Raw genomic sequence first — 112,866 nt, 5'->3', positions numbered from 1 at the left:
CCTGTGATTAACGCCAAAGGAGGCGGTAATTTGCTCCCGCATCACATTGGCCCCATGCTGGCGCAGTTCGAACGCAGCCAACCTCAACACATTGTGATCTTGACCGACCTGGAAGACGCGCCCAATGTTGAGGCGGTCAAAACTCGGGTGACAACTAAACACGCGAATTTGATTTTTGTTGCGGTCAAAGCGTTGGAGGCATGGTTTTTAGCGGATACAGAGGCAATGCAGCGCTGGCTCAAGTGCACTGATTTTTATGAGTCTGCACCGGAGCAAACGCCAGGGATGCCCTGGGACTGGCTGAAAGAAGTGGCTAAGCACCACGGGGCAAGAGGGCCAGGTACCAACAAAGTCATTTTTGCAAAGAAAATGTGTGGTGCCTTGAACTATCACTTCGGTCGAGCAGCAGTGCATCCAGCTTGCCCCAGCGCCACGGCGTTTCACGACGGATTACGTGCATTGGTAGCCCCACAATCATGAGTTCATCGCCTTTCTTTACAGCCCTAGATCGCCAATTCAATGATGGCCAGAAACTGGTCTTCTGGAACGACCCCGACAGCGAGTTCATCACTGAGATCGACGCTTTGGACATCAGCGGCGTCAAGCTGTTGCGCCTGGACCAGACGCCCGCCTTGAAGGCCAAAGTGCTGCTGGAGCAAGACCCCGATTCGCGCTGGTTGGTTTATGCCACCGCCGACTGCCCGGCACCCGAGGATGACTGGCTGCTCGATGCGCGCTTGCGTGGCAAGGCGTTCAGTGCGGACAGTGCCTCAATGCAGCTTGACGAGTTGGGCCTTTCGAGCCGGGTTTTGCACGGCCATTTGAAGCAGCGGGCCAAATTCATGCGGGCCAAAGACCGTGTGGAACGCCTCAAGCGTTGGGTGCAGCCGGGTGATCAGGCGGCAGATCTGGACCGGAAGATGCTGGCAGTGCTGGCTCGCTCGGACACCCCAGATGCTTCGGGCATTTTCTTGAAGGTGTTTCAGTCGCTGGCCAATGAGGGTGCTGACTTGACGCTCACGCCCAAGCCACTGAACGACATGGCTGCTCAAGACCTGGACAGTGCATTCTGGTCATTGGCCGAAGAGGAGTTTGGCTATCGCGAGGCGGGCACCGAACCACCATCTATGCGCGGATTGTTGTATCGGGTTTTGGTTACCGACTTTTGTCAGGCCATTGGCCTCACACCTTCATCGCTGAACCATTTCATGATCACCGACCGGGTGCGGGCGGCTCATGCCTCGGTTTTTGCCAGCCGTTGGCGTTCAGATATGGCCAATTACGCCAGTTACAACGCGCTTTCTGCGGTGGTGGCTGAGGAGTTGCACGTCTCCGCCATGCTGGCTGCACTGTCAGCCGAGCAGTTGGTGCACGCCATGACATTTGAGTCGATTGACAAGCGTGTCATTGCTGACTTGAAGTCCCGCATCATTGCCGGGGCCGGTGCCAACATGGATGCGGTGCGCGAGCTGATGGCCAAGCGCCGTGACGGGCATTGGGCCAACACCTTGCTGGCTGGCGCCAATGACCACACCAAGGCGCTGGCGGCGAGTTATGACGCGCTGGGTGCGGCAGCCAGCTTTTTTGAGTTACAGGCCAAGTACAGCCAAGGCTTCAGTTTTGGCTCTGCCGATGCGGCGTTTGCGTCTTATCGGTCGGAGCTTTTCCGCTTTGACCAGTTGTACCGAAACTTCATGCGTGCCACAGATGCTGTGGAGCCCATGGGTTGGTCGCTGCTGCACGAGCTGCGTGAGCGCATGGAAGATGCCTACTCGGGTTGGTTCATTGGTCAGTTGTCATCTGCCTGGGATGCTGTAGTGGGTGGGCCTTCAGGGCTGCTTCAACATTGGAAGCTGGCTGATGTGCCCAATCAGCAGAACTTTTTTGAGCAATTTGTGACGCCCAGCTATTCATCAGGTGCCAAGCGGGTTTATGTCGTCATCTCGGACGCTTTCCGTTTTGAAGCGGCCGAGGAGTTGACCAGTACGCTCAACTCGAAAAACCGGGTCAAGGCACGTCTTGAAACCATGCTGGGCGTGCTGCCCAGTTACACAACCTTGGGCATGGCCAGTTTGTTGCCGCACAAGCAATTGGCTTATCGCAGCAATGCGGCGCTGGATGTCACGGTGGATGGCATGGCTTGCGCCACCTTAGAGCAGCGCAGTGCTGTCTTGGGGCGTCACGGCGGAGTGGCGATCAGCCGCGATGAGTTGATGGAAAAAGGCAAGCTGGGTGGACGTGATTTCGTTAAACCGCATCAGCTGGTTTACATCTACCACGATCACATCGACGCCATTGGCGACAAACGCAGCACCGAAGGCAAGACATTTGAAGCCACCGAGCAAGCCGTTCGCGAGTTGCAGGAACTGGTCAGTTTCATCATTAACAACTTGAATGGCTCCACCATATTTGTGACGGCTGACCATGGTTTCTTGTACCAGGAGTCGGCACTGGAAGATGCCGATCGGTCGAAAGTTGAAGATGCCATGCCCGGTGTGATCAAGCCCAAAAAACGCTACATCCTGGGCCGGGGCATGTGGCCCATGTCTGGTGCGTGGACGGGCAACACATCGATCACGGCGGGTACAGAACCGGGTGAAGGCAGTGTGGATTTTCTGGTGCCCAAGGGGGCAGGGCGCTTTCACTTTGTGGGTGGCGCCCGTTTTGTGCACGGCAGTGCCATGCCCCAAGAAATTGTGGTGCCGGTCATCGTGGTCAAAGAAGGCGATGCCGAGAAGACCCGCATCAAGACAGTGGACGTGAGCCAGTTGGGGTCGAGCAACCGCATCGTGACCAACAAGCAGCGCTTTGAATTCATCCAGACCGAAGCTGTCTCGGACCGCGTCTTGCCCGTCACGCTGATGTTCTCCATCCGCGATGGCGACCAAGTGGTGAGTGACGAACAGGCGCTGACGTTCGACAGCGCGTCGCCCCTGATGGAGGAGCGCAAGCGTTCGCTGATGCTCACCATCCAGTCCGGTGACTATGATCGAAACAAGGACTATTTCTTGGTGGCACGCGACGCCAAAACAAAAGCCGAGGCATGGCGCACCACTATGCGCATTGACCTCGCCTTCAGCAACGATTTTTGAGCACAGCCATGACCGAAGCCATTCAAGCCACCCTGTCTGCCGCGCCGGATGCAGGTCTGGACAAACTCCTGAACGAGCGTTTTGCGGGCAAGGTCGTCCGCAAGGATTTGACCAAGCTGATCAAAGAGGGGGCCAACGTCCCGGTGTATGTGCTGGAGTACTTGCTCGGCATGTATTGCGCTTCAGATGATCCGGAAACGATTCGCGCTGGCATGGAGACGGTCAAAAGTGTTTTGGCCGAAAACTATGTGCGCCCGGACGAAGCTGAAAAAGTCAAAAGCAAGATCCGTGAGCGGGGCTCGTTCAAGGTAATCGACAAAGTGACCGTCAAGCTGAATGAAAACCGCGACTCATATGAGGCGCTGCTGTCCAACTTGGGCATCAAGAATGCGACGGTGGACGACAGCCATGTGCGCAAATACGAGAAGCTTTTGGTGGGCGGCATTTGGTGCATCGTGACCATTCGCTATGAGTTTGAAGAGAATCAGAAATCATCACCGTTCATCGTTTCCGAACTCAAGCCCATCCAGATGCCAGGCATGGACATGGATGAGCTGTTTGAGGCTCGCAAAGCTTTTACCGACGAACAGTGGATCGATGTGCTGCTGCGCTCTACCGGCATGGAGCCGACTTGCTTCAAAGAACGCGCCAAGTGGCATCTGTTGGCTCGGATGATTCCGCTGGTCGAAAACAACTACAACATGTGCGAGCTGGGGCCACGCGGCACGGGCAAGAGCCACATTTACAAAGAAATCAGTCCCAACTCGATCTTGGTTTCAGGCGGGCAGACCACGGTGGCCAACCTGTTTTACAACATGGGCGCACGCAAGGTGGGCTTGGTGGGCTTGTGGGATGTGGTGGCGTTTGACGAGGTGGCGGGCATCAGCTTCAAAGACCACGATGGCGTGCAGATCATGAAGGACTACATGGCTTCGGGCTCTTTCAGCCGTGGACGCGAGTCCATCAACGCCAGCGCATCCATGGTGTTTGTGGGCAACATCAACCAGTCCGTCGAGTCCATGGTCAAGACAAGCCATTTGCTGGCACCTTTTCCTGAGGCGATGATCGATTCGGCGTTTTTTGACCGTTTCCATGCCTATGTGCCCGGTTGGGAGATTCCCAAGATGCGGCCCGAGTTTTTTACGAACCAATATGGCTTGATCGTGGACTACTTGGCCGAATGGGTACGCGAGATGCGAAAGCGCAGCTTTGCCGATGCCATCGACAAGTATTTCAAACTCGGCAACAACCTGAACCAGCGTGACACCATCGCTGTGCGCCGCACGGTGTCGGGCCTGCTCAAGCTGATTTGCCCTAACGGCGAATATTCCAAAGAGGCTGTGCGCAAATGTCTGGAGTACGCGCTGGAAGCGCGTCGTCGTGTGAAAGAACAGCTCAAGAAAATTGGCGGCATGGAGTTCTATGACGTTCATTTTTCCTACATCGACCTGGAAGACATGCAAGAGCGCTTTGTCTCGGTGCCAGAGCAGGGCGGTGGCGGGTTGATTCCCGAAGGCCGTTTGCAGCCTGGGGTGCTGCACTCCATTTCTATGGGCTCGGCCGAAATGCCCGGCATTTACCGAATGGAGATCCAAGCCATTGCAGGAACAGGCAAGCTCAATGTGTCGGGCTCGCTGTCCCGCGAGCCTGTGCGCGTGGCCTTCGATTATTTCAAGGCCAACGCAGGCCGCGTGAGCGCATCCATCCACCCCACAGAGCGCGATTACCACCTCCACATGGTCGAGCTGCAAAACTCAGGCAACCCGGACAGTCTGACTCTGAGCAGCTTCATTGCCCTGTGCTCAGCCGCTTTGGGTAAGCCCATACAGGCGCAATTGGCCGTGATGGGGGACATGACTTTGGGCGGCACCATTGCCCAAGCCCGCAATTTGGCCGAAAGCTTACAGGTGGCGTTTGATGCAGGTGCCAAGCGCATTCTTTTGCCCATGTCCAGCGTGACAGACATTCCGTCCGTGCCGGGTGAGCTGTTTGCTAAGTTCCAGACCAGCTTTTACTCAGACCCTGTGGATGCAGTGTTCAAGGCGCTTGGGGTGGAGTAAGTCATAAGGGGTTTAGCCATTCAGTTCGCAGGCTCACCCCCAAACCCCTACACTAGCGGGTTATCCCGAGTGCCCAGTCCATGAACGCCTTTGTCGACGTCTCTTACTTCCCGCGTGATGCCAAACCGCTGACCAGTTACCGCAAGTACTGGGCGCAGCGCTTTGGCACGGCCCCGTTTTTGCCGATGAACCGCGAAGAAATGACCCAACTGGGCTGGGACAGTTGCGACATCATCATCGTCACGGGTGACGCCTATGTGGACCACCCCAGCTTTGGCATGTCGGTGATTGGCCGCATGCTGGAAAACCAAGGTTTTCGGGTCGGCATCATCGCCCAGCCCGACTGGACCAGCGCCGACGCCTTCAAAGAACTGGGCCAACCCAACTTGTTTTGGGGCGTGACCAGCGGCAACATGGACTCCATGATCAACCGCTACACGGCGGACCGCAAAATCCGCAGCGACGACGCCTACACCCCGGGCGACGTGGGCGGCAAACGGCCTGACCGCGCCGCTATCGTCTATAGCCAGCGCTGCCGCGAAGCCTTCCCTGAAGTGCCCATCGTGCTCGGCGGCATCGAAGGCAGCCTGCGACGCATCGCGCATTACGATTATTGGTCAGACAAGGTGCGCCGCTCCATCGTGGTGGACAGCAAATGCGATTTGCTCCTGTATGGCAACGCCGAGCGGGCGATTGTCGAGATCGCCCACCGCCTGGCCGCCCGCGAGCCCGTGCAGCAGATCACCGACGTGCGCGGCACCGCTTTTGTGCGCCGCGAAACGCCTGAGGGCTGGTTCGAGATTGACTCCACCAGTGTGGACACGCCCGGTCATGTGGAAGCACATATCAACCCCTATTTGATGATTTCGGACCAGGCGCGGGAGCAGGGCGCCACTTGCGCCCGCGAGGAAGAAGCTCAAGCCGTGGCGGATGGTGAAAACCAGAAGGTGCAACCACTGCGCTTCGTGCCCAACGCTGCAAATGGATCGCCACGCTCCGCTCGCGATGACGAAAAAGAGCACAGTGATGCCAGCTTTCCCGTCACTGCGAGGAGCGAAGCGACGCGGCAGTCCAGCCAGTCCGTCATTGCCACCGCGAGCTTGCGTGGCGGTCCGCAATCCATGCAGCCCGTCACTGCGAGGAGCGAAGCGACGCGGCAGTCCAGCCAGTCCGTCATTGCCACCTCGAGCTTGCGTGGTGAGCCGCAATCCATGCAGTCCGTCACTGCGAGGAGCGAAGCGACGCGGCAGTCCAGTCTGTCCGTCACTGCGAGCGATGCGCGGCAGTCCAGTGCAGTCTTGGCAGAGCCCCTTTCGCTGCTGCGCGGCAAAGGCACCCACAAAGTCCCGCCCCGCGACAAAAGCGTCATCCGCCTGCCCAGCTATGAGCAGGTCAAGCAAGACGCTGTGCTCTATGCCCACGCCAACCGCGTGCTGCACCTGGAAACCAACCCCGGCAACGCCCGCTGCCTGGTGCAAGCGCACGGGGAGGGCGCCACCGCCCGCGACGTGTGGATCACACCGCCGCCCATCCCGCTCACCACCGCCGAGATGGACCATGTGTTCGACCTGCCGTATGCCCGCAGCCCACATCCGCGCTATGCCGACGAAAACGGCAGCCATGACCACGCGACCAAAATCCCCGCTTGGGAAATGATCCGCTTCAGCGTGAACATCATGCGCGGCTGCTTTGGTGGCTGCACCTTTTGCTCCATCACCGAGCACGAAGGCCGCATCATCCAAAGCCGTTCCGAAGAATCCGTCATCCGCGAGGTGGAAGACATCCGCGACAAGGTCAAAGGCTTCACCGGCGTCATCTCTGACCTGGGCGGCCCCACGGCCAATATGTACCGCTTGGGCTGCAAGAGCCCCGAGATCGAATCGGCCTGCCGCAAACCCAGCTGCGTGTTCCCCGGCATCTGCCAAAACCTGACCACCGACCACGGCCCGCTGATCAACATGTACCGCCGGGCGCGCAACCTGAAGGGCATCAAGAAAATCTTGATCGGCTCCGGCCTGCGTTACGACCTGGCCGTGCAGTCGCCCGAGTATGTGAAAGAACTGGTCCAGCACCATGTGGGCGGCTACCTGAAGATTGCGCCCGAGCACACCGAGGGCGGCCCGCTGTCCAAGATGATGAAGCCGGGCATCGGCACCTACGACCGCTTCAAGACGATGTTCGACAAGTACAGCGAAGAGGCCGGTAAAAAGCAGTTCCTCATCCCGTACTTCATCGCCGCCCACCCGGGCACCAGCGACGAAGACATGATGAACTTGGCCATCTGGCTCAAGAAGAACGGCTTCAGGGCCGACCAGGTGCAGACCTTCTACCCCAGCCCCATGGCCACGGCCACGGCCATGTACCACTCCACCCGCAACCCGCTGCGCAAAATCACCCGCGACAGCGAAAAAGTGGACATCGTCAAAGGCGACAAACGCCGCCGCCTGCACAAAGCGTTTTTGCGCTACCACGACTCGAACAACTGGCCCCTGCTGCGCGAAGCGCTCAAGGCCATGGGCCGGGCGGATTTGATTGGTAACGGCAAACACCACTTGATTCCGAGCTGGCAGCCGCTGACCGACGGCGGTTACCAAAGCCCCCGCCGAGCCAACAGCACCCAGGCACCCAGCAAAGGGCAGGGCGGGGCGCTGGCGGGGAAGAGCAAGCCGTCAAGCGGGCTTAAAAAGCCGGGTCAGGCGCCGCGCAAGGGGGCGATGCTGACGCAGCACACGGGGTTGCCGCCGCGGAAGAAGGGCTGACGTTTCCAAGGTGAGTCAATCGGCAGAGTGCCCTGTAAAACTACAGTTTTGCAGGCGAGTTTATTTTTTCTAAAAATATCTTGGCGGATTCAAAAGTGGTGAGCGCCCAGCATCATCACTGGGGAACTGAACCGAAACTGCACGGGTGGCCAATATGCCAGCAAGAGCGCCCAGGGCTTAGCTGTTGAGACGTGAGCTGCGTATCGGTTTCTTGTCTACCCGCAGCTAACTTCCTTGCTTATCAAACCGGCTCAAAAGCTTAGGAACCGCGTACAGGATCACCAGCGCCAACAGGGTGCTCAGTACCGCTGTTGCCTCGCGACCCATCCCTGCAGCAACGCCAATCGCTGCTGTCAGCCAGATACCAGCTGCCGTCGTCAAGCCCTTAACTTGCGTTTCGTCATGTCCTTTGATAATGGCCCCTGCACCGAGAAATCCGACGCCGGCGATCAGACCCTGAAGCACACGCGAGAGGTCTGCGCTCGACACGCCCGCTTGCTGAGGAATGAGAACAAATAGCGCCGCACCAAGGGCCACCAACATATGGGTTCGCAGACCGGCCGCTTTCCCCTTCTGCTCTCGCTCGAACCCAAGTATTCCTCCGAGGGTCGCGGCGATCAGCAAACGCAATGTGATTCGGGTAACCCCCGCTGCATCGGGGAGATCAGAGAACTCCTGCGCTACAGTATTCCCGACCTCCTGCCACCACTCGTTCATCGTGAACTCCTCTTTTCCAACACTGATTTGGGCGTAGCGATGAATTCGACACCCAGCATCGCAAGGCATTGTGCGAACTTCATCCCTGATTCTCCAAGGTACTACCGATCGGTCGACCATCCAACTCAAATGCCCAACATGCAATTGAACGACCACCGAAGGTGGAACGCTCATTGGACAGTTTGGACGTAGCCGCTACGCGGAGCGGCTGTGCCGCTAAGGCTGTTGGTGAATTCGTAAGCTGTAGGTTCATGCCGCCATTGTGGGGCATGTATTCGTCAACGCATCTGGAATTCGCCCATGTCAAAGTAGCCCGGTGTCTATGACCCCGCTATTTTCCCGAACCATTTTTCAGCGCTTAGCGCACCCACCCGCAAAACCTCAAGCATTTGCCCTGCAGCCAGCTGATCATTCTTTCCTCAGCCGTTTGTGGCCGTGGTGCTCATTTTTTGAGCGCAAGGCGCCAGCCCAGTCGCCATGCGCCTTGGCGAGGTTGTCCTAGGGCTTATCCACAGGCTTGGGCACGGTTGGTGTGGATGCTTCCTTTCACCATCTCCCAGCGCATCGAGGCCGAACAAGTTGATCTTGCCGCGCATCAGATTTGAGACTCGGGGTTGAGTCACGCCGAACAGCTTGTCGGCCCGTGCTTGGCTCATTTCTGTGCGGGTGTTGATCGTAAACGTTTTGTCGTTGAAAATATCAAGAATAATTGTTTTAGGTGCGCCGTATGCAAAATGAGGGGGGATATGCCGGATATAAGTGGCTGTCGCAGGCGTACGAGGTGGCGCAAGTGCAGCCCTTTCGGGTCCGCAGCGTCATCGGCTCGGTGCGCTCCAGTGCGGCGGCAAACGGCTTCACGGTCGAGACGTACCCCGCACATTACCAGCCGGATGCAACGCTGAGCGCGCACCTGACATTCGCGCTCAAGTATGAGGGCGTCGAGCTGGACTTTCTCAGCCGCTTGTTCGAGGTGACCGGACCTGAGCCCATCGCCAAATGGGCGCAAGAGGAGCCCACAGGCGCTTACGCTCGCCGCTGCGGCTTCCTCTATGAATGGCTTACTCACACAAGTCTGGATGGCGTGGGCGATGCCGGTGGGAACTACGTCGACTTGCTCAACGCGTCGCAGTACCTGACCGCCACGGTGCAGGACAAGGTGCGCCGCTGGCGCATCAACAACAACTTGCCGGGCACCCGCGCATTTTGCCCAATGGTTGACCTGAGGAAGCTGGGCTCGGCCGATCCAGCTCAGTTGCGCGCAGAGATCGACACGGTGGTGGATCAGTTCGGGTTTGAGACGATAGAGCGTGCGGTCAACTGGCTCACCATCAAGGAGAGCAAGGCCAGTTTTGCCATTGAGTCCGAGGGCAGGGAAGAGGACCGTATCCGCCGCCTGGCGCGCGCCATGAGCACGCACTGCGGCAAGATCGAATCCGCCCTCACGCAAGAGGGCATGCTGGAGATTCAGCAGGCCGTCATGGGCGACAAGATGGTGGGTGCCAGGCTAGGCATTCGCCGGTCTCCGGTGTTTGTCGGACACACCAACTCGATTTTTGAGCCTGTGATCGACTACCTGGCACCGCACCATGAAAGGGTGCCCGAGATGATGGAGGGCTTGCGTGCGTTCGAGCAGCGTACCCGTGGGCAAAATCCACTGCTGCGAGCTGCGGCGCTGTCCTTTGGTTTCGTCTACATCCACCCGCTGAGTGACGGGAATGGTCGACTCTCACGCTTCCTGATCAACGACATCCTTGGGCGCGATGGTTTCTTGCCTGCGCCAGTGATCCTGCCGGTTTCGGCCGTGATCAGTGAGAACGCCGCACGGCGTGCAGCCTACGATACCGCCTTGGAGCACCTGTCGCGGCCGCTCATGGCCACGATGAATGCGGTGTGCAAGTTCGGCGCGACCGTGCAACACGAAGATGGTGTCGAGTCCAACTTGCACGTTGCAGACTGGCATCGAGGCTTGGCCACTTGGCGATATGCTGATCTCACATTCCAGTCTGAGTACCTGGTCGACGTCATTCGGCATTCGATTTTGCATGGGCTCAAGGACGAGGCGGTGTACCTGCGGCGCTACGACATCGCGGTAGGCAGCCTTAAGGAAATCATTGAGGGCCGCGACGAGGACTATGCGACGATCATCCGATCCTTGGTGACGAACCTGAAAGTCAGCGCCAAGTTGCGCAAGACCTACCCCGGGGTTTTCAGCGACGAGGGATTGGTCAAGCGCGTCGAGCGCGCGGTCTTCCAAGCCTTTGAGTTGCTGCACGACGATGGCGATGATGACGATGAGGTCGTTCCCCGCCTGGATGTGGTGGCCCGATGAGTTCATGAGGGGCATCGCGGCAGTCCCGCTAACTGGCCAGGTCGATGCCGAGGTGTTGTTTCAAGCCGGCCTTGTCGGATACGGATTCTCAGCGGGCGTAAATGGGGCGATCATGGCCTGCGTGCAATGATCAATCTCCATTCTTGCCTGTTATTTAAGCGCACCCCGCCAGCCCAGTCGCCATGCGCTTTGGCGCACTTGTTCCGGGGTTTATCCACAGCCTTGGGCACGGGTGGTGTGGATGGATACAGGGGTTTTTCCTGTGTCGATGGGGATTTATTCAAGCCAGATGGCCAGAGGCGTCCGTTTTGGCGCAAAATGCGCCATAAAGGAGCGTCTCATGTCTGCATCACCTTCTTCTTTTGCATCCGTCAAATTGCCTGCTGGTTTGGTCACCCAGGCCCGCGAAGCGGCCACGCCCATGCGTCGCTCGGTGGCAGGGCAGATCGAGTACTGGGCCACGCTGGGGCGCATTGCCGAAGCCTCGGGTTTGACCATCTCTGAGGCCCGAGAAGCCATCGCGCTCTACGATGTGCGCCAGACCACCACGGTGTCTGCGGCCGACCCGCTGGACGCCATCGAGGCGGATTTTGTGGCCGCCGAAAGCACCGGCCGCCTGGCCCAGGCGGTGCGCCAGACGGTGCAAAGCAACCGCCCTCAGGTCGTCAAGGCTGCTTGAGCAACTGCCTCGTTTGAAACCCGTTTTCTTTTTGCTGGCCGGCCCCAACGGGGCGGGCAAATCCACGCTGTACCGCTCAGCCGCCGCTTCGGGCTTGCTTCCGGCCGGGGCGGAGTTTGTGAATGCAGACCTGCATGAAGCCGCTGCGCTTCAACACATCACCGATCCAGAGGAGCGTTCGGAAAAGGCGCGGACTTGGGCCGATGCACGTCGAGCGGCTTGTTTGGCGCAAGGTTTGTCGTTTGTGAGCGAGACGGTGTTTTCTCACCCGTCCAAACTGGCTTTGATGCAAGAGGCCCGAGTCGCAGGCTTTGCGGTGGTGTTGCTGGTCGTGTGCGTCAATGACCCGCGTCAACTTTTGGGCCGGGTGGCGCAGCGGGTGGCCGAAGGCGGGCACGATGTGCCGCCCGAGCGCATCCTGGCGCGCTATCCGCGCACCTTGCAGCATTTGCAGGGCGCTATCTCCTTGGCCGATTTGGCCTTGCTTTACGACACCTCAGGGGTAGGGCGAAACGGTATTTCCGGCCCTAAGCTGGTCGCCCGATGGCGTCAGGGCGAGTGGCATTGGCAGGTGTCCAGGCCGCCGGCTTGGGCCAAAAAGGTGCAACCGGCGATGCCGCCCACGACCATGCCTTTGGGATGAATTTCAGCGTCGCTTATTGATTCAGCCCTGTGAAGTTTCCAATGCGCACAGGTGTGGGCTGCGGCTTCAGCCCAGACATGCAGTTTGCGCCGAAGCTGGCAATGTCGGGGCTGAAGCCACCGACCTACGAGAGAGGTGCTTGTAGGTCGGCGGCAACAGAGCCGACAATGCCTGCGGGCCTGCGGCCGCTCGGCCCTTTGCCAAAGCTGAAGCAGCCGATCAAAGCGCATGCTCGCCACAAGCCTCCATCACTTCCTTTGACCGAGTGCGGCTATGCTTGCGTTTTTTTCGCATTGATATTTCACTTTCAAGGGAGCGCTGGCTTTGAACACAATCACCCGTTACGGCATCATCGGCTGCGGCATGATGGGGCAAGAGCATTTGCGCAACATCGCCTTGTTGCCTGGTGCGCAGGTCTCGCGGATTTTTGAAACGGATGCGCACATGCTGGCCAAGAGCCTGGCCCTGATGCCCGGGGCGCAAGGTGCTTCGAGCTTGGCTGAAGTGGTGCAGTCATCCGATGTGGACTGCCTGTTGATCGCCAGCCCCAATTTTTGTCATGCTGAGCAATTGCGCGAGATCGCCCGCTTGCGTCCTTTGCCCGTGCTGCTTGAAAAGCCCGCTTGCACCAGCCTGGACGATGTGCGCAGCCTGGCGGCCTTGCAGGCCAGTTACCCAGCGCCGATCTGGGTGGCCATGGAATACCGCTACATGCCGCCCGTGGCATTGCTGGCGCATGAAGTGCACAGCCAGCAACACACCGGCCCGGTGAAGATGCTGACCATCCGCGAACACCGTTTCCCTTTTTTGGTCAAGGTGGGCGACTGGAACCGTTTCAACCGCTACACCGGCGGCACGTTGGTAGAAAAATGCTGCCACTTTTTTGACCTGATGCGCCACCTGACGCAAAGCGAGCCCGTGCGCATTTACGCCTCGGCCGGGGTGGACCACAACCACCTCGATGAACGCTATGCCGATGGCACGCCGGACATTTTGGACAACGCCTATGTGATCGTGGATTTTGCTTCCGGACAACGCGCCATGCTGGAGCTGTGCATGTTTGCCGAAGGCGCCCGTTATCAGGAAGAGATCTCGGTGGTCGGCCCCAAGGGCAAAGCCGAATGTTTTGTGCCCGGGCCCGGGCGTTTTTGGCCCGAGCACCTGGGCGATGCGCCCGTGCCCAAGCTGGTCATCAGCCCGCGCGCGCCCAAAGGCCCGCATGAGGTGGATGTGCCCGTAGACCCTGTTGCCCTGGCCGCAGGTGACCACAATGGCTCCACCTTTTACCAACACCAGAAGTTCAACGCGGTGCTGCGTGGTCAGGGGCAAGTCGAAGTGGGACTGCGCGACGGATTGGCCGCTGTCGTCATGGGTCTGGCGGCTCAGGCATCGGCCAAAACAGGGCAGGCGATCGATTTGACCCAAGGGCCTTACGCGCTGATGGCCTTGCTGGGCGAGGCGGACACCGTCTGATCACGGGCGGGTTCTGGGGGCGGCGCACAGGGCAGGGGGATTCGGCGGGAGATTCGGCGGGTGATTTTCTTTCAGCTGGGGCTGGGCCATGTTGGCGATAACCCCAAGAGCATTGAAGACAGAAGTCCTCTATGATTCATTCACATTGAATCTCCGCCGCATTGTTTGGCTTTTTGAAATTTACACCCCCCATGGCATCAGTCCAACTCCAGCAAGTCCGCAAAAGCTACGACGGTAAGCACGACGTCATTCATGGCATTGACTTGGAGATACAGCACGGCGAGTTTGTTGTGTTCGTGGGGCCGTCTGGCTGTGGCAAATCGACCTTGCTGCGCATGATTGCGGGGCTGGAGAGCATCACGGGTGGGGATGTGCTGATCGACGGCAAGCGCGTCAACGATGAGCCCCCCCGCCACCGTGACATCGCCATGGTGTTTCAGGATTACGCCTTGTACCCGCACAAGAGCCTGTACGACAACATGGCGTTTGGCTTACGCTTGCGCAAAACCCCTGAAGACGAGATCAAAAAACGGGTCATGGATGCCGCCAAGTTGCTGCGCATTGACCACATGCTGGAGCGCAAACCCGCGGCCTTGTCAGGTGGGCAGCGGCAGCGGGTCGCCATTGGCCGGGCCATTGTGCGTCAGCCCAAGGTGTTTTTGTTTGACGAGCCGCTGTCCAATCTGGATGCCCAGCTGCGCCATGAAATGCGCAGTGAAATCAAGAAGTTGCACCAACGTCTGGGGGCCACCATCATTTACGTGACCCACGATCAGGTCGAAGCCATGACCCTGGCTGACCGGATTGCCGTGCTCAGCGGGGGCCACAAAATGCAATACGCCAGCCCGGACGAGATCTACAACCGTCCTGCTGCCCAATTTGTGGCCGGGTTCACCGGCAGCCCACCCATGAACCTGGTGGCTTGTCAGATTCAGGACGGGCGGGCCGAGTTGGGCGGCACCTCTGTGGCTTTGCCCTTGGCCTTGTTGGCCAGGGCCGCCAGTGCGCAAAGTCATGTGCTGGGTGTGCGGCCTGAAAACCTGTCACTTTCGCCGCGACAAATCCAGGGCGAAATCTCAGTGCCTGCGCAGGTGGTCATCACGGAACCCTTGGGTGCAGAAACCCTGGTCACCTTTCAGGTGGGGCAAACCGAATGGGTGGCCCGTTGCCCTGCCAGTTTCAAGCTTGCACCGGGCACTGCACAAACCTTGTACCTGGACCCTTTGGCCATGCACCTGTTTGATCAAGCTTCCGGACAAGCCTTGTAAAGCGCTGTTGTCATTTGTTGTTCCCGTTGAAATTTCACTCAAACCCCCAGGAGACTGTGATGAAAAAACGTCATGCATTGAAATTCGCTTTGGCCGCATGGGTCAGCACGCTGGCTGTCAGCGCGGCTTGGGCACAGCAAACCACGCTGCGTGTGTTTGTCGGCCCGAACCAGCGCCCCGATTTGCAAGCCAAGTTGTTCGAGCAATACAACAAAGCCAATCCTGGCGTCAAAGTCGAGATCGAAACCGGTGGCGCCACCTCCGAGTTGCAGCGCCAGTACCTGTCCACCGTGCTCAACGCCAAGGACTCGGCCATTGACCTGTTTTTGATCGACATCGTGAATCCCGCGCAATACGCGTCCAAGGGCTGGATCGAGCCGCTGGACAAATACGTGGGTGGTCCGGCTGCCTTGAAAAATGACTACCTGCCGGTCTATCAGCAATCGAACGTGATTGGCGGCAAGTTGTACGCCATGCCCAGTCAGGGCGATGCGATGTTCATGTATTACCGCAAAGACCTGCTGACCAAGCACGGTGTGGCCGAGCCCAAAACCTGGGACGATTTGTCGGCTGCTGCCAAAAAGATCACCGCCGCTGAGGGCAATGCCAATTTGCAGGGCCTGTCGATCCAGGGCGCACCGATCGAAGGCGCAGTCTGCACCTTCTTGCTGCCGTATTGGGGTCAGGGCAAGCAGTTCAACGATGCCGCTGGCAAGTTGACGCTGGACAAGAGCGCTGCGGTGAAGGGTTTGAAAAGCTGGCTGGACATGATGGACCAGGGCGTGCTCAAAAAGAACGTTGCCGAAGTCACCACCCCCATCACCGTCAACGAATTCAAGGCGGGTCAGGCCGTGTTTGCCATCAACTGGGGCTTTGCATTTGACCGTTTCAAGGACGATGCCGATTCGACCGTCAAGGGCAAAGTCGGCGTGATGCCTTTGCCCGCCATGACCGGCGGCAAGTCAGCCACCTGCATGGGCGGCTGGCAGTGGGCCATGAACGCTTACAGCAAAAACAAGGACGCAGCGGGCAAGCTGATCCAGTTCCTCTCGTCCAAGCAAGCCAGCGCTTTTGTGGCGCGTGAAGGCTCCATCTTGCCGGTGTTCCAAAGTGTTTACTCGGATGCCGAGGTGAACAAGGTGGTGCCCTGGTTCAAGGACGCCTTGCCTGTGGTGCTGGGCGCCCAAAGCCGCCCGATGGTGGAAGACTATGGCCAGGTGTCGGACATCATCCGCACCACCACCAGTGCCATTCTGGCGCGCACCAAAACGCCTGAGGCCGGTGTGGACGAGATCGCCGCCCGCGTGGGCCGATTGATGCGCTGACCTCGGTCTTTGTCAGCCTTGAACCCCGGGCGTCTGTGCCCGGGCTTTTTTTTGAGCCCCTGAAACGTCCCATGCTGTCCAAATTACGAGATCCCAGCGAAAAAACACTCGCCGTTTTGCTCTTGACGCCTGCGTTTGTGCTGCTGCTTTTGATTGTGGTCTATCCTATTGGCAAACTGGTCTACAACAGCCTGTATGCCGTGGACAAAAGCGGTGCGTTTTTAGGGCTGCAAAATTACATGGATGTGGTGCAGGACCCTTTGTTCTGGAACGCCACCCAAAACACCTTGCTGATCACCTTGATCACGGTACCCGGTGCATTGGTCGCTGGCCTGGGTTTGGCCATGCTGGCCAATTTGCCCTTCAAGCGCAAATGGCCGGTGCGCCTGTCCTTGCTCTTGCCCTGGGCTTTGCCACTGTCGTTTGCGGGGCTGATTTTTGCCTGGTTTTTTCACACCGAATATGGCGTCGTCAACGATGTGCTTCAGCGCCTGGGCCTGCAAAGTGAGCCCACCAGTTGGCTGCTCAAGCCCCAATGGGCCTTTGCCGCCATCTGCCTGACCATCATCTGGAAAACATCGTCCTTCATGGCGCTGATTTTGCTGGCCGGTTTGCAAATGATCCCGAAGTCGCTGTACGAAGCGGCCGAGGTCGATGGCGCCAGCCGTTGGCAGCAGTTCTGGCAGATCACCATCCCCATGCTCATGCCCAGCATTGTGGTGGCCTTGATTTTTCGCACCATCACGGCCTTGCAGACCTTTGACATTCCCTACACCATGACGCGTGGCGGGCCCGGTGAGGCGACCGAGACGCTGGCCATGTTGATCCACAAATACACCATCGACTATTCGGACATCAGCTTTGGCTCGACCCTGGCCGTGTTCATGTTTGTGATTTCGATGTGCGTGACCGGGTTTTACTTGCATCACATTGGAAAGAACGCCTCATGAATCCGACTGGTTTCTGGACATCACCCATGCTGCGCTGGGCCGCGGCGGCGATGGTGGTTTTCAACGGTTTTTTCCCAGCGGTCTGGATTTTGTTCACCTCACTCAAGACCGAGGCTGAGCTGGTGCAAAAACCGATCACCTGGTGGCCCGCCAACCCGATGCTGGGCAACTATGTCAAGGCATTCACCGACCAGCCTTTGCTGCAATACCTCAAAAACAGCCTCTTGGTGGCGTCTGGCGCGACGGTCTTGTCCTTGCTGGTGGCGGCTTTTGCAGCCTATGCCATCGCGCGTTTGAACCTGCGCCGCAGACAACTGATTTTGACCTGTATCGTGGCGTCGAGCATGTTCCCGCTGGTGACATTGCTGGTGCCCATTTTTGAAACCATGCGTGCCCTGGGTTGGCTCAATACCTATGCCGCGCTGATTTTTCCTTATGTAGTGCTCAATCTGCCCGTGTGCACCTTGGTGCTGGTGAGCTTTTTTCAGAGCATTCCGCGTGATCTGGAAAATGCCGCCATGATCGACGGCTGCACTCGTTTAGGCGCTTTGTGGCACGTAGTGGTGCCCCTGGCCGCACCCGGCATTTTCACGGCAGGCATTCTGGCTTTTGTGAACAGCTGGGACGAGTTTTTGCTGGCCTTGTCCCTCAATTCCAGCCCGGCGGTGCGCACCTTGCCGGTGGGTATTGCGCTGTATCAGGGCGAGTTCACCTTTCCTTGGCCCATCATTTCAGCTGCATTGATTGTCGCCATCGTCCCCGTGGCGGTGCTGATCGCCTTGTTTCAGGAACGGGTGGTCGGTGGCTTGACCCAAGGCGGCCTCAAGGGGTGATGCGGTCGACCTGCGGGGCGGTATTTGCAGGTCGGCGGCAACAGAGCCGACATGGGCCTGCGCCGGAGCGAGAAAACGTCGGAGCTGAAGCTACCGACCTACGGGAGGAGTATTTGTAGGTCGGCGGCAACAGAGCCGACAAGGGCCTGCGCTGGAGCAAGAAAACGTCGGAGCTGAAGCTACCGACCTACGGGGAGGGGCTTTTGTAGGTCGGCGGCTTCAGCCCCGACAAGGGCCTGCGCCGAAGCCACCATTGTCGGAGCTGAAGCTACCGACCTACGGGGAGGTATTTGTAGGTCGGCGGCTTCAGCCCCGACATGGGCTTTCGCCGAAGCCACCAACGTCGGAGCTGAAGCTACCGACCTACGGGGATGCGGTATTTGCTGGTCTGCGGCTCAGGCTGGCAATGCTTGAAACTGCCCAAACTGGCTGCGGCTGAAGGCGAGTGCGGGGCTGTCTTGCCAGCCAAAATCTTTCACAGCACCGAGCACGATCACATGGTCACCGGCTTCAATGAGCTGGTGAAGGTCGCAATCGAACCAGGCGACTGCGCCCTCCAAGCGAAGTCGCTCAGAGGCTTGTCGCTGCACGGGCACCCCTGCAAACCGTTCGGCCATGTTGCCGGATGCAAATTGACGCGCCAGCCCCGCCTGGTTTTGCGCCAATACGCTCACGCTGAACCCGCCGGACTGGGTGAAGGCCTGCAGGCTGCTGGCTTCTTTGCGGATGCTCCACAGCACCAGTCTCGGCTGGAGTGAGACCGAGCTGAAGGAGTTGCAAGTCATCGCCCAATCTTGCTGGTCGTGGCGAGCCGTGACCACGGTGACACCGGTGCCAAAACACCCCAGGGCTTTGCGGTAGTCCGCCGGGTCGGTGGTCTTAGCCTGCAAGGCATCGGGGGCCGCACTGGGCAGGGCGTCGGTCTGGTGTCGCATGCTGACTTTCAAGGCACTTCGTGGCCATTGGCCAATTCGTACAGTTCGTACCAGGTCTGACGGTCCATGGGGACGCGGGTCGCATCGGCTATGCGCTGAATGCGTTCGATCTGGTTGGTGCCCATCACGGGCAAAACGCCCACGGGGTGGTGCATCAGCCAAGCCATGGCCACGGCGGTGGTGTCCGTGCCGGAGGCCAAGGCCAGTTTGGCCAGCGTTGGCGCCAGCCGGGCTGCGGCTGTTCCTGGCGTGTGTGCCTGTGAATGCAGACGACCACCGCCCAAAGGCGACCAGGCCATCACCGGCAAGCGGTGTTCCTGCGCGTGGGCCAGTTGTCCGTTCGTGAAGGGTTCCGTGTTGAGCAAGCTCAGCTCAATCTGGTTGGTTTGCAATGGGTGCTTCATGCGTGATTGCAAGAGATCAACATCCCAGGGCATGAAGTTGGACACGCCCACGCCACGCAGCTTGCCGCTGTCGATCAATTTGTCCAGGCATTCCCCCAGGGCTTGCGCGTCCATGAGCGGGTCGGGTCGGTGGATCAGCAGCAGGTCAATCACGTCCACGCCAATGCGAGACAGCGAGCGCTCGACGCTGGCCGTGACATGGGCGGGGCTGGTGTCGTAATGCTTGACGCGGGTGTCCGGCCATTTGTCCGACAGCAGCATGATGTCGGTCTTAGTGACGATCTCGATCTGGTCTTTCAAGCTGGGGCGGGCTTTGATGGCCTGACCAAACAACTCTTCGCAGCTGTAATTGCCGTAGATGTCGGCATGGTCGAAGGTGGTGATGCCTTGGGCCAGGCAGGCATCGATGCGGGCCAGATTGGCGTTGACCGAATGATCAGTGGCTTCGGACAGGCGCCACACGCCATAGGCCATGCGACTCAGGCTGCGCCCGTTGGGCAGCGTCATGCGGCCGAGGTGTTGGTGACTCATTTGCGAACTCCTGTGCCCAGCGGGGTGGGCGGCGTTTGGGCCGGAACACGGCCATATTCATGGGCGAGGGACACGGTTTTGAGCTGCGGCAGCACTTTGGTGCCGAAGATCTCGCATTCCTGCAGGTGAGGGTAACCGGAAAAAATGAAGGCCCGGATGCCCATTTTTTGATAGTGCTCGATCTCGCTGAGCACCTGGTCCACGCTGCCCACCAAGGCCGCGCCACAGCCGCTGCGGGCACGGCCTACGCCGGTCCACAGATGGGGCTCGACATAGCCTTCGTCATCGGCACGGTCGCGGTTGGCGCTTTGCAGGGACACGCCCAGGCTCTGCGCGTCCAGCGCGCGTTGGCGGATCTCGCGGCCTTTTTCATCATCGAGTTGCGAGACCAGTTCGGCCGCGTATTCACGCGCTTCGGCTTCTGTGTCGCGCACGATCATGTGCACGCGCAGGCCATAGTCGAGCAAACGTCCGTGCTTTTCGGCCTGGGCATGCACGTCGCGCATGCGCTGGGCCAGCATGTCTTTAGGTTCGGGCCACATGAGGTAGGTGTCGCAATGGGCGCCGCACAGGGCCAGGGCATCGGGGCTGTAGCCTCCAAAGTAGAGCAGGGGGCCGCCGTTGGTCTGGTAAGGTTTGACCGGGTCGGTGGACAAGCCTTTGAGCTTGTAGATCTGGCCGTCGTAGTTGATTTCGTCTTGCGTCCAGGCTTGTTTGAGGATCTCCACCACCTCCCAGGAGCGGCGATACCGGTAGGCGCTGTCTTCTTGCTGGCCGGGGAAGTCCGATGAAATCACGTTCAGCGTCAAACGGCCTTCCAGAATGTGGTCCAGAGTGGCCACGGTGCGGGCCAGCATGGCCGGATGCACCTCGCCGCAGCGGATGGCGGCCAGCAGGTTCATGCGCTTGGTTTTAGGGGCCACAGCGGCTGCAAACGTCAGCGTGTCCTGTCCTACTTGGTAGGACGAGGGGCACAGAATGTTGCGAAAGCCCAGTTCCTCGGCACGCTCCACGATGCGACTGGTGTTGGCCCAACTGCTGCGCAAATCGCCATCGGGCACACCCAGATGGCGGAAATCATCGGAACACAAAGGTGCAAACCAGGAAACCTCCGCACCCTGAACGTCTTCACCTTTGACGGGAACAATGCTCATGACAAACCTCACGACTTAAAAAGTAAATGAATAGTATATGAATTGATGCGGGTTTGCACGGGGGTTTCCACTGATTTGTCATACTGTGCGCCATGAAAGCTGCACAACCTGCCAAAACCTTGCCCGTCTACATGCAAATCGCCGAGTTGCTGGCGCGTCAGATCAAGGCCGGTTACTGGCGCAGCGGGGAGCGCTTGCCCACCGAAGCCGAGCTGGCTGAGCGTTTGCAGGTGGCTGTGGGCACCTTGCGCAAAGCGCTGGCCTTGCTCGAAGCCCAGGGCGTGCTGGAGCGCATCCAGGGCTCAGGCACCTATGTGCGGCGCGTGCAAGGCACCCAGCAAATTTATGAATTGTTCCGCCTGGAGTTGACCGATGGTCCGGGCTTGCCCACGGCGCAGATTTTGGAACTGTCACGCCAGATGCGGCCTGCAGATGTGCCCGCTTTGGATGCGCAAGGCTCGCCAAGCTGCTGGCGGGTGCGGCGTTTGCGCTTTCTCAGTCAGGTGCCTGTGGCCCTCGAAGAAATCTGGTTTTCAGCCAGCGCTTGCCCCGACTTGCAGCCGCAGGAGTTGGGGGACTCGATGTACTTGTTTTACCAGCAGCGCTTCAATCTGTGGATTGCCCGTGTGGAAGACCAGATCAGCGCCGCGGCAGCGCCGAGCTGGGCCATGCCCCCCTGCGGCATGGCCGCCGGCGACTGTGCGGGTTACATCGAGCGCGTCTCCTGGACGGCCAGCAACCAGATGGCCGAGTTTTCCAGAACCTGGTTTGACCCGGCGGTGTGCCGCTATTCCTCGCGCATGAGCCAGTAAAGCACAGGCGGGGCGCTGCAAGCGGCGGACTTTAAGCCGGTTGCAAGACCTGAAGCAGCTCGGTTTCGATCTCGATTTGCGCCTTGTTGTGTTGCAAGGCCGGGCCGCTGATTAGGAAGGTGTCTTCCACCCGTTCACCCAGGGTGCTGATTTTGGCCAGCTGCAGGTCAATGCCGTGTTTGGCCAGCACGGTGGCGATGCTGTAGAGCAGGCCGATGCGGTCACTGGCCGAGATGCTGAGCAGCCAGCTTTGGGCCTTGTCGTCGGGTTTGAGGGTGACGCGGGGCGTGACCGGAAAACTCTTGACCCTCCGCGACACGCGACCGCGAGTAGGGGCGGGCAGGGGGCCTTGTTTTTCCAGGGTTTGCGTCAGGCCCGACTCCACCATGGTCATCAGTTCGCGGTAATGCTCAGGCAGCATGGGTGTGACGATCTGGAAGGTGTCCAGCGCCCAGCCGGTGCGGGTGGTGTGCACCTTGGCATCCAGAATGCTGAAGCCCGACTGGTCAAAGTGACCACAAATGCGGGCAAACAAATCGGGCTGATCGGGCGTGTAGACCAGCACTTGCAGGCCTTCCCCGACGGGCGAGATGCGCGCCCGCACGATGGGCCGGGGTGCGCCCTCGGCGGGCAGCGCCACATGGCGCGAGAGCTGGCGGGCGTGCCAGGCAATGTCTGAAGCATCGTGGCGCATGAAATAGCCCACATCCAGCGTGTCCCACAGGGCCTTTTGGCCTTCGTAGGGCTCGGAGTGACGGGCCAGCTCGATCAGGGCCTCGCGCTTGCGGGCCTCCACTTCAGCGTTGGCATCCGGTGCCCGGCCACCCAAAACGCGCAGGGTGGATTTGTAGAGGTCTTCCAGCAGCTTGCCCTTCCAGGCATTCCAGACCTTGGGGCTGGTGCCCCGAATGTCGGCCACGGTGAGCAAGTACAAAGCGGTCAGATTGCGTTCATTGCCCACACGCTGGGCAAAACGGCCGATCACGTCCGGGTCGCCCAGGTCTTCTTTCTGGGCGACATGGCTCATGGTCAGGTGTTCGCCCACCAGAAATTCAATCAATTGCGCGTCTGCCTTGTCCAGGCGGTGCTGGCGGGCAAAGGTGCGCACTTCGGCCTTACCCAATTGAGAGTGGTCACCGCCCCGGCCCTTGGCGATGTCATGAAAGAGGGCCGCTGCATACAAAATCCAGGGCTTGTCCCAGCCTGCGGCCAGTTGCGAGCAAAAAGGGTATTCGTGTGCATGCTCGGCCATGAAAAACCGCCGCACATTGCGCAGCACCATCAGGATGTGCTGGTCCACCGTGTAGGCATGAAACAGGTCGTGCTGCATCTGCCCGACGATGCGGCGAAACACCCACAGGTAGCGCCCCAGCACCGAAGTCTGGTTCATCAGCCGCATGGCGTGCGTGATGCCAAAAGGCTGCTGCAGGATCTGCATGAAGCTCTGACGGTTCACCGGGTCGGCCCGGAATTTGCCATTCATGATGGCCCGCACGTTGTAGAGCGCTCGCAAAGTGCGGGCCGACAAGCCGGTTACCCCAGGCGTGGCCTCGTAGAGCAAAAAGGTTTCCAGGATCGCGTGGGGGTGCTTTTCATACAGGTCGTCGCTGGCCACTTCGATCAGACCGGCTTTTTCAAAAAAGCGCTCATTCAGCGGGCGAAAGCTGTCGATCGTTTCGCCGCGCTGCATCTTCAGGCGGTCTTCGATGTTGAGCAGCAAAATCTGGTTGAGCTGCGTGACGGCCTTGGCCGCCCAATAGTATTGGCGCATCAGCTTTTCGCTGGCCCGCAAGGCCAAGCGGCCGTCGGGGGTGATGTCCGCAGCATAGCCAAACGACTCGGCCACATTGGTCTGCAAATCAAACACCAGCCGGTCTTCGCGCCTGCGCGCTTGCAAATGCAGCCGCGCCCGAATCAGGCTCAGCAAGGCTTCGTTGCGCTTGATCTGCCGGGCTTCCAGCGGCGTGGCCAGGCCTGTGCGGGCCAGATCGTCCCAGCTGTGGCCCAAACCCGCCGCACGGGCCACCCACAAAATGATCTGCAGGTCACGCAAACCTCCGGGCGACTCTTTGCAATTGGGTTCCAGCGCATAGGGGGTGTCTTCAAACTTGGTGTGCCGCTGGCGCATTTCCAGCGTTTTGGCCACCAAAAAGGCCTGCGGGTCCATGGCGGCCTGGTAGTGCTGCTGAAATTTCGCAAACAAGGCGGCGTTGCCCGTGATGCGGCGCGACTCCAGCAAGGACGTTTGCACCGTGATGTCCTTGGCCGACTCGGCCAGGCATTCGCTCAATGTGCGCACGCTGGAGCCAATCTCCAGCCCGGTGTCCCAGCAGCTGCCAATGAAGCGTTCCAGCTGGGCCTGCAATTCGGGCGATGTTTCCGGCGACTGGCCATCGGGCAAAAGCACCAGCACGTCCACATCGGAACAGGGAAACAGCTCGCCCCTGCCAAAACCGCCCACAGCGGCCAGGCACAGCTCGGGGGCAAAACCAGCCTGCTGCCAAAGCTGTATCAGCAAATGGTCGGCCAGTGTGGCCAGCGTATGCAGGGTGCGCTGTAAACCCCGGGTGCTGGCTTTGCTGTCGGCCAGCGTTTGCAGCACCGCTGCCTTGTCGCGCTTGTACGCATCGCGCAGCGGGGCCAGTTCGGTCATGTCAGGCGGTTTTCTGGGTGATGAAATCAGGAATCGCGGGGCTGCCAGCCGACAAGGTCAGCACCTCGTAGCCGGTTTCGGTCACCACCACGGTGTGTTCCCACTGGGCCGACAGGGAATGGTCTTTGGTCACGATGGTCCAGCCATCGCCCATTTCCTTGATCTCTTTGCGGCCCGCGTTGATCATCGGCTCGATCGTGAAAATCATGCCGGGGACCAGCTCCACCAGGGTGCCGGGCTTGCCGTAGTGCAGTACCTGCGGCTCTTCGTGAAAGCCCCGGCCAATGCCGTGGCCGCAAAACTCGCGCACCACCGAAAAGCCGTGGCCTTCGGCAAACTTTTGAATCGCATGGCCAATGTCACCCAAATGGGCGCCAGGCTTGACCTGCTCAATGCCTTTCCACATGGCGTCATACGTCAACTTGGCCAATCGCTTGGCCGCAATCGAGGCTTCGCCCACATGGAACATGCGGCTCGTGTCGCCGTGCCAGCCATCTTTGATGGTGGTGATGTCGACGTTGAGCGAATCGCCCTTTTTGAGCGGTTTGTCGTTCGGAATGCCGTGGCAGACCTGGTGGTTGATCGAAGTGCAGATCGACTTGGGGTAGGGCTTGTAGCCGCCCGGCGCGTAGTTCAGCGGAGCCGGGATGCAGCCTTGCACATCGACCATGTAGTCGTGGCAGAGCTTGTCAATCTCGTTGGTGGTGATGCCCGGCTTGATAAAGGGCTCGATGTAGTCGAGGACTTCCGAAGCCAGCCGGCACGCCACGCGCATGCCTTCGACGTCTTCGGCGGTTTTGATGGTGATGGTCATGGGGTGGGATTATCCCAGAGGGACCATCTCCCCATGCGCAGTCTGTTTGTTGAGCTCGCGTGCTGTGTTCCCCCGAAATTAAGCTTTGTTACTTTTTTTTCGCAATTGCAGGGGCTTGCCGACGATCCATCGGGGCAAGCGAAGTTATTGATCTGGCACACTGAAGTTTGAATTTTGTTTACCGGTATCCCGTAGGTCGGTGGCTTTAGCTCCGACGTTTGTTCGCTTGGGCTCAGGGCCCATGTCGGGGCTGAAGCCGCCGACCTACAACTTCATTGACCATTGAAGGCTTCCCTGGGCCGGATCAATAGATTCGGGTGCGGTTTGCCAAGTTCATGCTGACAGCCGCTGCCAGACTGTGCTGCGAAACCATCAGGCCATACTTGTCAAAACAAGTTTCAACAAATCAAAAGGGAATATTCAAATGCACAGACGACAGTTTCATGCAGCCAACTTGATCGCGGCTGTATCGCTCATGGCCCATTGGCGCGCTGCGCAAGCCATTTCGCTGGCCGATTTGAGTGGGGCTGATGCCTCTTCGGGTCTGAAGTTGGCGCTTGAAAAGGGCGCTACAGCCGCCGTCGGTTTGCTTGGGGCGCAAGACGGGTTCATGGGCAATGACAAGGTGCGGATTGCATTGCCAGGCTATCTGAACGAAGCGGCCAAGTGGCTGAAGATGATGGGGCAGGGACAGCGAGTCGACGAACTGGTGCTCAGCATGAACCGCGCTGCGGAAACCGCCATGCCCATGGCCAAAGACATGTTGGTCGGGGCCGTCAAAAGCATGAGCGTGAGCGATGCAAAAACCATCTTGCAGGGAGGCAATACCGCGGCGACGGAGTATTTCACCCGCAAAACGCGTGAGCCCCTGGGTGTGAAGTTTCTGCCCGTCATCACCCAGGCTACAGCCCAAGTGGGTTTGGCGGACAAATACAACGCCATTGCGGGCAAGGCCTCCAGCTTGGGCTTGTTGAAACCTCAGGATGCTAGTCTGGAAAGCTATGTCACGGGCAAGGCGCTAGATGGCCTGTACCTGATGATGGGCGAAGAAGAAAAGAAAATTCGCCAAGACCCGATAGGCACCGGCAATGCGCTGCTGGGCAAGGTGTTTGGGTCGCTGAAGTGAGTGATGGAGGGGGGAGTTCTTGGTCTTGTTGGTCCCCGTGGGTGTTCATGCAGCCTCAGCTGCTGGGGGTCTGATAAAAGGCGCGGTTTGTCGGGGTGCGGCAGTGCTTGAACTTTCCCAAGCCCCCGAAAATCAGGGTTTCCGCGGCTAAAATATTGCCTTCGCCGGTCAGCCCCAGTCAGCGGCCCCAGCACATCGGTTTTCCGTCCCTTTACAAGGCCACCCCGTGTCCCTGCACATCACGACTTTTGAAGGCGCCAACGCCCTCAGCGACTTTCGCATTGCCCAACTTTTGCCCCGTTTGGCCGCCATTTCTCCGCAAATCCAGGGCATTTCGGCCCGTTTTGTTCACTTGGTCGCCACGAACGCGCCTTTGGCAGATGCCCAAAAACAGACACTTTCCGCTCTGCTGACTTATGGCGAGCCTTATGTCGGTCCCACTGATGGCCCCGTGATCGTCGTCAGCCCACGTTTGGGCACCGTGTCGCCTTGGGCGTCCAAGGCCACCGACATTGCCCACAACTGCGGTTTTGAGTTGCGCCGCGTGGAGCGCCTCACCGAATACCGGTTGACCCTCAAGTCAGGCTTGCTCAGCACCGCCAAACTTTCGGCCGAGCAACTGGGCCAGGTGGCCGCTGTGCTGCACGACCGCATGACCGAATCGGCCATGCCCAGCCGCGATGAAGCAGCGGCCTTGTTCACGGCACTCGAACCCGCGCCGATGGACCATGTGGATGTGCTGAGTGGTGGCCGCGCAGCCTTGATGGATGCCAACAAGGCTTGGGGCTTGGCCCTGGCCGAAGACGAAATCGATTATTTGGTCACCGCCTTCACGGGTCTGAAGCGCAACCCCACCGATGTGGAGTTGATGATGTTTGCGCAGGCCAACAGCGAGCACTGCCGCCACAAGATTTTCAACGCCGAGTTCACCATCGATGGCGTGGCTCAGCCCAAGAGCCTGTTCGGCATGATCCGCAACACGCACCAGCTCAGCCCCCAGCACACGGTGGTGGCCTATTCAGACAACGCTTCGGTGATGGAAGGCCACACCGTGGAGCGCTTTGTGGCCAGAACTTCAGGGCAGGGCGCTGCTTACCAGACAGAAGAAGCACTGCACCATGTGCTGATGAAGGTGGAAACCCACAACCACCCGACCGCAATTTCGCCTTTCCCCGGTGCATCGACCGGCGCAGGCGGCGAGATCCGCGACGAGGGCGCGACGGGTCGCGGCTCCAAGCCCAAGGCGGGTTTGAGCGGTTTCACCGTGTCCAAACTCTGGGGCGGCATGTCCGACCAAGTGGGGGGCAAGCCCGAGCACATCGCCAGCCCTCTGCAAATCATGACCGAAGGCCCACTGGGTGGCGCGGCGTTCAACAACGAGTTTGGCCGCCCCAACTTGCTGGGCTATTTCCGCGAATACGAACAGACCGTGGACGGCGTGGTGCGCGGTTACCACAAGCCCATCATGATCGCGGGTGGTCTGGGCCAGATCGACGCTGAGCAAACCAAAAAGATCGAATTCCCTGCGGGCAGCTTGCTCATCCAATTGGGCGGCCCCGGCATGCGCATTGGTATGGGCGGCAGCGCGGCCAGTTCCATGGCCACCGGCACCAACGCCGCTGATCTGGACTTTGACTCGGTGCAGCGCGGCAACCCCGAGATCGAGCGCCGGGCGCAAGAGGTCATCAACCACTGCTGGGCGCAGGGCCCGAACAACCCCATCTTGGCGATCCACGACGTGGGTGCGGGTGGTTTGTCCAACGCCTTCCCAGAGCTGACCAACGACGCAGGTCGGGGTGCACGCTTCGATTTGCGCGCCGTCAAGCTCGAAGAATCTGGCCTGTCTCCCAAAGAAATCTGGTCCAACGAGAGCCAGGAACGCTATGTGATGGCGATCGCGCCCGAGTCTTTGCCGCAGTTCACCGCTTTTTGCGAACGCGAGCGTTGCCCCTTTGCGGTGATTGGCGTAGCGACCGATGAGCGCCAACTGGTGCTTGAAGACGGCGTTCAGCGTTCAGCGTTCAGCGTTCAGCGTGGAGATGGCGTACAGCGCTCAGCGTTCAGTGTTGAGCGTGAAGACCAAGACGCGCAAAGCTCAACGTCCAACGCTCAACGCTCAACGCCCAACGCTCAACGAGCAGTAGACATGCCCATGGACGTGCTGCTGGGCAAGCCGCCCAAAATGCACCGCGATGTCAAGACTGTGACCCGCCAATCGCCCGCGATGGACTTGACGGGCGTGAGCTTGCAAAAAGCCGTCATTGACGTGCTGAGCCATCCCACGGTGGCGTCCAAGCGCTTTTTGATCACCATCGGCGACCGCGCCGTGGGTGGCCTGACGCACCGCGACCAGATGGTCGGCCCCTGGCAAGTGCCTGTGGCCGATGTGGCCGTGACCCTGGCCGATTACCAAGGTTTTGCCGGTGAAGCCATGAGCATGGGCGAGCGCACGCCGCTGGCCTCGCTCAACGCAGCAGCATCCGGCCGCATGGCAGTGGCCGAAGCCATCACCAATTTGCTGGCAGCACCGATTGAGCTGCCCCGTGTCAAGATGTCCGCCAACTGGATGGCCGCTTGCGGCGAGCCTGGCGAAGACGCCGCGCTGTACGAAACCGTCAAGGCCGTGGGCATGGAACTGTGCCCGGCGCTCGACATCTCGATCCCTGTGGGCAAAGACAGCTTGTCGATGCGCACGCAGTGGCAGGCTGATGGCGAGACCCGCAAAGTCACCTCGCCTGTGAGCCTGATCATCACCGCCTTTGCCAGCTTGCCCGACGTGCGCGGCACGCTGACCCCGCAGCTGGACGCGCAAACCGATGACACCAGCCTGCTGCTGATCGACCTGGGCCAAGGCCAAAACCGCATGGGTGGCAGCGTGCTGGGCCAGGTGCTGGACCAGTTTGGCGACCAGGTGCCTGATCTGGAAGATCCGCAAACCTTGGTCAGCCTGGTCCATGCCGTGAACGCCTTGCGCGCCAAGGGTCAAATCTTGGCCTACCACGACCGCAGCGACGGCGGCTTGCTGGCCGCAGTGGCCGAAATGGCTTTCGCAGGCCATGTGGGCGTGGCGCTCAATGTGGACATGCTGGTCACCGAAGGCGACGGCATCACCGACAGCCGCGCCGACCACGGCGACGCCAAGAACTGGGCCGGCCAGGTCAGCGCCCGCCGCGAAGAACTCACCCTCAAAGCCTTGTTCAACGAAGAGCTGGGCGTGGTGCTGCAGGTGCGCACGGCTGAGCGCAATGCGGTTTTGCAAACCCTGCGCGAACACGACTTGTCCAAACACACGCATGTGATCGGCAAGACCCGACCCGTGCAATCGACCATCCAAAAAGGCGTGGGCGAACTCAGCATCTGGCGCGACACCAAAGAGGTGTTTGCCGCCAAGCTCGAAGACCTGCATCAAGTGTGGGACAGCGTGAGCTGGAAGATTTGCCAGCAGCGCGATAACCCGGCTTGCGCCGACGCCGAACACGCCACCGCTGGCCAGGCCAGCGACCCCGGCATGCATGTGGCATTGAGCTTTGACCCCGCCGAGAACGTGGCCGCGCCGTTCCTCAATCTGTCTCACCCCAAGGTGGCGATCCTGCGCGAGCAGGGCGTCAACTCGCATGTGGAAATGGCCTACGCCTTCCACAAAGCGGGCTTTGAGTCGCACGACGTGCACATGACCGATTTGCAGTCTGGACGCGCCAACTTGGCCGACTTCCAAGGTCTGGTGGCTTGTGGCGGTTTCAGCTACGGCGACACGCTGGGCGCAGGCATCGGCTGGGCACGCAGCATCACCTTCAACCCGGCTTTGGCCGAGCAGTTCAAAGGCTTCTTTGGCCGCACCGACACCTTCGGTCTGGGTGTGTGCAACGGCTGCCAGATGTTTGCGGAACTGGCCGACATCATCCCCGGCGCTGAGGCCTGGCCGCGCTTCACCACCAACCAGAGCGAGCGCTTTGAAGCCCGCCTGTCGATGGTCGAAGTGCTGGATTCGCCCAGCCTGTTCTTGCAAGGCATGGCGGGCAGCCGCTTGCCGATTGCAGTGGCGCACGGTGAAGGCTTTGCCAACTTCAAGCACCGGGGCAACGCGGCGCAGGCCATTGCGGCCATGCGCTTTGTGGATAACCACGGCCAGGCCACCGAGCAGTACCCGTTCAACCCCAACGGCAGCGCGGGCGGCCTGACAGCCGTGACCACCGCCGATGGGCGTTTCACGGCCATGATGCCTCACCCCGAGCGCGTATTCCGCAATGTGCAGATGAGCTGGACGAGTGGCGACATCAACGCAACCAGCCCCTGGCTGCGCGTGTGGCAAAACGCCCGCAAGTGGGTGGGCTGACCGTCTGAATGCATGAAATCTGTGGTCTCTGAACAGTGGTTTCCGCCATCGCAACTGGCGTTTTACTTTGACTCCAATTCGTGGGCCAAAGGCACGGCGCTGTACCTGCAAAACGAGGTTGTGTCCGCCCAGATGACGCCTGATGGCGACGGCTGGCGCCTCATTGCCCATGTGCAAGGTCGTGAGACATCGCCTTACAAGGTGACGGCGCAGCTGCGCGTCTCTGAAGGTGGCAACTTGCAGGCCTGGCGCTCGACTTGTACATGCCCGGTGGGGCGCATGTGCAAGCACGGCGCGGCTTTGGGCATTCACGCCTCCATGCAGGGATTTTCCATGCTGGACGAGCAAAGCGAGGCCGTTGAGCCCGGCGAAACCGCCGAGCGCCAGACGCAACTGCGCGAAGAACGCGCCTTGCAACAGGCCGAATACCTGGTGCGCGATTGGCTCACCCGACTTGAAACGGCCCATCTTCAGCAGAACTTCAGTTTGCCGGGCAGCAAAAATGAGCACTTCCTGTACGTCCTGTCTCAGGCCGTGATGGGGCAAAGGCCCGTGTTTCATCTGACCATTACGCAATCCAATCTCAAACGCGATGGCCAATGGAGCAAACCCAAGAAGGTCACCAGCGAACCGCTGGCGCACGCACCGATCTGGCGCACCTGTGCGCCTTCTGAACGGGGTATTTTTGACCTCATCAAAGCGTGCCCGCCCACCAACAGCTTCAGCTCATACGGCTTCTACAGTTCGGTGAAATTGCAGGGGGTGGCCGCCCAAATGTTGCTGCAGATGTGCAGCCAGACCGGGCGGTTGATGTGGGACACCCACGGCGTACTCAAGCCTTTGCAGTGGACGGATGCGCCCATCCGGTTCGAAGGCAGCTGGCAAGCCGTGCCCACACAGGAGAACAGTTCCGCAGGCTGGAAATTGCACATGCAGGCCGAACGGGCAGGGGTGGTTCATGGACTGAATGACCCGCCTTTTTACGTCGATGTGCTGCAAGGCCTGTGCGGCCCGCTCGACACCTTGGGCATGAGCCCCGATCAGGTTTTGCTGCTGACACAGTCGCCTGTGTTGCCCGAGCGCGTGGCGGTCAAATTTCAGCAGCAATTGATGGAACGACTCGGACCCCTGCCTTTGCCGCCAGTCATCGAGAAAATGCCTGAAATTCGCGGTGTACAACCCGTCGGCGTACTCAAATTGACGGCCATTGCCGCCCATTTGCGCACCGAGCAGGGCTTGTTTCATGCGCAGCTGGATTTTGATTACCAGGGGCATATAGGCCACTGGTCGCATCAGCAAACGCGTGTGGTGATCGGCCAGGGCCAAAAGGCCCGCATGCTGGTGCGCGACTTGAGCGCCGAGCTGGAGATTTGGGAGACGCTGGACGATCTGGGTTTTCAAGTCTGGCAGGACAATGTGTTGGGCATACCCGGGCCAGCCGGCGCTGAACGCTGGCTGGACTGGGTCGAGTCTGACTTTGCCCCCTTGCGCGAAGTCGGGCTGGTGGTGCAAGGCCATGAAGGCCTCGACCATTGGTTGCGCTATGCCGACGATGTGCATGTGAACCTGTCCGGTCAGGATGCTGTCGACGAGACCTCGCCCTGGTTTGATCTGTCGCTGGGCATGGACATTGACGGCCAGCGGGTCAACATCCTGCCTTGGGTGCCGGCCATTTTGGCGGCCTTGGCTCGCAGTGGGCAGTCGGCCTGGAATTTGGCCGAGGGCGAAACGGCCATGCCCCCCCATTTGTATCTGCCCGATTTGCATGGCCCCGGCTACGTCAAGCTGCCCACCTCCAAGATCCAGCCCTGGCTGACCATGTTGATGGAGTTGCATGGTGAACGCGGCCACGATTGGGATGGTGATGCGCTGCGCTTGTCGCGCCTGGATGCCTTGCGCACTGCGGCATCGCTGGGTGAGGGCGCTGTCTGGCAAGGCGCCAAAAGCCTGATTACCCTGATTCAGCAAATGCGCGGAGAGACAGCCTTGACCGAGGTGCCGCCTCCAGCCGGTTTGCAGGCCACATTGCGCCCGTATCAGCAGCAAGGGCTCAACTGGCTGCAATTTTTGCGCGAGCACCGACTGGCGGGTATCCTGGCCGACGACATGGGCCTGGGCAAAACGCTGCAAACGCTGGCCCACATCCTGACCGAAAAACAGGCAGGCCGTTTGTCACAACCGGCCTTGATCGTGGCGCCCGTGAGCCTGTTGGGCAACTGGCAGCGCGAAGCCGCACGCTTTTGCCCAGCGCTCAAAACACACATCCACCACGGTTTGTCGCGGCATGAAACCGTGGCCGATCTGGCGGGGTTTGACGTGGTCATCACCGCTTATTCTTTGCTTTCGCGTGACCGCGATTTGTGGCTGGCTGCGCCCTGGCACCTGTTGGTGCTGGACGAGGCCCAAAACATCAAAAATGCCAACACGCATGCGGCGCAAGTGGTCACCGAAATCCCGGTCAGCCACCGTTTGTGCCTGTCGGGTACGCCCATTGAGAACCACCTGGGCGAGTTGTGGAGCCAATTTCACTTCTTGATGCCAGGTTTCTTGGGCAGCCAAAAACGCTTCACCGAGTTGTATCGCAACCCGATCGAGCGTCAGGGCCATACCGAAAAAATGGCCCAACTGCGCGCTCGCATCACCCCGTTCATGTTGCGGCGGACCAAAGACCTGGTGGCCAGCGAATTGCCGCCCAAGATCGAAACTTTGATGCCGGTGCCGCTCGAAGGCCCGCAGGCCGACCTGTACGAGACCATCCGCCTGGGCATGGAAAAAACCGTGCGCGAAGCGCTGCACACCCAAGGACTGGGCAAGTCACAAATCACCATCCTTGACGCACTGCTCAAGCTGCGTCAGGTCTGCTGCGACCCGCGACTTCTCAAGCTCAGTGCGGCCAGCCAGGTGCGCGAGTCGGCCAAGCTCAGCCAGCTTTTGGACATGCTGCCCGAGATGGTGGCCGAAGGTCGCAAGATTTTGCTGTTCTCGCAATTCACCCAAATGCTGGGTTTGATCGAAGAAGCTTTGCCTGCGCTGGGCATCCCGTGGGTCAAGCTCACGGGCCAAAGCAAGAACCGCGACACCATCATCGACAAGTTCACCAGCGGCCAGGTGCCGCTGTTCCTGATCAGCCTCAAAGCTGGTGGTGTGGGGCTGAACCTGCCACAGGCCGACACCGTGATCCATTACGACCCGTGGTGGAACCCTGCCGTGGAAAACCAGGCCACCGACCGCGCGCACCGCATTGGCCAAAAACAAAGCGTCTGGGTGGTCAAGCTGGTCGCTCAAGGCACCATTGAAGAGCGCATGCTGGCCCTGCAAGAGCGCAAGGCGCAATTGGCGCAGGACATGTACGAAGGTGCCGTGCAGCGCAAAGAGCCGTTGTTTGGCGAGTCGGATTTGAACGAATTGCTCAAACCCTTGGGGTGAGGGGGCACGTCAACCAGGGCCCCTTGCCAAGATGCCAAGCCCCTGAGGTGTCAATTCAGACGCTTGTTTGCTTGTCATGCCGAGACGCAGCACTGAGGTGATGGAACGCCGACTGGAGGCGGGTTGACAGGTACATGGCATTTGGTAATAATAATTTTATTACCCGGAGCCATCATGACCACCACCGTCAAATTGACTGAAAACCTTGAAAACGCCTTGCGCATGCGCTGCGCGCAGGAAGGCCGAAGTCTGAGCGAAGTCATGCGCGACGCCTTGACGGCTTATTTGGCACAGCCTGCTGCCACGCCATCGGCGTGGGATTTGGGTGAGGGCGTTTTTGGCAGATTTGCTGGGCCGGTCGATCTGGCTGAAAACCGCAAAAATGAATGGGCGCAGGCCCTGCAAGCCAAGCACGAAAGTCGCTCATGAGCACCCAGGCATGGACGGCCCAAGAACCCAGCCCAGTCTGGCTGGCTCGCCCGCCGGTGCTGCAAGCCATGATGGACAGCGGTCCTTTGCTGGCCTTGTTCAACAGTGCCGATAAGTGGCACCGGCCGATTCTGACCTGGTTGCAAACACACCCTGATGTGAGCTTGCACACCACTTGGCCAGTGCTGACCGAGGTCTGCGCCTTGTTGTCCAGGCGCGTGCACAACCAGGCTGCACTCGATTTTTTGCAATGGGTGCAGCGCGGGGCACTTCAGCTGGACAAGCCTGCCGATTGGAGCCTGACCAGTGTGCTCGGGATCAGCAAGCGTTTTGCCAGCTTGCCCCTCGACTTGGCCGACGCATCCATCGCAGAAGCTGCCGAACGCCTGCAGATTCGCCATGTGGTGTCAATTGACAAAGACTTTGACGTGTACCGCAACAACAAAGGCCAGGCCCTGCAAAACCTGTTGTTCATCTAGCACTTTCATCACCCATCCGGCCAAGCTGTCGATGCTGCTGACAGATTTGTCAGGTGTTTCAGCTGCCCAGGCTCATTGCCAGCCGATGATGTCCAGTCCTTTTTCGCTGGCACAGCGGTGAACAAACTGGCGGAAGATGTTGTTGGGGCGTTGCGGGCTCATGGCACCCCGCGTTCCGCCAGCGGCTGCGCCCACCACAGCGCTTTGCGCGCCGTACTTGACCGCATCATTCAAATTGCCTCGGCCAAACACCAAGCCACTGACGGCCCCCGTGACGCCTGCAATGGCGGCCCCCGTCTTGACACCCGAGGCCACTGCGTTGTGGTCTTCGTAAGGGGGCAGACCATTCGCCTGGGCGATCGCCATGCATTGGCTCAGATGTTGTTTGGCGGCCGATTCGCCCATGGCTGTGTAGGCAGCGTTGGGGTAGAGCACAGGCATGCCTGTCGGGTTGACGCCAGTGCTCGCGCAGCCTGCGAGCAGCCCTGCCGCAAGCAGCGTAGAAGCGGTGATCCAATGCAGTGAGAAGGTGTGGCGACGTGGGGTGTTCACGGAGGGCTTTGTTCAAAAAATGGAGGGGCCATCCTATCAGCAGGCATACAAACTTCAGCAAAGTGTTACCAAAGTATGTAACAGCCATTCACTGCGGTCACCATGACATCTGACGCGGGGGGAGCTCCGTGTCTGCCGCACATGGCAGGCTGATTTGCACACAAGCGCCACCCTCAGCCAGATTGTGAAAATTCAATTGCCCCCCGTATTGCGCCAGGATGTGGCGGGCCACGGAAAGTCCCACACCCCAGTCATTGGATCGTTCTGTGTCAAATGGCATGTCAATGAACTTCTGGGCATCTGCGGGAAAGCCTGGACCTGTATCGCACAAGCTCAACACCCAGCTGGCATCAAGCAGTCTCAGCTTCAGTGTCAACGCCCGAACGGGGGATGTGGCCATGGCCTTCAAGGCATTGCGCATCACATTCTGGATCACCAGTGACAACTGCAGCGGGTCCGCTTGGACCATGCCTTGCGCCATGGCTGTGGGCATGTTGATGCTGACGTTTTTCAGTCGGGCCTCTGACTCGAGTAAGGCGCACACTTTTTCAAGCATGTCGCGCAAGCTGATGCTTTGGCTGGCCAGTGAAACAGGCGGGGCATATTTTCGGATGTTCTGGACCATTTGGCTGGCCCGGTGGGTGCACGCGATGATCTTGTCCACGCATTGCCGCATCAAACGGTCGGTCAGTCCAATGGATTGCGCTTGGTGTTGTGCGAGCTCGGCATAGCCTTGTATGGCAGCCAGCGGCTGATTCAGTTCATGGCCGATGGAGCCCGAAATGAAGCCCACGCTGCGGTGCCGCTCGTGCTGTGCAAGTTGCTCCAGCATGAGCATATTGGCTTGTACCCGTGTTTTTTCGATGGCGGTTTGTCTCAGATGGTCGGCCTGCGCCTGAATGCGCATGGCGATGTACATGAAATAGCGCAGCAAACCGAACACAAAAATCATGGACCACAGACCCAGTGTCCAGCTGTCCCGGCTGAATGTCTGAATGCCCCAATGGGTGATCACCCCTTGCAACCGTAAAAAGTGCAGCAAACCCAGGCCCAGCAAAACCCATTGCATGTGCCACGCAAACGTGTTGCCTGTGCGCACAAAAACCTGGCGCGCCGGCACAATGGACAAGATCGATGGCAAGCCAAAAGCCAGACTCGACAAAATCAAGGTCACTTTCGGGCCTGCATTGACGCGACACCATTCCATGAGCACGATGAAAGCCAGTGTCGCAATGGCCAAAACAGACAAGCGGCGCACTTGGGGCCCTTGATCGTAAAAACGGGCCAAGCCCATGCCCATCAACACAAAACTGGCGCTGTTCAATCCGATCGGAATGCTGTAAGACCAAAGGGGCGCCAGCGATTCACGGAAAACGGTGGGGATGCCGGTCACCCCCCACAGCAGCGCAGCCACCGTCCAATACCGGGCCGATGAATCCAGTTGCTTGAAAAAAAAGCTGGCGGCAACACCTCCCAGGAGAGAGATCAATCCAAAAAATATGAACAGACTCTGGATGTTGTAGGCGTTCATCGTGAATTGACCTTGCGTGCAAATTTGATGATTTTATTGTTTTAATCATCCATCCGACACACTCTCAAGGCCATCATCCCTTTCAGGCCTTGTTAAAGGGCAAGGTGAAGCTCAAGTTGAGCGCCGAAAATGTCCCATGCAAGCGCCACATCGCCTTGGCCTGGCGCAACCTCAGTGCATGCCTACGATGGGTCGTGTCTTGTAGAAATTGACTGGGCTTTCGGACACGGCGTTGAGCACCGACTTCTTGATCTTGCCCACCACATGCATTTCGCAAGGCTTGCAGTCAAAGCGCAGGGTGAGTTTTTCCTTGCCGTTGATCAGTTGCAATGGCTCGGCTTTCACGGTGCCTTGTACGCCCGTCACGCCTTTGGCTTGCTTGGGGCACAGGCTCATCGAAAAGCGCACGCAGTGCTTGGTGATCATCAGGCTGACTTCGCCCAGTTCTTCTTGCGCCTCGTAGGCGGCGGCGATCACCTTCACGCCGTGCTTGTCATAAAAGTCACGCGCTTTTTGGTTGTAGACGTTGGCCAAGTAGGTCAGCGTGTCTTCGGGGTAAACAACGGGCGGCTCAATGGGCACGGCGCGCGGCAGGCGTTGCAGGCCCTGGGCGCGTGCGGTCTCAAGCGCAGCCACCGCGTCGCGGCGCAAGGCGTTGAGCTGTGAGGGCGGCACAAACCAGAGGCGGGGCAGGGCGAGCTGCACATCCAGCGGCTCGAACAGGGTGTCGCCCAGTTTGCCCAAAGCGCTTTTCAGTTTGTCCTCTGCCTGGGCTGGGTCTTTGGGGGCTTGCCAGGCCATGGCCATGTGCGCCGTGCCGGTGTGGCCCGCTTCGTCGGTCAGGGTCAATTGCAGGCCATCGGCCGTTTCAGACAGCTGCATCCAAACGCCCATCCGCCGTTCCGCAGACTTTTTGTCCAGCGTGCGCACCCAGCTCATGTCGCGGTTGCGGTTGACCTGCACGCCTTTGCGCAAGTCCTTGAAGCCGTCCATCGGGTCTTTGGGGAACAGTCGCCAAACGCCCTTGGTTTTCTGCGCTTCCACCCGGTTGATCTGCAGGCCCACCAGCTCCTTTTGCAGGTCGTAGTAGCACAGGCCGTCGCCGTTGTGCAGCTCGGCAGCCGGGTCGTCGGTGGTGATTTCGACATGCTCGGACGTGACCTTGCTCACCCAGCCAATCGGCTGGCCGGGGTTCTTGGGGGTGTCGAAGGCACCGATGTCTTCCTTGCGGCCTTGCACAAAGTAGTCGGTGAATTCGCGGTTGAAGTTCTGATTCGGGTCCGGCTCGAAGCTGAAGGTGGTGCGGCCATGTGAGGCAGGGGCCAGCTCCGGGCGCTCGGTCAGCACCTCGTCAAACAGCTTGCGGTAGTGGGCCGTGATGTTCTTCACATAGGCCATGTCCTTGTAGCGGCCTTCGATCTTGAAGCTGCGGATGCCCGCATCCACCAGCGCGCGCAGGTTCTCGCTTTGGTTGTTGTCTTTCATGCTCAGCACATGCTTGTCGTGCGCAATGATGCGGCCTTGCGCGTCTTTCACTTCATACGGCAGGCGGCAGGCTTGAGAGCAGTCGCCCCGGTTGGCGCTGCGGCCCGTGTGCGCATGGCTGATGAAGCATTGCCCGCTGTAGGCCACGCACAAAGCGCCGTGCACAAAAAATTCAATCACGGTGCGCTCGGTATCAATCACGTCCCGGATGGCGCTGATCTGCGGCAACGTGAGCTCGCGGGCCAGCACGATCTGGCTCAAACCTGCGTCTTGCAAAAATTTGGCTTTCTCGGGCGTACGGATATCGGTTTGGGTACTGGCGTGCAGCTGGATGGGCGGCATGTCGATCTCGAGCAGGCCCATGTCCTGAACGATCAGCGCGTCTACGCCAGCGTCGTACATCTGCCAGGCCAGCTTGCGAGCGCCTTCGAGTTCGTCGTCCCGCAAGATGGTGTTGAGCGTGACAAAGATGCGGCTGTGAAAGCGGTGCGCGTGCTGCACCAGTTTCGCAATGTCCTGCACGGAGTTGTCGGCCGTGGAGCGCGCGCCAAAGGATGGTCCGCCAATGTAGACCGCGTCCGCTCCGTGGTTCACGGCTTCGATGCCGATCTCCAGGTTGCGGGCGGGGGCGAGGAGTTCGAGTTGGTGAGGCTGCATGGGCTGGGATTATCCCAGCTTGCAACGTTGGCAACTCAGGCAAACCACCCGCTCTGGGGCTGCTGGTGCTGGTTGGGGTGATGTGGCCAAGCGAAACGCCTCTTAGCCCCGGCCAGTGCCTGTAGCCCCAGAGCGCACTGTGCATTCATGGCGGCAAAAAAAACGCGACCAAAGTCGCGTTTTTCCGGGGCGTGCAGCGCGCAGATCACTGAATCTTGGCTTTGCTGCGCAATTCTTCCTGGAACTTGGCCAGTCTTTGTTGCTGCAATTGCTGCGAAATCTGGGGTTTGACTTCTTCGAGTTTGGGCAATTGGGCTTCACGCACGTCATCCACACGGATGATGTGGTAACCAAACTGGCTTTTCACCGGGGTTTCGGTCATCTGGCCTTTTTCAAGCTTGGTCATCGCACCCGAAAACTCGGGCACATAGCTGCCTGCAGCTGCCCAGTCCAGGTCACCACCGTTTGCGCCGGAGCCTGGGTCCTTGGAGGCTTTTTTGGCCAGGTCTTCAAATTTTGCACCTTTTTTGATGTCCGCGATCAGGGCCAGCGCTTCGCCTTCTTTTTCCACCAGGATGTGGCGGGCGCGGTATTCCTTGCCACCATTGGCCGCGGCGAATTTGTCGTATTCGGCTTTGATGTCGGCATCGGTGACGGCATTCTTTTTCTGGAAATCGGCAAACAGTTGACGGATCAGAATGGTTTGACGGGCCAACTCAAGCTGGTTTTTGTACTCTTCAGAAGCATCCAGACCGCGTTTTTTGGCTTCTTGCATGAAGATTTCGCGAGCAATCAGTTCTTCCTTGATTTGAGCCAGAACTTCGGGGGTGACCGGGCGGCCAGATGCTTCGACTTGCTGCTTGAGCACTTCCACGCGCGAAGAGGGCACGGGCTTGCCGTTGACCACAGCGATGTTTTGCGCGAAGGCTGGAACAGCCATCAGGGCCACCACGGCGGCGCTGAGCATTTGCTTTTTCATTGTCTTTTCCTCAATGACTTGGTTGTCAGGTATGAAACAAGGGTACAAAAAAAGGCGGCCACTTGATACTGTGGCTGCCCGGTTTCAGATCAGCTCGATGGCCAAGGCATGCAGGCCTTGGTCAATGAAATCTTGCAGCGCATCATACACAAGACGATGCCTCTGAACGCGGCTGAGCGTGGTAAACAAAGGTGAAGCAATGCACACACGAATATGACTGCCTTCGCCACTGGCGCTGGCCCCCGCATGTCCGGCGTGGGCCGCGCTTTCATCGATCACTTTCAGGGCTGTGGGTTGCAGGCGCTCGGTGAGCCGGTCTTGGATGCGTTGGCTGACGCTGGCCTGTGTTTGTCCACTCATGACGAAGACCCGTCTTTAGGCAGGTGCCGGGCCACGTAAAGGCCTTGTCCGACAATAAAAATCAAGGGAAACGCGTAGCCCCAGAGCTTGAAATTGACCCAGTCTTCGGTGCTGTAATAAGCCGCCACATAGCCGTTGATCGCGGCCATGAACAAGCAATACAGCATCCAGGAGATGTTCATGCGGTGCCAAACTTGGCGCGGCAATTCCAATTGCTGGCCCAGCAACATGAGCAGGAAATTTTTCTTCAGGAACACATGGGCCACGCCCAGCGCCACGGCCAAGCCGGTGTAGAGCAAGGTGGGTTTCCACTTGATGAAGCGTTCATCGTGCAGGCCCAGGGTCAGGGCCCCAAAGCCCAGCACCAGCACCAAAGTGATCTTGTGCATGGCTTGCAGCTTGCCATCCATTTTGTAGATGAGGACTGTCTGGAGCACGGTGGCGGCCATCAACACGGCGGTCGCGGTGTAAATGTCGGTGGTTTTGTAGGCGCCGAAAAACAGCAGGATGGGGAAAAAATCGATCAGAAATTTCATGGAGGCAATCGGCGTAGGGAGCGCCCGGGTCAACAGGCGGCGGGGGTCATAAAGCTTCGAAGTCTAACGAGGCGGAGTTCATGCAGTAGCGCAGGCCGGTTGGGGCCGGGCCGTCTTCAAAGACATGGCCCAGGTGTGCGCCGCATTGGGTGCAGACGGTTTCCACCCTCCGCATGCCGTGGCTGATGTCCACACGCTCTTCAATGGCCTGGTCCGATGTGGCTTGCGAGAAGCTGGGCCAGCCACAACCGGCATCAAATTTCGTGTCTGACTTGAAAAGTTCGGCATCACAGCAGACGCAGCGGTAAATTCCGTTGGCCCAGTGGCCTTCGTATTTGCCGGTGAAAGGCCGCTCGGTGGCGGCCTGGCGCGTCACCGCAAATGCTGCAGGCTCAGCGCCTTTGGCTGCCAGCAGCTCGCGCCACGCTTGTTCGGTTTTTTCAATTTTGCTCATGATGAACAGCTGATCTCCAGTTGGCCCGCCCAATCGGGCGGCAGGTCGGCATAGGCTTCCAAGCCGGGATGCTCGTCAAAGGGTGACTGTAGCAAGTTGTGCAGGGTCTCGATTTCAGAAAAATCACCATTTTGGGCTTGGCGGATGGCGATTTCGGCCAAATGGTTGCGCAGCACGAACTTGGGGTTGACGCGCAGCATGGCCAAGCCCAAGGCCTGAGAAGGTGCTGCGCCCACGCGGGCACGGTAGCGCGCCAGCCAGGCTTGCCAACGGGGGCGATCCAGAAAAAGGTCTTGCATGCCTTGCATGTCCGGCCAGCCTGCGGCCATGGCTTGGCTCAGTTGCCGCCAAAAGTGGGTGTAGTCCACCCGTTCGGAGGCCAGCAATTGCAACAAATCTTCAACCAGCGACCAGTCGGCTTCGCGCGCCGATTCCGTGGCCAGATCACCCGTCAGGCCCAACTTGGCCCGCATGACAGCGCCCAGCGCACGGGGAAAACCGGTTTTGTAGCCTTCCAGCACCTTCAGCGTCAGGTCTTGGTCTTCAATCAACGGCAGCAGAGCCTGTGCCAGGCAAAACAGGTTCCAGTAAGCGACGTTGGGCTGGCGGCTGTAGGCGTAGCGGCCCTGGGTGTCGGTGTGGTTGCAAATGTGCCCGGGGTCAAAGCCATCCATGAACTGGAAGGGGCCGTAGTCGATGGTCAGGCCCAGCAGGCTCATGTTGTCGGTGTTCATCACGCCGTGGCAAAAACCCACGCCCTGCCATTGGGCCAGCAGTTGGGCGGTGCGCTCTTGCACGACATCCAGCAAGGCCGCATACACATTGCCACCCCAGCCTTCAGCGCGCGCATGGCATTCGGGCAAATGGTGAGCGATGGCATGGTCTGCCAAGGCGCGCAGGTTGGCCACATCGCCTTGCGCAGAAAAATGTTCCAAGTGCCCAAACCGTAAAAAACTCGGCGCCACGCGGGCCACCACGGCGGCGGTTTCCATGACTTCACGGCGCACAGGCTCGGGTGAGGCCACCAGGCTCAAGGCCCGTGTGCTGGGGATGCCCAGCCCATGCATGGCTTCACTGCACAGGTATTCCCGAATGCTGGAGCGCAGCACCGCCCGGCCATCTCCGCGCCGGGAGTAGGGCGTGGGGCCTGCGCCTTTGAGCTGAATTTCTTGCGGTCCCAGCGCCGATTGCGCCTCGCCCAGCCAAATGGCCCGGCCATCGCCCAGCTGGCCCGCCCATTGGCCGAACTGATGGCCGCTGTAAACCGTGGCCAGTGGGTCCGCGCCGGGCAGCAAGGCATTGCCCGCAAACGCCTGCAAGTGCTGTTCATCCAGCAAGGACTGGGGCCAAGCCAAGTCCTTGAGCAAGTCCAGATTGCGCATGGCCCAGACGGGTGCAGCCAAGGGCGTTGGGTGCAGGCGGGTGAAAAATTGTGGGCCCAGTTGGGTCAGTCGGTGTGTCCAGGTCAAAGGGCTGGAGCGCGCATCCGCATGGGCAGCAAGGTCGGGGTAGGAAGGCATGCCGGATTGTCACGCCCTTGACAAGAACCCGTGTTTTGGCGGGTTTTCTCAAAAAGGGCCTTGGCGCGTGCGTGCACAATGATTCGATTGAATATTCACAACCTTGACAGGAGAACCCGATGCTCGGACTGATGCAACAGCAATCACTGCTGATTTCCTCTTTGATCGACTTTGCCGAACGCCACCATGGCGATGGTGAAATCATCTCTCGCCGTGTGGAAGGCGATATTCATCGCAGCAATTGGGCCACGGCGGCGCGCCGCTCACGGCAAGTGGCCAATGCTCTGGATGGCATGCAGCTGGCGCAAGGCAGCCGAGTGGCCACGCTGGCCTGGAACGGCTATCGCCACCTGGAGTTGTACTTTGGTGTCAGCGGATCGGGTCGCGTGCTGCACACCATCAACCCGCGCCTGCACCCCGAGCAAATTGCCTGGATTGCCAACCATGCGGAAGACCAAGTCTTGTGTTTTGACATGACCTTTTTGCCGCTGGTGCAAGCAGTGCACGCCCAGTGCAAGACCATCCGGCAATACGTCGCCTTGTGCGATGCCGACAAACTGCCTGCAGATACGGGCATTCCGGGTCTGGTCAGCTACGAGGCCTGGATGGGCCAACAGCCCGATACCTATGACTGGCCGACCCTGGACGAAAACACCGCATGCACGCTGTGCTACACCAGTGGTACCACGGGCAATCCCAAAGGGGCGTTGTACAGCCACCGCTCGACGGTCTTGCACGCTTATGCAGCGGCCTTGCCTGATGTGATGTGCATTTCGGCCCGCGACTCGATCTTGCCGGTGGTGCCCATGTTCCACGTCAACGCCTGGGGCATTCCCTACAGCGCGGCCATGGTGGGGGCCAAACTGGTCTTTCCAGGGCCAGCGCTGGACGGCAAATCGGTGTATGAATTGATCGAAACCGAAGGCGTGACCTTTGCGGCGGGCGTGCCCACGGTCTGGCAAATGTTGTTGGGCCACATGAAACCTGCAGGCTTGAAGTTCAGCAAGTTGACGCGCACCGTGATTGGCGGCTCGGCATGCCCGCCAGCCATGATCACCGCCTTCCGCGAAGACTACGGTGTTGAAGTGCTGCACGCTTGGGGCATGACCGAGTTGAGCCCGCTGGGCACCTTGTGCAACCTCAAAAACAAGCACGAGCGCTTGTCCGACGCGGAGAAGATGAAGATCCGCATGAAGCAAGGCCGCTGCATTTTCGGCATTGACATGAAGATCGTGGACGAGCAGGGTCAAGAACTGCCGCACGATGGCAAATCGGCGGGCGATCTGTTGGTCAAAGGCCCCTGGGTCATCGCTTCGTATTTCAAGCAAGAGGGCGGCGATCCGCTGGTCAATGGCTGGTTCCCGACGGGCGACGTGGCCACCATCGATGCCGATGGTTTCATGCAGATCACCGACCGCAGCAAGGACGTGATCAAGTCGGGCGGCGAATGGATCAGCTCCATTGATGTGGAAAACATCGCCATGGCGCACCCGGCCGTGGCCATGGCGGCCTGCATCGGCATGCGCCACCCCAAGTGGGATGAGCGTCCGATCGTGTGTGTTGTCACAAAACCTGGCGCGCAAGTCAGCCGAGATGAGCTGATCGCCTTCTACGAGGGCAAGACCGCCAAATGGCAAATTCCGGACGATGTGGTGTTTGTCGACGCCATTCCATTGGGCGCCACGGGCAAGATGCTCAAGACACGCTTGCGTGAGCAATTGACTGGTTACACATTGCCTGGCCTTTGAAGCCAGCCTGCCCGCGTGACGGCAAGTCGCGTGGGTGATAAGACTTAGGGGCAAACCCCGTGCGTGTTTGCACACAACACGGTTACGCTGACCTTGTAACGACTCAATTTGTAGGAGACAAACCATGAAATTCACCACCCGATTGATCACCGCCGCAGCTTTGGCGGCTTGTGCTTTTGGCGCCTGGGCTCAAAAAGGCGAGACCGTCAAGATTGCCTGGATCGACCCGCTGTCCGGCCTGATGGCCCCCGTGGGCAGCAACCAGCTCAAGAGTTTTCAGTTCTTTGCCGAAAAATTCAGCCAAAGCAACCCTGCGGGCGTCAAGTTCGAAGTCATTGGCATTGACAACAAATTGAGCCCCGCTGAAAGCCTGAACGCGCTCAAAGCTGCCATGGATCAGGGCGTGCGCTACATCACGCAAGGCAACGGCTCTTCTGTGGCCGGCGCTCTGATCGAAGCGATCAATAAGCACAATGAGCGCAACCCGGGCAAGGAAATCATCTTCCTGAACCACTCTGCAGTGGACCCCGACTTCACCAACAGCAAGTGCAGCTACTGGCACTTCCGCTTTGATGCCGACACGTCCATGAAGATCGAGGCCATGACCACCTTCATGAAGGATGACAAGGACATCAAGAAGGTTTACCTGTTCAACCAGAACTACTCGCATGGCCACCAAGTCGCCAAGTTCGCCAAGGAAAACCTGGCCCGCAAGCGTTCTGACGTCCAGATCGTGGGCGAAGACTTGCACCCACTGGCCCAGGTGCGTGACTTCTCTCCTTACATTGCCAAGATCAAGGCCTCGGGTGCCGACACGGTGATCACCGGCAACTGGGGCTCTGACCTGTCGCTGCTGGTCAAGGCCGCCAACGAAGGGGGCTACACCGGCAAGTTCTACACCTACTACACCGGCGTGTCGGGCACACCCACAGCGCTGGGTCAAGGCGGTGCAGGCCGCGTCTACCAGATCGCCTACAACCACTACAACATGGGTGGCGACCTGGGCAAGTGGATGGCCGAGTTCAAGACCAAGTTCAACGATGACTTCTACACCGGCTCGGTGATCTCCATCTACAACGCTTTGGGCGAAGCCATGGCCAAAGCCAAATCCACCGACCCTGTCAAAGTGGCGGCAGCGATGGAGGGCTTGAAGTACAAAAACTTCAACGGTGAAGTGGAAATCCGCAAGGCTGACCACCAGTTGCAGCAGCCGCTGTACATGACCGTCTGGCAAAAAGCCGACAAGAAATACCCTTACAGCCCGGAAAACACCGGCATGACGCTGGCACCCGTCAAGGAGTTCCCATCGTACGTGTCCAGCACACCGACCAGCTGCCAGATGAAGCGTCCAGGCTGATCAGGACATGGGCGGGCCTTGTGCTCGCCTGAGAAGGAAGGGTCAAGAGGCCCGATAACTCCCTCGTTGTCGGGCCTTTTTTTGGGCGCCTTGGCGCTGTTTTCATCGGGTTGACCCCGGGCAACCCACTTTCGGTAACGAAGTTAGGCTGAGTGACAGCCTGGAAAGTTTCTTATGGAGTTTTTCATCATCTCCATGCTCAACGGTCTCAGTTACGGACTGTTGCTCTTCATGCTCAGCTCCGGGCTGACGCTGATTTTCAGCATGATGGGTGTGCTCAACTTTGCGCACGCCAGCTTTTACATGATCGGCGCCTATTTCGGCTACACCCTGATGGGTTGGATCGGATTTTGGCCCGCACTCATCGTGGCGCCTTTGCTGGTCGGGGCCTGCGGTGCGCTGTTTGAACGCGTGACCCTGCGCAAAGTTCACCCCTTTGGCCATGTGCCTGAGTTGCTGGTGACTTTTGGCCTGTCTTATGTGGTGCTCGAACTGGTGCAACTGATCTGGGGCCGCACAGCGGTTGAATTTGCACCGCCCGAGATCCTGCGCAGCTCGGCCTTCACCCTGATCAACCATTCCGTGCAAGGCCTGAGTCTGGTTTGGGGCTCTGCGTCTGCCGATGTTTGCCGCGCTGCCGATGCCGCCGTTCGCGTGGTTTGTTCGCCGTTTCCGGCCACACGCGCCTTCATGATGCTGGTGGCCTTGCTGATGCTGGTGTCTTTGTGGGTGCTGCTGACGCGCACGCGAATTGGCTTGGTGATCCAGGCGGCTTTGACGCACCCCGAAATGACCGAGTCTTTGGGCCACAACGTGCCGCGTGTGTTCATGCTGGTGTTTGGTGCAGGCACGGGCCTGGCGGGACTGGCCGGTGTCATCGGTGGCAGCACCTTTGTCACCGAACCGGCCATGGCCGCCACCGTGGGCTCAGTCATCTTTGTGGTCGTGGTCGTGGGCGGCATGGGGTCGCTGTCTGGCGCGTTTTTGGCGTCGGTGCTGATCGGTGTGATTCAGACCTTTGCCGTGGCCATTGACTATTCCTTCCTCACCCTGGCCAAAGACATGGGCTGGGCGCTGTCAGCTGCCACCCAAGACAATTCATTTGCCAAGTTGACCTTGTCACAAGTGGCGCCGATCTTGCCGTACCTCTTTTTGGTGCTGATCCTGATCTTCCGGCCCAAGGGTCTTTTGGGCACTCGCGAGGGTTAAGACATGGCTGCTGTATACAAATTCAAACCTTACAACGTGGGCCGCTGGGTCATCTGGAGCCTGTTCGCGCTGGTGCTGCTGGCTGCGCCGCTGGTGTTCACCAGCAACTTGTCCACCACCATGCTGGCGCAGATGGGCATCGCCATCATTGCCTGTCTGTCCTACAACATCTTGTTGGGCCAAGGCGGCATGCTGAGCTTTGGCCATGCGGTCTACACCGGGCTGGGCTCTTACATGGCCATTCACGCCCTTAACGCCGTGAGCGGTGGCAAGCTGCACATCCCCGTGAGCCTGCTGCCCATCATTGGCGGCTTGGCGGGCATGGGCTTTGCCGTTTTGTTGGGCTATGTCACTACGCGCAAATCGGGCACGCCCTTTGCCATGATCACCCTGGGCGTGGCCGAGCTGGTGTTTGCCATGTCGCTCATGTTCTCCGAATTTTTCGGGGGCGAGGCCGGCGTGTCGGGCAACCGGGTGGCTGGGCAAGCGTTTTTTGGCATCACCTACGGCCCACAAATTCAGGTTTATTACCTGATCGCCGCCTACACCTTTGTGTCTGTGGCCTTGATGTACGCCTTCACCCAGACACCCCTGGGCCGCATCCTGAACGCGGTGCGTGACAACCCCGAGCGCGTCGAGTTCATTGGCTACAACACGCAGCGCGTGCGCTACATGGCCTTCATCATCGCTGGCTTTTTTGCCGGTATTGCGGGTGGCTTGGGCGCGCTCAACTTCGAGATCGTGACCGCCGAAGTGGTGGGGGCAGGGCGCTCAGGCGCTTATTTGCTGTTCACCTTTCTGGGGGGCGCCACCTTCTTCTTTGGCCCCATTCTGGGCGCCATCCTGAAGGTCATTGCCTTTGTGCTGCTGTCCGAGCTGACCAAGGCTTGGCTGTTGTACCTGGGCTTGGTGTTCCTGTTCATGGTCATGTACGCCCCGGGCGGCATTGCCAGCTTGATCATGATGAACCTGCGGGTGGCCAAATTTGGCAAATTGCGCCAAATCTGGATCAGCTACCTGGGCTTGGGCCTGACGGCTTTCGTGATGCTGGCCGGTGCGGGGGCCATGATCGAGATGGTTTACCACCTGCAACTCAATTCCGCATTGGGTGACACCGTGAAATTCATGGGCGTGAGCCTGAACGCCAAAGGCCTGGACAGCTGGTTTGGCTGCGCCTTTGTCATGCTCACAGGCCTGGGCCTGTTTGAGTTGTCGCGTCGTCAATACGTGCTGGAGTGGGGCGAAATCCAGACCGACATTGAAAAAGAAATCAAGCGCCGGGAGACCGCAGTATGAGTACCTACGCTCTTGAACTCAAAGACCTTCGCAAGAACTTTGGCAAAACCGAGATCATCCGTGGCGTGAACCTGGCGGTGCAAGCGGGTGAGCGCGTGGCGGTGATCGGCCCCAACGGCGCTGGCAAATCCACGTTGTTCAACCTGATCAGCGGGCGCTTTGGCCCCACCAGCGGCGACATTTTGCTCAATGGGCAGCGCATCCAGCACAAGACCCCCTATGAAATCAACCGCATGGGGCTGTCGCGCAGCTTCCAGATCACCAACATTTTTCCCAAGCTCAGCGTGTTTGAAAACTTGCGCTGCGCCGTGCTCTGGAGCCTGGGCTACAAGTACACCTTTTTCAAGTTCCTGTCGGGCTTGAAAGATGCCAACGAACGCACCGATCAGTTGCTGGAGATGATCCATTTGGACAAAAAGCGCGATGTGTTGGCCATGAACCTGACCTATGCCGAGCAGCGTGCCCTGGAAATTGGCGTGACCATTGCAGGTGGCTCGGATGTGATCTTGCTGGACGAACCGACGGCGGGCATGAGCAAAAGCGAGACTTCTCGCTTCATCCGCCTCATCAAGGAAGTCACCGTGGGCAAAACACTGCTGACGGTGGAGCACGACATGGGCGTGGTGTTTGGGCTGGCCGACAAGATTGCGGTGGTGGTCTATGGCGAAGTGATCGCCTTTGACACGCCTGAAGCGGTCCGCGCCAATGCGAAAGTTCAAGAGGCTTACCTGGGCTCCAGTGTGGCCGACAGCCAGGCGGGAGGCCACTGACATGCTCAAAGTTGAAAATCTTCACGCCTATTACGGCAAAAGCCATGTGCTGCATGGTGTGAGCTTTGGCGTGGGCCAAGGCGAGATCGTGGCTTTGCTCGGCCGCAACGGCTCCGGCCGCTCCACCACGGCCAAGGCCATCATGGGCCTGGTGGACTGCCAAGGCCTGATTGACTGGCGGGGCCAGCCGATTCAGGGGAAAAAAGCCTACGAAGTGGCGCACTTGGGGATTGGCTATGTGCCGGAGAACCGCGACATCTTCCCCAAATTGACGGTGTCGCAAAACCTGCAACTGGGGCAGAAATCGGGGGCCAAAAACAGCCGCTGGTCGTTCGATGACATGTACGCCATGTTTCCGCGCCTCAAAGAGCGTGAGCACACCGAGGCAGGGGTTTTGTCGGGCGGCGAACAGCAAATGCTCACCCTGTGCCGCACACTGATGGGCGACCCGGACTTGATCATCATCGATGAGCCCACGGAAGGTCTGGCCCCCAAGATCGTTGAACTGGTGGGCCAATACCTGCAACAGCTCAAAAGCCGTGGCATTTCGGTGTTGCTGATCGAGCAAAAACTGACGATCGCCATGAACATTTCAGATCGGACATTGGTCATGGGTCACGGCAGCATCGTGTTTGAAGGCACGCCCGATGACTTGCGGCAAAACACCTACATCCGCAAGGAATGGCTGGAAGTCTGAAATCGGTCCCGGTTGAGACAGCATCTCTGCGTTTTTGGCCATTGAGCCACTACAATCACAGCAAAATAGAACGACCGTTCTTTTTTATTCGCAGTTTTATTTCACGCAAAGGAACGCCAGCATGACAGCTGAATACAAAGTCCACGGTGATGTCGCGGTCATCACCCTGATGAACCCGCCCGTCAATGGTCTGGGTCTTTCCACCCGCATCGGCATCACCGATGGTCTGGAAAAAGCCAACAACGACGCGGCCGTCAAGGCAATTGTCATCACCGGTGGTGGCAAAGCCTTCTCGGGCGGCGCGGACATCCGTGAATTTGGGTCGCCCAAGGCGGTCCAGGAACCCAATTTGCTGAGCGTGATCCGCGCTTGCGAAAACTCGGGCAAACCCGTGGTCGCCGCTATCCACTCGGTCGCCATGGGCGGTGGTTTGGAATTGGCCCTGGGCTGCCACTACCGCATCGCAGCGCCTGGCGCCAGCATTGCGCTGCCTGAAGTCAAGCTGGGCCTGATCCCCGGAGCAGGCGGCACGCAGCGTCTGCCCCGCGTGATCGGTGTCGAAGCGGCGCTCAACATGATCGTCAGCGGCGAAGCCATCAAGAGCGAAATGCTGGCCATGTTGCCCGGTCAAAAGCTGTTTGATGTGATGGCCAAGTCAGCCGAATCATTGGCTGAAGAAGCTTTGGCCTTGGCGCGCAAAGTGGCCGCAACGCATGCCGATGGCACGCCACTGCCGCTGGTCAAAAACCTGCCTTGCAAGCACCCCCAAGGCGATGCGTACTTCCAGTTCACACGCAACATGGTCAAGGGCATGGCCAAAAACCTGCCTGCACCAGCCAAATGCGTGGACGCGGTTGAAGCCGCCACCAAGAAGAAATTTGACGACGGCATGGTCGTTGAGCGTGACATCTTCATGAACCTGATGCTGACGCCTGAAAGTCGTGCACTGCGCCACATTTTCATCGCCGACCGTGCAGCATCCAAGATCCCTGACGTGCCCGAAGACACACCCAAGCGCGAGATCAAGTCGATCGCCGTGATTGGTGCGGGCACCATGGGCGGCGGTATCTCGATGAACTTCCTGAACGCGGGCATTCCGGTCAAGATGCTGGAAATGAAACAAGACGCGCTGGACCGTGGCGTGGCCACCATCCGCAAGAACTACGAAGCGCAAGTCAAAAAGGGCAAGCTCAAGCAAGAGAAATACGACGAGCGCATGGCGCTTTTGTCCACCACGCTGAGCTACGACGACATCGGCCAGGCTGACCTGGTGATCGAAGCCGTGTTTGAAGAAATGGGCGTGAAAGAAGCCGTCTTCAAGAAGCTCGATGAAGTGATGAAGCCCGGCGCCATCCTGGCCTCCAACACGTCGACGCTTGACGTTAACAAGATTGCCTCTTTCACCAAGCGCCCACAAGACGTGGTCGGCATGCACTTCTTCAGCCCCGCCAACGTGATGAAGCTGCTCGAAGTCGTGCGCGGTGCACAAACCGGCAAAGACGTGCTGGCCACCGTGATGGCCATTGGCAAAAAGATCAAGAAAACTTCGGTGGTCTCGGGCGTGTGCGATGGTTTCATCGGCAACCGCATGATCGAGCAATACAGCCGCCAGGCTGGCTTCCTGATCGAAGAAGGTTGCACACCCGCTCAGGTGGACAAAGCCGTCGAGAAGTTTGGTTTTGCCATGGGCCCCTTCCGCATGGGCGACTTGGCCGGCAACGACATCGGCTGGGCCATTCGCAAGCGCCGCTACACCGAAAAGCCCAATCTCAAGTACAGCAAAACCGCTGACTTGTTGTGCGAAATGGGCCGTTACGGTCAGAAGACCGGCGCAGGCTGGTACGACTACCAGGCTGGCAAGCGCGACGCGATCCCCAGCGCCGTGGTGGTCGAGATGATCGAAAAGCACCGCGCCGACATGGGCATCACCGCACGCAAGATTTCGGACGACGAAATCGTGCAACGCCTGGTGTTCTCGCTGGTCAACGAAGCCGCCCACATTCTGGAAGAAGGCATTGCCAGCAAGGCCAGCGACATCGACATGGTCTACATCACCGGTTACGGCTTCCCGTTCTGGCGCGGTGGCCCCATGAACTACGCCGACACGATTGGCCTGTTCAACGTCGCCGAAGCCATGAAGCGCTTTGCGAAAAATCCGCACGACGACGCCCAGTTCTGGCAACCCGCGCCTTTGTTGGCACGTTTGGTGGCCGAAGGCAAGACATTCAACTGACTTGGGGTTGAGCGTTCTGCGTTGGGCGTTGAGCGTGAAAAGACTGGGAACAACTGTTCACCGCTCATCGCTCCATGCACATAACCAGACGCTCATCCACATCCCCCAACGCTGAACGCTGAACGCTGAACGCTCAACGCTCAACGCCATAAACAAGGATTCAAAATGACCAATGCAGTGATCGTATCTACCGCCCGTACCCCTCTGGCCAAGAGCTGGAAGGGCGCTTTCAACATGACCCACGGCGCAACTCTCGGCGGTCACGCCGTGCAGCACGCTGTGGCCCGCGCGGGCATTGACGCCGCCGAAGTCGAAGACGTGATCATGGGTTGCGCCACGCCCGAAGGTGCCACCGGTGCCAACATCGCCCGCCAAGTCGCCCTGAAGGCCGGTTTGCCGATTTCGGTGTCGGGCATGACCGTGAACCGCTTTTGCTCGTCGGGCCTGCAAACCATTGCTTTGGCGGCGCAACGCATCATCGCGGGCGAAGGCCAGGTGTATGTGGCCGGTGGCGTGGAAAGCATTTCTTGCGTGCAGCAAGAAATGAACACCCACATGCTGCAAGACTTGGCCTTGGCCAAGATGAAGCCCGAGATCTACTGGAACATGCTGCAAACCGCCGAGCAAGTGGCCAAGCGCTACAAGATCGGCCGTGACGTGATGGATGCCTACGGTGCGGCCAGCCAGCAAAAAGCCTGCGCTGCGCAAGCTGCTGGCTTGTTCAACGACGAAATCGCGCCCATCACCGTGACGCAAGGCGTGATTGACAAGGTCATGGGCATGACCACAAAGCAAGTCACTGTGAGCGTGGACGAAGGTCTGCGCGAAGGCACCACCGTGGAAGCCATCAGCGGCTTGCGCTCGGCTTTGCCCGGTGGTTTGGTCACAGCGGGCAACGCCAGCCAGTTTTCGGACGGCGCAGGCGCATGCGTGCTGATGGACGAAAAGCTGGCCGAACAACGCGGTTTGAAGCCCCTGGGCCGTTTCCTCGGTTTTGCTGTGGCCGGTTGCGAGCCTGACGAAATGGGCATCGGCCCCGTGTATGCCGTGCCCAAAGCGCTGGCGCGTTTGGGCCTCACCGTCAATGACATCGACCTGTGGGAACTGAACGAAGCGTTTGCGGTGCAGGTGCTGTATTGCCGCGACAAGCTGGGCATCCCGGCCGATCGTCTGAACGTCAACGGTGGCGCGATCGCAGTGGGTCACCCCTACGGCGTGTCGGGCCAGCGCCTCACGGGCCACGCCCTGATCGAGGGCAAGCGCCGTGGCGCCAAGCGCGTGGCGGTGACCATGTGCATCGGCGGTGGCATGGGCGCTTGCGGCATTTTTGAAGTGCTGTGATGCCCGTGGCTGTTGACGCCTGATCAACACCAAGGCGGTCGGTTTGCAGCTGACCGCCTTTTTCTTTGTCTGTTTTTTGAACCGGGATGATGCGACATGAGCCTGCGCCCCACCGTTGATTTTTTGCTGCACGACTGGCTGAAGGTCGAAAGCTTGCAAAGCCGCGAGCGTTTTACCGACCACTCGCGTGAAACCTTTGACGCCGTGCTCGACACCTGCGAGCGCATTGCCCGCGAGAAGTACGCGCCTTTTAACCGACTGGTCGACACGCAAGAGCCGCACTTTGATGGCGAAAAAGTCATCTTGCCGCAAGCCACACACGACGCCTACAAGGCCTATGCCGAGTCGGGCATGCTCAGCGCCGCGCAAGATTACGAGTTTGGCGGCATGCAATTGCCCTACACCGTGGAGGCAGCGGCCAATGCGTTTTTCGCCATGGCTTCGGTCAGCATCGGCTCGGGCATGCTGACCAGCGGCAATGCCAATTTGCTGATGGTGCACGGCACCGATCTGCAAAAGCAGGTGTTTGCGGCCAACGAATTCAATGGCCGCTTTTCGGGCACCATGTGCCTGAGTGAGCCGCAAGCGGGCTCGTCGCTCAGTGACGTGACGACCCGTGCCACGCCCGATGGCGCTGACTTTGAAGCTGACGCTTTGGGGGCGCGTTACCGCCTCAAAGGCAACAAGATGTGGATTTCCTCGGGCGAGCACGAACTCTCCGAGAACATCATCCATTTGGTGCTGGCCAAGATCCCGGATGCGAATGGCCAACTGGTGCCGGGCGTCAAAGGCATTTCACTGTTCATCGTGCCCAAGAAGCTGGTGGGCACAGACGGCCAACTCACCGGCGAGCGCAATGACGTGGCGCTGGCGGGGCTGAACCACAAGTGCGGCTGGCGCGGCACGACCAACACGCTGCTGAACTTTGGCGAGGGCAAGTACCCGGTGCGAGGCGATTCAGGCGGGGGCTTGGACGGCGCCGGAAGCGGTGCCGTGGGCTACTTGGTCGGCCAACCCGGCGGAGGTCTGCGCTGCATGTTCCACATGATGAATGAAGCCCGCATTGGCGTGGGCATGGCCGCCACCATGCTGGGCATGGCCGGTTACTACGCCAGCCTCGATTACGCCAAGAACCGCCCTCAAGGCCGACCCAGCGGGGCAGGGGGCAAAGACGCCAGCCGCCCGCAGGTGCGCATCATCGAACACGCCGACATCAAACGCATGTTGCTGGCCCAAAAAGCCTACAGCGAAGGCGCACTGGCGCTGGCCCTGTACAGCGCCCGCCTGGTGGACGAACAGCACACCGGCACGGCCGAAAACGCCGATGTGGCGCGCCTGCTGCTCGAAGTGCTGACGCCCATCGTCAAGAGTTTCCCCAGCGAATGGTGCCTGGAAGCCAACAGCTTGGCCATACAGATCCACGGCGGCTACGGCTACACCCGCGACTTTCCGGTGGAGCAATATTGGCGCGACAACCGCCTGAACATGATCCACGAGGGCACGCACGGCATCCAGGCCATGGACCTCTTGGGCCGCAAGGTGTTGATGGAAAACGGCCGGGGCCTGCAACTGTTGGCGGAGCGCATGCTGTCTACCGCGAACAAGGCGCAAGCCAGCTGGGGTCCTGAAGCCGCAGCTTTGCGTGACGCGCTCAAGCAAATCGGCCAAGCCACCCAGCAAGCCTGGGACGGCGCAGAACCTGCTCAGGCGCTGGCCAATGCAGTTCCGTATTTGCAGGCCTTTGGCCACACGGTCATCGCCTGGATCTGGCTCGATGTGGCGGCAAGCCTGGACGGCCATGACACCCCCGCAGCGCAGGGCCGCCGCGCGGCCTGCCGTTACTTCTTCCGTTATGAATTGCCCAAGATTGGGGCCTGGCTGAACGTGGTCAGCAGCCGCGACCCGACTTGCGCCGAACTGCCCGAGGAGGCTTTCTGATGATCCGACACATCGTGATGTGGAACCTGCACGAGCAGGCCGAAGGGGCGGACAAGGCCACCAATCTGGAAAAAGCCAAGGCTTTGTTGCTGTCATGCGCTCAGGTGGTGCCCGGTATCCGTACTTTTGAAGTCGCCACCGCCACACCGGGCATGGACTGCACGAATGATTTGGTGCTCCACATGCTGCTCGATGACGCGCAGGTGCTAGCGGCCTACCAGAATCACCCGCAACATGTGGCCATCAAACCCTTCATGAAAGCGGTCGTCAAAGAACGTCGCTGCATGGATTTCAACGTCGAATAAAAGGAGCCTGACATGGCACGCACTGTTCAACAACTTTTTGACTTGACCGGCCAGGTGGCCTTGGTCACCGGTGGCTCACGCGGCCTGGGCCTGCAAATGGCCCATGCCTTGGGCGAGGCGGGCGCCAAGATCATGCTCAGCTCACGCAAAGCCGCCGATCTCGAAGATGCCGCTGCCGAGCTGCAAGCCGCGGGCATCGACGCCCGCTGGATTGCTGCTGACTGCGCCAAAGAAGAAGACCTCCGCCGCCTGGCGGCCGAAACCGTGGAGCGCATGGGGCCCATCGACATCCTGATCAACAACGCGGGTGCCTCTTGGGGGGCACCGGCCGAAGACCACCCGGTCGAGGCCTGGGACAAGGTGATGAACCTGAATGTGCGTGGCTATTTCATCCTTTCGCAAGAGGTGGCCAAGCTCAGCATGATTCCCCGTGGCAAGGGCCGCATCCTGAACGTGGCCTCCATCGCCGGTCTGGCGGGCAACCCGTTGGAGATGAAGACCATCGCCTACAACACCTCCAAAGGCGCGGTGATCAACTTCACCCGGGCGCTGGCAGGCGAGTGGGGCGAGCACGGCATCACCGTCAACGCGATTTGCCCCGGCTTTTTCCCCAGCAAGATGACTTATGGCCTGCTGGAAAAAATCGGTGCTGACAACATGGCCAAAGGCGCACCGCTGCGCCGCTTGGGCGACGACGAAGACCTCAAGGGCCTGACCTTGCTCTACGCTTCGGACGCAGGCAAACACATCACCGGCCAATGGATGGCGGTGGACGGTGGCGTCAGCGCCATCATTGGCGGCTGAAGCGAAAGGCCTGGCGCATGAGCATTCCTTTTGGTGCACACATCCCATTTGTCGAACATCTGGGCATCACGCTCGAGGCATTTGACGATGGCGAGTCCGTGTTGCATTTCCCTGTCAAGCCGGAGCACCTCAATTCTTTTGACGTGACCCATGGGGGCGCGGTCATGACATTCATGGATGTGGTCATGGCCGCCGCCGCTCGCAGCGTCGACAAACTCAAAGGCGTGGTCACGATCGAGATGAAGACCAGTTTCATGCGCGGCGCGGCCATCCAGCCCGGACAACACCTGACCGGCCATGGCCGTTTGCTGCACCGCACGCGTCAACTGGCATTCACCGAAGGCCGCATTCTGGACGCGCAAGGCCAGCTTTGTGCCCACGCAACCGCCACTTTCAAATACGTTGAAAGAACCTCGCGTGCTGAACCGGCCACCGATTGACCCCTCTTTTTCATCAATTCAACTGGAGACTTACCCATGACCCTCAACCACCAAATCGTGCTCGACAACCGCCCCCAGGGCGAAGCCACTGTGGCCAACTTCAAACTGGTTGAATCCGACATTCCGGCCTTGCAAGATGGCCAAGTGCTGGTCAAGCACCACTTCATGAGCCTGGACCCTTACATGCGCGGCCGCATGAACGAGAGCAAGAGCTACGCCGTGCCACAACCCCTGGGCGAAGTCATGATCGGCGGCACAGTGGGCGAAGTGGTGGACAGCCAGCACCCCAAGTTCAAAGCCGGTGACCAAGTGGTCGGCATGGGCGGCTGGCAAGAGTACAGCGTGGTCGATGCCAATGTTTTGGGCGCACTGCGCAAGGTTGACACCACCCATGTCCCTCTGTCGCACTACCTGGGCGCAGTGGGCATGCCAGGCGTGACCGCTTGGTACGGCTTGGTCAAGATCATCAATCCCAAAGCAGGCGAAACGGTGACCGTGAGCGCCGCCAGTGGCGCGGTGGGCAGTGCCTATGGTGCCCTGGCCAAAGCCCGTGGCTGCCGTGTGGTGGGCATTGCCGGTGGCAAGGACAAGTGCGACTACGTGGTCAAGGAGCTGGGCTTTGACGCCTGCATCGACTACAAAGAGCACAAGGACTACATCAGCCTGTCCAAGGCGCTGCGCGAAGCTTGCCCCAACGGCATCGACGGTCATTTTGAAAACGTGGGTGGCATGGTGCTTGACGCTGTGATGCTGCGCACCAACGCCTTCGCACGCATCGCGGTGTGCGGCATGATCGCCGGCTACGACGGCGCGCCGCTGCCCATGGCCAACCCGGCTTTGATTCTGATCAACCGCATGAAGATCGAAGGCTTCATCGTCAGCGAGCACATGGAAGTTTGGCCTGAGGCTCTTCAAGAGCTGGGCACCTTGGTCGGCACCGGCAAGCTGCGCCCCCGCGAAACGGTCGCGCAAGGCCTGGCGGCTGCGCCTGAGGCTTTCCTCGGTCTGCTCAAAGGCAAGAACTTCGGCAAGCAGCTGGTCAAGCTGATCTGAGGCCAGGCCCCATGTCCGATCTGATCCTGCACCACTACCCGACCTCGCCGTTTGCCGAAAAAATCCGGCTGATTTTGGGCCACAAGCAACTGGCCTGGAAGAGCGTGTTCATCCCGATGATCATGCCCAAGCCCGACTTGACGGCGCTCACAGGCGGTTACCGCAAAACCCCGGTGCTGCAGATCGGCGCAGACATTTACTGCGACACCGCGCTGATTTGCGACGTGCTGGAGCACCTTGCGCCCACGCCCACGATCTACCCCGAAGCCGTGAAAGGCGCGGCGCGCATCGTGGCGCAGTGGGCCGACAGCGCCTTGTTCACGGCGTCCATGGCCTACAACTTCCAGCCTGCGGGTGTGGCGCAAGTCTTTGCGGGCGCACCCGCTGAGGGCGTGCAGGCTTTTGTGGCCGACCGCGCCGCCATGCGCAGTGGTGCAGCGCGCATGTCGTCCACCGATGCATCCGCCACCTACAAAAGCTACCTGCGCCGCATGGCCAACATGCTGCACGGGCAAGACTTTTTGTTCGGCGCCCAGCCTTGCGTGGCCGACTTTGCGGCTTACCACCCGCTGTGGTTCACGCTAGAGCGCACGCCAGCTTTGGCGGGCATTCTGGACGCCACACCCGAAGTCAAAAGCTGGATGGCCCGCATGAAAGCCATTGGCCACGGCACGCCCGGCAAATGCAGCGCCGAAGAAGCCTTGGAAACCGCCCGCAGTTCAACGCCGACCGCTGTGCAAGGCGAGGTCTTCCAGGACGAGCACGGCATCGCGCTGGGCAGCGCCGTGGTGATCGCCGCCGACAACTTTGGACTGGAGCCGACCGAGGGCGAGCTGATCGCCGCCACCCGCACCCGTTACACCTTGCGCCGCACAGATGACCGTGCGGGCACCGTCCACGTTCATTTCCCGCGTGTCGGGTTCACATTGAAAAAGGTTTCCTCATGATCGAGAACTTCAAAGGCAAAACCGCTGTCTTGACCGGAGCTGGTTCAGGCTTTGGTCTGGAATGCGCCCGCATCGGGGCCAAACTGGGCATGAACTTGGTGCTGGTGGACGTGCAGCAAGACGCCCTGGACAAGGCCGAAGCCGAAATGACCTCCCAAGGCGCACAGGTGTTGGCCCGGAAGGTGGATGTGTCGAACGCTCAGGCCATGGAGCAACTGGCCGCCGACGTCAAAGCCCGCTTTGGTGCACCACACTTCGTGTTCAACAACGCGGGCGTGGGGGCAGGGGGCTTGGTTTGGGAAAACTCAGTCGCCGACTGGGAATGGGTGCTGGGCGTCAACCTCTGGGGCGTGGTGCACGGCGTTCGCCTGTTCACCCCCATGATGCTCGAAGCCGCCAAGGCCGATGCGGCTTATCAGGGCCACATCGTCAACACCGCCAGCATGGCCGGTTTGTTGACCCCACCGAATATGGGCATCTACAACGTGAGCAAACACGCCGTGGTGTCACTGACCGAAACGCTTTATCAAGACCTGCACCTGGTGTCGGACCAGATCAGCGCGAGCGTGCTGTGCCCTTATTTTGTGGCCACGGGCATCAGCCACAGCGAACGCAACAGGCCTTCAACACTGGCGGCGGACAAGCCCACGGCCAGCCAGTTGATCGGTCAGGCCCAAACCGACAAAGCGGTCGGCAGCGGCAAAGTGTCGGCCGCCGATGTGGCGCAAAAGGTGTTTGATGCGGTCGCGGGAGACCAGTTTTATATTTACAGCCACCCGCATGCCTTGGGCAATGTGCAAAGCCGCATGGAAGCGATTGTTCAGGGCACCAACCCGCCCGACCCGTTTGCGGCACGCCCCGAAGTGGGTGTAGGTTTGAAAAAGGCCTTGCGCGAAAGTTTCGCTCAGCCCTGAGGACGCAGGCCCTTGGCCTCAGCGGTGGAAGTGCCCCTCAAAGCAGTGGCGCACTTCATGCCCCAACACGGCATGCGAGACCTTGTGGCTGGTGATGACCGTGCATTCTTTGCCGGGCACATACCAGATGGCGCATGCCATGGGCGGGGTCGTGAACGCCAATTCACGGCCCGGCTGCAAGGAGCGTACACGCATGCTCTTTGCACAAAATTCAGCCGCATCCTCACGCACATCCCATTTGATCGTGACCGAATTCATGATCCGCTGTTCGGCCGTCAGTGGGGTGAAGGTGGGGTGTGCGGCATGATCACCTTCTTCAACAGACAGGGTGTGACATGCACTCAAGCAAAGGACTGACAACAAAAGCGCAGCCATCCTGAATCCTTGCAGGATTTGATGGCGTCCATTTTTCTGAATTTTCATTTTTTATGACCTCTCTTGCGGTTTTTGTCAAAACCGACATTTGTCACTATTATTTGTTAATTCAATCTGATTGTCAATCTTGTCAATTTGTGTTTTTAAGAAATCTTAGGGTTAATTAAAGGCTACTTTATAGTCAATTAACGAAATATTTGCAAAATAAATTTAAGAAATAAGGTCTTCTTAATCGACTTCTTTCATCCAAGCAATGGCTTGCCTTGTGGCAAACTCGCCCGCCTTTGCGAACATTTATTCAGCGACATGCAAAAAATCCTGGCCCAACTGGCCTCAGAAATCAAAATCCGTCCCGACCAGGTCCGCACCGCCGTGGAGTTGCTGGACGGTGGCGCCACCGTCCCCTTCATCGCGCGTTACCGCAAAGAGGTGACCGATGGGCTGGACGACATCCAGCTGCGCGAGCTGGAGTCGCGTTTGGGCTATCTGCGCGAGCTGGAAGATCGCCGCGCCGCCGTGATCAAAAGCATCACCGAGCAGGGCAAGATGACGCCCGAATTGCTGGCCGCCATCGACGCCGCGCCCACCAAACAAGAGCTTGAAGACCTGTATTTGCCCTTCAAGCCCAAGCGCCGCACCAAGGGCATGATTGCCCGCGAAGCCGGACTGGAGCCGCTGGCCGACAAGCTGTTTGCTGACCCCTCGCTCGACCCGCACGCCGAAGCACAAACCTTTGTGCTGGCCGCAGGCGCTATTGAAGGCGCTGACTTCACGACCACCGCCGCCGTGCTGGACGGCGTGCGCGATTTGCTCTCCGAGCGCTGGGCCGAAGACGCTTCATTGGTGCAGGCACTGCGTGAATGGCTGTGGAACGAAGGCCTGTTCAAAAGCAAGCTGTCCGACGGCAAGGACGAAAACAACGCCGACGTGTCCAAATTCCGCGATTACTTTGATTACGACGAGCCGATTGGCCGTGTGCCTTCGCACCGCGCTTTAGCCGTGTTCCGTGGCCGTGCTTTGGAAATGTTGGACGCCAAACTGGTGCTCCCAGTCGAACCTGAGCCGGGCAAGCCCAGCATCGCTGAAGGCAAGATCGCCATGCACCTGGGCTGGAGCCACGCGGCTCGCCCCAGCGACGACTTGATCCGCAAATGCGTGGCCTGGACCTGGCGCGTCAAGCTCAGCCTGTCCACCGAGCGTGACCTGTTTGCCCGTCTGCGCGAAGAGGCCGAAAAAGTCGCCATCAAGGTCTTCAGTGACAACCTGCGCGACCTGCTGCTGGCCGCACCTGCAGGCCCCCGTGTGGTCATGGGCCTGGACCCAGGCATCCGCACAGGCGTGAAGGTGGCCGTAGTGGACGCCACCGGCAAGCTGGTCGACACCTCCACGGTGTACCCGCACGAGCCGCGCAAGGACTGGGAAGGTTCGCTCTTCACCCTCGCCAAGCTGTGCGAAAAGCACAACGTCAACCTGATCGCCATTGGCAACGGCACCGCCAGCCGCGAGACCGACAAGCTGGCGGGTGACCTGATCAAGCAGCTGGCCCGCTTGCAGGGTGGGATTAGGGAGGGCGTCGAGGTCCAGAAGGTGGTGGTGAGTGAAGCGGGCGCGTCGGTGTATTCGGCCAGCGAATTCGCCAGCCAAGAAATGCCCGATGTGGACGTGAGCCTGCGCGGCGCGGCATCCATTGCCCGCCGCCTGCAAGACCCGCTGTCTGAGCTGGTCAAGATCGACCCCAAAGCCATTGGCGTGGGCCAGTACCAGCACGACGTGAACCAAAGCGAGCTGGCCAAAACGCTGGACGCGGTGGTGGAAGACTGCGTGAACTCGGTGGGCGTGGACCTGAACACCGCCAGCGTGCCTTTGCTCACCCGCGTGTCGGGCCTGTCGGGCAGCGTGGCCAAGGCCGTGGTGCGTTGGCGTGATGCGAACGGCGTGTTCAAGACCCGGCAAGACCTGCTCAAAGTCACCGGCCTCGGGGCCAAAACCTTCGAGCAAAGCGCAGGCTTTTTGCGCATTCGTGGCGGCGACAACCCGCTGGACATGACGGGCGTGCACCCCGAAACCTACCCGGTGGTCGAGCAGATCATTGTCAAAACCGCCAAGCCCATTCAAGAGATCATGGGACGCAGCGATGTGCTCAAAACTCTGCGCCCCGAGCTATTCGCCAACGACAAGTTCGGTGCCATCACCATCAAGGACATCCTGGGCGAGCTGGAAAAACCTGGCCGCGACCCGCGCCCCGACTTCAAGGTGGCCCGCCTGGCCGATGGGGTGGAAGACATCAAGGACCTGAAAGAAGGCATGACCTTGGAGGGCACCGTGAGCAACGTGGCCCAGTTCGGCGCGTTCATCGACTTGGGCGTGCACCAGGACGGCCTGGTGCATGTGAGCCAGCTGGCCAACAAGTTCGTGAGCGACGCCCGAGAGGTGGTCAAGACCGGCGACATCGTCAAAGTGAAGGTGCTCGAAGTCGATGTGGCCCGCAAGCGCATCAGCCTGACCATGAAGCTCGACGCTGCGCCCGCCCGCCGCGATGGCCCAAGAGACAACAAGTTTGAAGGGGCAGGGCGGGACAACCGTCAGCGCGGCGGCGGTGGTGGTTACACCTCGCCCCCCGCAGCCGGTTCGGGCTCGGCCATGGCCAGTGCCTTTGCCAAATTACAAACCCTGAAAAAATAAGCCCTCCCTTGCAGGAGCCAGCCCTGCTGGCGATTTCCATGCGATCCCGTATCGCTTGCAGGCAAGCTCCTACAAGACCATCACCTACATGCAAGCCCTCCACATCCACGCAGGCCCCAAGGCTCTGGCCCACATCCGTGAACACGGCTTGCGGCCAGAGCACATTGGCGTGATACCGGGTGCGGCGGGCGGCCCCAAAGGGTTGATCCTGGGGGCGCTGGACCGCTTCATCTTTGGTGAGTGGTTGTCTCAAAGCAGTCAGCCGGTGGACCTGGTGGGTGCCTCCATTGGCGCGTGGCGCATGGCCACTGCCTGCCTTCATGACCCGGTGGCAGCGTTTGAGCGGCTGGAGCGTGACTACATCCACCAGCACTACGAACCCCTGCCGGGCCAAAAGCGGGTGAGCGCGCAGCAAGTCAGCGACGCCTTTGGCCAAAGCCTGCAAGCCTTTTACGGCGGGCGCATCGACCAAGTCTTGAGCACCCCCCGTTACCGGCTGCACATCGTCACATCGCGTGGCCGACATCTGTTGCACCGTGAACACCGGGTGGCCACGCCCTTGGGCTACGCAGGGGCGTACATCAGCAACGCCGTGCACCGCCGCGCCCTGGGCGGCTGGCTGGAGCGGGTGGTGTTTTCTGCGCAGGGCGCAGCCTTACCGTTTGATGCGCAAGACTTTCGCACCCGCGCTGTGGACTTGACCGAGGCCAACTTCATGCCCGCGCTGCAAGCGAGCTGCTCGATCCCCTTTGCGCTCAAAGCGGTGCACAACATTCCCGGCGCACCGCGTGGAGCGTACTGGGACGGCGGCATCACCGACTACCACCTGCACCTGAACTACCAAGGTTTGGTGCTGTACCCTCATTTCCAGCAAGCCGTGGTGCCCGGCTGGCTCGACAAAGCCCTCAAATGGCGTCACAAAGCCAGCGCCTTTCTGGACAACACCATCGTGCTGGCGCCCAACCCCGAATGGGTCAAAACCTTGCCGAACGGCAAACTACCCGACCGCAATGACTTCATGACCTACAGCACCCACTTTGACGCCCGGGTGAAGGTCTGGCAGTCTGCGGTGCATGCCAGCGAGCAGTTGGCACAAGAGTTTGCCCAGTGGCTGCGAGCGCCCAGTTTGGCTAAAGTTCTACCCCTTTAAGGAGCCGTCTTGCCTCACGCCTACGTCGTCGGTCAAATGACCGTGAAAAACCCTGCCAAATGGGCCGAATACCGCAGTCAAGTGCTGGCTACATTGCAGCCCTGGGGGGGCGAGCTGGTGTTTCGTGGCCACCAGGTCAAGGCGCTGTCGGGCAGCTGCCCGCATGCTGATGTGGTGGTGATCCGTTTTCCAGCAGTGGCCAATGCCGATGCCTGGCATGCTTCGGCGGCCTACCAGGCGCTGATCCCGATCCGGCAGGAAGCGGCCGATGTGGTGCTGCTGACTTACGAAGCCTGAACTTGCAACCGGGAGCATTCCAGCCATGAAACCGACCCTGATTCGCACCACGTTTTGCCTGTTTGCCCTTGCCAGCGCAGCGGCCAGTGGCCCGGCAACAGCGCAAACCCGACTGGCCGAACAGGCCATGAACTGCTCGGCTGTGTTGAGCATTTTTTCACAGGCGTATGCCAACGAACCCGCCTTGGGTGCCAAATTCGCCAAGGCCGTGGACATCTTCACCGAGGTGTATCTGAAAGAAAGCGCCCCCCATACTGACGTGCAAGAAGCCACCAAACGCCGCACGGCCGCAGTGCAAGACTTTCGCCAGACTTGGACCACCAGAGCCCCCTATTTCATTGAAAACGCGGTCATCTGCGGCGCCTGGGCCGAGGGTTTTCTGGGGCAGGGTGAGCGTTACCAGTTTGTGCCCGTCTACCCCAAGGTTGTGGCCCCCCACATCCGCAGTCAATACCAGGCTCATGCAGACGAGGTGCTCAAGCGCTGGCAGCCTTGAGCCATGTCACATGGCTGAGATAATCCGCTGATGCAACACGCCGCTCAGTTCCTCACCGCCGCCCTCTACAAATTCGTCGATCTGCCCGACTTCGTTGACCTGCAAGCGCCTTTGCAAGCCTGTTGCGAGGCCAATGACGTCAAAGGCACGCTGCTGCTGGCGCACGAGGGCATCAATGGCACGATTGCCGGGCCTGAGGCGGGCATCCGCGCCGTTCTGGCGTTTTTGCATGCCGATCCGCGCCTGGCCACGTTGCAGCACAAGGAGTCGTGGAGCCCCAAGCCGCCGTTCACCCGCATGAAGGTCAAGCTCAAAAAAGAGATCGTCACCTTGCGCGTGCCCGAGTTGGACCCGAACAAGACCGTGGGCCAGTATGTCAAGCCCTCCGACTGGAACGCTTTGCTGGCCGACCCGGACGTGGTGGTCATCGACACGCGCAACGACTACGAGGTGGCGATTGGCACCTTCAAGGGCGCGGTCAACCCGAACATCAAGACCTTTGTGCAGCTACCCGCCTGGCTGGACGCGCAGGAAAACCTGCAAGGCGAAGCCGCCAAAAAGACCAAAGTGGCCATGTTTTGCACAGGGGGCATCCGCTGCGAAAAATCCACCGCGCTCATGAAAATGCGCGGCTTTGAAGAGGTCTACCACCTCGAAGGCGGCATCCTCAAGTACCTCGAAGAAATCCCGCCCGAGCAAAGCACCTGGGAGGGCGACTGCTTTGTGTTTGACGAGCGTGTGAGCGTGAGCCATGGCCTTGGTGTCGGCCACCATGAGCTGTGCCGCTCTTGCCGCTGGCCGCTGAGTGCTGAAGACAAAAAGTCACCACATTACGTGTTGGGCGTGAGCTGCGCCCATTGCCACGACCAGCGCACACCCGAGCAAAAAGAAAAACTGGCCGAACGCCAACGCCAGGTCGAGCTGGCCGAAGCACGGGGCGAGGTGCATGTGGGGGCCAAGATGCCTGCCCACGACGCGCCCTGAACGCCCAAGCCCCCACGACTGCGGCATGAGCGACTTCATTCCCTTTGTGCAGGAACTGCTGGAAGGTTTGGGGCCGGTTTCGGCCCGCCGCATGTTTGGCGGCCATGGCCTGTACCACGAAGGCCTGATGTTCGCCATCGTCATGAACCAACAGCTGTACCTGAAGGTGGACGAACAAAACCGCCCTGACTTTGAAGTGCTGGGCCTCACGCCATTCACCTACCCCATGAAGGGCAGGGAAGTGGCTTTGTCTTACTGGTCTGCGCCCGATGCGATTTTTGACGAGCCCGCCGAGGCCGTGCGCTGGGCGCGTTCAGCCTGGGACGCTGCTTTGCGTGGGCATTTGGCCAAGGCTCAGGCGCGTGAGAGGGCCAAAGCCTGTGTGAAAACGCGTCCAGTGCCCACGGGCTCAGTGGGCTGACATTCGCTCACAGGGGTGAGCGCCTGCAAAAACCAAGCTTTACATGCTGGTCAGCAGCATGTCCCGGTATTCGTCGGCCGAAGCGATGCGCGGATTGGTTTTGTGGCAGTGGTCGGCCAGCGCACCGGTGATGACGGCGTTAAACATCCCTTCATTCACGCCCATCGCCCCCAGCCCGGTGGGCAGGCCCAGGCGGGCGTTCATGTCCTTGATGGCATCTGGGATGTCCGAGCCGCTTTGCAGGCCCATGGCCTGCGCCATGCGGGCCAGGCGCTTGTCTTTTTGCACGGTTTCAGCTGCGGCATTGAAGTTGACCACGGCTGGCAAAAACATGGCGTTCAAAGTGCCGTGGTGCAGGCGCGGGTTCACGCCGCCCAGGCTGTGGCTCAAGGAGTGCACGCAGCCCAGCCCTTTCTGGAAGGCCATGGCGCCCTGCATGCTGGCGCTCATCATGTTCAGGCGCGCTTCGTGGTCTTGGCCGTTGGTGGTGGCGCGTTCGATGTGTGCCCAGGCGCGCTGCAGGCCGTCGAGCGCAATGCCGTCGGCAGGCGGGTTGAACGGCGCGGCCATGAAGGTTTCCATGCAGTGCGCGATGGCGTCCATGCCCGTGGCGGCTGTGAGCATGGGCGGCAGGCCCAGCGTGAGTTCGGGGTCGCAAATGGCCGCACGCGGCACGATGAACCAGCTGTGAAAACCCAGCTTGCGGCCGTCGTCGACGATCAAAATGGCCCCCCGGGCCACCTCAGAACCTGTGCCTGCCGTGGTGGGCACGGCAATCAAGGGGGCCACTTGGTCGGTGATCTTGAGCGAGCCGCCTTCGATGGTGGCGTAGGTCTTGAGCGGGCCTTTGTGGGTGGCGGCAATGGCCACGCCTTTGGCGCAGTCAATGGACGAGCCGCCGCCCAAAGCGATCAAGCCGTCGCAGTTGTTTTGTTGGTAGACGGCAGCAGCGGCGCGCACCGCAGCCTCGGTCGGGTTGGAGGGCGTCTGGTCAAACACGCTGACCTGCAGGCCTGGCAAGGCGGCCAGGGCCTTGTCCAGGATGCCCACCGCCTTGACGCCCGCGTCGGTCACGATCAAGGGGCGGGAGATGCCCACCCGCTCGCATTCGGCCTTGAGCAGGCTGATGGCGCCAAAGTCGATCTGGATTTGGGTCACGTAGTTGATGAAAGACATGCCAGGTTCTCCGGTGTGTGAGCAGGTGACAGCCCCCCTGCGCGGGGCGTTGTACGATTTGCGTTCATTGTGATTCAGGAAGCGCCTTTGTCCATCCGGCCCAAGGCCCAAACCGTCACGTTGGCAACACCCAAATCCCACCCACTTCAGCTTTCATGAGCAGCCACCACACCAACCCCCGATCCCTCTTGAACCCGGCCACGCGCACGCTGATCGACCGCGTTCAGAAAGCTGGTCGCCCGCCCATGCACGCCATGACGGCAGAGCAAGCCCGCGCGTTTTACGACATCGGCGGCCCGATCCTGGACCTGCAGCCCGCGCCCCATGTGGACCGGGTCGAGGACATCACGATCCCGGCACGCGACGGCCACGCCATGCCAGCGCGCCTGTATGCCCCGCAAAGCCCCACGCCTTTGCCCGTTTTGCTCTACCTGCACGGCGGCGGCTTCACCGTGGGCAGCCTCACCACACACGACGTGCTGTGCCGCCAGCTCAACCGTCAGGGCCACTGCGCCGTGGTGTCGCTGGACTACCGGCTCGCGCCCGAGCACCGGTTTCCCACCGCCGTGCACGACGCCTGGGACGCCCTGAACTGGTTGCACCAGCAGGGCCCAACATTGGGCCTGGACAGCACACGCCTGGCCGTGGGCGGCGACAGCGCGGGCGGCACGCTCAGCGCCGTGTGCGCCCTGATGGCACGCGATGCGGGCTTGAAGCTCGCCTTGCAGCTGCTGTTCTACCCCGGTTGCGGCTCCAAGCAAGACACGGCCTCACACCACACCTTTGGCGAAGGCTTCATGCTCGACCAAGACACCATCGCCTGGTTCTTTGACGGCTACATCGACAAAGCAGACCGAGACGACTGGCGCTTTGCGCCCGGCAACGCCCCTGACCACTCTGGCCTGGCCCCGGCCTGGATGGGCCTGGCCGAATGCGACCCGCTGGTGGACGAGGGCGTGCGCTACGCCGACACGCTGCGCATGGCAGGCGTGCCGGTCGATCTGGAGATTTACCGGGGCGTGATCCATGGCTTCATCACCATGGGCCGCGCCATCCCCGATGCCCTGAAGGCCCACGCCGATGCAGGCCGGGCACTGAAACACGCTTTCATGTAGGAGCCGCGCCCTCGCGGCGATCGGTCTGCGCAAACGACCATCGCGGCGAGGGCGCCGCTCCCACACAACACTGAACACCATTGCGACAGACACACCAAAGGAACACCATGAAACGCCAAGACTTCCGTTTTTCTCACCGCATGCGCGTGCGCTGGGTCGAAGTGGACATGCAAAAGATCGTCTTCAACGGCCATTACCTCATGTACTTCGACACCGCCGTGACCGACTACTGGCGCAACCTGGCCATGCCTTACGCCGACACCATGCACCAGCTGGGCGGCGACCTGTATGTCAAAAAGGCCAGCGTCGAGTACCACGCCAGCGCCGAGATGGACGACTTTCTGGACGTGTGCATGCGATGCGACCGCATCGGCAATTCGTCCATGACCTTTGTGGGTGCGATTTTTCGAGGCGAAGAGCTGCTGATCACCAGCGAGCTGGTTTATGTGTACGCCGACCCGGTGGCTAAAAAGAGCCAGCCCATCCCGCCTCAGCTGCGCGACATGATGGAAGGCTTTGAGCGCGGCGAAGACATGGTGCAGCTGCACCTGGGCGCCTGGGCCGACCTGAAAAACCTGGCCAGCCCGTTGCGCACCGAAGTGTTTGTGGATGAACAAAAAGTGCCCGCCGACATGGAGTGGGACCACGACGACGACACCGCCTTGCACTGCGTGGTCGTCAACCGCTTGGGGCTGTGCCTGGCCACAGGCCGCCTGCTGCAACACGCCCCGGGCGTTGCCCGCATTGGCCGCATGGCCGTCAAAAAGCAGATGCGCGGCAGCGTGCTGGGCCGCCGGGTGCTGCACGCCCTGATGGACGCCGCCCGCGAGCGCGGCGACCAGCATGTGCTGCTGCACGCCCAGTGCAGCGCCGAGGGCTTTTACAAGCGCTCAGGCTTTGAGCCGCATGGGGCTATTTTTGAAGAAGCGGGGATTGCGCACATCGAGATGGTTCGCCCCCTGTAGGAGCGGCGCCCTCGCCGCGATGGGGCGTTCGCAGACCGCAGGCATTCGCCCCGAGGGCGGGGCTCCCACAGCAAACCCATGGCCTCTTTGTAGGAGCGGCGCCCCCGCCGCGATGGGGCATTCGCAGACCGCAGGCATTCGCCCCGAGGGCGGGGCTCCCACAGCAAACCCATGGCCACTTTGTAGGAGCGGCGCCCTCGCCGCGATGGGGCGTTCGCAGACCGCAGGCATTCGCCCCGAGGGCGGGGCTCCCACAGCAAACCCATGGCCACTTTGTAGGAGCGGCGCCCCCGCCGCGATGGGGCATTCGCAGACCGCAGGCATTCGCCCCGAGGCCGGGGCTCCCACAGCAAACCCATGGCCTCTTTGTAGGAGCGGCGCCCCCGCCGCGATGGGGCATTCGCAGACCGCAGGCATTCGCCCCGAGGCCGGGGCTCCCACAGCAAACCCATGGCCACTTTGTAGGAGCGGCGCCCTCGCCGCGATGGGGCGTTCGCAGACCGCAGGCATTCGCCCCGAGGGCGGGGCTCCTACAGATCAAATGTCTTCAAGCAAGTCGTAGGGCAGGGGCAGCAGCTCCAACGCAGCGCCATCGGCGCTGCCCGCCCGCCAGCCAGTTTGCTGGCTCTCCAGCGTGCCGCTGACCAGTGCGTCAAAGCCCTGACCGTCAGGCCGCGCCGCGCTTTGCACGACGGTGGCGCAAGGCTGCTCGGGGTCGGTGGGGGTGAAAACGTCTTGCCCGACCGCCAATTCCACCGGGCTGTGCACGAGCGCCGTGCGACGCTTCAAGGTGCCACGGAACTGGCTTCGGGCCACCACCTCCTGGCCGGGGTAGCAGCCTTTTTTGAAGTTGACGCCGCCCACCGATTCGTAATTCATCATTTGCGGCACGAAGGCCTCGAACACGGGCTGGCTCAGCAGGGCCACACCGCTCATGACGTCTGACCAAGCCCAAACCTCGGGCGCGACTTCAGGCCCCTCGGGCAGCGCCGAACCCATTGGAGCCATCCACAGTGCGCGCGGCACACGCGAATCACCCACGACCGCCGGGTACAGCGCCACAGCGTGCGCACCATCGGCCACCACGGTGTGCCAAGGGGCCGCATTGCCCAGCAGGGCGCGGGCGCTGCTGCCCAGCAAACCGCGCAGTTGCCACTGGCCACTGGCGTCGGTCAATTTGACCTTGGCCCGCAGCACGAACATGGACAGGCGCTTGAGCGTCTGCGCCAGCAGATCGAGGTTCATGACCAGCAGCACGGTGTCGGGCGCGGTCTTGATGACCACAAAGCTGGCCTGCATGCGACCCTTGGCATTGCAAAAAGCTGCCAGGCGCGACTGGCCCACGGGCAGCAGCACCACGTCGTTGCTCAACTGGTTGTGCAAAAAGTTGGCCGCGTCCTCGCCCTGGGCCTGGATCACACCCAGCTGGGGCAGGGGGCTGGTGCCGTCCAACACGGCGGTCACATCAAGGGCGTTCAGGGCAGGGCTGTTCATGTCGCGGCTCATTCATGTAGCAAGGGTCTGGCAAGGCGTGAATTATCATCCCCCCACGTTTTCAACACCCGAACAAAGGACATGGCCGTGCTCAAAGGCTTGATGAAGTTACTGACAAGCTTGCTGGTGGTGGCCTTGGCTGTGGGGGGCGCTGCGTTCTGGTGGCTGCAACAGCCCTTGGACACAGGCCGCGCCACGCTGGACTTGTCCATTGAACCCGGCACAACGCCCAAAGCCATCGCTCAGGCGGTGATTGACGCTGGAGCGCAAACCTCGCCTGACATGCTGTATGCGTGGTTTCGCCTGTCGGGCCAGTCGCGATTGATGCGGGCAGGCAGCTACGAGATCCCACCGGGCACCACGCCCCTGCGTTTGTTGCGCATGCTGGTCCGGGGCGAAGAAAGCCTGCGCACCTTCACCATCGTGGAAGGCTGGAACTGGCGGCAAGTGCGCCAGGCATTGACCAAGGCGGAGAACCTCAAACCCAGCAGCCGGGCCTTGTCGGATGACGAATTGATGCGCCAGTTGGGCCGCCCCGACACAGCACCCGAAGGTCGTTTTTACCCGGACACCTATTCCTATGCCAAAGGCTCCAGCGACTTGGCGGTCTTGCAACGGGCCATGAAGGCCATGGACAAACACTTGCAACAAGCTTGGGATGCCCGCCAGCCCGGCGTGGCGGTCAAGTCGCCTGAAGAGGCCCTGATTCTGGCCAGCATTGTCGAAAAAGAAACCGGCAAGGGATCGGATCGGCCGATGATTTCTGGCGTATTCAACAACCGTTTGCGCATCGGCATGATGCTGCAGACCGACCCCACGGTGATCTACGGCCTGGGCGAAGCCTTTGACGGCAACCTGCGCCGCGTTCACCTGCACACCGACACGCCCTGGAACACCTACACCCGCAGCGGCCTGCCACCCACGCCGATTGCCATGCCGGGCAAAGCCGCCTTGTTGGCCGCCGTGCAGCCCGCCAAGACGCAGGCGCTGTACTTTGTGGCCAAGGGCGACGGCAGCAGCCACTTCAGCGCCAGCCTGGACGAGCACAACCGGGCGGTCAACCGTTACCAGCGCGGGCAAAGCGGAAGCAACTGAGCAGCGCCGACTGAGCCTGCGACAATCGGGGTTTCGCCATTTCACACACCATGACACGCGGCACATTCATCAGTTTTGAAGGCATCGACGGGGCGGGCAAGTCCACCCACATCGAGCGCGTGGCCGCGCTGTTTCGCCAGGCGGGCAGGGCGGTCGTGCTGACCCGCGAGCCGGGCGGCACCCCCTTGTCTGAAAAGCTGCGCGAACTGGTGCTGCACGAACCCATGGACGCGCTGACCGAGGCCCTCTTGATGTTTGCCGCCCGCCGCGAGCACCTGGTGCAGGTGATCGAGCCCGCGCTGGAGCGAGGTGATGTGGTGCTGTGCGACCGATTCACCGATGCGACTTTTGCCTACCAAGGCGGCGGCCGGGGCTTTGACTGGCAGGTGTTGACGCAGCTGGAACGCATCGTGCAATCCCAAGCCCATGCCCAAGCTGACAGCGCTTTGCGCCAACCCGATTTGACCGTGTGGTTCGATCTGGACCCGCAGATTGCCGCCGAGCGCCTGGCCTCGGCCCGTGTGCCTGACAAGTTCGAGTCTCAACCGGCCGACTTTTTTGCCGCCGTGCGCGCAGGCTATGCCAAGCGCCAGGCCGAAATGCCCACCCGTTTTGCCCGCATCAACGCTGCGCAAACCCGCGAAGCGGTGGGCGCGGATGTGGCCCTGGTGGTCACCCCCTGGTTGTCCCGGAGCACCGCATGAGCGCCGTCTTGAATGCGCCGTGGATTGCCCGGCAAGCGACCGATTTGCTGGCCCAGCGCGGTCACGCCTGGCTGCTGCAAGGCCCATCGGGTCTGGGTCAATACGAATTGGCGCTGGCAATGGTCAGCGCTTGGTTGTGCGAGCAGCCTTCGGCCCAAGGCGCTTGCGGCGACTGCCCCAGCTGCCACGCCATTGCCGTACACACCCATGCCGATCTGGCCGTGCTGATGCCCGAGACGGTGATGCTGGATTTGGGCTGGCCATTGTCTGAAAAAGCCCAGGACGAGATCGACAAGAAAACCCGCAAGCCCAGCAAAGAGATTCGGGTAGATGCCATGCGCGATGCGGTCGAGTTTTCGCAGCGCACCGATGCCCGGGGGCGGGGCAAAGCGGTGTTGGTGTTTCCGGCCGAGCGCATGAACACCGTCACGGCCAACGCGCTGCTCAAAACGCTGGAAGAGCCGCCGGGCGATGTGCGCTTTGTGATGGCCACCGAGGCCAGCCACATGTTGCTGCCAACCATCCGCAGCCGCTGCCTGGCGCACACCATGAAATGGCCCGAGGCCGATGAAGGCATGAACTGGCTCACGGGGCAGGGCTTGCCAGCCCCCATGGCGACAGCCTTGCTGCGCAGTGCGGGCGGTCGACCCACCGATGTGCTGCGCCAGGCCGAAGCCGGTTTGTCCCCCGACTGGTGGGATGCCTTGCCCAAAGCCATGCGCCAAGGCGATGCCCGCCATCTGGCCGATCTGAGCCCGGCACAAGCCATCGACGCGCTGCAAAAACTTTGCCACGATCTGGTCTTGCGTCAGGCCGGGGCCACGCCACGTTTCTTTGAGGCCGGGCAATTGCCCAACACCGCAGCCTCGTTGAGCGCATTGACCGACTGGTTCAAGCGCCTCATGCAATCGGCCCGCACGGCCGAACACCCTTTCAATGCAGGTTTGATGCTCGAAGCATTGACCGCTGACGCCCAACAAACCCTGCTGTCGCGGGGCTGACCCATGTACACCGATTCCCATTGCCATCTGAATTTTCCGGAACTGCTGGCCCAGTTCGACAGCATTGACCAAGCCATGAAAGTTGCCCAGGTCACGCGTGCGCTGTGCATTTGCACCACCATGGAGGACTTCGACAGCGTCCATGGCCTGTCGATGGCGCATGACAACCTGTGGTCCACCGTGGGCGTGCACCCCGATAACGAAGGCGTGCACGAGCCCAGCTTGCAAGAACTGATCGACGGCGCTGCGCACCCCAAAGTGGTGGCCATTGGCGAGACGGGGCTGGATTATTACCAAATGGACGAACGCAAGGGCGGTCGCACCGTGGCCGATCTGGAATGGCAACGCGAGCGTTTTCGCACCCACATCCGTGCCGCGCGCCACACTCGGCTGCCCCTGGTGATCCACACCCGTCAAGCCTCGGACGACACCATTGCCATCCTCAAAGAAGAGGGCGAAACGGGTGGAGCAGGGTGTGCCGGAGGCGTTTTTCACTGCTTCACCGAATCGCAGCAGGTGGCCCGCGCCGCCTTGGACTTGGGCTTTTACATCTCGTTTTCGGGCATCCTGACCTTCAAGACCGCCGCCGATCTGCGCGAAGTGGCCAAATTTGTGCCCGATGACCGCTTGCTGATCGAGACCGACAGCCCGTATCTGGCGCCTGTGCCGTACCGGGGCAAAACCAACAACCCTTCGTATGTGCCCTATGTGGCCAAACAGTTGGCAGAGCTTCGCGGTTCAACGTCCGAAGCCATTGGCGTGCTGACCAGCACCAACTTTGACCAGCTTTTCAGCCGAGTGAGCCAGGGTTAAACTTCATGATGAACATTAAGTTATTGAAGAAGCTGTTTGTTTTCATTGGAATTATTCAAGCCAACTTGTCCTTTGCAGGTTCCTACGAAGACTTCTTTCGTGCCGTCACATTTGACGATGTGCGCACAGTGCAATCTTTGTTGGCCCGGGGCTTTGATGCCAATTCGGTGAACGCCAATGCCGCTCCAGCGCTTGTTTTGGCCATCCAGGAACCATCGCCCAAAGTGGCTGAAGTGCTGATACGCTGGCCTCAAACCCAGATCAGTTTCGCCAATCCCGCAGGCGAAACCCCGCTCATGATGGCCGCTTTGCGCGGGCACCTGAACCTGGTGCAGGCGCTCCTTGAGCGCGGGGTCGAAGTCAACAAACCCGGCTGGACCGCTTTGCATTACGCCGCAGCCGGTGGCCACACCACCATCGTGGATTTGCTGATCAAGCACGGCGCACTGGTCAACGCCGAATCACCCAACGGCACCACGCCGTTGATGATGGCAGCGCGCTACGGCAGCGCTTTGTCCGTCAAGTCCCTGATCCAGGCCCCAGGCTCAGATCTGCTCCTGCAAAACCACCAAGGCTTGACCGCCTTTGATTTCGCTGTCCAGGGCCGCCGTCCGGATGCCGAATCCCTGATGCGCCAGGGCTTGGCGCGCTTGTACGTTTTTCCACCGGTGAACAAGAACTGAGACTGATCGGTCCAATCATCAGGGGGCCTTGGAGCCCCCATTGGATGCATTTTTAATTTCGTACGATGTGTATTATGTTAAGTCACTGGATGATGTAGTTGTCCAGTTGCCAAGCATAGTCTCAGGGGTAAAGGTCTGTAGATGCTTTTCTTGTTGTGTCCAAACACGAACAACAGGAGCATTTTGTGAAAAGTACAACGGTCATATCAGTCGTCAACACCAAGGGCGGCGCTGGTAAAACAACCACTGCGGCCAACTTGGGTGGCCTCGCTGCAGCGCTTGGTCAGCGCGTGCTGCTCATCGATGCAGACATGCAACCGGCGCTGTCGAAATTCTTCGCCACACAGACACCACTGACCAAAGAGTCACCAGGCATGAACCAGGTGATTTCTCGTGGTGGTGTCATCCTTGATGGCGACATTGTCGAAACCAATGTAAAAAACCTCTGGTTGCTGCCTTCCAACATGGAAGACCACATCCAGGCTTGGCTCAAGGAGCGTGAAGATCGACTGCTGCTGCTCAAGCGCGCAGTCCGTCAGCCCATCATCCGAGAAAACTTTGATCTGGTGATCATCGACACTCAGGGCGCTAAGGGCGAGCTTCAACGCACTGCGGCCATGGCAGCCGATTTGATGCTGACCCCCATCAAACCGGACATGCTCAATTTCAGCGAGTTCATCACCGGCACGCTGGAGATGCTGTCTCAGCTCAACGTCATGAGCGACATGATTCCTGAAATGCGAGCAGGCCAGCTGGCGATTTTTGTCAACGCGATGCCGCGAACCACTAACGCACGAATGGTTGAAGAGGCCATTCGTGACCAGTTTCGCAGCCATCCAACCATCAGGTTGCTTGACACCAAAGTCCCCTACTCCACCGTCTATGAGCAGTGCCGCTCATTGCGGCGCCCAGTGCATGAATTGGACAGCGATGCGAATGTCACGCCGTCGCAGGTCATGCATTCGCTTTTGCACGAAGTCATGCCAAACCTCAAGGGTCTGTGGCTCCCAGGGCATCAGCCAATTGGAGACGCCAAATGAGTAAGCGACTGAGTGCAAACGACATGCGTCAGGCGCTGAAAGCGCAAATGGATCAGCAAGAACAATTGAAAACCAGCACTGGCACAGGCAACCCCATGCCCACTTCGAAACCAGGCGACTTTGACGGTCGCGCCATCATTCGTCTGAAAGTCCGTGATGTCGGCACCTACGAGCGCAACCCTCGTACGCGTCCAAACGAAAAGCGCGAAGAAATCAAAGAATCCATTCTTGCTCGTGGACTGGATCAAAACCTTGCCGTAACCAAACGGCCAGGAAGCGACCGATACATCCTAGCCAAGGGCGGTAATACGCGGCTGTCCATCCTCTGGGAACTGGCTGAAAAATATCCAGACCGGTTCACAAGTCTTGACTTCGATCTGGTGAACTTCAAGGCTGAATCGCACTTGTTGGTGGGTCACATGTCTGAGAACTTGAATCGTTCTGACATGTGCTTTTGGGATACCGCCAACAGCTATCTGGAGCTGCGGAAGATCCGCTCTCAGGAACTTGGGCGGGACATCTCGCTGAAGGACTTTGCTGCAGAACTGAAGCAGCAAGGACTGACAGTTGAAAATTCTGCACTAGGCGATTTTGAATTTGTAATCGAAAAACTTACCCCACTCGGCGTAGCTGCCAAAGCACTTGGACGTAATGATGTGCTGCGCTGCCTTCGCCCTCAGTTCAAGAACTTGGGTGATATAAGGGTGAAGTTGTTTGATGGTCAGAAATCATCCAATGAATTCGCGTCTGCTTACGCCGACTGGCTCAAAGCTTTTGGGCATGCGCATGAAGCACTTGAGGCTGGGACGGGCACTTCTGATGCGGAAAACGACCGTCCGCCAACCTCACTAGCACGCGAACTCGAAGCTCACTTGGCGACCATGGCGGCCGCATGGTTTGGGCTGACTGAAGCAGAGCTGAGCGCTTGCATGCAAGCCATCGCAGCTGATCGCACAATCACTGCCGCCCAGTTGCAAAACAACCTGGAGCAATTGCGTACCTCAGAAACTGCTTCTACTGTCAACACCACTGCTGGAAATCAGGGCGATGAGTCTGGTGCCGCTGATACCGACTCCCTTGGCGCTGGTACAGACTCAGACCAGGCTGACTTTGTGGGTGGTGGTCAAGCCAACAGCGGTGATTACGACACCAGCTCTCATGCAGCGGCAGATGAGCAAGATGATGTCGCTGACTCTGAATACGCTGTACCAACGGGCCGAGTGCCCTCAGCCCTGAATGGCGTCAAAACAGCCCCAGAGCATCTCCTCACGAATATTCCTAATCCTGGCGCAGTAGATGGGCAAAACAACACTGGCGCAGCCCCATTTGAAGGTGGCGCAGACCCTACTGGTGAACAGGGCCAGCTGCCCGGTACCACCAGCCTTGAAATGGCTGTTGAAAACATGCGCAGCTGCATCATGGATTTGACTGACTATGCATCGTTGACTCCCCTTTTGCGCAATGCGCCTGGAATGCCGCTGGGTTATTTCATGGATGCACCAGCCAGCTCGCTGGGTGTCAGTGCAACTGACTTTGCCGCGCAGGCATGGTGGCTTTTGGCCACCATGTCAGGCCAGCTGACCGTCGACTGGTTTCATCATCAGGTCACCAACGAGCAAGGTGTAAGCGGTTTTGCGCTGTTCGATACTGGCCCCGCCGGATTCAGGGCGCGAGCAGAAGATCAGGACGGCTGGATGCAATTTGTACAAACGCATCTGGGGGGAACCTATCAGGCTGACGGCTACTACACCCTGGAACTGTTGACCGATTTGTCTAACCCCGTGGGTGAATACGCCCGTGAGCTTGTCAAAGCGGTTGGCACTTTTAGGCTGCTGAGCCAACAGGAGCAGCAGTGATGAGCGCCGTCGTCTCTCAGCCACCACCCGGCACCTCGGGGTGGGTTTGCTTACGCTCGACGACGCTGAGCCGCATTGCGGCCATCGAGCTGCTGTCCGACCAAGCCCTCAATTTATCTGACGACATGCGCCAGACATTGACGAAGCTGACGCTGGAACAGCCACAAGAAGTCCCTCTGCGTCTATGGGTCCAGCTTGATGGTGTCAGTTGGATCGCACAGGGTCTTCAAGAAAAAGAAAGGCGTGACGCAGCTTTACGCATATTGATTCTGCGCCAGGCTAATTTTCCGCTGATACGGCGTCTTTTCAATCTGTCACGGGATCGCTGGATTGACATGCGCAAAGAGCTGAACGCACCACCAGCGCCCAAGTCAGTGCCCCAGCCTGCCGCTCATACGGTCGACGACATCTATGCGAGCTGGTCAAAGCTGATTAAAGAGTACGACAACGAAATCGACCGCTGGGTGGTACTGGCGCAGCAGTTCCCCTATTTGCCGCTTGCTGCCCTTTATCCACTGATTTACATCCCAGGAGCATCGACATGAAAGGCGCTCTGCTCCAAGAATTCCTGATCGTTTGGAGGCCATCGCTTGAAACGCTTTTGGAAAAGCATTGGGCACGCCTGTTGGCTGCGGCCGTCAGTCGTGACCGAATGATGATGCAAGACATCATCAAAGCACACTATCAAGAGCTGGCCAATCAGTGTTTTTTCAATCCGGGCCGTCAGTTACTGCATCGCCATCGACTGTTTGATGTGCATTCTCTTTATCGTTTTTGTTCTGATAAAGCACTGCAATCTATCAGGCTCGACGGTTCTTTGCCTGAAACACCGCATCTCGTGCAAATTTTCGAAGACGCTTTTCCTCAGGTGTTTCAAATGGACTATGCCTCTGAGTCAGTGGGTCTATGCGGTACATCATGTCTAGCGCAACATTTATCAGCTTGTAACCATCCTGATCAGGCGACTCATCAAAATTGTGATCACGCATTGATTGCCAAATATCAGCAGTTTCTTGCGCACATATATACAGGCGATCAAACCCATCCGTGGACGTTGTCATCTCAGCGCCGCCACGGAATCCCTGTTTTAGTGTGCGATACATGCCCTCAAACACCGTTTCAAGCAGATCAGACACATGTGCTCGATCTACGTCGTTCGGACAGGCAAGATGTTTTAACAGCATGCCAAAACCATATTGCGTCCAGGCTTGGAGTGAAGCTATGACAGCCTCATCCTCGGACACCCTCTTCTTCAAACTGTCCAGTTCATTCTGCAATTCGGTCAGCTGTTTTTGCAATTCGACGTCAGCCATTGTTTCCTCCCATTTCAATAATGAAGTAGGAGGTCATGATGGCCATCATTGAAGCCAAGATCAAGACCCTTGTGGACACGATGAACGGCACGGGTGACATCGAAACAGTCGCTTCGTGCGAAGGTCACTGGTGGGGTGGCAGAGCACCTTACATCTATTTCAAATCTTCTGCAAAGGTCGCTCAGAGTATTGAGCGAAATATTCGTTCTTTCTGCTGGTCTGAGAAGTCAGATTCAAACTTTGATTGGGTCATTAGCGCTCAATTTAACGAACAGTTTGATTTGACGTTCCAACTCCATTCACCTTTGTTAGATCGACTCTCTGAGTCGACATGGAAATCAATTTGGACGCTGGGGTTGCATAGAAACCGTATTGACAGTGATTTATCTACGTTGACCAAACTGCTGAATCAAATTGAGCTGGGGGGCGGCAACGTTCCAAACGTAATAGGAGTTTCACATGTTCACATCGTCTGAATTTTACAAAACCACGCTTCGCAATACCCATCCTTCGTTTTTACCTGCGGCGGTCATTTGCAAAGTTGATCGCCTCATAGTTCCCGTGGGTAAATTGTGGAAGGGCCTTCAAGAGTCGATCAAACGTTTGATGCAGTCAGCATTCCTTGTTGCCTTACTGCCCGTCCTGTTGGTAATGGTGGACCCGTTGTTCAACGGCTACTTCTACAACGGCAATGTGATGACGTTCGAGGAGTATCAGCGGTACCTTCAGTCGACGCTGTTCTGGAGCACGACATTCTTGATCTTCTGCTTGAATGCGCTGCGTTGCCACTATTTCAGTCGGCTGGCGATCTATGTGCGAGATCGCCAGCGTGACCAAGAAATTACCGGTAAGGATTGACGTGATCGATCTTTGCCTTCATTTCCGACACGTAGGCCGTCAGAGCATCTGGCCGCAGTGCAACGATTTCGATGCCGTCCAGCAAGGCGTGCATGGCAATGGCCATGTTTGCGGCCAGATCGCTCATTTGTTCCTGCGTCACTGGCTGGGCGTTGCCAGCGGGAGTGGATGTGGGGGACTGTCTCAAGTTCATGGGGAAGCCTTTCAAAAGATGAAGGTTGTTGGAAAAAAACGGGTGTTTTCCGGCCCATGGGGTGCGATCCCACGGACACACCCGTTTTCATCATACCTGAGAGGTTTCCCCACCCTTTTCCCTGTTTCCGCAGGAATTCCTGCGACAAATTTCAAATTGGCCCAGCAGTTTCCATATCTGCCTTTAGCCGGTCTCTATCCCCTGATTTACATCCCAGGAGCTTCAACATGTCCGTGAAGCATCAATTGCAACCAACACCCGAGGTGGATTTGCTCGATGAACTGTCCACCAATCCGGAATTGTTGTTCATCGCGCTGCAGCAGCCGATCTCTTTCAACCCCGTGTTGGTGGACATCACTCAAAGCCTGACCGCAGGCTTGTTTCTGTCCACGGCACTTGAAGAAGCACACGGTGACTGGGTAGACCTGGACCAAGAAAAAATCAAACGCACCACTCGCTTGACCAATGGTGAGCTCAAGGGTGCCCGACAACGCTTGCGGGATCTGGATCTGCTGCATGAGCGACGGATCGGGTTTCCTTCTCGGACTCAATACAGCATCAATTTCGACAAACTCAAAACAATGCTGGTGTCCCTCAGTCGCCTCCCCAGTCAGGCCCATGTGCAGGCCAATGGGCCGACTGCCTTGCATTGAGGAACACCGGTCATGCAATCATTTGGATTGATCGCTAGGAAGCCTCCCCCGCCCACAAGCGGGGAGCCTCCAGCTGATCCCATTGGGGCCTTGCTGGCAAGCCTAGCGTCAGAGCGTCCAATTGGATACTCAGCCAACTTAGCACGGATCGCTGGTGACCCGAAGGCTGGCCTGATGCTCAGTCAATTGCTGTACTGGACTCGTGTGGGTGTTGATGTTGTCGCCAACGGCGGCTGGATCAGCAAAACGAGGGATCAATGGGCTCTTGAAACAGGGCTGTCCCGCTACGAACAAGAATCTGCGCGGGTTTATCTCAAAAAGGCTGGACTGATCGACGAATCACGTTCTGGCACCCCTGCCCGTCTGGCTTTCCGAGTTCGCCTGCCAGACGTGAGCCAAGCCCTGGCCCGCTTACTTCGCAGTGAACCTGTTCAATGGTCACTCTTTGATGTGCGGTCCAATGCCCAGCAGGTGAAAGCCCTATTGGGCAAGAGCTTGGCGTTCTACAGGGTGTACGGCCAGCTCACTCAATCCATCACTTCAGCCGTGTTTCTGAGTCGAGCACTTGCCACCCAGCGTGCATTGATCGGTGGAAAACACAGCGAATGGTTTTCCATCGGCCTGGTTGAATGGACGGCTGAAACAGGATTGTCGGAATCACAGATCAGGACATGCAAGCAAAAATTATGCCAACTTAACCTTCTTGAACAAGCCTTGATGGAATACCCACGTCGTCGGTATTTCATCAAGGTAAACATCAGTGAACTCAGCAAGCAACTGATTGCGATACGTTTAGGGGTTATCAATCACGGCAATACCGCGCAAAGCATCTTGGGCTTGTTGGGAAAGAGTACCCTGTCGCCCAGCGAAAAGAACGCACGGTCGGCCAATTCGGCCGACCGTATCCCCGGTATAGAGTCGGCCCAAATGGCCGACCGGTTAATGGTTAACACATCGGCCAAAATGGCCGACCGGTTAATGGTTAACACATCGGCCAAAATGGCCGACCGTATGACGATCATACGGTCGGCCAATTTGGCCGACCACAACAAGAAACAGGTCAGGTCATGGCCATCTGGTGCAACCAACACTGGAAATCCCCCCTCTTCCTCCAGTTTGGCGAATTCCGTCAATCTTGATGGTGGGAAATCACAGCTCGTTTTACACCCCGATGAGGCTCAAAATCAATTTGAGCAGTCAAAACCATCCTTTCAGTCGGCTGGAAATCTCAATCCAGTTGGCGGCTTTTCACAGTCGCTAGGGATGAAAAACACAGCCCTACATGCGGGCGCGCGGTTTTTGATTACAAATAAGACTACACCTCCTCCTTCTTCAACCATTACCTCTGAATCAACCACAAGCGCACAAAAGCAATCGACTCAGGATGGTGGTGGCGGTGGTGTTTCTTTTGATCAACTGATCTGGCCTACTGGCTCAGCCTCAACGGCAATCAAGCGATTGGTGGTTGATCACCCTGTGGCCAAGTCCTTGCCACACGACCGTCTGCAGCTGATCCTCGATGAGGTGGCTCACGCTGACGCAAATGGACAGGTCCGAAGCATGGTGACCTATCTCGGATCGCTTTTGCTCAAAGAGCAAAAAGGCGTCTTGCTGTTGTCGGGGGCCTATGAGCTGCAGGAGGCCCGCAACCGTGCTGCAGAGCCAAAGCATCAGGTTGTGCAGCAAACACCTTCGCCGATCAAGTCTGCCCTGCCCGCTTTCGCCTCCAGGCCTGCACCAGCTCGGGATCCTCGGGCTGTGGCTTTGTGGGCTGCAATCTTGGAGCAGCTACCTCAATGCATGCCCGAGCAGCAGATTGAGGTGTGGCTTAAACCGATCTCTGTCGGGCTGGATCAGCAGTGTCAAAAGCTTTTACTGTGCGCCAGCCGTTTCAAGATCGACCACATCAAGTCGGCCTACGCAGCCAAGATTGATCAGGTCATGGTCGATGTGCTGCAGCGAAATCCAGCCCTTGTCCAGGTGAGCCAGTGTCAATTGGTCACCTCACTCCCCCTTCCAGTCAAACCATAACTAGGCAACACCATGAGCAAAAAAGAAGCTGTCACAACCGTCCAAGCCTCTCAAGAGGTGCCGCAATCACCTCAGGCATCCAAGCCTGGCGCAAACAAAAATGAGCCGGTGAGCCGTTTGGTTGCTGAAGAGGACACGATGGAGTTGCACACCCGTGAAGCCATGTTGCTGTATTTGGGCCGTGCACCTGGTGAGCAGTACCGCTTCGGTGTGCCTGGTGCGCGACATGCGGCAAGTGCCCTGCGGCAGCTGTTTGGTTTGACTTCTAAGGACAACCCCTATGCCGATGCCACGCTCATCGACATTGACAGCCGTGTTGAGCGAATCAAGCGGATGATCAAAGCGGCTCGCGATCCACAAATCAAGAAGATGGATGAGCACAAGTCCATGGGGCTGTCGTATACCATCATCCGGGCTCAGCAAACTCAATCGGTTTCTCTGGGCTACCACTCCCCCTATGGCTACATGATGAGCACGGTGATCGTCATGTTTGATGAGTGCGTGCGTGTTCTGAAGTCTGCTGAGCGTCGAGACCTGCTGACCAAACAGGATCAGCACAACGCCCTCTATGCACTCAAGCATGAAATCAGGAGCATGTTTGAAAGCGCCATTCGCGCTCAGCGGATTTTGCTGTCTGATGAAATGAAGCCACTGAGCCGTGCAGACTTTTTGCCCAACAACACCCAGCCAGATGCAGCCAAGCGGGTTGAGGCGGCACAAAAAATCTTTGGTCCCATGGACGACGAGGTTTTCACAGGCAAGAAAGCACCACGCCACACGATGCGCAAGGAACGGCTTTCTGCGGCTGATCAGCGTGTTCTTGATGAAGTGGCTTTGACCATGGTTGAGCATGTCAACGATGAAGTGACTGAAGCGGGACTGGTTTAAATGCGAAAGATCACCGCACTCAAGCTGGGTCATCCATCCATTCAGGATGTGATGAGCGGGACCTATTGCACAAAGAGGGCTACTACCAGTTGGCAGCAGCCCCAGGCGCGCAAGCTGAAATCAGTTCAGCGAAACAGTCCTGATTTGTTGATCGATTTCGAGACTTGTCTGCGGATCAAGTCCCAGCGTTTCCAGACCGCCCAGCAGAGCGTGCATGGCGGTTTCGATGCGGTATTGAATGTCTTGGAGCTGGTCAAGCGTGACTGGTTGATTCGCAGAATCAGTCGCTTTTGTGGTCATGGGAGGGCCTCTCGTTCATGGGTTGGTTGTTGGACACGCGGTGGTGGTTCCGTCCCATGGGGGTCTAGTCCCATGGAACTACCCCCGTGTGAATCATACCCGAGAGGTTCTCCCACCCTTTTTTGGGAGTCATGTTCATGAGTTGCGCGTTACCGCCAGCTCTGGCATTGAGTCCAGCAGTTTTTAAACCCAACCGGAGAAATTGATGACACCACTGAAGACAACGATTAAAAGCAGATTCTTGATCAAGCAAGCACAGGAGGCTTACGTGGCCACGCCTGAATCCATTCTGACGCGAATAGATCAGGTGTTGGCTTTCTGTTTTGCTGCGGGTTCAGTTGCTGCTGGATATGTGAACGTCGCAATGAAAAGCGTCTTTGCAGCTGCAGTTATTCCGCTCTTGTATGTCGCGATTGACCCGTTCATTGGTGACGTGCTGCACTGGGGGATGCCCGTACCGTTCACCTTTGAGTTCTACCAGGGCTATTTGCGATCTGAATATTTTCACCTCCTGGTGCTCAAAATATTTATAGCGTGGGCACTTTTGAAGCTGGCTTTCTCGGGAAAGCTTTCAGAACGGCAAGTCGGTTGGCGCAACCTGCTGCGCAAACAGGGCTACTACCCACCGGTAACAGCCCCAGGCGCGCAAGCTGAAATCAGTTCAGCGAAACAGTCCTGATTTGTTGATCGATTTCGAGAACTGTATGCGGATCAAGTCCCAGCGTTTGCATGCCGTCAAGCAGTGCATGCATGGCGCTTTCGATCCGGAATTGAATGTCTTGGAGCTGGTCAAACGTGACTGGTTGATTCGCAGAATCAGTCGCTTTTGTGGTCATGGGAGGGCCTCTCGTTCATGGGGGGATTGTTGTACACGCGGGGGTGGTTCCGTCCCATGGGGGTCGAGTCCCATGGAACTACCCCCGCGTAAATCATACCCGAGAGGTTCTCCCACCCTTTTTTTGGAGTCATGTTCATGAGCTATCCGTTTCCAACAGCAGCTGACGATGAGTTGTTTTCAAGGTTCGGCATTGAGCCTCGTTCTTACACGGAAGAACAATTGGATTCGGCAGCTCAGGCATGGGATGCATTGCGCATTTCAGGGTTAACACCGAGCTTGTTTGTTTCCCTGATCGCAGTTTGTGAGGGCTCTTTGGCCGAAGCCACGGTCATGTGGGATGGGCTGCGCTTGCATTTTCAGGATGGTCTCAAGCAATTCCAAGAACGTTCTGGTCGCTATTACATCGCACGGTACTCGACGACGTTTTTGTCTGAGCGGTCTTGCCGACGTGCATTTACCGACCTTGCTGATGCTGGTTTGATCATCTTGTGGCCACGCTCACGCACGATTGGACAGAAGTTTCGGGTTGACTGGGTTGAGCTGAGCATTCGATTGAATGCTCTGGATGTAAGCCAGTTGCCGGGACTGGATGGCATCAACGGCGTGACAAGCAATGAAGCGCCTGAGGATGCGGGTCATGCTTGAGCTGAAGTTTTGGAGAGAGACAGGGGGCGTTAGGGGTAGCCGTCGTCGTGAATCAGGCGACGAACGGGTACGGCTCACGCCGCTGAGTCTTAGACATGGTGTTGCAGGTGATTTTGTTAGCTCACATGTCTTGGCTCGGGTACGCCTTTGTGATTCGATGGCAGGCGTGTGGCCACCAGTGGCTTCTGCGGCTTCCCCAGCTGTAAGCCACGCAGCTGTCCGACCCCTGTTCTCTCTCCACCATCTTAGCAATTTGAAGGAGTTGACCTTAAAACCGACATTTTTGGCTTGGTTGATGTTTTGGAGAGAGACGGGGGTCGTTAGGGGCAGTCGTCGTCGTGAATCAGGCGACGAACGGGTACGGCTCACGCCGCTGAGTCTTGGACATGGTGCTTTTTCAATGTTTCGCAGACATGTCTTGGCTCGGGTACGCCTTTGTGATTCGATGGCAGGCGTGTGGCCACCAGTGGCTTCTGCGACTTCCCCAGCTGTAAGCCACGCAGCTGTCCGACCCCCGTTCTCTCTCCTCCATCTTACCGATTCGATGGAACTGACCGCTCACTGGACAGGTTTGTCGGTTCGCTATCAGTTGGAGGTGAGTGGTGTCTGATTTGAAGTTTTGGAGAGAGACAGGGGGCGTTAGGGGAAATCGTCGTCGTGAATCGTGCGACGAACTGGTGCGGCTTTCGCCGCTGAGCCTTGGGCATGGTGTTGCTGTTTTCAATTCTCGCTCACATGCCACGACTCTGGTACGCCTTTGTGATTCGATGGCAGGCGTGTGGCCACCGGTAGCTTCTGCGGCTTCCCCAGCTGTAAGCCACGCAGCTGTCCGCCCCCTGTTCTCTCTCCTCCATCTTACCGATTTGATGGAACTGACCGGAATACACAACTTTGTGTTCCTAAAGGCCTTTAAGGGTAAGGGGCAGCGCCCCGCCCTTTTGCAGTTTGAAAGTGAGCCGAAATGACAGGCGTTAAAGAGAAATTGTTGCAGCCAGGGACCGAGGGCTTTGTGTTGGCCCAACTCACAGGTCGTCCGGCCTTCATGAACCTGATCCGTTCTCAGCAAGCGTGCCTCAAGCAGATTTTGATTGAGATGGAGCTTTTGGCTGAGTCATCAGTGGTCGACGGAACAAGCATTCGCGCCAGGGTCGAGAACCGCAAGGATGGTGCACGGTTCTTGCGCTGGTATGCCTTTGGCCGCAATCGCAACTGGGAGGACATCCTGCCAGACATGAAATCGCTGACAGCACCTGTGAAGCGGCACTTTGAATCAGTCAATCGCCGCATGGGTGAACTGAATGTGTTGTCTCTGATGTACCAGCAATCGATCAAGCGGCTGCAGGCGCATCTGAAAAATCGCAAAGCCTCAAATGCTTTGGCTGAGCAATGACGATTTGAATGTGGGCGGTTTGCCCAAACAGGCAATGCGAATGGCCGAGTCCATTGCTTGAAATTTTCGGTCAGGGAGTTTTTTTCATGGCAACAGAGAGCATTTTGACGGGCAATCTTTTGGCTGACCCCGCTGTCAAGCAGATCAAAGTCCGTGGTGAAGATCGCGTGATTTGTGAGATGCGGATCATGAGCGATGTTTGGCGCGAAGACCATGAGGGCAACCTGGTTCAGGACCCAGATAAATCCCAGCCAGCACAAATCACTGTTTGGAATGAGCGCCTGGCAGAAGGTTGCGGCAACCTTCTGCGTAAAGGGATGCGAGTGGTCGTGATGGGCCAGTCATACCCGCACATTTATCGCGTGTCCGATGCTGACCGCGCCCAGGGCAAGTCGGATTCTTTCGAGATCCGGGTCGATGCAACAAGCGTTTCTCTGGCACTCAACCGTGTTGAGCAAATTGTCATGAAAGCTCGACGGACTCAAGAGCAGGTTGGCAACTCGGATCAGGCCTAAATAGCGAGGGGCTCCAACGATGAGGCACCAGAACCTCATGGAGCACCACCGTAACGTCAATGAAGAAAGGGATGCGTCATGTCTTCAACGCGGTATGCCAACCCATTGGACCCTGTGGTGCAACAGGTTCCGTGGGTGATTTTGGGCGACACGATCACGATTGAGATCACCCAATCTGGGCGGATGTTGGTCGACGGGTGTCTGGTGGAAACAAGTCATGCGACGGCTCAAGCGAATGTGAATGAAGTTGCTTTGCGTGAGCAATTGACAGAATTGGCGAATGAGGCTGGGCGCACATGCAGCCAGTCGCATGACTTGTATGTCGAGAATTTTTCAGCTTCTGTGGATGGTCTCACTGCTCGGTTGCCAGAACCTTGGAGTCAACGGGTTTTAGAGATGGCACGGGCATTTGACTACGCCACGGCTCAAGAGAGAGCTGAATCGCAGAATTGGAATGCTGGACATGGATATTGTTCGCACGGCATCGAGCTTGGATCTTGCCCTGCAGGCTGTGGGTCTGGTCCAGACGATTAAGAGGTCATGGAAATGGTTCAACGACTTCAAACTCTTGGCCTGCCTGCTGAATTGATCAGCTTGGAGGCCCGAATGGTGCTCAAGACACTGGAGCAGCAACCGATGACGATTTCGGGTTTAGAGCGCCATTGGAGGCCCACCTGGAGCATTGAAGAGATACGTGCAATCGTCACTCAGCTGCAGCGTCAAAACCTGATCCGATTTACCGCAGAGCGTGTCCTGGAGCGAGGCCACTACGTCGGCCGAGCACGCCTGACGCATCAAGCCCAAGTCGGTTTGAGCACCAGAAACAGGAGCGCATGAGTATGGTTTTATCCAAATTATCCAAGCATGGTCAATGGGCATTTTTGGGGGCGGCTGTGGTTTTTGCAGTCAACGTGGCCATCGCCGTGGCGGCACTCTTTTTGTCCGTGGTGTCCAAATGAGTGCGGTTGATCACTTTGTGAAATCACCTGGCTTGGTCTTGACGGATGCCGAGCAAGTCGCCATCGGTGCGATCACCATCAAGATGATGCAGGGATTATTGTTTTCTCACTTCGCCAAACGCGGCCGTGGCCGACCCAAGAAAAACGCTGAGGTTCCTCGCTTGATTCGCGGATTTAAGTCCATGGTCAACGCCTCAGGCATCCATCTCACTGCCCAGGAAGAAACAGTCATTCTGGAGCAATTGCTCAATCAAAGTCTTTTTTAAAAGAGGTAAACATCAAATGAAACTGAATCAAACCCACATTTTCTTGACTCCAAGTTTTTCTGAGTGGCCCGTCTCTGAAGTCCACCGTCAACCGGTTTACACGTTGATTGATGGCATTGTCAAAGTGCTCGAAAGCCTTGGTCTGGAGGGCAGCCATACGGAGGTTGTAAGTTTCCTCAATATGTTGCCGCAGACTCCGCGTTCCACGCAATTGATGTTGGATGCCAGAGCCTACTTGAAGGCTCGTCAACAAAAAGTTGACGAACTTTCGGAAAAGCAAAAGCAGCTTGTTATGAATTCGGCTGCCCAACATTGAAGACTTATGAAAAACCTTCGCATTCCCGATGTTAATCACACTGGACATATCGACTTGTCTAGTGAGTTAACGTCCCTTGATGGGATAAAAGTACTGTCCTGGTGGACTACAAAGTGGCCCCGCACGTTGCATGCTTTTTTGACGGTGGGATTGCCGATAGAAAATCACTTTCGACCGCCAGCATGTCGTTTTAAAGATTCAGTTTCATATCTGGATCGACAAGCCATTGCGTCGGGTAAGTTAGTGCCGCTGGATGTGTTTGCCGCGAGCTGGAAAGAGCTTTGCTGTGCCCATTTCGCAGGCGTCTATTTGGGCTCAATTCCAGATAAGCTGGTTGATCAACTAGCGTTCAATGCATCGCTAGAAGAGATCTTTAAAAAGGCATACCCACAATTATTCGAGGATGTTGAAGTACTTCTTTGGGACCTGTGGGAACAAGAACCCTATTGCCCGAAAAAAGATTGTGGACCAGATGAAGATGACATTCGCCCGATTCAATCAGCGCATCATTTGATTCCCAGTGCCTCAGGGATGACTCTGGCTGCGAAATCTCGGATTTTGACATTCTCATGAATGCCCATGATCTGTTGACATTTGATGACGTCCTCAATTTCGTGGGGGTATGGGGTCTTCTGACGACCCTTGGGTGCCGGAAACTCGGCCCTCAGAAGTTGTACGTTCTCAGGTGGAGTAATCCAAAGCTCATCAATCGATCGAATGTTGGCACTGAACCAAAAGCGAAACCAGGCTTTTCTGAATTTGCTGGTACGGGGCGTGAAATCTCGAGAAACCAGAAAGAGTTCTGGCACTTGAAGCAGCGTCAGGTTGCGGTACCCCCAAAGGCCATCCCTGTCCGCAACTTTTATCAATTCGATGAATTCGTAGGCGTCAAAGTTGGGGCAGCGAATCGCCATTTCATGAAAGATCCATTGCCAGTGCTGCATGGCCTGCTCCCTGATCCACTTGGCTCGTACAGGGTCTGGATGAGTGGGTGTCAGATGACCATAGGGCAGTGCTGCAGTGGCTTTTGTTGGGCAAAACCCCGACTTAGGCAGATGTGCAAAGTGGCCCGCCGAGTCACGTGTTCTGCCTGCGACATGGTGCAACGTCTGCTCACAAACATTGCAGTACATGCGCGGTCTTTGATCTTCTTGGATGCCAAGGGCTTTATGGCCCCAGCGAGCAAGGTAGTTCTCGGGCGTGATTTTTTGACCATCGAACGGGTCAATGGCAGTTTTCATGGAAGGTCTTTCCTTAAAGTTTGGTTTGAAGGTCGGGTGATGGGCGCTTGGCTGCGACACTTCGCGCCCATCACCATCATATCCAACGGAAAGATCTTCCACCCTTCTAACGTATTGATTTCATTGATGATTTTTATGATTCGTGACTCTCGTATTTTTGAGACCCCCGATTTAGGGCATTTTTTCCGCTAGGAAGATAATGGAAGTTATCTTCCTAGCGGATTTCAAAATTAATTCCCGCCGACGCGGTCGTCCGGCAGGAAAATCCTGCATTTCAAGATCGAGCGGTCTGTGTCTGCATGACCTGGCTTTCATGCGTGCCGTTTTGCAGGGCATGAATTTAGAGTCCGCTGGGGGCCGGTTTCTGCCCGAGGTGCATTCGGATTTGCGGGTGATTCGGACTTACCTGTGTGACGTGGCACAACAAGCTCAGCTCATATTGCAGGGCCTGGGGCATCACACTCTTGCGGTGACGCTGAAGTCAGCGTTGCTGAAACCGCAAGCACTCGCGAAACCCCGACTGCCTTCTTTGGCAGAGTTTTCCGAAGAGCTGGATGATCCTGATGCTTGGAGCGAGGCTGAGTTACTTGGGTTGTACCGTGATCGTTATGGTCCTGAGATTGACCAGGTAAAAGCCTCCCCTGCTTCATCCTGTGTCGATGTAGATGCCTGTCTTCAGGGATTGGCTTTGATTCAAACCACTGGCGTTCGACTCCCCTGCTTATCCGATGACATTGAGGCTTGGCTGGGCACTGGACTTGTTCGTCATCTTCGGTCTGTGGGCGTGTCAGCGTTGTCGGACTTGACCGCCCTAGTGCGTATACGGGGCAAGCACTGGTACCGCTTGGTGCCCGGTATCGGCAAAGACCGTGGTGTGAGACTGGTCCAGTGGCTGCAGGACCATGTGAATTTTTTGGAGCCGGTTATGGCCGGTCCAGTTGCGAGTTCTACTACGGCACTGTCTGGATGGGAGAGCCCTACGGCTGGCGCACTGCTACGTGCAACTGGGACCAATGCCCTGGGGGCGCAGAGCGATCAGCAAGCCCTGCAGGCGTGGATGGGCACGCTGGATTTTCTGTCTCCTCACACTCGTAAAGCGTACTCGCGGGATGTGGCCAGGCTTCTGTTATGGGCACAGAGGGAGCTGAACAAGGGTCTGTCCGATCTGACCGTGGTGGATGCCACCGCGCATGCCAAATTTTTGCAAAACCCGCCTGCGCAATGGTGCAGACCCCGTTCGGCAAATAACCACATGACGATGCGCGGCCCATTGTCACCAACGAGTACGGCCAGAGCATTGGCCGCAATCGGGCATTTGTATGGTTTTCTGGTCGAGACGCAGTACCTGAAGGCCAATCCATTTTCCAGGGTTCGCACCCCTCATGAAAGAGGCGTGCAAATGGATGTTCAGCGTTGTTTCAGCAATGCCCACTTGGAGCTGATTCAGCAAGTTTTGATGGCGATGCCCAGCGGCCCCCGGCAGCGGCGCATGGTGGCCATTTTTGCTTTACTGGAAAGCACGGGGCTACGCATTGGCGAGATCCCGAGCAGCTGGGCTGCTGTGGTCAAGCCCTTTGATGCAGAGGCAGGCACGGTCACTTGTCTGCGTGTCATTGGCAAGGGCGCTCGTGAGCGACTTTTGCCACTCAAGGAAGAGGTGTTGGAGGCATTGCATGACCATGCAATTGATCAGCTGGGCACCAGTGGACTGCAGCCCAGCGAATGGCCCCTGATAGGTTGCATTGGAGAGCCGGTCAATCCTGATCAAGTCAGCAATGGCGCACTGAGCACAGCCCGATTGAGGGTTGTGCTCAAGGACTTTTTTCAGGAGGTGGCCATGGCCTGTCCATCTCCTGATTTAGCTGAGAACTTTCGACGTGCGACACCGCATTTCATGCGACATACCTTTGCGCATCGGGTACTCAATGCCACCCAGGGGGATCTGGCTGTCACACAGCTCCTGCTGGGGCACAAGTCCATTTCCACCACGGGCATCTACGTCAAGGCCGATCTGTCACAGAGGCAGCGAGCCATTGACTTGCTGTCTGTTCAAACCATCAAGGGAGGCAAAACATCATGAGACTTTTTATCTGCGAAAAACCATCTCAGGCAGCCGACATTGCCAAGCACGTGGGTGCCCGTCAATCCGGCAATGGCTGCAGGACGGGTGATGGCGTCACCGTGACCTGGTGCATTGGTCACCTCCTGGAGCAGTCACCGCCCGAGCACTACAACCCTGAGCTCAAGGTCTGGTCTATGGATCACCTGCCGGTGTTGCCGGCAACTTGGCACATGGATGTCAAACCGAAAACACAATCCCAGTTTCAAGTGGTCAGCAAGCTGCTCAAGAGTGCGTCAGAAGTCGTGATCGCCACCGATGCCGACCGGGAAGGTGAAGTTATTGCCCGGGAGGTCATGCAGCTTTGCGGCTACCGTGGACCGGTCAAGCGTTTGTGGCTTGGGGCGCTTGATGACGCCTCCATCCGCAAGGCCTTGGCCAAGATGCTGCCAGGCGAAAAGACAAGGCCCTTGTACGAATCTGGTTTAGGTCGGGCTCGCGCTGACTGGTTGGCGGGCATGAACCTCACCATGGCGCTGACCAAGACATTCGGTTCCGGTGGAAAAGGTGGTGTGGTGCATTGCGGCCGCGTGCAGACACCGGTTTTGGGCTTGGTTGTTCGGCGTGAACGAGCCATCAGAAATTTTGTGCCCAAACCCTATTTTGTGCTCAAGACCATTTGGGAGATATCAGGCTCGCCAGTGCCTATGAACTGGCAAACGCAGGCTGACAAGCTCGACAAAGATGGGCACTGTGTTGATGAAGCCTACATCCGTTCAGTCGCCCAGAAAATCAACGGCAAGATGGGGCGATTGGTTTCAGTTGAGCGTGATGACAAGCACGAGCTTGCTCCCCTGCTCTACTCGCTGGGGTCGTTGCAAAAGGAGGCCTCTGCGCGTTATGGCATGGGTGCGAAGGCTGTTCTGGATCTTGCGCAGGCCTTGTATGAAAAGCACAAGGCCACTACCTACCCCCGAAGCGACTGTGAACACCTTCCAATGAGCATGCTGGCTGAGGCCTCACAAGTGTGCGAAGCCATCAAGCAAGCCGATCCCAAGATGACCAGCCTGGTGGCCAAGGCCGATCTATCGAAGCCCTCCAGGGCCTTCAATGATCAAAAAATCACGGCACACCACGCAATCATTCCGACCACAAACACGGCAGTCCGACTGGCTGACATGAGCGCCAACGAAAGGTTGCTGTATGACTTGATTCGCCGTCGCTACCTGGCTCAGTTTTTGGGTGTTTACAAGTACCAAGAAACACGCATACAGGGCAGCTGTGAAAACGAGCTGTTTGCCGCCACCGGACGGGTGCCATTGGTGCAGGGCTGGAAGTTGGCCTATCTGGATCTGCAGGAAGCTGCAGCAGCGGCCAAAGCAAAAAGCAAAGCCAAAACCACGGACGATGGTGAAGAAACACCCAAGGACCAGGCGTTGCCGGATGTGAAAGTGGGCCAGCAGATGATCAATCGCAAGGCGGAAGTGAGTAAAACACAGACGCAGCCGCCCAAGCGTTACACCGAAGGCACTTTGATTGCGGCGATGGAGTCCGTCGACAAGGAGATCGACGATCCACGTCTGAAAAAAGTCATGCAAAACAAGGAGAAAGCGGGGATCGGCACCGATGCAACCCGTGGAGCGACTTTGGACGGTCTTTTTAAGCGGGGGTACTTCGACAAGGCCGGAAAATTCATTGTGCCCACGGCTCGTGGTGAACAGCTCATCGAGGTGGTGGAACAGGCCGTACCTCACATGGCCGACCCGGTGCTCACAGCTTTGTGGGAGGACCATTTGTCCAAGGTGGAGGACGGCTCCTTGCCGTTGGCCACGTTCGAATCTCAGCTGGGCACCTGGCTCAAAGGGCAGATTGAAAAAATCAAGCAGCTGGGGGCCAGTAACCCAAAGCCCTCCGCTCTTCAGGGAGAGCGGTCGAGTGCGGTGGCAAAGAACAGCACGCAAAAGCCCATGGAGGCCTCAAAGGCAACACATGCATGCCCAGCATGCGGCAAGGCCATGCGACAGCGTCAAGGCGCTTCTGGGGCCTTTTGGGGGTGCACGGGATACCCCGATTGCAAAACCACCTTGCCAGATGCCGGTGGCAAGCCCGGAGCCAAAACTTCGCCCGCACCCCAGGTCGCTGTGAAAGCGCCTGTGATGCAGTCGTCAACCACACCGAAATGCACCGCGTGTGGCAAGCCAACACTCCTCAGGCAAAGCGCACGGGGGCCTTTTTATGGGTGTAGTGGCTATCCTGCGTGCAAAAACATCATGCCTGGCAAACCATGATGTTCGTTTGGGGTCGGATGGGCTTGTTATGGCTGGCAGGCCTGTCGATTGCGGGGCCTGGCTTTGCAAGATGTTTGGTCATGGGCGACTCGATTGCCCAGGGTGCTGGTGCCCATGCGCCCCACTGCAGGGTGATGGCCGAGAAAGGCATCACAACGCAAGACTGGGTGCGTCGATTTGGTGTTTCTGTTGAGCGTGATGCCCACACTCTTGACGTGGTGTTGATCAGTTTGGGCTCAAACGATGGACAAAACGCGAATGCTACAAATTTGTTCAAAGCTCGCAGCCTGCTTGCCCAAGCCAAGACGGTGATTTGGATTGCTCCTGGCCCGAAGTACCCGGCACGCAGCCAAATATTGGGGGTGGCCAGGGAGTTCGGTGATGTGGTCTATGAGCGTCCCGTTGAGCAGATGCAGGACGATGGGGTCCACTTCGATCAGATGGGTTACAAACGCATGGCAAGCGTGTTGGCCAGATACTGAAGCATCCAACAACCGCAGCGCCACCATTTCCAGTGCTATTGGCTACGCGGCGGCTGGACATTGCCCAGTTAGCCCCGTTCGCTGGGATAATTTTGCGTGTCAGGGTCAGGGTCAGTTTGGTCCTCGATCCATTTCAAAGCCAGCGCCTGGCTATTAAAGGGACCGGCCAATTCGGTACCGCTATTGTCAACGACCCACCAGAGACCATCGGGTTTTTGAATAACATTCATTAGCTGGTTTCCTTTTTTATCAGCGGTGAGAACTATGGCATATCTGCAGCAAAAAATCTTGCAGTGTCAGCATCGGTCACGCTGCGAGCCTTCAAGCCAAGTTGCATGTAACATCAGTGACGAATAAAATGTTGCATGTAACGCCAAGGAGACCATCATGGAACACGTTAATTCACGAGTTCAAAGGCACCGCGACGCTCTGCGCATGGCAGGGTTGCGACCCGTTCAAATTTGGGTGCCGGATACGCGGCGGCCAGAATTTGCAGAGGAATGCCGCCGCCAGTGCCATCTTGCCGCGCAGGCCGACCTGGTCGACGCTGATATGCAGCACTTCATGGATGAGGCCCTAGCAGACATGGATGGTTGGAATGAATGATGCGTGGTGATTTTGTGACCATTGCTATGCAAGGCGATTTCGGAAAACCTCGGCCAGCCTTGGTCATTCAGGCCGACCAATTCGGCGAACACGCCACAGTTACAGTTCTGCCCGTGTCGAGCACGCTTGTTGCCGCTCCACTCCTGCGCATTACTGTTCAGCCAAGCGACGGGAACGGTTTGCAGAAGCCGTCACAGGTAATGATTGACAAGACTGTGACTGTGAAGTGGGACAAGGTAGGGCCAGCCTTCGGTCACATTGACACAGATACGATGGTGGAGATTGAGCGGTGTCTGGCGGTCTTCTTGGGTATTGCTAAGTGATTATTTATTCACCCACAAGATGCCAAAAAAAACTGTCAGGATAAGCAAAACGAAAATGGTACTGGCGTATTGGTAGTACAACTGTCGTAATGCCCAACGAATGGGTTTGGCCATTGCCTGTCTTTCCTCAGCTATCCGTTGTGTGTAAGCACGTTTACAACCCTCTAATTTCAAGCTGGCGTGTTCTTTAGCGTTAAGCACATCTGTTAAATAATCGAGCATTCGATGTTCAACGATATTCTGTTTCCACGTCTCGATTTGAACCAGAGAACTCGCTGATGTGCTGCGAGACCGACCTTCTCGCTGCTCAGGGTCTGTGTAGTCAAATACAAAACCGAACTGCTCATAGAAACGATTACGTCGGGATTTATTTTCTTCATGGGCTTGGCCGGCAAGCAACTCAATGCTGTTGACTGATGCATCCGGCCACTGTTGCACCCATTGGACAATTTCATTCATGAGGTAAGTTCCGACCCGCTGGCCATACAGTCCCGGTAAATCTAAAAACAAAGCCCCTTTTGACATTGAAGATGAAGTTACTGAAACTGAATTGAAACTGCGCGAGTAGCTGCCATCGAACCGACCTCTTCCACTAAGACCTTGTGAAAATCTGCCGGTAATACGTTGATAAAACAGCCGAATCGACGCCTCATAGATTTCCCCGTCACGAGGGTCACGGCGGTATAGTTCCTCCCTCTCGACAACCAGCAAGCCCAACACCTTAGCTTCAGGTTGATTCTTGTCTCTGATTTCAAGTACTAGGATTCGCGGCTTAACGCTTTGCTTCGCACGATTTGTGTTGTTGAAAGAGGGTAACGCCATCATAATTATTTTAAAAAATTTATCCCTCTGGCTTCTTTATTTTAGAAGCTGCAAAAGTCTTGAAAAATAAATGTATAAAAATTTTTCTGCACTTTTATAAATATTAATAATTCATTGCTTTTGCCATTTCCTTCATATAAATGCGTCAGCGAATTTTGTAGAAAGTTACAGGGAGGGAAGTCAGAAAAAATGATTTGTCATTATCAAAATTAACGCGTATCGCGATACCAGTTGTAGTTGAACTGAAATTAGACAACTGGCCATTGCAGTGGGGATTATTGCCTGCACACTCAAGAGGCAAATCAAGCGCAGGTACACCACTCCACTCACGCACCACCTGCACTGGGGCCACGGATATGGGTGCAGAGGAACCTGGCGAAAGGGTCAAAGAAACAACAATGTTTTTCAGAATTTTTGATTCAACACCACTTTTAGTGGGAGATAACACTTGTACCGAATTGATTCTTATCGCCTGAGAACTCTGATTTTCAAAATTAGCAAGCAATTGTGAATCTTTAATTACCGATGTGGTCTTCAAATCTTGGGCAAAACAAATTGATGAATAAAAAAAAGTTGACAGAACAAATGCGAATGGAATTGATTTTTTCATGGTTGTCTTTTTTGATGGTTTGAATTGATTTTTATGTCAATTAATGTGATTGGAAGGCACAAAATTTATATTACCATGTAAAAACAATTCAAAAAAATTTCCGATGATCATCCGGCATTTGGTAATTTTCTTCAATTTTTGAGAAAGAGATTTATGGCGCGAGTTCCTGGTGATGACGGCTTAATTGCAGACGATGTGGGTTATTGGGCGACGGAAAAGCATGACTACCTGGTGCGGTATATCAGCATTTCCCGAGCCGCCCGAAAGCGCTATTTGCCCCCAAAAGGACCGGGGGGGGCGACCTTCATTGATCTGTTTTGTGGCACAGGTCGATCTCAAGTCCGAGATACTGGTGCTTGGATCGATGGCAGCGCCGTCGCTGCATGGAAACAAAGCGTTAAGGATGAAGCGCCTTTCACTAACGTCATCATTGCCGACAAAGATCCTGAGGCCCTTTATGCATGTCAAGAGAGGCTCAAGCGCTTGGGTGCGCCGGTGACCTGCTATGTCAACGAAGCAGCGGCAGTAGCTCGGCAGATTGGCCAAACACCGACACCCTATGGGCTCAATTTGGCATTTCTTGATCCATACAGTCTGGATTTGGACTTTTCTATTATTCAGAGTTTTGCAACCGTTAAACGCATGGACATGATGATCCATCTTAATCAGATGGACATGCAACGCAACTTGATGAGCCTGGCTTCAGATAGCGATCAGACTCGTCTGGATCGCTTTGTTCCTGGTTGGCGTGATTCGGTGCCCCGCTCTGGGCAGCGTGCTGCTTTTGAGCGGCGTATTTATGAATACTGGCGGGAAAAAGTCAGGAAATTAGGTCCGTGGCCATCTGCGCAGCAAAAATTGATTACGGCTTCAAGCAACCAACCTTTGTACTGGCTTGTGCTTGCCGCCTCACATGAGCTTGCTCACAAATTCTGGGGCGAGTCCCTAGATGATGGGCAATCAGAGCTGTTTTAAGCTGCAATTTGAGTGACTGGGTAAGCATCCCATGTGCGCCCCTTGAAGACACGCCCATTAGACTTCTTATCGCGTTTGACGCCGTCTGCCCCCCAGCCGCCCCATTGCTTGAAGAAAAATGCGCAGCCTTGAGCGTCGGCCTGCCTTTTGACGTTAGCCAGCCATTCTTCTTTCATAGGGCGAGCTTTGTGACCTGACTCCCCACCGACGATTACCCAATGGATATCGCTTAAGTCAAATGAACCTAAGTCTTCAAGCAGAGGCTCGACCGATAAAAATCGGATGTGTGCATCAACCTGACGCAGATAGTCGATGCGTGGTACACCGTATTTTTGATCTTCGACTGAAACACCTAACCAGACGTTTTTTGGACAAGTTCGTGTTTTGAAATATTCCGGCAGACGATCAGCACGTTTGGTCAGTATTTGGTAGGTGTGCTGTGGTGTGCTCTCGATCACTGAAAAAACTTGATCAATGAACGAGTTGGGTACGTCTTCATGAAACAGGTCGCTCATGCTATTTACGAAATACACAGTGGGTTTTTTGCGATTCAGAGGCTGCTCCAGTCGCTTTGGATGAAGTGTCAGCTCAAACTCGTTTTCGTAACCGGAGGCTCCCATGGCGTGTAGTCGCCTGGCCATAACAGCTGCGTAGCAGTTTTTGCATCCAGGCGAGATTTTTGTACAACCCGTGGTCGGATTCCAGGTCTGTTCAGTCCATTCAATGGTCGATTGTGTGGCCATGGTTATTCTCCTTTGAGAGCAGTTCTTGCCGGTTCTGAGAAGCATTCCTCGGCTTCAAATTCCGATTGGCATTCCAGGCACTGAACTTTCAGTGCGGGCTTGCCCCAGATGTTGGTTTTGCAGTTGCAGGTGTAACGGATGCGATTACTTTTATTGATAGGCGCTGCGCTGACTGCGGTAGCAACCAGGTTGTCATGCACCGCCTCGTGCTGGCTTGCCAATGAAGCACCCAGTGGCTGTGGTTCGGGTGTATGAGCTGATTGACTGCTTGAACCCTGGGCACCAGCAGTCACCATTTGCAATGCTGCGATCGCTTCCACTGGCGGGAATCGGTCATACCAGGATATCTTGAATTGATCGCCCAACAGCCCTTGACAAGCTTGATCAAATAACCCCCTCGGGATCATATAGTCGGCCATGTGATCACCGGTACGTCTACCGCCGGGCGCACCCGTGGATGATGGCATCAATCCGATGGCTTGCATCTTGTCTGCCCATTCATCATTGTGGTACCGCCCTCTTCCCGGTTTACCGAAGTGGAACTGCCACAGGTGGACCATTTCATGCACGATGGTTTGCATGATCTCTTGCAGCGGCTCAACCGCGAAATAGGCCGGATTGAGAGCTATCTCATCGACGCGTTGGCCCTCCTGATCACCAAACCGCTGAGCAGAAAAATACCCACATGTCTTCTTCTCTCGCTGTAGGGTGAGTAGGCATTGAGGCAACTTTCCTTCGAACAAGCGGATATTGAAATGGTCAAAAGCCTGTTGCAACTCTGCGTAGGCTTGTGCCGTAGGTTTGATTTTGTTTGTCTGCTTGGCTAATGTTCGTGTCTTCACACAAATATTGTATTGCACAATACAATTTATGACAAAGGGAGGTGTCCTTTTTTAAATAGCTGTAAGCTTCAAACATGGCAGGCTTAGCATTCAAACAGTTAAGCCAGACGCCATCAACATCCACGACGAAGGAGTCAGGTGATGGAAGATATCCAAGCATTCGCTCGGCAGGTCTTTGCGAGTCAACCCTTCAGTCAATTCATCGGTGCTGAGCTGACACAGTCGAGTGAAGACAGTGCAGAGCTGACGCTGGTCATTCAGGGCCACCACAAGCAGCAGCATGGTTTTGTCCATGGTGGTGTGATCAGCTATCTTGCAGACAATGCCATCACTTTCGCGGGTGGTTTGGCACTTGGTGGAAATGCTCTGACTGCGGAATTCAAAATCAACTATTGCCGTCCCGCCGTGGGATTGCATTTGGTCGCCAGGGCACAAGCACGAAGCGTGGGCAAGCGGATGGCCATTTGCCAGTGCGAGATCTACGCCGTCGATGTTGACTCGGAAAAACTGTGCGCGCTCGCACAAGGAACTGTTGTTTTGGCCGCTTGAAACCTAACTTACCGCCAAGGAGAGCGCACACTGGGCAATACATATTGCGCCAAAGCCATCCCGTCAAGGAGACCAACATGCGTCAATCCATTCAGCAGCAAACGCTGGACTTGCTCGCCTCGCTGCATCAAACAGGTCGCGATCAAAAAATGCTTGATCGAATAGTTCAAATTCCTGTGAGCATCTACACAGACCCAGGGGTTTTGGCACGAGAAATGGTGACAGTGTTCGCTCATTACCCGATGGTGGCAGGACATTCATCCAGCGTGCGTAATGCAGGAGATTACTTACTCAGTGATTGGCCGAAGTTTCCCTATGTCATCGTTCGTGATGCAGAAAGACGGCTCCGTGGATTTCTAAATACATGCCGACATCGGGGCGCACGCATCGTCTCGGGTAAGGAGACTTGCTTAAAAGCGTTCATTTGTCCCTTTCATGGCTGGTCATATGGACTGGATGGTCAACTCAAGGGCATCACCAAATCCTACAATTTCCCGGGCCTGAACTGGGGGGAATTTAATTTGGTTGAACTGCCTGTCGTGGAGCGAGCAGGCCTCATTTGGATTCATCCAACGCCCGGCAAATCAATCGACCTGGATGAATATTTGGGGCCAATAGGTGATGACTTGGACCACTTTGCGTTGGATGAGCTCGAGAGCTATCGCAAGACCCATGTCATCAAACAAGCGAATTGGAAATTGCTCATCAAGACCTACTTGGAGGGATACCATGTTCCCTACCTACATCGGAATACGCTTTCCCAAGCTTTCAAAAATGGGGTAATTGCACATTACGAATATGGATCACACATCCGTCTTGCTGCAGCACGTACAAATTTTCTAGAGATGCTGTCTGTCCCAGCACAGAGTCGACGCATCCTTGATTACGCCTCAGTCTATTACGCTTTATTTCCGCAGACATTTTTCATCATGCACCCAGATTATGTGTCCATCAACATGTTCTATCCAGAGACTCCAGACCGGTCGATCTGGACGCATGAGATGCTATACCGCCCTTCGAAATTTCAGGGGGATGCAGGACAACAGGCTTTGGAGAAACGGTTTGTTTACACCAATGACACCGTTTTCGACTCTGAAGATTTCGCAGTTGTGGAGGGGGTGCAAGCAGGCCTCACATCAGGCGCCAATGATTTTCACACACTGGGACTTGAAGAGGGGCTACTCGCCATTTTTCAACAGAATATCGACCGTGCTTTGTTGAACTAAATTAAAAAATCCCCGGCCTAAGCCGGGGATTGAATGCCGTTGAGGCACCTGCACAGGGAGGTGATGCAGGGAGGATGTAACCTCATTTGTGATTATGACGGAATCGGACTACCTTTAAGTCCTTTCCACCAACTGCTTGGCCAGGGCCACCTCGATACTGTCTCCATCCTGATTGAGGACCTCAAGGCCGGTTTCCGGCATATCACCGGAAGTGGACTGCGACACGGCAATTTTCTTGGCCATGAGTGTCAGGCATTGCTCTTGAGCGCTGCCCTCATACCCCAGAAAAATCACTTCAACCGCCACCTTTTGTCCAATCCTCCAGCTGCGCCTTGCGGCTTGCTGAAGGGTGTAGACGTTGTAGCCAGTCTGCATGAAAACGATGGTTGGAAACTCCAGCATGTCCAGGCCTGTCTTGACCAGCTCGGGGTTGGTGATGATGACATCAACACCGCGCTCGACCTGGTCAGCCAGCCAGTCCTCTCGTTTTGCGGCCTCGACCGTAGCCCTCAGCACTGCGACCTTGAAACCGGCCTGCTCCAACATCACCTTGAGCCGAGCCGTGGTGTCACGTCCACCTGTGTAGGTGGTGTAAACCAAGACGCGGCGGCCACGTTGGCGCTGCTCTCGACAAATTTCCAAAAGCTTGCGCTCCTTGGGCATCTGTTCCACGTCGCTGTAGAGACTGGGGGCCGAGGCCAACAGAGTCTTGCGGTGTGGGTGATAGACGTTTTCCTCACGGAAACAGCAGTCTGGCCAGGCCAAAAGCACGTTGAGCACCACCCCCAAAAGGGAATGATCTCCAGCACGCAGCGAGTCGTTCAAGATGCGGCGCAGCGTGGTCGCCAGGCGCATGTCGTACACCTGTTTTTGCATCTCATCCATTGGTACGGGGATGAACGTCTCCTCGTAAGGAGGCAGCACATTCCCGCCAATGTCCTTGAGCTTCAAAAACGCGGTGTAGGGCACTACATACCGCATGATCCCTTTGGGTCCGAAGCCCGGTCCCTTGGTGATGCTGGTTTTATCACGATTGCCCCGCGCCGTGCGGTGCGAGCCTTCGTCACGCTCCTTTTGCGTCTCAATCAACACGCCGTGCGCCTGCATGAAGGCGTTGCTGGCTGGGCCAATCGAGTTGCGCTCGTTGTAGCTGAACCCGTCTTCGATCATCATCCGAGGATTCAAGCGGTAAAACAGATGAAACAGGTCATCTGCATAGCCGCCCATCAAGGTGCCCGTGAGCAAAATGGTTTTGCTGGCACAAGCGGCCAACACCCCCATGGCCTGCCCTTGGGCAGATCCCTCGTTTTTGTACTCATGGCCTTCGTCCACCAGCAGGCAGCCAAAAAACCCCTTGGGCAGATAACGCTTGATGAACTCGGTGGGCTGGTAGCCCCCTTGTCCAAAGCTGATTTCGTTGTTCCCGAGGAACCGCTCCATCCGCTTGGCTTGCCGGTCGGAGAACAGGAGTTCGCCATCGTCGTCCATCAGGTTGATGAAGTTGTGAAAGTTGTCTTCCAACATGCTGGCCAACATGGCTTCCCCAAAGTTCTTCACCAGGCGTTCGGCGGTTTTATCGCCAATGCTGGGTATCTGACGTAAGGCATCAAGCACCCGCTCCCGCTGCGACTTGTCCGGGGTTTTGCCCCGGGTCAGTGTCCACAGAGGCTCGCGGCAGTGATAACAGGCCATGCGCCGCCGATTGAGGTAATCGGTGGCCATGTGCACCTGCAAAGGCGCGTTGTCATCGTCATGCACGATTTCACCGCAGTGGCTGCAGGCGGCCACTCGCAGAACCTGGCGTTCGCTCGAGTGACTACCCTGGCCATCGCCAGCATCCCGGCTGATACCGGTGATGCGGGTGACGTAGGACGGTCGCCAGTCAAAGCCCATGCGCATCCGCACGCGGCCCAGGATGAAGAACTCAGGATGCTCAGGCTTGCTGCGCATCGAGCGGATCTGCAGCAGCTTTCGCAAAGTGTCGGGACCGTTCAAGATCCAGACCCGGGCACGAGGCACCGTCTGAATGATCTCTCGCCGCCACTTGTAGACCAGGTGGGGCGGTGAAATCACCAAGGTGCGTACAAAGCCCTCGGAGTGCAAAACAGCGGCTGTAGCAATGCCCATGAGGGTCTTGCCGGTGCCCATTTCGCCATTGATGACAGATCCTGACTCGCCAGACCCGATCAGCAGCTCACAGATGGCGTGCACCACCTCGCGCTGCGCGTCAAATGGCTTGCGTAACAGGCCATCAAGCAGCACATCCCAGTCGCGGTTACTGCTGTCTTGGTAGACAGGTGGGTTTTGCTCCTGGACAGCACCGAGCAAGCCATCACCAAATTGCCGAATGAAGTCGGACAAGGCGATGATTTGTTCGGGTGCGTGCTGTCCGGGCGCATCACCAACAGAGTCAATTTCAATGGCATCGACCATATTGGCCAAATCGGGCATGGTGCCCGCATCAGGGGTTGCATATGCGTTCATGGGGAAATCTCCAAAAATGTGCGAAGACATCCCCCAGCGGGGATTAGTCCCCGCATGGGTTGAAAAAATGCCCTGGAAGCCGCCAAAACGGCTTCCAGGTGGGCTTACATGGCCAGGGCCATGGGTAGTGCAGGCTGAGCGCCTGTGTCAGTTGTGACCGAGGCCTTGTGCTCTATGGGTGCCATTGCTGGCTCATGAGTCACAGGGTTCAGGGCCAAACGCCCAGACCGCACCAGGTCGGTGACGATTTGGGCGAAGTGGGTTTGATCCAGCGTGACTTTCAGCACCACGAAATCACCCACAGGCTCAGAAAGCAGCGGGTTGATGTCTTCGTGGCCACGTTGGCCCATGCGCAGCAGCATGCTGTGCTCAATCGCGCTGATCACAGGATCGCGCCAGTGCGGCAGCAGTGGGATGCTGGCCAGCTGTCCAATCGCAGCCCATAAGCGGGCTTTGATCTTGTCCACCAGCTCCGGCTGGAGTTGGTGGGCTTTGGACACCGGCTCACCGTTGGGCAGGCTGGGTACTGGTTCAATGACCCAGGCCACATCAGCCCCCTTGACGGGGGCCAATATGACCGGGTTGTAGAGCCACAGGTGGTTCAAGTTGCCGTACACGCACTTGGGCAGTCGCCCGCTGAGCTTGTCCAGATCCTTGGCGTTGCCGACAAAGACCTTTTGCGGCCGCAGTTCCTTAACCTGCGGCTTGAGGGTCAGTTCTTGCAGACCATCCTGGTGCTGAGCACCGAGCTGCATGCGAGCAAGCAACTCCTTGATGGCTGTGTCTCGACCGTAAACGCTGAGCATCAAAAGTCGCCCAGCCTCATCGCGGATGCAGGCATCCACAAACACGCCCTGGCAGCGGTCGATCTCATACAGCATGGCCATGCTCCTGATGGTTGCCCTCAGGGGCATCAAGAGCCTTGCCATACTTGCGCTGGTGTTGCGCTTCGTAGTGCTTTCTGATCTCGCCTTTGAGTGCATCGAGAAAGCCCAAGGTCGTGAATACACGACTGTGCTGTTCGCGCACCATGGCCTCGGTGACACGTTTTGGCAAGCCGTGGATCAGTGTTTTAGAGAAATCACCGTCCAAACCAAATGCCAACACATGTCGCTCGAAACCGCCATCAATCTTGCTGACAGTGGCCTGCGTGCGCAAGCCTTTGGCCGGAGCCAAGGGCTTGTAGGTTGAAATTTTGAGCACCTGGCTTGCGCCCAGCTCAATACTCGTTGAGGCTTTCCAGCCATCACGTTTGTCCTGATGGACAGTGGTCACAAAGTTTTCCATGGTCTGTCTCCTAAAAAATGCGAGAACACCCCCCATGCGGGATGCCCCGCTGGGGTTGAAAAAGAATCAGCTTTGCTGCGTTTACATCAGGCCTTGCTCAGCCATGGAAAGGGTTGAGCCCTCCCCTACGATGATGTGATCCAGCACGCGTACATCCACCAAGGCCAGGCTGGCTTTGAGGGTTTGCGTCAAGTTCTCGTCTGCTCGGCTCGGTTGTGGTGAACCGCTGGGATGGTTGTGAGAAAAGACCACGCAGGCGGCATTGAGCTCGAAAGCACGCTTGACCACTTCTCGGGGGTAGACACTCGTTTGCGTCAACGTCCCAGTGAACAAGTCTTCGCAGGCGATCAAACGATTTTGCGAATCCAAAAACATCACGCAAAACACCTCATAGGCTTTGCCAGCAAGGCGCAGCTGAAAGAATGTTTTGATGGCATCTGGTTGACAAAAGGCAGCTCTGTTTTGAGACAAAGTCTCTCGTAGAGCCCGGGCAAACAGTTCTCGCGCACAGTCAAGCGTGAACTTGACGGGGCGCTCGATGCGCTGATCCCATTCGCTTGTGCAATCGGACACCACTGTGGATGGACTCACGCCACACAATGCGGCCAAACTGGTCGGACGTTTTGTGACTGGGCGTCCAAGCACGGTGCTGAGCAGTTGCAAGTCACTCAGCTGAGCGACTTGCGGGGGCGTATTCATGATGGACATGACATTTCCTTGGTTGAAAATGCGAAGCCCTCCCCTATGGGGTGAGGCCCCACAGGGTTGAGAAAAAACGCCCTCAGATATCGGCGTCTTGGTGACTGCTCGGGTGAGCAATGAACTGGCGACAAGGCCAGGTTGGTGTGATGAAAAAAATCCTTTCTGGCAAGCCAGAACGCTGGTTTTCAGGACCATCCAGCATGGGGTGCATCCCTCGGTGGGATGCGGGAGTTACGGTGTAACAGACCGCCCTGCCCTTGCGGGCAAAGCAGTTTCGCCGTGGTAACTCCAATCGGCTCTTCAGTGCTACTGAATGGTTGACAGAGGGCAAATGCCATCAGGCATCGGCATCTGACATGTTCCAGGCCTGCGCGAACTGCTGTCCACGTAGGTTCTGGGCTGTAAGGCTGTCCTGGTGGAAAAGCCGTTTCGTAGATGGGTCATAGACCGTTTCCTGACCGGTTTCAATGACTTTGCCCGTTTCAGAGCAAGTGCCATTGCGCTTGGCCGTGATGAACAGCATGGGGGCGGCTCGACGTGATGCAAATCGCATGCGACTTCCTCGATCACTGAATCGTGACCAGGTTCCCAAACATGGGGCCAGGTGTGAATTCAATGGCACGAATGACCGGCACGAACTTGTCCGTGAAAGTGCGCACTTCGCGCATTTCCCCGGCCTTGCCCGATTCCTCATAAGTGACCTTCAGAGCCCGGTTTTTGTAGGTATCGCCTTTGACAAGCAACATGCGCCCGTCTGTAGAGCGCACAACACCTGATATCTGGCCAGCCGCAAGGGCCAGTGCCAAATGCCAGTCGCGCAGGGCTCTGAGCGGTCTGCGATGGGGCTGCACGCGTCCACCAAAGTGCTGCTCAAATTGCGGCCAAAGTGTTGATCGCTGCATGCGTTCCAACTCGTGGGCCAGGCCCTCGGGTTCAATGCGGTGAGCAACAAACTGCAACGTGTCCTGCACGCTGACGGGCACCTGGTAGCAAGGCCAGCTCCAATGCTCGGGCAACTCCGGTGGGAGGGTGCCTGAGCCCATGGCCTGCAGCTGCTCGGCCAGCGCGGGATCGAGCCGGTCGGACTTTCGCTTGATTCCAAAAATCACGCATTGTTTGAACTGCTGCTCTGGAGCCATGAACACCCGCACATCGCGGTAGCTCTTGGCAATCAATGCTGCAAATTCAGCGTCAAAGACGTAATGCGGGACGATCAGGATCAAAACACCTTCGGGCATGAGCCAAGGGTGCGCCAGTCTGTAAAAGTGCTTTTCCAGCCGCTTTTTGCCGCCGGTGGCCGCATCAAGTTGAGCTTGGTCCGACACCATGTCCCCGTAGGGAGGGTTGAGAAAAAGCAGGCCAAATTGACGCACCTTGATCGCCATCTCGGCAATGTCGGCGTGTGCCACCTGGTCAAGCCATTTGCGGGCGTTGTTTGCCCGTTCAGCGTTGTATTCCACCCCGAAGGACTCGGGCTCAGCGCCCAGCTCCTGCAGATGGTTTTGCACCTCGGCCAGCGCTGCACCTTCGCCGCAGCAAGGGTCCAGGATGGCCAGTTTTTGAGATGCAGGCGCATCGAGCGCCTGCAAAAGACGAGCCATAGTGACTTCATCCGTGGGGTAGTACCCGTTCTTGGCGAAATTGTTGGCTAGGCGAGAGAACATCAGTGCCATGAGGCATCTCCTTGAAAAATTGCCGGAGATGCCCCCAGCGGGGCATGCCCCGGCTGGGTGGTTAAAAGTGCATCAGTTGGCAGCCGCTGCCATGACCCATTGCTGGGATGTGGCTTCAAACTGGTAACCGACGGATTTGAGGCGTTCGCGCTGAGACCGGAATTGCACACGGTCCACAGTGGGGTCGAGTGAGATCCGCGCTGCGCGTTGAACAAATAGCTCATAGAGCTCGATGCCAAACAGCTTCAAATCTTCTTCTTCAGTTGGCTCTGAACCTTGTGCTGCTTGACCCCGTGGAGGGCGTGCTGCAGGGGCTGTGTGAGCTGCTTTGCGAGCTGGTGTGGCCACCGCCTGCTGAGCTTCTTCGTCAACAGGATCTGGCTCAGTTTGAACGGCTTGCGTGGGCAAGCTGTCCTCACCAGTTTGTTGCTCCTCATCAATCAGAAATCCACCTTCGGCAATCCTGGCCAGCAGCTCCGTGAAGGTGCCGCCGCGCCAGGGCACAGCTTTGGTGAAAATCTCCTCGACAAGAAATTGCCCGCGATAGTTGCCAGGCTCGAATTGGTCCAGTTCTTTGTCTTTGACCTTGAACTGCCCGATGCTGGTTTGCAGCAGGCCGACGCAAAAGGGACCGTGACGGCCCCGGATTTGCTCAACGATGAGCGTGCCGGTGAATTTTTCCATGTGGCTCTCCTGGTGGTTAAAAAACCAAGAAGAACCACTCCCGAGGGGTGATTCCCCCTGGGGTGGTGAAGTCCTGTGAGGACTGTTGAAAGTCTGAGCCAAGAGCTCAGAAGTGCTTTGGTAATCCGGCTTGTTTCAAGACCGCATTGGCGGTGTGCCGGGATTTGATCTTGCTGTCAACGGGAAAGCGCAGCCCCGTGATGGGCGAAAACCAGATGTTGTGATCGCCCTTGCCTGCGCGCTCAAAGCAAAAGCCAGCTCCCGTAACGGGATTAGTTCCGGGGTGCAACTGCTGCCCATGGCTCAGTGCAAAGCGGTCTGAACTACAGAAAACCGACGAGCCAGAAGCTCAAACGGAATTTCCGAAGACGTAATGCCGCCGTTGAGCTGTAAAAGCTCGGGCACCAAGATATCCAATTTGGCCGACAACTCCTCAAGAGTCGCAGCTTCAGTTGCAAGGCCTGGAACTTCATCAGAAGTTGCTACCCAGACCTTGGCCTTGTCATCCCACTCAGCACGAATGAAGTGAATTTTTTGCATGAGCTTCAGACTACTCCCCTGGTCAAAAACCAAGAAGAACCACTCCCGGGGGGTGATTCCCCCTGAGGTTGTGAATGGCTGAAAGTTAGCCGCCGAATTTCAAAAAGGCTTTATGGCCTTTGGAAAAGCCGTTTTGAAGACTTCGTGTTTTAGTGAACCAGCTTCCACAAAACGCCTAAAGTGACAGTTAAATTGATGCCGATCATCCATTGCAATAATGTAAATCTACTGTCAAAGTGCTCAGTGCTGACCAAACGGTCTTGCGCATCTCCGATGACTCGGACAATCGCTTCAGCCTGTTTTTCCTCATAGCCTGCATCGCGTAAACGCCGTACGGCTTCGAGAGTGTCAAAAGTGATGGTTGCCATGACTACAAGTTTACTCCTTTGGATGGAAACTCAGGAGAACCACTCCCGAGGGGGTGGTTCTCCCTGGGGTGTTAAAAAGGCTGGGCTCAGCCGAGGTATTTCATTACAGCCAACATGATGCCGTTGGCAGCGATGAAAAACGAGAGCAGTTTCCAGGTCTGTTCATTGATCGCTTTATGCATCTCGACTCGCAGGCCTGTGATTTCCTGTTTAAGTTCATTGCGAACCTGGGTGATTTCATTGCGAAGTCCAACGCCATCCGCTTTGGTCATCAGCTGATCGTGCATTTCTGCGCGAACAGCCTCTTGACCTCTGGTGATGGCGGCTTCAACTTGACGCTCAACGCGTCTGGCCGAATCGGGTTTGACGCCGGCTTCAGTCAGAGCTTCGTAGAGTGAGAGTTCGATGGGCATGCTCATAAGTTTACTCCTTGGGATGAAAACCAAGGAGAACCAACCCCGAGGGGATGATTCCCCCTGGGGTGGTTGAAAAATACCGATCAGAAATCGGGCTGAGTGCGAAGGTGATGGGCTGCGTCTATGAAAACGCGGGCCAGCTCTTCAAGCTCATCGGCGTTTAGATCTTCAAAAACGTAAGCATTGGCTAAATCAATCCGAAATTTCGCAACTGTCTTTTTAGGACTGCGTGATACGGAGAAATTACTCCTCCAAAAACCATCACCCCCAAATGAAACATTCGGATCAGACGGAAGGAAGGGGGAACGATTCGGTTCTCGTGGAATATGCGTGAATGCAATGCAACGAGCATGGGCAATACCTTGTTGATATGCCTTTCGTTCATTGAATGTCGTACACCACTCAGGCCAATCAGCGTGCCCGTTCCCGGGTACTTGACCGGGAATTTCAGCAAGATTTACTGTCATGGGATGTCCTTTCATCGTTGAGATTCCACAGCACGCCAGGTGGCGATTTGGGGTAGGGTTTGAAGAGGCTGAAACAAGAAATTGATCTGGTCTTTATCCTGTAGAGCGAAACAGTGCCACTGGAGGCTTTGGGCCTCTTGGGATGTTTCGGCTACGAGGGTCAGACCTGTCTCATTCGGTGAATCCAGCTCGATCAGAAAGTGCTGATGCTCAGGCACAAGTCCTGTCACCGGATCTTCTTGCGCCGCCATGGAACCTCCTTGGCGGTGAAATTCAATCCAGCGATTTCGTGTGTTGACCAGTACGTTCAGGCTTTGCGGCCCTGCGCACACGGTCACACCAGTGACGGCACCGTTTTGAGGGGTGACGAGGATTTTCATGGAACGTCCTTTTGAGTCCAATTTCCAGAGTCAAGTGCAGCTTGCGCAACACCTTTTTCCGGGAAATATTCCACTGACTCTCGTGAGCATGGACCCGACTCGGGATCGGCGGTACCAATGTAAAACCCGGCGTTTGATTGCAGGATTTCAAGTGGCAAACGCTTACCGCACCATTCGGAGGCCAGTCGGCCTGTTAGGGGGTTTTTCATGGTCATGGATTTCTCCTTTGAAATTTGAGAAAAATTCAGTGGGCACTTGATTGACCCGGCAAAGTGCCGGATCAATCAAAGAGCCTTACTGGCGTTTAACCACCCTCACCCGACCGCCAGTCTGGACAAGCAAAACAGCTTGACCAGGCTCAACAGCATCGAACGGAGCGGGTTGTACAACCGAAACAATCGAGGAGCCTGAAGCAGAATTCACCTTGACGATGATTTCTTGCGCCAGGTCGGCAGATGTTTGGTTTGCGACGCGTTCACCAACAAAACCACCCAGCATGCTGGACAGGACTGATGCAGAACCGTTGTTGGAGTTGTTGCGGGCAAGCAAGAAGCCTGCTGCACTGCCTAAGGTGGCACCAACACTTCGAGCTTGCCAAGTTGCCTCGGCTTGCCGTGTGTTGACTTGAAGCACCACGCCTTCTTGAACAGTGCCAACGGTTTGGACCTGTTCACGGCTGTAGATGTTGCCAGCCTGGGCTGTTGCGTTCTGGCTTGTGACAGCCGAGAGCAAAAGCACCGTTGTGGCGATGATGTTGGACAGAGAAATGGTTTTCATGGTCAAGACCTTAAAAAACGCAAAGTCACTGCCCCGAGGGACAGATGCCCTCGCTGGGTTAAAAAAATGCTCCAATGAAGTCGTTGATCCGGGTGGATCTGGAGCCAAACGACGGGGTGCGGCTTGCGCCGCGCTCTGGTCAGGCTTTCGCCTGGCTGGAGTTCATCCAAAAACCCTGCAAATCAGGATGCTTGGATGAACCACAGCTGCGCTGCAGACAGTGGTTCGTGCGTATAACGGGCCGGTTTTCTTGGGTGGCCAGGCACACCCTAATGCGAATAAATGGCGACAAAAAGCTTTGCCGCCACGAATGCATTTGGGTTGCATTCGTGGCGGCACATTTATCGCGGGGGAAAAGGGGCAACGATTCTTGAGGTCGTCGCAGGTTGGGGTTGAGGCTTACTGTAACGATGACATGCATCGTGCCGTCTGAGACGGAGGGTAGTTACGAGAGGCCAGC

112 protein-coding genes and 1 pseudogene (1 of these 113 running past the window's edge) are annotated in these 112,866 nt (G+C 57.7%); 72 read left to right on the top strand and 41 right to left on the bottom strand.

Annotated features, from left to right (window positions below; all coding sequences use genetic code 11):
• The 4 genes from B9Z51_RS07520 to B9Z51_RS07505 all read left to right on the top strand — a co-directional run.
• Positions 1-480 carry the 3' portion of a DUF4276 family protein gene (locus B9Z51_RS07520; protein ID WP_108373334.1) on the top strand. Its footprint begins 105 nt before the window's first position, so only the last 480 of its 585 coding nucleotides appear in the window; its start codon lies off the left edge, out of view; it ends in the stop codon at positions 478-480.
• Positions 477-3,092, top strand: a complete 2,616-nt coding sequence (gene pglZ, locus B9Z51_RS07515) for a BREX-1 system phosphatase PglZ type A (protein WP_108373332.1) — start codon at positions 477-479, stop codon at positions 3,090-3,092. Before B9Z51_RS07520 ends, pglZ begins: the two co-directional genes overlap by 4 nt.
• A gap of 8 nt (positions 3,093-3,100) precedes the next feature.
• Positions 3,101-5,152: a protease Lon-related BREX system protein BrxL gene (gene brxL, locus B9Z51_RS07510; protein WP_108374839.1), complete on the top strand. Its 2,052-nt coding sequence runs from the start codon at positions 3,101-3,103 to the stop codon at positions 5,150-5,152.
• Positions 5,153-5,232: 80 nt separating this feature from the next.
• Positions 5,233-7,911 (top strand): YgiQ family radical SAM protein, encoded by a 2,679-nt coding sequence (locus B9Z51_RS07505; RefSeq protein ID WP_108373331.1) that lies wholly within the window; start codon positions 5,233-5,235, stop codon positions 7,909-7,911.
• A gap of 225 nt (positions 7,912-8,136) precedes the next feature.
• Here B9Z51_RS07505 and B9Z51_RS07500 read toward each other — a convergent pair whose 3' ends face one another.
• Both B9Z51_RS07500 and B9Z51_RS07495 read right to left on the bottom strand, forming a co-directional pair.
• Positions 8,137-8,628 carry an MgtC/SapB family protein gene (locus B9Z51_RS07500; protein ID WP_108374837.1) on the bottom strand — a complete coding sequence of 164 codons (492 nt, stop codon included), beginning with the start codon at positions 8,626-8,628 and terminating at the stop codon, positions 8,137-8,139.
• A 557-nt stretch (positions 8,629-9,185) separates the two neighbouring features.
• Positions 9,186-9,296 (bottom strand): annotated as a pseudogene (locus B9Z51_RS07495) (XRE family transcriptional regulator); the annotation flags it as partial.
• A gap of 59 nt (positions 9,297-9,355) precedes the next feature.
• Here B9Z51_RS07495 and B9Z51_RS07490 point away from each other — a divergent pair.
• The 8 genes from B9Z51_RS07490 (at position 9,356) to B9Z51_RS07455 (ending at position 18,128) form a co-directional block, all read left to right on the top strand.
• Entirely contained in the window at positions 9,356-10,957 is a 1,602-nt protein-coding gene (locus tag B9Z51_RS07490; protein ID WP_108373329.1) for a Fic family protein, read from the top strand.
• A 340-nt stretch (positions 10,958-11,297) separates the two neighbouring features.
• Entirely contained in the window at positions 11,298-11,636 is a 339-nt protein-coding gene (locus B9Z51_RS07485; RefSeq protein ID WP_108373327.1) for a hypothetical protein, read from the top strand.
• 13 nt (positions 11,637-11,649) lie between these two features.
• The gene (locus B9Z51_RS07480) at positions 11,650-12,279 is read left to right on the top strand and encodes an AAA family ATPase (protein ID WP_108373326.1); all 630 of its coding nucleotides are present in this window, start codon (positions 11,650-11,652) and stop codon (positions 12,277-12,279) included.
• 324 nt (positions 12,280-12,603) lie between these two features.
• Complete coding sequence (locus tag B9Z51_RS07475; RefSeq protein WP_233254875.1) at positions 12,604-13,752, top strand: Gfo/Idh/MocA family protein; 1,149 nt, start codon at positions 12,604-12,606, stop codon at positions 13,750-13,752.
• Between the two features lie 191 nt (positions 13,753-13,943).
• Entirely contained in the window at positions 13,944-15,020 is a 1,077-nt protein-coding gene (locus tag B9Z51_RS07470; protein WP_108374835.1) for an ABC transporter ATP-binding protein, read from the top strand.
• A gap of 59 nt (positions 15,021-15,079) precedes the next feature.
• On the top strand, positions 15,080-16,345 hold the full coding sequence (locus B9Z51_RS07465; protein ID WP_108373322.1) for an ABC transporter substrate-binding protein: 1,266 nt from the start codon (positions 15,080-15,082) through the stop codon (positions 16,343-16,345).
• Between the two features lie 71 nt (positions 16,346-16,416).
• A complete protein-coding gene (locus tag B9Z51_RS07460) occupies positions 16,417-17,295 on the top strand; it encodes a carbohydrate ABC transporter permease (RefSeq protein WP_108373320.1) in 879 nt (292 codons plus the stop codon).
• Positions 17,292-18,128, top strand: coding sequence for a carbohydrate ABC transporter permease (locus B9Z51_RS07455; RefSeq protein WP_108373318.1), 837 nt, complete (start codon positions 17,292-17,294; stop codon positions 18,126-18,128). The genes B9Z51_RS07460 and B9Z51_RS07455 overlap by 4 nt, the downstream gene beginning before the upstream one ends.
• A gap of 395 nt (positions 18,129-18,523) precedes the next feature.
• Here B9Z51_RS07455 and B9Z51_RS07450 read toward each other — a convergent pair whose 3' ends face one another.
• The 3 genes from B9Z51_RS07450 to B9Z51_RS07440 are packed head-to-tail and all read right to left on the bottom strand — an operon-like array spanning position 18,524 to position 21,152.
• Complete coding sequence (locus tag B9Z51_RS07450) at positions 18,524-19,063, bottom strand: flavin reductase family protein (RefSeq protein WP_108374833.1); 540 nt, start codon at positions 19,061-19,063, stop codon at positions 18,524-18,526.
• A gap of 8 nt (positions 19,064-19,071) precedes the next feature.
• On the bottom strand, positions 19,072-19,998 hold the full coding sequence (locus tag B9Z51_RS07445) for an aldo/keto reductase family oxidoreductase (RefSeq protein ID WP_108373317.1): 927 nt from the start codon (positions 19,996-19,998) through the stop codon (positions 19,072-19,074).
• Positions 19,995-21,152, bottom strand: coding sequence for an LLM class flavin-dependent oxidoreductase (locus B9Z51_RS07440; protein ID WP_108373315.1), 1,158 nt, complete (start codon positions 21,150-21,152; stop codon positions 19,995-19,997). The genes B9Z51_RS07445 and B9Z51_RS07440 overlap by 4 nt, the downstream gene beginning before the upstream one ends.
• Positions 21,153-21,244: 92 nt before the next feature.
• Here B9Z51_RS07440 and B9Z51_RS07435 point away from each other — a divergent pair, with 92 nt between their 5' ends.
• Positions 21,245-21,964, top strand: a complete 720-nt coding sequence (locus B9Z51_RS07435; RefSeq protein ID WP_108373313.1) for a GntR family transcriptional regulator — start codon at positions 21,245-21,247, stop codon at positions 21,962-21,964.
• Between the two features lie 31 nt (positions 21,965-21,995).
• On the opposite strand, the gene B9Z51_RS07430 is transcribed toward B9Z51_RS07435, so the two are convergent.
• Both B9Z51_RS07430 and map read right to left on the bottom strand, forming a co-directional pair.
• The gene (locus tag B9Z51_RS07430) at positions 21,996-24,617 is read right to left on the bottom strand and encodes a [protein-PII] uridylyltransferase (protein WP_108373311.1); all 2,622 of its coding nucleotides are present in this window, start codon (positions 24,615-24,617) and stop codon (positions 21,996-21,998) included.
• A gap of 1 nt (position 24,618) precedes the next feature.
• The gene (gene map, locus B9Z51_RS07425; RefSeq protein ID WP_108373309.1) at positions 24,619-25,431 is read right to left on the bottom strand and encodes a type I methionyl aminopeptidase; all 813 of its coding nucleotides are present in this window, start codon (positions 25,429-25,431) and stop codon (positions 24,619-24,621) included.
• A gap of 424 nt (positions 25,432-25,855) precedes the next feature.
• On the opposite strand from map, the gene B9Z51_RS07420 reads away from it, so the two are divergent.
• The 5 genes from B9Z51_RS07420 (at position 25,856) to B9Z51_RS07400 (ending at position 35,224) form a co-directional block, all read left to right on the top strand.
• On the top strand, positions 25,856-26,557 hold the full coding sequence (locus tag B9Z51_RS07420) for a DUF4197 domain-containing protein (protein WP_108373307.1): 702 nt from the start codon (positions 25,856-25,858) through the stop codon (positions 26,555-26,557).
• A gap of 226 nt (positions 26,558-26,783) precedes the next feature.
• Complete coding sequence (gene purL, locus B9Z51_RS07415) at positions 26,784-30,890, top strand: phosphoribosylformylglycinamidine synthase (protein WP_108373305.1); 4,107 nt, start codon at positions 26,784-26,786, stop codon at positions 30,888-30,890.
• A gap of 12 nt (positions 30,891-30,902) precedes the next feature.
• Positions 30,903-34,316, top strand: coding sequence for a DEAD/DEAH box helicase (locus tag B9Z51_RS07410; RefSeq protein WP_108373303.1), 3,414 nt, complete (start codon positions 30,903-30,905; stop codon positions 34,314-34,316).
• Between the two features lie 174 nt (positions 34,317-34,490).
• Positions 34,491-34,745, top strand: a complete 255-nt coding sequence (locus B9Z51_RS07405) for a CopG family transcriptional regulator (protein WP_108373302.1) — start codon at positions 34,491-34,493, stop codon at positions 34,743-34,745.
• Positions 34,742-35,224, top strand: coding sequence for a type II toxin-antitoxin system VapC family toxin (locus B9Z51_RS07400; RefSeq protein WP_108373300.1), 483 nt, complete (start codon positions 34,742-34,744; stop codon positions 35,222-35,224). The genes B9Z51_RS07405 and B9Z51_RS07400 overlap by 4 nt, the downstream gene beginning before the upstream one ends.
• 72 nt (positions 35,225-35,296) lie before the next feature.
• On the opposite strand, the gene B9Z51_RS07395 is transcribed toward B9Z51_RS07400, so the two are convergent.
• From B9Z51_RS07395 to B9Z51_RS07360, 8 genes are all read right to left on the bottom strand, one after another.
• Complete coding sequence (locus B9Z51_RS07395; RefSeq protein WP_108373298.1) at positions 35,297-35,776, bottom strand: glycine zipper family protein; 480 nt, start codon at positions 35,774-35,776, stop codon at positions 35,297-35,299.
• Positions 35,777-35,873: 97 nt separating this feature from the next.
• Positions 35,874-37,307, bottom strand: a complete 1,434-nt coding sequence (locus tag B9Z51_RS07390) for a sensor histidine kinase (RefSeq protein ID WP_108373296.1) — start codon at positions 37,305-37,307, stop codon at positions 35,874-35,876.
• Positions 37,308-37,478: 171 nt separating this feature from the next.
• Entirely contained in the window at positions 37,479-39,449 is a 1,971-nt protein-coding gene (locus B9Z51_RS07385; protein WP_108373294.1) for a U32 family peptidase, read from the bottom strand.
• 205 nt (positions 39,450-39,654) lie between these two features.
• Positions 39,655-40,428 (bottom strand): peptidylprolyl isomerase, encoded by a 774-nt coding sequence (locus B9Z51_RS07380; RefSeq protein ID WP_108373292.1) that lies wholly within the window; start codon positions 40,426-40,428, stop codon positions 39,655-39,657.
• A gap of 84 nt (positions 40,429-40,512) precedes the next feature.
• Positions 40,513-40,788: a BolA family transcriptional regulator gene (locus B9Z51_RS07375; protein WP_108373290.1), complete on the bottom strand. Its 276-nt coding sequence runs from the start codon at positions 40,786-40,788 to the stop codon at positions 40,513-40,515.
• Positions 40,785-41,324: a septation protein A gene (locus B9Z51_RS07370; RefSeq protein WP_108373288.1), complete on the bottom strand. Its 540-nt coding sequence runs from the start codon at positions 41,322-41,324 to the stop codon at positions 40,785-40,787. Before B9Z51_RS07370 ends, B9Z51_RS07375 begins: the two co-directional genes overlap by 4 nt.
• A 46-nt stretch (positions 41,325-41,370) precedes the next feature.
• Positions 41,371-41,778 carry a peptide-methionine (R)-S-oxide reductase MsrB gene (gene msrB / locus B9Z51_RS07365; RefSeq protein ID WP_369958754.1) on the bottom strand — a complete coding sequence of 136 codons (408 nt, stop codon included), beginning with the start codon at positions 41,776-41,778 and terminating at the stop codon, positions 41,371-41,373.
• The gene (locus B9Z51_RS07360; protein WP_108373286.1) at positions 41,775-43,298 is read right to left on the bottom strand and encodes a YdiU family protein; all 1,524 of its coding nucleotides are present in this window, start codon (positions 43,296-43,298) and stop codon (positions 41,775-41,777) included. Before B9Z51_RS07360 ends, msrB begins: the two co-directional genes overlap by 4 nt.
• 119 nt (positions 43,299-43,417) lie before the next feature.
• On the opposite strand from B9Z51_RS07360, the gene B9Z51_RS07355 reads away from it, so the two are divergent.
• The 15 genes from B9Z51_RS07355 to B9Z51_RS07285 all read left to right on the top strand — a co-directional run bounded on the left by B9Z51_RS07355 (position 43,418) and on the right by B9Z51_RS07285 (position 60,350).
• On the top strand, positions 43,418-45,046 hold the full coding sequence (locus B9Z51_RS07355) for a 3-(methylthio)propionyl-CoA ligase (protein ID WP_108373285.1): 1,629 nt from the start codon (positions 43,418-43,420) through the stop codon (positions 45,044-45,046).
• A 124-nt stretch (positions 45,047-45,170) separates the two neighbouring features.
• Positions 45,171-46,403, top strand: coding sequence for a branched-chain amino acid ABC transporter substrate-binding protein (locus B9Z51_RS07350; protein WP_108373283.1), 1,233 nt, complete (start codon positions 45,171-45,173; stop codon positions 46,401-46,403).
• Between the two features lie 174 nt (positions 46,404-46,577).
• Positions 46,578-47,612 (top strand): branched-chain amino acid ABC transporter permease, encoded by a 1,035-nt coding sequence (locus B9Z51_RS07345; RefSeq protein ID WP_108373281.1) that lies wholly within the window; start codon positions 46,578-46,580, stop codon positions 47,610-47,612.
• Between the two features lie 3 nt (positions 47,613-47,615).
• Entirely contained in the window at positions 47,616-48,908 is a 1,293-nt protein-coding gene (locus tag B9Z51_RS07340; RefSeq protein ID WP_108373279.1) for a branched-chain amino acid ABC transporter permease, read from the top strand.
• The gene (locus B9Z51_RS07335; RefSeq protein ID WP_108373277.1) at positions 48,905-49,678 is read left to right on the top strand and encodes an ABC transporter ATP-binding protein; all 774 of its coding nucleotides are present in this window, start codon (positions 48,905-48,907) and stop codon (positions 49,676-49,678) included. Before B9Z51_RS07340 ends, B9Z51_RS07335 begins: the two co-directional genes overlap by 4 nt.
• 1 nt (position 49,679) lies before the next feature.
• Positions 49,680-50,375: an ABC transporter ATP-binding protein gene (locus B9Z51_RS07330; RefSeq protein WP_108373275.1), complete on the top strand. Its 696-nt coding sequence runs from the start codon at positions 49,680-49,682 to the stop codon at positions 50,373-50,375.
• A 121-nt stretch (positions 50,376-50,496) separates the two neighbouring features.
• Positions 50,497-52,608: a 3-hydroxyacyl-CoA dehydrogenase NAD-binding domain-containing protein gene (locus B9Z51_RS07325; protein ID WP_108373273.1), complete on the top strand. Its 2,112-nt coding sequence runs from the start codon at positions 50,497-50,499 to the stop codon at positions 52,606-52,608.
• A 165-nt stretch (positions 52,609-52,773) separates the two neighbouring features.
• Positions 52,774-53,949, top strand: a complete 1,176-nt coding sequence (locus tag B9Z51_RS07320) for an acetyl-CoA C-acyltransferase (protein WP_108322659.1) — start codon at positions 52,774-52,776, stop codon at positions 53,947-53,949.
• A 96-nt stretch (positions 53,950-54,045) separates the two neighbouring features.
• The gene (locus B9Z51_RS07315) at positions 54,046-55,887 is read left to right on the top strand and encodes an acyl-CoA dehydrogenase (protein WP_108373271.1); all 1,842 of its coding nucleotides are present in this window, start codon (positions 54,046-54,048) and stop codon (positions 55,885-55,887) included.
• Complete coding sequence (locus B9Z51_RS07310; protein WP_108322657.1) at positions 55,887-56,192, top strand: Dabb family protein; 306 nt, start codon at positions 55,887-55,889, stop codon at positions 56,190-56,192. The genes B9Z51_RS07315 and B9Z51_RS07310 overlap by 1 nt, the downstream gene beginning before the upstream one ends.
• Before the next feature lie 12 nt (positions 56,193-56,204).
• Positions 56,205-56,996 (top strand): SDR family oxidoreductase, encoded by a 792-nt coding sequence (locus B9Z51_RS07305; RefSeq protein ID WP_108373269.1) that lies wholly within the window; start codon positions 56,205-56,207, stop codon positions 56,994-56,996.
• Between the two features lie 17 nt (positions 56,997-57,013).
• Positions 57,014-57,436, top strand: a complete 423-nt coding sequence (locus B9Z51_RS07300; RefSeq protein ID WP_108373267.1) for a PaaI family thioesterase — start codon at positions 57,014-57,016, stop codon at positions 57,434-57,436.
• Positions 57,437-57,472: 36 nt separating this feature from the next.
• Entirely contained in the window at positions 57,473-58,489 is a 1,017-nt protein-coding gene (locus B9Z51_RS07295; RefSeq protein WP_108373265.1) for an NADP-dependent oxidoreductase, read from the top strand.
• Between the two features lie 11 nt (positions 58,490-58,500).
• Complete coding sequence (locus B9Z51_RS07290) at positions 58,501-59,436, top strand: glutathione S-transferase family protein (protein WP_108373263.1); 936 nt, start codon at positions 58,501-58,503, stop codon at positions 59,434-59,436.
• On the top strand, positions 59,433-60,350 hold the full coding sequence (locus B9Z51_RS07285) for an SDR family oxidoreductase (protein WP_108373261.1): 918 nt from the start codon (positions 59,433-59,435) through the stop codon (positions 60,348-60,350). Before B9Z51_RS07290 ends, B9Z51_RS07285 begins: the two co-directional genes overlap by 4 nt.
• Positions 60,351-60,368: 18 nt before the next feature.
• Here the strand turns inward: B9Z51_RS07285 and B9Z51_RS07280 are convergent, their stop codons facing one another.
• Positions 60,369-60,695 carry a hypothetical protein gene (locus B9Z51_RS07280; RefSeq protein ID WP_233254874.1) on the bottom strand — a complete coding sequence of 109 codons (327 nt, stop codon included), beginning with the start codon at positions 60,693-60,695 and terminating at the stop codon, positions 60,369-60,371.
• 336 nt (positions 60,696-61,031) lie between these two features.
• Between B9Z51_RS07280 and B9Z51_RS07275 the strand changes: the two genes are divergently transcribed.
• From B9Z51_RS07275 to B9Z51_RS07250, 6 genes are all read left to right on the top strand, one after another.
• On the top strand, positions 61,032-63,407 hold the full coding sequence (locus B9Z51_RS07275) for a Tex family protein (protein ID WP_108373257.1): 2,376 nt from the start codon (positions 61,032-61,034) through the stop codon (positions 63,405-63,407).
• An 88-nt stretch (positions 63,408-63,495) separates the two neighbouring features.
• A complete protein-coding gene (locus tag B9Z51_RS07270) occupies positions 63,496-64,557 on the top strand; it encodes a patatin-like phospholipase family protein (protein WP_108374828.1) in 1,062 nt (353 codons plus the stop codon).
• A 9-nt stretch (positions 64,558-64,566) separates the two neighbouring features.
• Positions 64,567-64,854: a DUF1330 domain-containing protein gene (locus tag B9Z51_RS07265; protein WP_108373255.1), complete on the top strand. Its 288-nt coding sequence runs from the start codon at positions 64,567-64,569 to the stop codon at positions 64,852-64,854.
• 25 nt (positions 64,855-64,879) lie between these two features.
• Positions 64,880-65,350: a hypothetical protein gene (locus B9Z51_RS07260; protein ID WP_108373253.1), complete on the top strand. Its 471-nt coding sequence runs from the start codon at positions 64,880-64,882 to the stop codon at positions 65,348-65,350.
• 30 nt (positions 65,351-65,380) lie between these two features.
• Positions 65,381-66,334 carry a rhodanese-related sulfurtransferase gene (locus B9Z51_RS07255; RefSeq protein ID WP_108373251.1) on the top strand — a complete coding sequence of 318 codons (954 nt, stop codon included), beginning with the start codon at positions 65,381-65,383 and terminating at the stop codon, positions 66,332-66,334.
• A 25-nt stretch (positions 66,335-66,359) separates the two neighbouring features.
• Positions 66,360-66,755 carry a TfoX/Sxy family protein gene (locus B9Z51_RS07250; RefSeq protein ID WP_108373250.1) on the top strand — a complete coding sequence of 132 codons (396 nt, stop codon included), beginning with the start codon at positions 66,360-66,362 and terminating at the stop codon, positions 66,753-66,755.
• Positions 66,756-66,794: 39 nt separating this feature from the next.
• On the opposite strand, the gene B9Z51_RS07245 is transcribed toward B9Z51_RS07250, so the two are convergent.
• Complete coding sequence (locus tag B9Z51_RS07245; protein ID WP_108373248.1) at positions 66,795-67,931, bottom strand: iron-containing alcohol dehydrogenase; 1,137 nt, start codon at positions 67,929-67,931, stop codon at positions 66,795-66,797.
• 155 nt (positions 67,932-68,086) lie between these two features.
• On the opposite strand from B9Z51_RS07245, the gene B9Z51_RS07240 reads away from it, so the two are divergent.
• The gene (locus B9Z51_RS07240; RefSeq protein WP_108373246.1) at positions 68,087-69,046 is read left to right on the top strand and encodes an alpha/beta hydrolase; all 960 of its coding nucleotides are present in this window, start codon (positions 68,087-68,089) and stop codon (positions 69,044-69,046) included.
• 107 nt (positions 69,047-69,153) lie between these two features.
• Positions 69,154-70,011 carry a YbgC/FadM family acyl-CoA thioesterase gene (locus B9Z51_RS07235; RefSeq protein ID WP_108373244.1) on the top strand — a complete coding sequence of 286 codons (858 nt, stop codon included), beginning with the start codon at positions 69,154-69,156 and terminating at the stop codon, positions 70,009-70,011.
• 537 nt (positions 70,012-70,548) lie between these two features.
• Here B9Z51_RS07235 and B9Z51_RS07230 read toward each other — a convergent pair.
• Positions 70,549-71,505, bottom strand: a complete 957-nt coding sequence (locus tag B9Z51_RS07230) for a folate-binding protein YgfZ (protein ID WP_108374826.1) — start codon at positions 71,503-71,505, stop codon at positions 70,549-70,551.
• 81 nt (positions 71,506-71,586) lie between these two features.
• Here B9Z51_RS07230 and mltG point away from each other — a divergent pair, with 81 nt between their 5' ends.
• The 11 genes from mltG (at position 71,587) to B9Z51_RS07175 (ending at position 80,868) form a co-directional block, all read left to right on the top strand.
• Complete coding sequence (gene mltG, locus B9Z51_RS07225; protein ID WP_108373242.1) at positions 71,587-72,600, top strand: endolytic transglycosylase MltG; 1,014 nt, start codon at positions 71,587-71,589, stop codon at positions 72,598-72,600.
• Positions 72,601-72,650: 50 nt separating this feature from the next.
• Entirely contained in the window at positions 72,651-73,304 is a 654-nt protein-coding gene (tmk, locus tag B9Z51_RS07220) for a dTMP kinase (protein ID WP_108373240.1), read from the top strand.
• The gene (locus B9Z51_RS07215) at positions 73,301-74,305 is read left to right on the top strand and encodes a DNA polymerase III subunit delta' (RefSeq protein ID WP_108373238.1); all 1,005 of its coding nucleotides are present in this window, start codon (positions 73,301-73,303) and stop codon (positions 74,303-74,305) included. The genes tmk and B9Z51_RS07215 overlap by 4 nt, the downstream gene beginning before the upstream one ends.
• A gap of 3 nt (positions 74,306-74,308) precedes the next feature.
• Positions 74,309-75,118, top strand: a complete 810-nt coding sequence (locus B9Z51_RS07210; protein WP_108373236.1) for a TatD family hydrolase — start codon at positions 74,309-74,311, stop codon at positions 75,116-75,118.
• Between the two features lie 8 nt (positions 75,119-75,126).
• On the top strand, positions 75,127-75,801 hold the full coding sequence (locus B9Z51_RS07205) for an ankyrin repeat domain-containing protein (RefSeq protein WP_233254873.1): 675 nt from the start codon (positions 75,127-75,129) through the stop codon (positions 75,799-75,801).
• Positions 75,802-75,986: 185 nt separating this feature from the next.
• The gene (locus B9Z51_RS07200; protein ID WP_158272847.1) at positions 75,987-76,841 is read left to right on the top strand and encodes a ParA family protein; all 855 of its coding nucleotides are present in this window, start codon (positions 75,987-75,989) and stop codon (positions 76,839-76,841) included.
• Positions 76,838-78,697: a hypothetical protein gene (locus B9Z51_RS07195; protein WP_108373231.1), complete on the top strand. Its 1,860-nt coding sequence runs from the start codon at positions 76,838-76,840 to the stop codon at positions 78,695-78,697. The genes B9Z51_RS07200 and B9Z51_RS07195 overlap by 4 nt, the downstream gene beginning before the upstream one ends.
• Positions 78,697-79,242 (top strand): hypothetical protein, encoded by a 546-nt coding sequence (locus B9Z51_RS07190; RefSeq protein WP_108373229.1) that lies wholly within the window; start codon positions 78,697-78,699, stop codon positions 79,240-79,242. Before B9Z51_RS07195 ends, B9Z51_RS07190 begins: the two co-directional genes overlap by 1 nt.
• Positions 79,239-79,922: a hypothetical protein gene (locus B9Z51_RS18220; protein WP_146187719.1), complete on the top strand. Its 684-nt coding sequence runs from the start codon at positions 79,239-79,241 to the stop codon at positions 79,920-79,922. The genes B9Z51_RS07190 and B9Z51_RS18220 overlap by 4 nt, the downstream gene beginning before the upstream one ends.
• Positions 79,923-80,048: 126 nt before the next feature.
• Positions 80,049-80,486 (top strand): hypothetical protein, encoded by a 438-nt coding sequence (locus B9Z51_RS07180; RefSeq protein ID WP_146187718.1) that lies wholly within the window; start codon positions 80,049-80,051, stop codon positions 80,484-80,486.
• On the top strand, positions 80,470-80,868 hold the full coding sequence (locus B9Z51_RS07175; protein ID WP_108373223.1) for a hypothetical protein: 399 nt from the start codon (positions 80,470-80,472) through the stop codon (positions 80,866-80,868). Before B9Z51_RS07180 ends, B9Z51_RS07175 begins: the two co-directional genes overlap by 17 nt.
• Here the strand turns inward: B9Z51_RS07175 and B9Z51_RS07170 are convergent.
• Positions 80,852-81,061, bottom strand: a complete 210-nt coding sequence (locus B9Z51_RS07170) for a hypothetical protein (RefSeq protein WP_108373221.1) — start codon at positions 81,059-81,061, stop codon at positions 80,852-80,854. The genes B9Z51_RS07175 and B9Z51_RS07170 overlap by 17 nt on opposite strands.
• Before the next feature lie 227 nt (positions 81,062-81,288).
• Here B9Z51_RS07170 and B9Z51_RS07165 point away from each other — a divergent pair, with 227 nt between their 5' ends.
• The 3 genes from B9Z51_RS07165 to B9Z51_RS07155 all read left to right on the top strand — a co-directional run bounded on the left by B9Z51_RS07165 (position 81,289) and on the right by B9Z51_RS07155 (position 84,633).
• Positions 81,289-81,714 carry a hypothetical protein gene (locus B9Z51_RS07165; RefSeq protein ID WP_108373219.1) on the top strand — a complete coding sequence of 142 codons (426 nt, stop codon included), beginning with the start codon at positions 81,289-81,291 and terminating at the stop codon, positions 81,712-81,714.
• Positions 81,715-81,888: 174 nt separating this feature from the next.
• A complete protein-coding gene (locus B9Z51_RS07160) occupies positions 81,889-83,745 on the top strand; it encodes a DnaA N-terminal domain-containing protein (RefSeq protein ID WP_146187717.1) in 1,857 nt (618 codons plus the stop codon).
• A gap of 108 nt (positions 83,746-83,853) precedes the next feature.
• Positions 83,854-84,633 carry an AcaB family transcriptional regulator gene (locus tag B9Z51_RS07155; RefSeq protein ID WP_233254872.1) on the top strand — a complete coding sequence of 260 codons (780 nt, stop codon included), beginning with the start codon at positions 83,854-83,856 and terminating at the stop codon, positions 84,631-84,633.
• A 120-nt stretch (positions 84,634-84,753) separates the two neighbouring features.
• Here the strand turns inward: B9Z51_RS07155 and B9Z51_RS07150 are convergent, their stop codons facing one another.
• Positions 84,754-84,933: a hypothetical protein gene (locus B9Z51_RS07150; protein ID WP_108373213.1), complete on the bottom strand. Its 180-nt coding sequence runs from the start codon at positions 84,931-84,933 to the stop codon at positions 84,754-84,756.
• A 205-nt stretch (positions 84,934-85,138) separates the two neighbouring features.
• Between B9Z51_RS07150 and B9Z51_RS07145 the strand changes: the two genes are divergently transcribed.
• Positions 85,139-85,612, top strand: a complete 474-nt coding sequence (locus B9Z51_RS07145; RefSeq protein WP_108373211.1) for a hypothetical protein — start codon at positions 85,139-85,141, stop codon at positions 85,610-85,612.
• Here the strand turns inward: B9Z51_RS07145 and B9Z51_RS18215 are convergent.
• A complete protein-coding gene (locus B9Z51_RS18215; protein ID WP_146187716.1) occupies positions 85,590-85,769 on the bottom strand; it encodes a hypothetical protein in 180 nt (59 codons plus the stop codon). The genes B9Z51_RS07145 and B9Z51_RS18215 overlap by 23 nt on opposite strands.
• 137 nt (positions 85,770-85,906) lie before the next feature.
• On the opposite strand from B9Z51_RS18215, the gene B9Z51_RS07140 reads away from it, so the two are divergent.
• The 8 genes from B9Z51_RS07140 to B9Z51_RS18205 all read left to right on the top strand — a co-directional run bounded on the left by B9Z51_RS07140 (position 85,907) and on the right by B9Z51_RS18205 (position 90,435).
• A complete protein-coding gene (locus B9Z51_RS07140; RefSeq protein WP_146187715.1) occupies positions 85,907-86,416 on the top strand; it encodes a hypothetical protein in 510 nt (169 codons plus the stop codon).
• Between the two features lie 1,042 nt (positions 86,417-87,458).
• Complete coding sequence (locus B9Z51_RS07130) at positions 87,459-87,806, top strand: hypothetical protein (protein WP_146187714.1); 348 nt, start codon at positions 87,459-87,461, stop codon at positions 87,804-87,806.
• An 86-nt stretch (positions 87,807-87,892) separates the two neighbouring features.
• The gene (locus B9Z51_RS07125; RefSeq protein ID WP_158272846.1) at positions 87,893-88,321 is read left to right on the top strand and encodes a single-stranded DNA-binding protein; all 429 of its coding nucleotides are present in this window, start codon (positions 87,893-87,895) and stop codon (positions 88,319-88,321) included.
• A 78-nt stretch (positions 88,322-88,399) separates the two neighbouring features.
• Entirely contained in the window at positions 88,400-88,855 is a 456-nt protein-coding gene (locus B9Z51_RS18210; RefSeq protein WP_146187713.1) for a hypothetical protein, read from the top strand.
• A gap of 12 nt (positions 88,856-88,867) precedes the next feature.
• Entirely contained in the window at positions 88,868-89,158 is a 291-nt protein-coding gene (locus tag B9Z51_RS07120; protein WP_233254871.1) for a hypothetical protein, read from the top strand.
• A gap of 34 nt (positions 89,159-89,192) precedes the next feature.
• Positions 89,193-89,546, top strand: a complete 354-nt coding sequence (locus tag B9Z51_RS07115) for a hypothetical protein (protein ID WP_146187711.1) — start codon at positions 89,193-89,195, stop codon at positions 89,544-89,546.
• 16 nt (positions 89,547-89,562) lie between these two features.
• On the top strand, positions 89,563-89,862 hold the full coding sequence (locus B9Z51_RS07110) for a hypothetical protein (protein WP_108373197.1): 300 nt from the start codon (positions 89,563-89,565) through the stop codon (positions 89,860-89,862).
• A gap of 6 nt (positions 89,863-89,868) precedes the next feature.
• Positions 89,869-90,435 (top strand): hypothetical protein, encoded by a 567-nt coding sequence (locus tag B9Z51_RS18205; protein ID WP_146187710.1) that lies wholly within the window; start codon positions 89,869-89,871, stop codon positions 90,433-90,435.
• Here the strand turns inward: B9Z51_RS18205 and B9Z51_RS18200 are convergent.
• Positions 90,369-91,103 (bottom strand): hypothetical protein, encoded by a 735-nt coding sequence (locus B9Z51_RS18200; RefSeq protein ID WP_146187709.1) that lies wholly within the window; start codon positions 91,101-91,103, stop codon positions 90,369-90,371. The two genes, B9Z51_RS18205 and B9Z51_RS18200, sit on opposite strands and share 67 nt — an antisense overlap.
• Positions 91,104-91,416: 313 nt before the next feature.
• On the opposite strand from B9Z51_RS18200, the gene B9Z51_RS07095 reads away from it, so the two are divergent.
• From B9Z51_RS07095 to B9Z51_RS07085, 3 genes are all read left to right on the top strand, one after another.
• Positions 91,417-93,183, top strand: coding sequence for a phage integrase family protein (locus B9Z51_RS07095; RefSeq protein WP_233254870.1), 1,767 nt, complete (start codon positions 91,417-91,419; stop codon positions 93,181-93,183).
• The gene (locus B9Z51_RS07090; protein ID WP_108374824.1) at positions 93,180-95,450 is read left to right on the top strand and encodes a DNA topoisomerase 3; all 2,271 of its coding nucleotides are present in this window, start codon (positions 93,180-93,182) and stop codon (positions 95,448-95,450) included. The genes B9Z51_RS07095 and B9Z51_RS07090 overlap by 4 nt, the downstream gene beginning before the upstream one ends.
• A gap of 134 nt (positions 95,451-95,584) precedes the next feature.
• A complete protein-coding gene (locus B9Z51_RS07085; RefSeq protein ID WP_146187708.1) occupies positions 95,585-95,932 on the top strand; it encodes an SGNH/GDSL hydrolase family protein in 348 nt (115 codons plus the stop codon).
• Between the two features lie 68 nt (positions 95,933-96,000).
• On the opposite strand, the gene B9Z51_RS18390 is transcribed toward B9Z51_RS07085, so the two are convergent.
• On the bottom strand, positions 96,001-96,162 hold the full coding sequence (locus tag B9Z51_RS18390; RefSeq protein ID WP_158272845.1) for a hypothetical protein: 162 nt from the start codon (positions 96,160-96,162) through the stop codon (positions 96,001-96,003).
• Positions 96,163-96,319: 157 nt separating this feature from the next.
• Here B9Z51_RS18390 and B9Z51_RS07075 point away from each other — a divergent pair, with 157 nt between their 5' ends.
• Positions 96,320-96,538: an antitoxin MazE family protein gene (locus tag B9Z51_RS07075; protein WP_090138983.1), complete on the top strand. Its 219-nt coding sequence runs from the start codon at positions 96,320-96,322 to the stop codon at positions 96,536-96,538.
• Positions 96,535-96,861, top strand: coding sequence for a type II toxin-antitoxin system PemK/MazF family toxin (locus B9Z51_RS07070; RefSeq protein WP_199227481.1), 327 nt, complete (start codon positions 96,535-96,537; stop codon positions 96,859-96,861). Before B9Z51_RS07075 ends, B9Z51_RS07070 begins: the two co-directional genes overlap by 4 nt.
• Here B9Z51_RS07070 and B9Z51_RS07065 read toward each other — a convergent pair whose 3' ends face one another.
• Complete coding sequence (locus B9Z51_RS07065) at positions 96,862-97,683, bottom strand: hypothetical protein (protein WP_108374820.1); 822 nt, start codon at positions 97,681-97,683, stop codon at positions 96,862-96,864.
• 145 nt (positions 97,684-97,828) lie between these two features.
• On the bottom strand, positions 97,829-98,293 hold the full coding sequence (locus B9Z51_RS18195) for a hypothetical protein (protein WP_146187707.1): 465 nt from the start codon (positions 98,291-98,293) through the stop codon (positions 97,829-97,831).
• A 153-nt stretch (positions 98,294-98,446) separates the two neighbouring features.
• On the opposite strand from B9Z51_RS18195, the gene B9Z51_RS07060 reads away from it, so the two are divergent.
• Entirely contained in the window at positions 98,447-99,268 is an 822-nt protein-coding gene (locus tag B9Z51_RS07060) for a three-Cys-motif partner protein TcmP (RefSeq protein WP_108373185.1), read from the top strand.
• Here the strand turns inward: B9Z51_RS07060 and B9Z51_RS07055 are convergent.
• Together B9Z51_RS07055 and B9Z51_RS07050 are read right to left on the bottom strand one after the other, a co-directional pair.
• Positions 99,265-100,011: a DUF5131 family protein gene (locus B9Z51_RS07055; RefSeq protein WP_108373183.1), complete on the bottom strand. Its 747-nt coding sequence runs from the start codon at positions 100,009-100,011 to the stop codon at positions 99,265-99,267. The two genes, B9Z51_RS07060 and B9Z51_RS07055, sit on opposite strands and share 4 nt — an antisense overlap.
• A 2-nt stretch (positions 100,012-100,013) precedes the next feature.
• Entirely contained in the window at positions 100,014-100,853 is an 840-nt protein-coding gene (locus B9Z51_RS07050) for a SprT-like domain-containing protein (protein ID WP_233254869.1), read from the bottom strand.
• 141 nt (positions 100,854-100,994) lie between these two features.
• On the opposite strand from B9Z51_RS07050, the gene B9Z51_RS07045 reads away from it, so the two are divergent.
• On the top strand, positions 100,995-101,402 hold the full coding sequence (locus B9Z51_RS07045) for a PaaI family thioesterase (RefSeq protein WP_108373181.1): 408 nt from the start codon (positions 100,995-100,997) through the stop codon (positions 101,400-101,402).
• Between the two features lie 77 nt (positions 101,403-101,479).
• Entirely contained in the window at positions 101,480-102,628 is a 1,149-nt protein-coding gene (locus B9Z51_RS07040) for an aromatic ring-hydroxylating dioxygenase subunit alpha (RefSeq protein WP_108373179.1), read from the top strand.
• 114 nt (positions 102,629-102,742) lie between these two features.
• On the opposite strand, the gene B9Z51_RS07035 is transcribed toward B9Z51_RS07040, so the two are convergent.
• The 14 genes from B9Z51_RS07035 to B9Z51_RS06970 form a co-directional block, all read right to left on the bottom strand.
• A complete protein-coding gene (locus tag B9Z51_RS07035) occupies positions 102,743-105,061 on the bottom strand; it encodes a helicase-related protein (protein ID WP_108374816.1) in 2,319 nt (772 codons plus the stop codon).
• Positions 105,062-105,216: 155 nt separating this feature from the next.
• Positions 105,217-105,993, bottom strand: a complete 777-nt coding sequence (locus B9Z51_RS07030; RefSeq protein ID WP_146187706.1) for a hypothetical protein — start codon at positions 105,991-105,993, stop codon at positions 105,217-105,219.
• Complete coding sequence (locus B9Z51_RS07025) at positions 105,983-106,399, bottom strand: hypothetical protein (RefSeq protein WP_108373175.1); 417 nt, start codon at positions 106,397-106,399, stop codon at positions 105,983-105,985. The genes B9Z51_RS07030 and B9Z51_RS07025 overlap by 11 nt, the downstream gene beginning before the upstream one ends.
• An 81-nt stretch (positions 106,400-106,480) precedes the next feature.
• On the bottom strand, positions 106,481-107,107 hold the full coding sequence (gene radC, locus B9Z51_RS07020; protein WP_108373173.1) for a DNA repair protein RadC: 627 nt from the start codon (positions 107,105-107,107) through the stop codon (positions 106,481-106,483).
• Between the two features lie 331 nt (positions 107,108-107,438).
• Positions 107,439-107,654: a hypothetical protein gene (locus B9Z51_RS07015; RefSeq protein WP_146187705.1), complete on the bottom strand. Its 216-nt coding sequence runs from the start codon at positions 107,652-107,654 to the stop codon at positions 107,439-107,441.
• A gap of 13 nt (positions 107,655-107,667) precedes the next feature.
• Positions 107,668-108,774 carry a DUF6094 domain-containing protein gene (locus B9Z51_RS07010; protein WP_108373169.1) on the bottom strand — a complete coding sequence of 369 codons (1,107 nt, stop codon included), beginning with the start codon at positions 108,772-108,774 and terminating at the stop codon, positions 107,668-107,670.
• A gap of 72 nt (positions 108,775-108,846) precedes the next feature.
• Positions 108,847-109,458 (bottom strand): DUF3275 family protein, encoded by a 612-nt coding sequence (locus tag B9Z51_RS07005; RefSeq protein WP_108373167.1) that lies wholly within the window; start codon positions 109,456-109,458, stop codon positions 108,847-108,849.
• Between the two features lie 303 nt (positions 109,459-109,761).
• Entirely contained in the window at positions 109,762-109,998 is a 237-nt protein-coding gene (locus B9Z51_RS06995) for a DUF1902 domain-containing protein (protein WP_108373164.1), read from the bottom strand.
• A gap of 149 nt (positions 109,999-110,147) precedes the next feature.
• Entirely contained in the window at positions 110,148-110,366 is a 219-nt protein-coding gene (locus B9Z51_RS06990) for a DUF1640 domain-containing protein (RefSeq protein WP_108373163.1), read from the bottom strand.
• A gap of 86 nt (positions 110,367-110,452) precedes the next feature.
• Positions 110,453-110,785: a hypothetical protein gene (locus tag B9Z51_RS06985; protein WP_108373161.1), complete on the bottom strand. Its 333-nt coding sequence runs from the start codon at positions 110,783-110,785 to the stop codon at positions 110,453-110,455.
• A gap of 80 nt (positions 110,786-110,865) precedes the next feature.
• Positions 110,866-111,249, bottom strand: coding sequence for a hypothetical protein (locus tag B9Z51_RS18190; protein ID WP_146187704.1), 384 nt, complete (start codon positions 111,247-111,249; stop codon positions 110,866-110,868).
• An 11-nt stretch (positions 111,250-111,260) separates the two neighbouring features.
• Entirely contained in the window at positions 111,261-111,629 is a 369-nt protein-coding gene (locus tag B9Z51_RS06980) for a hypothetical protein (protein WP_108373159.1), read from the bottom strand.
• On the bottom strand, positions 111,626-111,844 hold the full coding sequence (locus B9Z51_RS06975) for a hypothetical protein (RefSeq protein ID WP_108373157.1): 219 nt from the start codon (positions 111,842-111,844) through the stop codon (positions 111,626-111,628). Before B9Z51_RS06975 ends, B9Z51_RS06980 begins: the two co-directional genes overlap by 4 nt.
• 79 nt (positions 111,845-111,923) lie before the next feature.
• A complete protein-coding gene (locus B9Z51_RS06970; protein ID WP_090140031.1) occupies positions 111,924-112,406 on the bottom strand; it encodes a hypothetical protein in 483 nt (160 codons plus the stop codon).
• Between the last annotated feature and the right edge of the window lie 460 nt (positions 112,407-112,866).

Source organism: Limnohabitans sp. T6-5 (assembly GCF_003063315.1).
Classification (GTDB): Bacteria; Pseudomonadota; Gammaproteobacteria; order Burkholderiales; family Burkholderiaceae_C; genus Limnohabitans_A.
This window is presented reverse-complemented; position numbering and strand designations above follow the sequence as displayed.

Excerpts from the sequence above, each read along its gene's own strand:
- pglZ (WP_108373332.1), top strand. The coding sequence starts at position 477 with ATGAGTTCATCGCCTTTCTTTACAGCCCTAGATCGCCAATTCAATGAT.
- brxL (WP_108374839.1), top strand. The coding sequence starts at position 3,101 with ATGACCGAAGCCATTCAAGCCACCCTGTCTGCCGCGCCGGATGCAGGT.
- B9Z51_RS07505 (WP_108373331.1), top strand. The coding sequence starts at position 5,233 with ATGAACGCCTTTGTCGACGTCTCTTACTTCCCGCGTGATGCCAAACCG.
- B9Z51_RS07500 (WP_108374837.1), bottom strand. The coding sequence starts at position 8,628 with ATGAACGAGTGGTGGCAGGAGGTCGGGAATACTGTAGCGCAGGAGTTC.
- B9Z51_RS07490 (WP_108373329.1), top strand. The coding sequence starts at position 9,356 with ATGCAAAATGAGGGGGGATATGCCGGATATAAGTGGCTGTCGCAGGCG.
- B9Z51_RS07485 (WP_108373327.1), top strand. The coding sequence starts at position 11,298 with ATGTCTGCATCACCTTCTTCTTTTGCATCCGTCAAATTGCCTGCTGGT.
- B9Z51_RS07470 (WP_108374835.1), top strand. The coding sequence starts at position 13,944 with ATGGCATCAGTCCAACTCCAGCAAGTCCGCAAAAGCTACGACGGTAAG.
- B9Z51_RS07465 (WP_108373322.1), top strand. The coding sequence starts at position 15,080 with ATGAAAAAACGTCATGCATTGAAATTCGCTTTGGCCGCATGGGTCAGC.
- B9Z51_RS07460 (WP_108373320.1), top strand. The coding sequence starts at position 16,417 with ATGCTGTCCAAATTACGAGATCCCAGCGAAAAAACACTCGCCGTTTTG.
- B9Z51_RS07455 (WP_108373318.1), top strand. The coding sequence starts at position 17,292 with ATGAATCCGACTGGTTTCTGGACATCACCCATGCTGCGCTGGGCCGCG.
- B9Z51_RS07450 (WP_108374833.1), bottom strand. The coding sequence starts at position 19,063 with ATGCGACACCAGACCGACGCCCTGCCCAGTGCGGCCCCCGATGCCTTG.
- B9Z51_RS07445 (WP_108373317.1), bottom strand. The coding sequence starts at position 19,998 with ATGAGTCACCAACACCTCGGCCGCATGACGCTGCCCAACGGGCGCAGC.
- B9Z51_RS07440 (WP_108373315.1), bottom strand. The coding sequence starts at position 21,152 with ATGAGCATTGTTCCCGTCAAAGGTGAAGACGTTCAGGGTGCGGAGGTT.
- B9Z51_RS07435 (WP_108373313.1), top strand. The coding sequence starts at position 21,245 with ATGAAAGCTGCACAACCTGCCAAAACCTTGCCCGTCTACATGCAAATC.
- B9Z51_RS07430 (WP_108373311.1), bottom strand. The coding sequence starts at position 24,617 with ATGACCGAACTGGCCCCGCTGCGCGATGCGTACAAGCGCGACAAGGCA.
- map (WP_108373309.1), bottom strand. The coding sequence starts at position 25,431 with ATGACCATCACCATCAAAACCGCCGAAGACGTCGAAGGCATGCGCGTG.
- B9Z51_RS07420 (WP_108373307.1), top strand. The coding sequence starts at position 25,856 with ATGCACAGACGACAGTTTCATGCAGCCAACTTGATCGCGGCTGTATCG.
- B9Z51_RS07410 (WP_108373303.1), top strand. The coding sequence starts at position 30,903 with ATGAAATCTGTGGTCTCTGAACAGTGGTTTCCGCCATCGCAACTGGCG.
- B9Z51_RS07405 (WP_108373302.1), top strand. The coding sequence starts at position 34,491 with ATGACCACCACCGTCAAATTGACTGAAAACCTTGAAAACGCCTTGCGC.
- B9Z51_RS07400 (WP_108373300.1), top strand. The coding sequence starts at position 34,742 with ATGAGCACCCAGGCATGGACGGCCCAAGAACCCAGCCCAGTCTGGCTG.
- B9Z51_RS07390 (WP_108373296.1), bottom strand. The coding sequence starts at position 37,307 with ATGAACGCCTACAACATCCAGAGTCTGTTCATATTTTTTGGATTGATC.
- B9Z51_RS07385 (WP_108373294.1), bottom strand. The coding sequence starts at position 39,449 with ATGCAGCCTCACCAACTCGAACTCCTCGCCCCCGCCCGCAACCTGGAG.
- B9Z51_RS07380 (WP_108373292.1), bottom strand. The coding sequence starts at position 40,428 with ATGAAAAAGCAAATGCTCAGCGCCGCCGTGGTGGCCCTGATGGCTGTT.
- B9Z51_RS07375 (WP_108373290.1), bottom strand. The coding sequence starts at position 40,788 with ATGAGTGGACAAACACAGGCCAGCGTCAGCCAACGCATCCAAGACCGG.
- B9Z51_RS07370 (WP_108373288.1), bottom strand. The coding sequence starts at position 41,324 with ATGAAATTTCTGATCGATTTTTTCCCCATCCTGCTGTTTTTCGGCGCC.
- msrB (WP_369958754.1), bottom strand. The coding sequence starts at position 41,778 with ATGAGCAAAATTGAAAAAACCGAACAAGCGTGGCGCGAGCTGCTGGCA.
- B9Z51_RS07360 (WP_108373286.1), bottom strand. The coding sequence starts at position 43,298 with ATGCCTTCCTACCCCGACCTTGCTGCCCATGCGGATGCGCGCTCCAGC.
- B9Z51_RS07355 (WP_108373285.1), top strand. The coding sequence starts at position 43,418 with ATGCTCGGACTGATGCAACAGCAATCACTGCTGATTTCCTCTTTGATC.
- B9Z51_RS07350 (WP_108373283.1), top strand. The coding sequence starts at position 45,171 with ATGAAATTCACCACCCGATTGATCACCGCCGCAGCTTTGGCGGCTTGT.
- B9Z51_RS07345 (WP_108373281.1), top strand. The coding sequence starts at position 46,578 with ATGGAGTTTTTCATCATCTCCATGCTCAACGGTCTCAGTTACGGACTG.
- B9Z51_RS07340 (WP_108373279.1), top strand. The coding sequence starts at position 47,616 with ATGGCTGCTGTATACAAATTCAAACCTTACAACGTGGGCCGCTGGGTC.
- B9Z51_RS07335 (WP_108373277.1), top strand. The coding sequence starts at position 48,905 with ATGAGTACCTACGCTCTTGAACTCAAAGACCTTCGCAAGAACTTTGGC.
- B9Z51_RS07330 (WP_108373275.1), top strand. The coding sequence starts at position 49,680 with ATGCTCAAAGTTGAAAATCTTCACGCCTATTACGGCAAAAGCCATGTG.
- B9Z51_RS07325 (WP_108373273.1), top strand. The coding sequence starts at position 50,497 with ATGACAGCTGAATACAAAGTCCACGGTGATGTCGCGGTCATCACCCTG.
- B9Z51_RS07320 (WP_108322659.1), top strand. The coding sequence starts at position 52,774 with ATGACCAATGCAGTGATCGTATCTACCGCCCGTACCCCTCTGGCCAAG.
- B9Z51_RS07315 (WP_108373271.1), top strand. The coding sequence starts at position 54,046 with ATGAGCCTGCGCCCCACCGTTGATTTTTTGCTGCACGACTGGCTGAAG.
- B9Z51_RS07310 (WP_108322657.1), top strand. The coding sequence starts at position 55,887 with ATGATCCGACACATCGTGATGTGGAACCTGCACGAGCAGGCCGAAGGG.
- B9Z51_RS07305 (WP_108373269.1), top strand. The coding sequence starts at position 56,205 with ATGGCACGCACTGTTCAACAACTTTTTGACTTGACCGGCCAGGTGGCC.
- B9Z51_RS07300 (WP_108373267.1), top strand. The coding sequence starts at position 57,014 with ATGAGCATTCCTTTTGGTGCACACATCCCATTTGTCGAACATCTGGGC.
- B9Z51_RS07295 (WP_108373265.1), top strand. The coding sequence starts at position 57,473 with ATGACCCTCAACCACCAAATCGTGCTCGACAACCGCCCCCAGGGCGAA.
- B9Z51_RS07290 (WP_108373263.1), top strand. The coding sequence starts at position 58,501 with ATGTCCGATCTGATCCTGCACCACTACCCGACCTCGCCGTTTGCCGAA.
- B9Z51_RS07285 (WP_108373261.1), top strand. The coding sequence starts at position 59,433 with ATGATCGAGAACTTCAAAGGCAAAACCGCTGTCTTGACCGGAGCTGGT.
- B9Z51_RS07275 (WP_108373257.1), top strand. The coding sequence starts at position 61,032 with ATGCAAAAAATCCTGGCCCAACTGGCCTCAGAAATCAAAATCCGTCCC.
- B9Z51_RS07270 (WP_108374828.1), top strand. The coding sequence starts at position 63,496 with ATGCAAGCCCTCCACATCCACGCAGGCCCCAAGGCTCTGGCCCACATC.
- B9Z51_RS07260 (WP_108373253.1), top strand. The coding sequence starts at position 64,880 with ATGAAACCGACCCTGATTCGCACCACGTTTTGCCTGTTTGCCCTTGCC.
- B9Z51_RS07255 (WP_108373251.1), top strand. The coding sequence starts at position 65,381 with ATGCAACACGCCGCTCAGTTCCTCACCGCCGCCCTCTACAAATTCGTC.
- B9Z51_RS07250 (WP_108373250.1), top strand. The coding sequence starts at position 66,360 with ATGAGCGACTTCATTCCCTTTGTGCAGGAACTGCTGGAAGGTTTGGGG.
- B9Z51_RS07245 (WP_108373248.1), bottom strand. The coding sequence starts at position 67,931 with ATGTCTTTCATCAACTACGTGACCCAAATCCAGATCGACTTTGGCGCC.
- B9Z51_RS07240 (WP_108373246.1), top strand. The coding sequence starts at position 68,087 with ATGAGCAGCCACCACACCAACCCCCGATCCCTCTTGAACCCGGCCACG.
- B9Z51_RS07235 (WP_108373244.1), top strand. The coding sequence starts at position 69,154 with ATGAAACGCCAAGACTTCCGTTTTTCTCACCGCATGCGCGTGCGCTGG.
- B9Z51_RS07230 (WP_108374826.1), bottom strand. The coding sequence starts at position 71,505 with ATGAACAGCCCTGCCCTGAACGCCCTTGATGTGACCGCCGTGTTGGAC.
- mltG (WP_108373242.1), top strand. The coding sequence starts at position 71,587 with ATGGCCGTGCTCAAAGGCTTGATGAAGTTACTGACAAGCTTGCTGGTG.
- tmk (WP_108373240.1), top strand. The coding sequence starts at position 72,651 with ATGACACGCGGCACATTCATCAGTTTTGAAGGCATCGACGGGGCGGGC.
- B9Z51_RS07215 (WP_108373238.1), top strand. The coding sequence starts at position 73,301 with ATGAGCGCCGTCTTGAATGCGCCGTGGATTGCCCGGCAAGCGACCGAT.
- B9Z51_RS07210 (WP_108373236.1), top strand. The coding sequence starts at position 74,309 with ATGTACACCGATTCCCATTGCCATCTGAATTTTCCGGAACTGCTGGCC.
- B9Z51_RS07205 (WP_233254873.1), top strand. The coding sequence starts at position 75,127 with ATGAACATTAAGTTATTGAAGAAGCTGTTTGTTTTCATTGGAATTATT.
- B9Z51_RS07195 (WP_108373231.1), top strand. The coding sequence starts at position 76,838 with ATGAGTAAGCGACTGAGTGCAAACGACATGCGTCAGGCGCTGAAAGCG.
- B9Z51_RS07190 (WP_108373229.1), top strand. The coding sequence starts at position 78,697 with ATGAGCGCCGTCGTCTCTCAGCCACCACCCGGCACCTCGGGGTGGGTT.
- B9Z51_RS18220 (WP_146187719.1), top strand. The coding sequence starts at position 79,239 with ATGAAAGGCGCTCTGCTCCAAGAATTCCTGATCGTTTGGAGGCCATCG.
- B9Z51_RS07180 (WP_146187718.1), top strand. The coding sequence starts at position 80,049 with ATGGCCATCATTGAAGCCAAGATCAAGACCCTTGTGGACACGATGAAC.
- B9Z51_RS07175 (WP_108373223.1), top strand. The coding sequence starts at position 80,470 with ATGTTCACATCGTCTGAATTTTACAAAACCACGCTTCGCAATACCCAT.
- B9Z51_RS07170 (WP_108373221.1), bottom strand. The coding sequence starts at position 81,061 with ATGAACTTGAGACAGTCCCCCACATCCACTCCCGCTGGCAACGCCCAG.
- B9Z51_RS07165 (WP_108373219.1), top strand. The coding sequence starts at position 81,289 with ATGTCCGTGAAGCATCAATTGCAACCAACACCCGAGGTGGATTTGCTC.
- B9Z51_RS07160 (WP_146187717.1), top strand. The coding sequence starts at position 81,889 with ATGCTCAGTCAATTGCTGTACTGGACTCGTGTGGGTGTTGATGTTGTC.
- B9Z51_RS07150 (WP_108373213.1), bottom strand. The coding sequence starts at position 84,933 with ATGACCACAAAAGCGACTGATTCTGCGAATCAACCAGTCACGCTTGAC.
- B9Z51_RS07145 (WP_108373211.1), top strand. The coding sequence starts at position 85,139 with ATGACACCACTGAAGACAACGATTAAAAGCAGATTCTTGATCAAGCAA.
- B9Z51_RS18215 (WP_146187716.1), bottom strand. The coding sequence starts at position 85,769 with ATGACCACAAAAGCGACTGATTCTGCGAATCAACCAGTCACGTTTGAC.
- B9Z51_RS07140 (WP_146187715.1), top strand. The coding sequence starts at position 85,907 with ATGAGCTATCCGTTTCCAACAGCAGCTGACGATGAGTTGTTTTCAAGG.
- B9Z51_RS07130 (WP_146187714.1), top strand. The coding sequence starts at position 87,459 with ATGAACCTGATCCGTTCTCAGCAAGCGTGCCTCAAGCAGATTTTGATT.
- B9Z51_RS07125 (WP_158272846.1), top strand. The coding sequence starts at position 87,893 with ATGGCAACAGAGAGCATTTTGACGGGCAATCTTTTGGCTGACCCCGCT.
- B9Z51_RS18210 (WP_146187713.1), top strand. The coding sequence starts at position 88,400 with ATGTCTTCAACGCGGTATGCCAACCCATTGGACCCTGTGGTGCAACAG.
- B9Z51_RS07120 (WP_233254871.1), top strand. The coding sequence starts at position 88,868 with ATGGTTCAACGACTTCAAACTCTTGGCCTGCCTGCTGAATTGATCAGC.
- B9Z51_RS07115 (WP_146187711.1), top strand. The coding sequence starts at position 89,193 with ATGGGCATTTTTGGGGGCGGCTGTGGTTTTTGCAGTCAACGTGGCCAT.
- B9Z51_RS07110 (WP_108373197.1), top strand. The coding sequence starts at position 89,563 with ATGAAACTGAATCAAACCCACATTTTCTTGACTCCAAGTTTTTCTGAG.
- B9Z51_RS18205 (WP_146187710.1), top strand. The coding sequence starts at position 89,869 with ATGAAAAACCTTCGCATTCCCGATGTTAATCACACTGGACATATCGAC.
- B9Z51_RS18200 (WP_146187709.1), bottom strand. The coding sequence starts at position 91,103 with ATGAAAACTGCCATTGACCCGTTCGATGGTCAAAAAATCACGCCCGAG.
- B9Z51_RS07095 (WP_233254870.1), top strand. The coding sequence starts at position 91,417 with ATGCGTGCCGTTTTGCAGGGCATGAATTTAGAGTCCGCTGGGGGCCGG.
- B9Z51_RS07090 (WP_108374824.1), top strand. The coding sequence starts at position 93,180 with ATGAGACTTTTTATCTGCGAAAAACCATCTCAGGCAGCCGACATTGCC.
- B9Z51_RS07085 (WP_146187708.1), top strand. The coding sequence starts at position 95,585 with ATGGCCGAGAAAGGCATCACAACGCAAGACTGGGTGCGTCGATTTGGT.
- B9Z51_RS18390 (WP_158272845.1), bottom strand. The coding sequence starts at position 96,162 with ATGAATGTTATTCAAAAACCCGATGGTCTCTGGTGGGTCGTTGACAAT.
- B9Z51_RS07075 (WP_090138983.1), top strand. The coding sequence starts at position 96,320 with ATGGAACACGTTAATTCACGAGTTCAAAGGCACCGCGACGCTCTGCGC.
- B9Z51_RS07070 (WP_199227481.1), top strand. The coding sequence starts at position 96,535 with ATGATGCGTGGTGATTTTGTGACCATTGCTATGCAAGGCGATTTCGGA.
- B9Z51_RS07065 (WP_108374820.1), bottom strand. The coding sequence starts at position 97,683 with ATGGCGTTACCCTCTTTCAACAACACAAATCGTGCGAAGCAAAGCGTT.
- B9Z51_RS18195 (WP_146187707.1), bottom strand. The coding sequence starts at position 98,293 with ATGAAAAAATCAATTCCATTCGCATTTGTTCTGTCAACTTTTTTTTAT.
- B9Z51_RS07060 (WP_108373185.1), top strand. The coding sequence starts at position 98,447 with ATGGCGCGAGTTCCTGGTGATGACGGCTTAATTGCAGACGATGTGGGT.
- B9Z51_RS07055 (WP_108373183.1), bottom strand. The coding sequence starts at position 100,011 with ATGGCCACACAATCGACCATTGAATGGACTGAACAGACCTGGAATCCG.
- B9Z51_RS07045 (WP_108373181.1), top strand. The coding sequence starts at position 100,995 with ATGGAAGATATCCAAGCATTCGCTCGGCAGGTCTTTGCGAGTCAACCC.
- B9Z51_RS07040 (WP_108373179.1), top strand. The coding sequence starts at position 101,480 with ATGCGTCAATCCATTCAGCAGCAAACGCTGGACTTGCTCGCCTCGCTG.
- B9Z51_RS07035 (WP_108374816.1), bottom strand. The coding sequence starts at position 105,061 with ATGGTCGATGCCATTGAAATTGACTCTGTTGGTGATGCGCCCGGACAG.
- B9Z51_RS07030 (WP_146187706.1), bottom strand. The coding sequence starts at position 105,993 with ATGCTGTATGAGATCGACCGCTGCCAGGGCGTGTTTGTGGATGCCTGC.
- B9Z51_RS07025 (WP_108373175.1), bottom strand. The coding sequence starts at position 106,399 with ATGGAAAACTTTGTGACCACTGTCCATCAGGACAAACGTGATGGCTGG.
- radC (WP_108373173.1), bottom strand. The coding sequence starts at position 107,107 with ATGTCCATCATGAATACGCCCCCGCAAGTCGCTCAGCTGAGTGACTTG.
- B9Z51_RS07015 (WP_146187705.1), bottom strand. The coding sequence starts at position 107,654 with ATGCGATTTGCATCACGTCGAGCCGCCCCCATGCTGTTCATCACGGCC.
- B9Z51_RS07010 (WP_108373169.1), bottom strand. The coding sequence starts at position 108,774 with ATGGCACTGATGTTCTCTCGCCTAGCCAACAATTTCGCCAAGAACGGG.
- B9Z51_RS07005 (WP_108373167.1), bottom strand. The coding sequence starts at position 109,458 with ATGGAAAAATTCACCGGCACGCTCATCGTTGAGCAAATCCGGGGCCGT.
- B9Z51_RS06995 (WP_108373164.1), bottom strand. The coding sequence starts at position 109,998 with ATGCAAAAAATTCACTTCATTCGTGCTGAGTGGGATGACAAGGCCAAG.
- B9Z51_RS06990 (WP_108373163.1), bottom strand. The coding sequence starts at position 110,366 with ATGGCAACCATCACTTTTGACACTCTCGAAGCCGTACGGCGTTTACGC.
- B9Z51_RS06985 (WP_108373161.1), bottom strand. The coding sequence starts at position 110,785 with ATGAGCATGCCCATCGAACTCTCACTCTACGAAGCTCTGACTGAAGCC.
- B9Z51_RS18190 (WP_146187704.1), bottom strand. The coding sequence starts at position 111,249 with ATGACAGTAAATCTTGCTGAAATTCCCGGTCAAGTACCCGGGAACGGG.
- B9Z51_RS06980 (WP_108373159.1), bottom strand. The coding sequence starts at position 111,629 with ATGAAAATCCTCGTCACCCCTCAAAACGGTGCCGTCACTGGTGTGACC.
- B9Z51_RS06975 (WP_108373157.1), bottom strand. The coding sequence starts at position 111,844 with ATGACCATGAAAAACCCCCTAACAGGCCGACTGGCCTCCGAATGGTGC.
- B9Z51_RS06970 (WP_090140031.1), bottom strand. The coding sequence starts at position 112,406 with ATGAAAACCATTTCTCTGTCCAACATCATCGCCACAACGGTGCTTTTG.